This window comes from Pseudomonas sp. R11-23-07 (assembly GCF_003852295.1).
Lineage (GTDB): Bacteria > Pseudomonadota > Gammaproteobacteria > Pseudomonadales > Pseudomonadaceae > Aquipseudomonas.
Map to the genome: position 1 here is coordinate 4,168,793 of NZ_CP027761.1, position 115,343 is coordinate 4,284,135.

Below are 115,343 nucleotides of genomic sequence, written 5' to 3' on the forward strand. Positions count from 1 at the left end.
GCGGGGTTCGGCATCGACCCAGGCATCCTGCCAATGCGCCGATGACAGGCAGGTACCCCGGCTGACGCTGACCTGCGGGCGCAGTGGCGACAATTCGCCGATCACCTGATCGAGCAATGCATCGAGGTCGACGCGCTGGAAGTTCAACGCCGGCGCGCCCTGCTCCAGGCGCGCATAAGTGAGCATTTCATCCACCAGGCCATCGAGGTCCTGGATATCCCCGTCCATGCCCTCCAGGTATTTGCGCCGCGCCTCGGCCGTGGCGGCATCGCCCAGCATCTCCAGGCCGAAGCGCAGGCGCGCTACCGGCGTGCGCAGCTCGTGGGACACCGCACGCACCAGTTCACGCTGAATCGCCAGCAATTGTTGCAAGTGCTCGGCCATACCATTGAACGCGGCCGCGAGCCGCCCTACCGAATCGGCGCCACGGGCCGGTACGCGAACTTCCAGATTGCCCTTGGCGATCCGCGTGGCCGCCGCCTCCAGCCCCTTGAGCCGGCGCTCGAGCTGACGCACCAACAGGTAGACGATCAAACCGATCAGGGTCAGGCCGATCAGGGCGATCAGGATCAGCCATTGCGCCGGGTACGGGTTCATTTGATACAGCGGGCCGATCTCCAGCACCCACGGCGTGCCGACCATGCCGGCGAACACGCGGATCGAATCACCGCCCTTGCCCAGGGCCATCACCGTATCGCCTTCCGCCACGCGACGGCGCTGGTCGTCGTCCATATCGGCCTGGTCGAGGGCCATCAGATGCATCTCGAACCCAAAACCCTTGGCCTGCTTGAGATCAGCCAAACGTTGCGGCTGCTCGGCCACCGGGAACCGCACCAGTTCGTCGGCCAGCAGGTAGATCGTGGCGCGGGCCAATTGCTCGCTGATTTGCTGCACTTCGCCGGTGAGCACCAATTGCTCCGGTTCGCTGACCAGGCGCACTACGCGCGCGGCATGAGGCCCGGTCTGTTCCACCAGGACCTGGCCACGTTGCAGACGCTTGCGCTGGCTCAGGTCCAGTTGTGCGTCGGTGAAGGTGCGCAACTGCAGCGGGATGCCCAGCAATCGTTCCCACACCGCCAATGCACGCTGGCGCTCGAGGGCGCTCATGGGCTGCAGGTTGTCGCCCATCAGCGCAAAGGTGCCGTGTGCCAGGCGCTCGCGGTATTGGTCGCTGCGCACATCGTTGAGCAAGTGCAGCGCCAGTACGCCCAGCAACGCGACCAGGATCAGCGCGGTGCACATGCCGCCGTAGATACGCAGGAAGATCGAGTTCACAGGGGCATATCGGCGGCGGCTTCAGGCACGAACAGGTAGCCTTTGCTGCGGATGGTCTTGATCAGGCGCGGGTGGATCGGGTCATCGCCGATCTTCGGGCGAATACGTGAGATGCGCACATCAATCGAGCGATCCTGGCCGTCGTAGCCAACGCCACGCAGGGCAATGAAGATTTCTTCGCGCGAGAGAATGCGCCCGGCATTCGCCACCAACAGCCACAGCAGATCGAACTCGGCACTGGTCAGTTCGATACCCTTTTGGTGCAACCAGGCCTCGCGCAAGGCGTTGTCCACCACCAGCGGGCCGAATTGCAGGCGGCGCTGGTTTTCCACCACAACCGGTAACGCCGGCTCGCTGCGCCGCAGCAGGGCCTGGATGCGTGCCAGTAACAGGCGCGGGCGCACCGGTTTGCACACGTAGTCGTCGGCGCCCAGGTCCAGGCCGAGCACCTGATCCATCTCATCGGTACGCGCCGTCAGCATCAGGATCACGCCCTCATAGCGCTCGCGCACCTTGCGGCAGATGCTCAGGCCGTCTTCGCCCGGCAGCATCAGGTCGAGGATCACCAGGTCCGGTTGTTCGGCGATGATGCGCGCCGCGGCCTGGGCACCGTCGTTCTCCACCGACACCCGCAGGCCGTTGCTCTCCAGGTATTCGCGGGTCAGCTCGGCCAGTCGCTCGTCGTCCTCGACAATCAATATCTGCCAGGGTTCTTGCTCCACGCGGTGTCCTCATTGTTATAAGAAATGCTGATGGTCGACACGGTCGAGGCATACCCTGATTGTCATGTATTGAGGGCATAACGAGGGTCGATTGTAGCCACGGGCCGACCCCTGAACACAAGCCTGGAAATCCATTCGGTCATGGCGTTTTTTTGTGATAGGGTTCGCGCCCTCAAAAATCCAACCGACAGTTTTTGCCTGGAAATATTCGGTGACAGGCGGCGTAATCCAGCAGTGCTGCGGCCTACACGGGCGTTCCATGATTCATACACATTTTACCCACAGCGTTATCCACAGGTAGTACGTTGCTAAGCCCCCAAAAACGCATTATCTTGTACCTCGGCACTTCCAGAGACCCTACATGTAGGGTTTTGGCAATAAGCGCCCAACCACATAAGCGGCTCGAAATTCAAGCGTTTTATTGCTGGCACAGCGTGGAACCAACCGATTTTCAGTAGACCAAACCGCTCACGCGGATGGCAGCTGTTTTTCATCCGAGACATGGAAAACGGTACGGGTGTTGCAGGAAAGCCTGGCACTCGCAATCAAATATAGAACGTGGAGACAACCCCCCATGCAAACCGACACAACTCGCGAGAACCCGCAGGGCTCCGTGCCGCAGGCCGCTGATTCGAACCTGGATCTGGCCGCCACTGCACCTGGCCAATTGCGCGTGATCAAGCGTAACGGCACTGTCGTTCCTTACACCGATGACAAAATCACCGTCGCCATCACCAAAGCGTTTCTTGCAGTTGAAGGCGGCACCGCTGCCGCCTCGTCGCGCATCCACGACACTGTTGCACGCCTGACCGAACAAGTGACCGCGACCTTCAAGCGTCGCATGCCATCGGGCGGCACTATCCACATCGAAGAAATCCAGGACCAGGTCGAACTGGCCCTGATGCGTGCCGGCGAGCAGAAAGTTGCCCGTGACTACGTGATCTACCGTGATTCCCGGGCCAAGGAACGTGCCGTGCACGCGCCGGCCGCCGAATCCGTCCAGGCGCATCCTTCGATTCGCATCACCCTGGCCGATGGCAGCTTTGCGCCGCTGGACCTGGGCCGCCTCAACACCATCATCACCGAGGCCTGCGAAGGCCTGGAAGAAGTCGATGGTGACCTGATCCAGCGCGAAACCCTGAAGAACCTGTACGACGGCGTGGCCCTGACCGACGTCAACACCGCCCTGGTGATGACTGCCCGTACCCTGGTCGAGCGTGAGCCGAACTACTCGTTCGTCACCGCGCGCCTGCTGATGGACACCCTGCGCGCCGAAGGCCTGGGTTTCCTGGGCGTGGCCGACAGCGCCACCCACCACGAGATGGCTGACCTGTACGCCAAGGCGCTGCCCGCCTACATCGCCAAGGGTATCGAATTCGAATTGCTGAACCCGATCCTGGCCACCTTCGACCTGGAAAAACTCGGCAAGGCGATCAACCACGAGCGCGACCAGCAGTTCACCTACCTGGGCCTGCAAACCCTGTACGACCGTTACTTCATCCACAAGGACGGTATCCGCTTCGAACTGCCGCAAGTGTTCTTCATGCGCGTGGCCATGGGCCTGGCGATCGAAGAGAAGCACAAAGAAGACCGTGCGATCGAGTTCTACAACCTGTTGTCGTCCTTCGACTACATGTCGTCCACGCCGACCCTGTTCAACGCCGGTACCCTGCGTCCACAGCTGTCGAGCTGCTACCTGACCACCGTGCCGGACGACCTGTCGGGCATCTACCACGCGATCCACGACAACGCCATGCTGTCCAAATTCGCCGGTGGCCTGGGTAACGACTGGACGCCGGTTCGTGCACTGGGTTCGTACATCAAGGGCACCAATGGTAAATCCCAGGGCGTCGTGCCGTTCCTGAAAGTGGTGAACGATACCGCCGTTGCCGTGAACCAGGGTGGCAAGCGCAAAGGCGCTGTGTGTGCCTACCTGGAAACCTGGCACATGGACATTGAAGAGTTCATCGAGCTGCGCAAGAACACCGGTGATGATCGTCGTCGTACCCACGACATGAACACCGCCAACTGGATCCCTGACCTGTTCATGAAGCGTGTCTTCGATGACGGCAAGTGGACCCTGTTCTCGCCATCCGAAGTGCCGGACCTGCACGACCTGACCGGCAAGGCCTTCGAAGAGCGCTACGAGTACTACGAAGCCCTCACCGAGTACCCAGGCAAGGTCAAGCTGTTCAAGACCATCCAGGCCAAAGACCTGTGGCGCAAAATGCTGTCCATGCTGTTCGAAACCGGCCACCCATGGCTGACCTTCAAAGACCCGTGCAACCTGCGCAGCCCGCAGCAGCACGTCGGCGTGGTGCATAGCTCGAACCTGTGCACCGAGATCACCTTGAACACCAACAAGGACGAGATCGCCGTTTGCAACCTGGGCTCGATCAACCTGCCGAACCACATCGTCAACGGCAAGCTGGACACCGCCAAGCTGGAACGCACCGTCAACACCGCCGTACGCATGCTCGATAACGTGATCGACATCAACTACTACTCGGTGCCACAGGCGCAGAACTCCAACTTCAAGCACCGTCCAGTGGGCCTCGGCATCATGGGCTTCCAGGACGCTTTGTATCTGCAGCACATTCCTTACGGTTCCGATGCTGCCGTCGAGTTCGCCGACAAGTCCATGGAAGCGGTCAGCTACTACGCGATCCAGGCGTCCTGCGACCTGGCCGACGAGCGCGGCGCCTACGAGACGTTCCAGGGTTCGCTGTGGTCCAAGGGCATCCTGCCGCTGGATTCGCAACAGATCCTGATCGAGCAACGTGGCCAGAAGTACATTGACGTTGACCTGGAAGAATCCTTGGACTGGGCGCCAGTACGTGCCCGTGTGCAGAAAGGTATTCGTAACTCCAACATCATGGCCATTGCACCGACCGCGACCATCGCCAACATCACTGGCGTTTCGCAGTCGATCGAACCGACCTACCAGAACCTGTATGTGAAATCGAACCTGTCGGGCGAATTCACCGTGATCAACCCGTATCTGGTTCGCGACCTGAAAGCCCGCGGTCTGTGGGACTCGGTGATGATCAACGACCTGAAGTACTACGACGGTTCGGTGCAACAGATCGAGCGCATCCCGCAGGAACTCAAAGAGCTCTACGCCACTGCGTTCGAAGTGGACACCAAGTGGATCGTTGACGCCGCCAGCCGTCGTCAGAAGTGGATCGACCAGGCGCAGTCCCTGAACCTCTACATTGCCGGTGCTTCGGGCAAGAAGCTCGACGTGACCTACCGCATGGCTTGGTACCGTGGCTTGAAAACCACTTACTACCTCCGTGCCCTGGCCGCGACCAGCACCGAGAAGTCGACTATCAACACCGGTAAGCTCAACGCGGTTTCCAGCGGCAACCACGGTGACGATTCGGTACTCGCTGCGCCAGCCGGCCCGGCACCGGTGCCGAAGGCTTGTGCGATTGACGAGCCGGATTGTGAGGCTTGCCAATAAGCTGAGCACGCCCTGGGTTTGACCCCAAGGCTGAAAAGCCCCCGATAGGCCTCTGGTGTATCGGGGGCTTTCTTTTGCCTGGTGAAACGTTCGTGCGCGGCTAAAACAATACGGTTGCGATACCCGCCTGAGGCACACCGCCTCGACGGCCCCACAACTCAACCCGCCCGTTGATCACCGCCATGGAATGCCCCCCGTACGCGACTGTACCCACCTTGCTGCTTCGCAAGTCGGCATCCGTAGCCTGCCTGTAATGATTCCTGAGCCCCAAACGGTCTAACCCTTCACGAGAGTACTCACCATCGTTCACACTTTTCATCGCTTCAATAAAACCCTTCCCAGCCGTGCCATCGTTGTTCTCCATTTGTGCCCGCTTGGCACTCATCGCAAACATGAAGTTGGCATCAGTCATCATTTGTGGATCATCACCCTTAAATCGTGCATAGGTTGCCGCTTGTTGCAATTCGTCCTTGGTTAACTTGTAGACCTTGTCGCTGTCCCTCATGACCACCTCGTAACCATTGGCGGTCTCTTTCACACTTTTGTAGATGTCTGTCGGTTTCTGGCCGAAATGCATCATGGCGGCCTTTATTGCAGAAACGGTAACGCAATTGCCATCAGGCCCCTGGCTGAACCCACTCCAGATATTGTCCGGCTTTTTCCCCGGATTACTGTTATCAGGCTTGTAATTGAAATGCTTTGAGCCTTCGGTAATCGGCTTGTTGCTCATGGACTCGACAGGACCAAATCCCTCCGGGCTCACTCTACCGCCGCCACCTCCTCCACCACCGCGACCTCCCGGCGGCGGCGGGGCAGGCGGTGCTACATCATCATTGGGAAACCATTCCTCCAGCATCCGTTTGAGGAACTCAAGGAATTTGTCATCCGCTTCCTGGATCAGCTTGTTAAGCACTTCCTTGAATTTCTCATCACCCAGTTTCTGGCGCAGCTCATTCAACTTGTCGCGCAAATCCTGAGCCGTCTGGGTCTTGGAGCCTTGTTCGGCATCGAACAACTGGTTGAGTAATGTCTTGACCGCGGACACTTCACCAGCAGGTTCGGGGAAAGCTGACTCCCTACGCGCAATGACCGGTACATGATTTATGCGCCCAGCACCTGGCGCAGATATTCCTGAGCTCCACATTCCAAGCCCTCCTCACTGATTCTTGAGCCCCTCAGGGCCGTTGCCCGATCAGTGGTGCGCCAGGATTGAAGCGTTCCTTCTCAAGCATTTCCGGGCGTTACCCGATGTGCCGCAGGCTATTTTCTTACGCCCACAAAAAAGCCCCTCCTAAGAGGGGCTTCTTGTCGAGCGCTACCGCATCAGGTCATCTGAATGATGGTCTGCATGATGGTGCTCTGGGTGGAGATGGTCTTGGCGTTCGCCTGGTAGTTGCTCTGGGCCTTGATCAGGTCCACCAGCTCGTTGGTCAGGTTGACGTTGGAGTTCTCCAGAGAGTTGGCCACGATCGAACCCAGTGTGCCGGCTTGCGGAGTGTCGTACCCAGGCTGGCCCGAAGCGAAGGTCTCTTTCCAGGTGGTGCTGCCGCCGGGTTGCAGGCCTTGTTCGTTATTGAAGCTGGCCAGCGAGATCTGGCCGATGGCCTTGCTCTGCTGATTGCTGAAGGTGGCGAACATTACGCCGTTGCCGTCGATCTTCAGGCCGGTGATCTGGCCGGTGGCATAGCCATCGGTGACCGGAGGGTTACGGTAGGTGGCCGAATTGTATTGGGTAATGTTGGCCATGTTGACGGCAATCCCGCCCGGGTTGGCGTTCGCGCCGTTAGCCTTCCACACACCATTAGTCACTGTGCCCGGCACCCAGCCTGCAACGGTGAGCGTCTTATCGGACACACCACCGGTCACCACGCTGGTGAGTTTGCCCGCGCCATCGAAGGTCAATGTCGACGCTACAGGCGGGGTCGACGGGGTGCCCGTCGGTGCCGAACCATCAGGATTGCGACCGTCGATCAGGGTATAGGCATTCCACTTGTTGCCGTCGGTTTTCACCAGGTACTGCACCATTGGGTGCGCGTTGCCCTGGGAGTCGTACAAAGTGGTGCTGTATTGAGTGGTGAAGGTATCGGTCTTGGTCGGGTCGAACGGCTTGGCCGTTTGGTCGATTACCGGCTCCGAGGAGTTCAGGTTACTGGTGGAGTCCACCTTGGTGGACGCCTTGGGCGGCAGGTTAGTCAGGTTCAGTTGCAGGTCGGTGAGCCCGCCCTTGATGATCTTGCCGTCATCATCCGCCGCGTAACCCTGCAGGCGCGAGGTACCCGTGTTGTTGGTGATGAAGCCGTCTTTGTCGGCACGGAAGGCACCGCTGCGGGTGTACTCCAGCGAACCGTCGCTGCCCTTCTGTACGAAGAAGCCACCGCCCTGGATCGCCATGTCCAGGATACCGCCGCTGCCGTTAACGTCACCCTGGGTGAATTGCTGGGATACCGCCGCCAGGTTCACACCATTGCCGATGCTGTTCTGGCCGGTGCCCAGTTTGGACGCCGCGTAGATATCCGCGAACTCTGCACGAGACGACTTGAAACCCGTGGTCGCGACGTTGGCGATGTTGTTGCCGGTCACGTCCAGTTGTTTGTTGGCCGCATAGAGGCCGCTAAGGCCGATATTAAAAGACATGTTTCTCTCCCTCTGCCGTATTTAGCCGGCTCTATGTACCGATAGTCTGAATTTGCGACAGCTTGACGCTGCCCATGCCGCCTGCCAGGTTCAGCAGCATCTCGCCGCCGGTCTTGCTCAGCGTCACGCTGGTGACAGTTGCCGGCAGCGAAGTGGCCAGGGCAACCGCGTCGCCCTTGTCATTCTTGGTCGAGGCCGCGAAGGTGTAAGTACCGGCTGGGGCCACCTCACCCGCTTCGTTCTTGCCATCCCAGATAAAGTCCGAAACCCCTGCGCTCTGAGCGCCCAGATCGAGGGTGCGCACCACGTTGCCGTCTTTATCGGTGATCTTGACCGAGACGTTGCCCGTCGCCGCTGTCACCGCCACCGAACCGGTCATGCTCTTGCTGGTATCGACCAGCGCCTTGTCGGTCTGGGTGATGATCGAACGTCCGACCAGCGACGAAGCCTGCAGCGCCTGGGATGAGCTGAAGTTGCTCGAGATGTTATTCACCGAGTCATTCAGGGTGTTGATGCCTTCCAGGCTGCTGAACTGCGCCAGCTGAGCCACGAACGCACCGTTATCCTGTGGCGACAAGGGGTTCTGGTTTTTCAGCTGGGTCACCAGCAGTTGCAGGAATGCATCCTTGCCCAGGGCCTGGTCGCCTGTGGCGGCCTTGGAAACATTCGCTACATTGTTTGAAGCGTCCTTGACCTTGGAATTGAAGAGGTCCTGGACTGCCGTATTGTTCGACGTATCAACGATGGCCATTATTTGGCGCCCCTTATCACTGACCCAGGGTCAGGACCTTCTGCATCATGGTTTTGGCGGTGTTCATCATTTCCGCGTTGGTCTGGAACGAGCGACTGGCGGAAATCATGTCGGCCATTTCCTCGACCACGTTGACGTTGGGGTAATAGACGTAACCCTTTTCGTTCGCCGCCGGATGGTTGGGCTCGTAACGCGCTTCGAGGTTGCTCTGGTCTTCGACCACACCCAGCACCTGCACGCCTTGACCGGCGGCATCCTGGTTCTGGAACAGCGAATCACTGCCGCCGCTCTGGCCGCCCTGGAACATGGTGGCGAACACTGGATGCCGGGCACGGTAAGTCTGGTCGATGCTCGAAGACACGGTCTCGGCGTTGGCGATGTTACTGGCGACGGTGTTCAAACGCGTGGTCTGCGCGCTCATGCCACTGCCGGCAATATTGAAAACACTGGACAGGGACATGGCTTATTCTCCACGCAGGGCTGACATCAGCCCTTTGAATTTGCTGTTGAGCAGGGTAAAGCTGGCCTGGAAATTCACCGAGTTTTCGGCGTAGTTCGATTGTTCCAGCTGGGCATCGACGGTGTTCTGGTCGATCGATGGCTGCATTGGCGTGCGATACAGCAGCGACTCGTCACCACTGCTCAGGCCTTGCGCTTCGATATGACGGCTGTTGGTCATGTTCAAGGCGAAGGTGCCGTTCTTGGTCTTGTCCTGCTGCGCGGCGAGCACGGCGGAGAAGTCCAGATCCCGAGCCTTGTAGTTCGGGGTATCGGCGTTGGCAATGTTGTTGGCCAGGACTTCGGCACGCTGGGCGCGGAAGCCCAGGGCTTGTTCGTGGATACCGAGCGCTTTATCGAAGCTGATGCTCATGGCGGAAACCTTTAGGCTGACCTGCTATTCGTTAACAGGGCTATAGCAAGGTGCATGCCAATCTGCGGGGGGCCCATATATCAAGGGCTGGCGGGGAGGTTGCCGGTGGCAATGCCAGAAAAGCGGCAAGTACTTTCCGCGTGGCGTCAGTAAAGCGGCAATACGACTTGCCGCTTCCGGTGGGATGGTGGCAAAACAAATGTGGGAGGGGGCTTGCTCCCGATGGCGGTGTATCAGTGATAAAGATATCAACTGAACCACCGCTATCGGGGGCAAGCCCCCTCCCACATTTTGACTGCGTACTGCTTATTTGGCCTGGTAGATGATTCCCGGGCTGCACTGCACCATCTGGTAGTGATCCGGCAATCCGTTCAAGGCTTCCGAAGCGCCGAGGAACAGATACCCGCCACGCTTGAGCGTGCCATGGATGCGCAACAGGATGTCTTTCTTCACTTCGGCCGAGAAATAAATCAGCACGTTGCGGCAGAACACCATGTCGAACTTGCCCAGGCTGGCGTAGCTGTCGAGCAGGTTGAACGAGCGGAACTCCACGCGATTCTTGATCGGCGCCTTGATCGCCCAGCGCCCTGCCCCTTTCGGATCAAAGTAGCGCTGCAGACGCTCCGGGGACAAACCCCGGCCCAGGGCCAGGCTATCGTATTCACCCGTCTTGCAGTTGGTGAGCATGGTGCCGGACAAGTCGGTCGCGACGATTTGCGCGCCGGCCTTCAACTGGCCCATGTTGGTCCGTTCGAACTCGTCGATGGACATTGAGATCGAATACGGTTCCTGTCCGGAAGAGCACGCCGCCGACCAGATACGCAGGCGCTGGCCCGGGCTGGCCTTGATGGCCGCCGGCAGCACTTTGTTCTTGAGCACCTCAAACGGGTAGGTATCGCGAAACCACAGGGTTTCGTTAGTGGTCATGGCATCGACCACCATCTCCTTGAGCCCGCTGCGCGGCTGCCCCTGGATCCGCTGGACCAACTCACCCAGGGACTTGATGCCCTGCTGTTCCATCAGTTTGTTGAGACGGCTGGATACCAGGTATTGCTTGTTTTCACCGAGCAATATGCCACAGGCTTTTTCCAGGAAGACCCGGAACTGTTCGAAATCCAAATTACCCGTAGACAATGATACCGCCTCTTAAATCGTGTGACCGCCAGGGGAAATCCCCTAGCCGTGATCTGCTGCCTTGATCCGGTCGACTACCCGGGATGCGAGGTCATCAGGCCGGAATTTAGCCAGGAAGTCATCTGCGCCGACCTTCTTGACCATTGCCTGATTGAATACCCCCGACAACGAAGTATGCAGGATGATATGTAATTTTTGCATGCGTGGATCGTTGCGTATTTCAGCTGTAAGGGTATAGCCGTCCATTTCCGGCATTTCAATGTCGGAGATCATCATCAGAAATTCTTCTTCCGGCTTCTTGCCCTCATCGACCAACTTGCGCAGGTAATCCAAGGCTTGGCGCCCGTCATTGAGGGCCACCACATCGACGCCGATGGTTTGCAGGCAACGCGTGACCTGCTTGCGGGCGACAGAGGAGTCGTCCACGGTCAACACGCGCAGGGACACCGCCTTGTGCGCTGTCTCGGCATCCACCACACCGACCGAGATGGTCTCCGACGTGGGCGCCACTTCGGCGAGAATTTTCTCTACGTCGATGATTTCCACCAACTGGTTATCAACCCGCGTCACGGCCGTCAGGTAATGATCGCGCCCGGTGCCCTTGGGCGGCGGATGGATCTCTTCCCAGTTCATATTGACGATACGTTCCACCGAGCGCACCAGGAACCCCTGGGTCTTGGTGTTGTATTCGGTAATGATGACGAACGGGCTCTGACGGTCCTGCAAACCAGCGGAGCCGGTAGCCATTGCCAAATCAAGAATCGGAATGGTTGCGCCACGGATATTGGCTACGCCGCATACCACCGGACTGGATTTAGGCATGATCGTCAGCTTGGGACACTGCAACACTTCCCGCACTTTGAACACGTTAATGCCGTACAGCTGCTTGCCGTCCAGGCGAAATAGCAACAACTCCAGGCGATTCTGCCCTACCAGCTGTGTGCGCTGGTTTACTGAATCCATTACTCCTGCCATGCCCAGACTCCTAAATCCCAGAGGTACGATGCGTACCCAACACTAAACGGCACGAGCTTTGCAATTTGCTTGGCTATGGATATTAAAATGACAGTTTCCCGACGTCCAAGCCGCCCAAAGTACCGCAGACTGCTCTGCGCCGCGATGGCGCTGCTTGTCTGGGGCGTGGGCGTTACGGCTCGTGCCGACAACGTCACCCTGCCTGATCTACTTATCGGCGTCACCCAGGGCTTTCTTGAATTCACTGTAGAAGATTATTTGGCAACCACCCAGACACCGGGGCGCTATGAAATCCAGGTCAACCCATTGGACCCGCGTCTGCGCCTGCCAATGTGTGACAAGGAATTGACAGCCACCCTGGAAAGCCCCGCCCAGCCCATCGGTCGGGTAACCGTTAAAGTCCGCTGTGAGAGCGCCTCCCCCTGGACGGTGTTTGTGCCGGCCCAGGTCAAATTGTTCCGCGACGTGGTCGTGGTGGCGCGCCCTTTGAAGCGCACCGGCATTATTGGCTATGACGATGTTGTGCTGCGTGAGCGGGATATCAGCCTGATCAACCAGGGTTACCTGACATCCCTGGACCAAGCTATCGGGCAGCGACTCACCCGACCAATGGTCACCGATCAGGTGATCACGCTGGTGCATCTGGAGCAGGCGGAAGTGATTCGCAAGGGTGACCAAGTGGTGATTTCCGCCAGCAGCGGCGGGTTGAACGTAAGAATGCCGGGGGAAGCGCTGTCCAATGGCGGTATGAGCGAACAGATCCGGGTCAAGAACCTCAACTCCAACCGTGTGATCAAGGCACGGGTGACGGCCCCCGGCCAAGTCGAGGTGGCGCTATAGATGACTGGAATCAATTGCCCGCTTTTCCTACACTGTGGGTTGGATGCCGCGCCGTACAGGTTTATTGTCACTAAAGCCTAAAGTTTGTTTGGGTATGGCCGAAAACATGGCAAGCGTCCACTACCCAGAGGTTTTTTTATCATGGTCATTGATTTCAATCGTTTGAACAGCACTCAGCCCTTACCAGGCAACACGCGCACCAACGGTACCAAGGACAGCGTAGAAGCCAAGTCCCAGCCCTTGCCCGCCAAGGCAGAGCAAGCAAGCGCGAGCCAGAGTGGGGAATCGGTACACCTGAGCAATGAGGCTCAACAGTTGCAGAAGGTCACTGACTCGCTGCGCGATCAACCGATTGTCAATAAAGCCCGTGTGGCCGAGTTGAAACAGGCAATCGCCGATGGCACTTATACGGTCGACAGCAACCGTGTAGCCAGCAAGCTGCTTAACTTCGAAGCCGAGCGCTAGGCAAAGGCCTGCGCTGGGCTTCTGGACGCTTAAAACCCAAGGCCAGCCATGCACCACGACGAACATTTGCTTCAACTGATCATTGATGATCTGGCGCCGACGCAGCAATTGCTCGAGCTGCTCAAAGAGGAATCCCTGGCCCTGTATGGCCGGGATATGCCTTTGCTCGAAGAAATACTTGCGCGCAAACAGTCGCTGATTGTGCTGCTCGAACAGCACGGCAAGAAGCGCAGCGAAATCCTCACCAGCCTGGGTCTGCCCGCCGATCACGACGGCCTGGCACAACTGGCAAGTCATTCTTCGGTCGGCGATCAATTGCTGGCGCAAAGCAAAGAACTCAATCAGTTGCTCGCCCAGTGCCAGGAAGCCAATCAGCTCAATGGCCAGTCGATCCAGCTTCAGCAAGCCACCACCGCCAACCAGTTACGCATCCTTCACGGCGGCGAGCCACCGGCCCTGTATAACGCCCAAGGTTCCACTTCACGCCTGGTCAAGCCAAGCACCCGCAGCCAAGCCTGACGCCGGTTTACAGCGCGAGCTATCCAAGGTGCGCTACATACTGGCAAAATGCCGGTTCTTGCGTGTAGTCGTATTTTGCCTGGAGATGGAACAACTGTGTTCAACGCCCTTAATGCGGAAGATGCACCGCAGCCACCGAAGGTCCTCACCACGCCTCTGGAAATCGCCAGCACTTTGCGAATGCTCCAGGAAAGCCATGATCCATTGATCATCACTTTCCACGAGCGCAGCCAACGCTTCCAAAGCTATCTGGTGGATATCGATCGGGATAAGAAGACGCTGGCACTGGACGAAATGATCCCGCGCGATGGTGAACGTTACCTGGAAAATGGCGAGCCCTTCCGCATCGAGGGTTTCCATGATGGCGTGCGGGTCGCCTGGGAAAGTAACGGCACGCTGAGCATCAGCGAAAAAGACGGCCACCGCATTTACACTGGTGGCATGCCCGGCGAGGTGGTCTACCATCAACGTCGTAACGCGTTCCGCGCTGCATTGAAGCTGGCGCAATTGGTGAACATCGAACTGGGCGGCGAGAAGCTCAAGGCACCGTTCAATGGCAAGCTGCTGGATATCTCGGCCACAGGATGCAAATTGCGCTTTGAAGGCGACATTTCCGACCGCTTGCAGCTGGGCCAAGTCTATGACCGCTTTGTCGCCGCGCTGCCGTTCGGCAACATGACCACCGCTGTCGAGCTGCGTTACCTGCATTTCGAAGACAAGATCAATACCACCTTCGCGGGTGTGCGCTTCCATAATATGAGCGGCCTGGTGCAGCGCCAGGTGGAGCGTTTTGTGTATCAACTGCAGCGCGAAGCTCGACGCTTCGACAAGGATGACGATTTTTAAGCCTTGGACGCAGCTGTAAAAAAACGGGCAGATCCTGATGGGATCTGCCCGTTTTTTCGTTCAGGGGCGTGCCCTGCTCAAATCATGGGGATGATCGTCCGGGTCCGTTGGCTCCGGTGGCGTCTGCGCAGCCGGCTCGTCCACCGTGGGTTCGGGCTCTGGCTCAGGAACAGTGGCCTGCATCTGCTCCTGTACCACCTGCTCATCTACCCGTGGGTCAAGGGCGGCCACCAACGGCGAACTGGACATGCTGTCAGGCATCGCCACGTGATGCAGCGGCGCATCGTCTACCTGGTGCAGGTTAGTCACCGCCTTCGGCCGAATACGCCATACCAGGATCAACGCACACAAACTGAAGAAGGCGTACAGCATCTGGCTGCCGAACAGCTTCATCAGCACGCCCGCCAGAAGCGGCCCGATACTGGCCCCAATGCCGTAAGTCACCAGCAACATAGCGGTCAGCGACACCCTGCGATCACCTTCCACATGGTCGTTGGAAAACGCCACTGCCAACGGGTAAAGACAAAACTGCACGAGTGAACATAGGAAGCCCGCCACGAACAGCATTTCCAGAGGGACCTGGGTCATGATCGCCAGAGGCAAAGCCGCCACTGCCAAACACAAGGCAAAGCAGCGAATCAGCAGTGCGCGGTCATAGCGGTCCGACAACCAGCCCAGCGGCCACTGCACGAGCAGTCCCGCAAAAATACAGGAGCCCATGAACAAACCGACCTGTTCGGTCGTCAACCCCTGCTGGGAGGCATAGAGCGGTGCCAAGCCGTAGAACGAGCCGACGATCAGCCCTGCCCCCAGCACTGTGCTGAGCGACTGGGGCACACGCTTGATAAAGAAACGCGGCTCCATCGGCGCCGGGTGCAATGGTGCCGGGTGAATGCGGCGGGTCATGGCCACCGGCACCAGGCACAGGGCGAAGCACAGCGCCACCAGCATCAGCAGCTCAAGACCCAGGTGGGGATGCATGACCAGGATCAGCTGGCCCAGCACCAGACCGAGGTAGGAGGCGATCATGTAGCCGCTGAACACTACGCCGCGCTGCTTGGCATCGGCCTGCTCGTTGAGCCAGCTTTCGATGACCATGTACTGGCACATCATTCCCAGGCCCACAATCACCCGCAGCACGATCCACGCCGGTAGCCAATCGATCAAGCCATGACCCAGCACAGCCGCACCGACGATACCGGCGCAGGTAGCGTAAGCGCGTATATGGCCAACACGCGCAATCAAACGGTGTCCGATCTTGCCGCCCAGCACCAGGCCAAAGTAGTTGGCCGCCATCAGCGCACCGACCCACAGGCTATCGACGTTATCCGCCGCCAAACGCAAGGCCAGATAAGTACTGAGCAGGCCGGAGCCGATCAGCATCATCAGGGAAGCGAAATAGAGGGCTCGAAAAGATTTCCAGATTTGGCGCATCGGCGTTCCGAGCGGCTCCTTGCAGTGAGGGGACAGGGCTATCGGCATGATAGTCCGCAGTGGTCGGGTCCGGACAGGCGGCATGAGCCGTTTCCGGGATTATTTTGCTTAACCGTTCAGACGCTGTATGCGTGTCTGCGAGGTACATGAAGTGGAGATAAATATACAACGCACCATCTGTGAACCTTGATCATAGCCAAGGTTCGACTGGTCTTTGGGTATCTGCCATAAAAGGCCAGAATAGAGCGCTCTATAGGATATAGAGCCTTACCGGTACGTTCGCATTGGCGTCGGCGATCTCGCGAGCAGGCTGGCGTTTGCAAGAGGTGTGAGGGTTTCGACCGCCCAAAACAAAACCCCACCTGCTTTCGCAAATGGGGTTTCGGAATTTAATCTTGACGATGACCTACTCTCACATGGGGAAACCCCACACTACCATCGGCGATGCATCGTTTCACTACTGAGTTCGGGATGGGATCAGGTGGTTCCAATGCTCTATGGTCGTCAAGAAATTCGGGTACTGAGTCGTGACCATGTGGCCTCGCTTCAGCAAATTGGGTATGGGATAGAAGTCGGTGTTTTGTGAGCATCGAACTTTCGGTTCATTGCGTCTTCACACACCGCAATCTGGCCTCTTTCGTCTTTCAACTAGGAGCAACAAATTGCTTGGGTGTTATATGGTCAAGCCTCACGGGCAATTAGTATTGGTTAGCTCAACGCCTCACAGCGCTTACACACCCAACCTATCAACGTCGTAGTCTTCGACGGCCCTTCAGGGGACTCAAGGTCCCAGTGAGATCTCATCTTGAGGCTAGTTTCCCGCTTAGATGCTTTCAGCGGTTATCTATTCCGAACATAGCTACCCGGCAATGCCACTGGCGTGACAACCGGAACACCAGAGGTTCGTCCACTCCGGTCCTCTCGTACTAGGAGCAGCCCCTCTCAAATCTCAAACGTCCACGGCAGATAGGGACCGAACTGTCTCACGACGTTCTAAACCCAGCTCGCGTACCACTTTAAATGGCGAACAGCCATACCCTTGGGACCGGCTTCAGCCCCAGGATGTGATGAGCCGACATCGAGGTGCCAAACACCGCCGTCGATATGAACTCTTGGGCGGTATCAGCCTGTTATCCCCGGAGTACCTTTTATCCGTTGAGCGATGGCCCTTCCATACAGAACCACCGGATCACTAAGACCTACTTTCGTACCTGCTCGACGTGTCTGTCTCGCAGTCAAGCGCGCTTTTGCCTTTATACTCTACGACCGATTTCCGACCGGTCTGAGCGCACCTTCGTACTCCTCCGTTACTCTTTAGGAGGAGACCGCCCCAGTCAAACTACCCACCATACACTGTCCTCGATCCGGATAACGGACCTGAGTTAGAACCTCAAAGTTGCCAGGGTGGTATTTCAAGGTTGGCTCCACGCGAACTGGCGTCCACGCTTCAAAGCCTCCCACCTATCCTACACAAGCAAATTCAAAGTCCAGTGCAAAGCTATAGTAAAGGTTCACGGGGTCTTTCCGTCTAGCCGCGGATACACTGCATCTTCACAGCGATTTCAATTTCACTGAGTCTCGGGTGGAGACAGCGCCGCCATCGTTACGCCATTCGTGCAGGTCGGAACTTACCCGACAAGGAATTTCGCTACCTTAGGACCGTTATAGTTACGGCCGCCGTTTACCGGGGCTTCGATCAAGAGCTTCGCGTTAGCTAACCCCATCAATTAACCTTCCGGCACCGGGCAGGCGTCACACCCTATACGTCCACTTTCGTGTTTGCAGAGTGCTGTGTTTTTAATAAACAGTCGCAGCGGCCTGGTATCTTCGACCGGCATGAGCTTACGGAGCAAGTCCTTCACCCTCACCGGCGCACCTTCTCCCGAAGTTACGGTGCCATTTTGCCTAGTTCCTTCACCCGAGTTCTCTCAAGCGCCTTGGTATTCTCTACCCAACCACCTGTGTCGGTTTGGGGTACGGTTCCTGGTTACCTGAAGCTTAGAAGCTTTTCTTGGAAGCATGGCATCAACCACTTCGTCGTCTAAAAGACAACTCGTCATCAGCTCTCGGCCTTAAGATCCCGGATTTACCTAAGATCTCAGCCTACCACCTTAAACTTGGACAACCAACGCCAAGCTGGCCTAGCCTTCTCCGTCCCTCCATCGCAATAACCAGAAGTACAGGAATATTAACCTGTTTTCCATCGACTACGCTTTTCAGCCTCGCCTTAGGGACCGACTAACCCTGCGTCGATTAACGTTGCGCAGGAAACCTTGGTCTTTCGGCGTGGGTGTTTTTCACACCCATTGTCGTTACTCATGTCAGCATTCGCACTTCTGATACCTCCAGCAAGCTTCTCAACTCACCTTCACAGGCTTACAGAACGCTCCTCTACCGCATCACTTGCGTGATACCCGTAGCTTCGGTGTATGGTTTGAGCCCCGTTACATCTTCCGCGCAGGCCGACTCGACTAGTGAGCTATTACGCTTTCTTTAAAGGGTGGCTGCTTCTAAGCCAACCTCCTAGCTGTCTAAGCCTTCCCACATCGTTTCCCACTTAACCATAACTTTGGGACCTTAGCTGACGGTCTGGGTTGTTTCCCTTTTCACGACGGACGTTAGCACCCGCCGTGTGTCTCCCATGCTCGGCACTTGTAGGTATTCGGAGTTTGCATCGGTTTGGTAAGTCGGGATGACCCCCTAGCCGAAACAGTGCTCTACCCCCTACAGTGATACATGAGGCGCTACCTAAATAGCTTTCGAGGAGAACCAGCTATCTCCGAGCTTGATTAGCCTTTCACTCCGATCCACAGGTCATCCGCTAACTTTTCAACGGTAGTCGGTTCGGTCCTCCAGTTAGTGTTACCCAACCTTCAACCTGCCCATGGATAGATCGCCCGGTTTCGGGTCTATTCCCAGCGACTAAACGCCCTATTAAGACTCGCTTTCGCTACGCCTCCCCTATTCGGTTAAGCTCGCCACTGAAAATAAGTCGCTGACCCATTATACAAAAGGTACGCAGTCACCTAACAAAGTAGGCTCCCACTGCTTGTACGCATACGGTTTCAGGATCTATTTCACTCCCCTCTCCGGGGTTCTTTTCGCCTTTCCCTCACGGTACTAGTTCACTATCGGTCAGTCAGTAGTATTTAGCCTTGGAGGATGGTCCCCCCATATTCAGACAAAGTTTCTCGTGCTCCGTCCTACTCGATTTCATGACTAAGAGATTTTCGCGTACAGGGCTATCACCCACTATGGCCGCACTTTCCAGAGCGTTCCGCTAATCTCAAAGCCACTTAAGGGCTAGTCCCCGTTCGCTCGCCACTACTAAGGGAATCTCGGTTGATTTCTTTTCCTCAGGGTACTTAGATGTTTCAGTTCCCCTGGTTCGCTCCATACACCTATGTATTCAGTGTAAGGTAACCATCTTATGATGGCTGGGTTCCCCCATTCAGACATCTCCGGATCAAAGTCTGTTTGCCGACTCCCCGAAGCTTTTCGCAGGCTACCACGTCTTTCATCGCCTCTGACTGCCAAGGCATCCACCGTATGCGCTTCTTCACTTGACCATATAACCCCAAGCAATCTGGTTATACTGTGAAGACAACATTCGCCGAAAATTCGATCATACTCAATTAAGAGCGACTCACAAATTTTACCTTAGCCTGAGCCGTTACCAGTGAAAGTAACGGTCAGTCTATCTTTCTATCACATACCCAAATTTTTAAAGAACGATCTAATCAAAGACTAGAAATCAATATTCACAGCGGAATACTCATTTCTAAACTCTAACAGCAGAAACAGTTAATGGTGGAGCCAAACGGGATCGAACCGTTGACCTCCTGCGTGCAAGGCAGGCGCTCTCCCAGCTGAGCTATGGCCCCATAACAAAATTGGTGGGTCTGGGCAGATTCGAACTGCCGACCTCACCCTTATCAGGGGTGCGCTCTAACCAACTGAGCTACAGACCCAATTTCGAGCGCAACTGATTAGCTAAGAGCTATCAGCTTGGAGCTTAAAGCTGCTTCTATCGTCTTCTTCAATGAATCAAGCAATTCGTGTGGGAGCTCATGGAGCAGATGATGTCGTCGATTAAGGAGGTGATCCAGCCGCAGGTTCCCCTACGGCTACCTTGTTACGACTTCACCCCAGTCATGAATCACACCGTGGTAACCGTCCTCCCGAAGGTTAGACTAGCTACTTCTGGTGCAACCCACTCCCATGGTGTGACGGGCGGTGTGTACAAGGCCCGGGAACGTATTCACCGCGACATTCTGATTCGCGATTACTAGCGATTCCGACTTCACGCAGTCGAGTTGCAGACTGCGATCCGGACTACGATCGGTTTTCTGGGATTAGCTCCACCTCGCGGCTTGGCAACCCTCTGTACCGACCATTGTAGCACGTGTGTAGCCCAGGCCGTAAGGGCCATGATGACTTGACGTCATCCCCACCTTCCTCCGGTTTGTCACCGGCAGTCTCCTTAGAGTGCCCACCATAACGTGCTGGTAACTAAGGACAAGGGTTGCGCTCGTTACGGGACTTAACCCAACATCTCACGACACGAGCTGACGACAGCCATGCAGCACCTGTCTCAATGTTCCCGAAGGCACCAATCCATCTCTGGAAAGTTCATTGGATGTCAAGGCCTGGTAAGGTTCTTCGCGTTGCTTCGAATTAAACCACATGCTCCACCGCTTGTGCGGGCCCCCGTCAATTCATTTGAGTTTTAACCTTGCGGCCGTACTCCCCAGGCGGTCAACTTAATGCGTTAGCTGCGCCACTAAGAGCTCAAGGCTCCCAACGGCTAGTTGACATCGTTTACGGCGTGGACTACCAGGGTATCTAATCCTGTTTGCTCCCCACGCTTTCGCACCTCAGTGTCAGTGTTGGTCCAGGTGGTCGCCTTCGCCACTGGTGTTCCTTCCTATATCTACGCATTTCACCGCTACACAGGAAATTCCACCACCCTCTACCACACTCTAGTCAGTCAGTTTTGAATGCAGTTCCCAGGTTGAGCCCGGGGATTTCACATCCAACTTAACAAACCACCTACGCGCGCTTTACGCCCAGTAATTCCGATTAACGCTTGCACCCTCTGTATTACCGCGGCTGCTGGCACAGAGTTAGCCGGTGCTTATTCTGTCGGTAACGTCAAAACAATCACGTATTAGGTAACTGCCCTTCCTCCCAACTTAAAGTGCTTTACAATCCGAAGACCTTCTTCACACACGCGGCATGGCTGGATCAGGCTTTCGCCCATTGTCCAATATTCCCCACTGCTGCCTCCCGTAGGAGTCTGGACCGTGTCTCAGTTCCAGTGTGACTGATCATCCTCTCAGACCAGTTACGGATCGTCGCCTTGGTGAGCCATTACCTCACCAACTAGCTAATCCGACCTAGGCTCATCTGATAGCGCAAGGCCCGAAGGTCCCCTGCTTTCTCCCGTAGGACGTATGCGGTATTAGCGTCCGTTTCCGAACGTTATCCCCCACTACCAGGCAGATTCCTAGGCATTACTCACCCGTCCGCCGCTCTCAAGAGAAGCAAGCTTCTCTCTACCGCTCGACTTGCATGTGTTAGGCCTGCCGCCAGCGTTCAATCTGAGCCATGATCAAACTCTTCAGTTCAAACATCTTTGGGTTTTTAAGAAACCCTAAACTTGGCTCAGCAATCGTTGGTTACATCTTTGATTTCTCGCGGAGTAACTTGTGATGCTGATAATCTTATTGACTATCAGTCTGACTCCACAAGCACCCACACGAATTGCTTGATTCAGTTGTTAAAGAGCGGTTGGTTAAGAGCTATTCGTCTCAACCGAGGCGCGCATTCTACAGCAGCCTCACTTGCTGTCAAGCAGTTATTTTCAGAAGTTTTCGAAGAATTCTTCAACAACTTCAACCACTTGCGCTTGCGATCTCTCGTAAGCGGGAGGCGAATTCTACAGCTTTAAGCAGGAGCGTCAAGCAGTTAAATCGAAAACCTGAGAATTCTTTTCCATTCCACCGCCCCTCTATATAGAGGAAACAAAAGGACGACCCAGGATCATCGCGATTCGATTGCCCACCGACCAGCAACTGAATACCGCCGCACTTCTCACGGCTACAGTCAGGAAGCTAAGGAAGCGATTGATTTGATATTGACGAACGCAACAAGACAACAACTGAGGGATGGTGTCCCAGGGCCGGTTCGAACGGCCAACCTTCCCCTTAGGAGGGTTAATTTAGACCCAGCAGATACAGCCACAAGCCCAGTATTACTGGGCCTTTTAGTCCCATTGAGTCCGTGAACATCGAGCGGTATAGTGCGTTTTGCTGCCACCCTGCTGTCACGGACGAACCCTTGAAATCCAAAATCACTCAGAAGCTAATTGGCAGCCTAGCCGCCGAGGCGAAAGCATACCGCGTGCATGACACCGTGCAACCCGGTTTTTTCATTCGCGTACTGCCCAGCGGTCACAAGTCCTACATGGTCACTTGGGGCCGAAACAAGAACGCTACCCTTGGGCGTGTCGGCGTGATTACTCTTGACCAAGCCCGAACCGAGGCCGCTCAGTACCTAGCCGATGCGCACGCCCACGGCGAGCCCCTAGCCATCGCCCAGGGCCGCAAGGGGTCAGCCCTGCCCTCGCTGCGCGATTTTATCGACGACACGTATATGCCGTGGTTCAAGGCTCATCACAAAGGCCATGAGAAGACTCAGCACACCCTCAGCAATAACTTCGACCCAATTCTGCCCCAGCGCCTGGACGCGATCACCGGGCGAGACCTGGAGCAGATCCGCACTGGATGGATGCATGCCGGCAACAAGCCCTCCACGGTCAACCGCAAAATGGGCTCTATCAGCGGAGTATTCAGCCGGGCGGTCGAGTGGGATTACCTCGACGAGCATCCTCTGGCCAAGCTGAAACAGCTCAAAGTCGACTCAAAGGGGGTAATTCGCTACCTGGCTGCCGACGAGACCAAGCGCCTACGCGAGGCCTTGGACGCTCGACAGGATGAAATGAGGGTCGAGCGTGAGAGTGCGAACACTTGGCGGACCGACCGCCACAAAGAGCCGATGCCAAGCCTGCTGCAACTGCCCTTCACCGATCACCTGAAGCCAATGGTATTGGTATCGTTGAATACCGGCATGAGGCGCGGAGAGCTGTTCGACCTGAAATGGTCAGCGGTGAACTTCGACACGAAGACAATCACAGTCGCCGGGGCCACAACCAAGACAAGCGATACGCGCCACATACCAATGAACAAGGAGACTATTGGTGTACTGCAAGCCTGGAAGAAGCAGGTAAGCAAGTCGCCGTATGTGTTCCCAGGTCAGGGCGGCGGTCGCTTTGAGGACGTCAAAAGCGCCTGGCTCAAGTTGCTTGAGCGGGCGCAGATCGACGGATTCCGCTGGCACGATATGCGGCACGACTTCGCTTCACGCCTGGTAATGGCCGGCGTACCGCTCAACACGGTACGGGATCTGCTAGGGCACGCCGATATCAAGATGACACTCCGGTATGCCCACTTGGCTCCGGGTACAAAAGCCGCTGCGGTTGAACTCATTTAGCTAGAGATTGAGCTCGCATATTTTTGTAATCGGCATAGCCCGGCTGAAGCGGCTTGTTGTTTGCCAGAAACCTCACATATTCCTCAACAATTGGCCACTCCTTCTCTACCAATGCAAGGTCCACCCGAGGCTGCATTCTCGGTGTGAACCCAAACTTCTCTGTCGAACCGTTCAAATCCCCGAAAACATCGAACTCCCCATCGAAATATTTATCGTCATTGATAACCATAGCGACCATCGATAACTCCTCCCCGGCGAAATCGGGCCCAAGCGTTCCGGCGCGCAGCTTGTAGAGAGTTTCATTCTCCGACCAGATCGAAGTGAACGCGACCATAAAACTGATTGTTCCCAAATCCTTACGCGGAGCGTTAAACGGGTTAGTAATGGTCCTGTCATTCATCCCATTCTCAAGGCATGACTCCAGGATCTTCACGATTTTCTCGTTGCGTGATGCCGCCAGCAATTCAAGCGCAGCTTTAAGGTAGGGGTCGACCCTAGCCGATAAAACAACCTTCTTCGAACGATTTGCCATTTACACGCCTCTAGATGTCTACAAATGTTTTGCTTGCAGATCATGTTACTTACAAATAGGATGTTTACGTCCGGACCAGTATCGTACAGTCCGCCCCATCGATCAAGGACAAGCTAATGAACAACCCCGAACACATCGCACCTCTTGCAGTTAGCGTGGAGGACGCAGCACGCGTGGTTGGCTACTCAAGATCAGGAGTTTATGAACTCATAGCTTCTGGTGACCTTAAGGCTTTCAAACTCGGGCGGCGCCGTCTGATTTTGATGGCTGAACTCAAGGCTTGGATTGAACGCGCGGCAAAGGAAGGCTCCCGGTGAACGCGGTAACAGTCGAGGGGGGAAATTTTGCTGGAATGTCCCCTAGAAGACTGGTCCTAGAACCGGCCTCAGCAGGAAGAGGTGTCGAGTCAGTGTTCGTACCACTGACCCGACTGTCACAAAGCAAATCTGAGCAGACCGCAATGCAACCCCTTAAGCATATCACCATCCATTTGGTAGACCGCATGGGCGTAATTCTTGGCCAGTGCAATATGTTGAACACAACACGTGTGGTTGATCTTGAAACTCTTCGTACTCATGGCGCCTGTAGAGTTCAAGTGCCACGCACCATTCGCAATAAGCCAGATAGTTACTCCTTTGAATGGACGCACACCTACGCGCCCCAAAAAAAACATGAAGACTTGGGAACCTCAGGAGGTGCCCAATGAGCATGCTCCCAGGCTTTGCACTACCCGAGGACTTACTCTGCGTTAGCCACGACGCCGAAGCCGGTCTGCCTATCGACGCCATCACCTGTGCGCTCGACCGTGCCGATTCAGTTCTCATGCTGTTGGAAGATCACTTAGACGGCGATAAACCGTTGCTTTCCAACCGCGTGCTGTCGTCTGTTATTTGGGACGTGCGCGGCACCTTGGGTTTGATCAAAACACTCACCATGTACGGTGACGCCTCCTCTGTGCCGATGGACCAGAAAGGCGGTGCGCTGTGACCCACTCCAGCACGCTTGGACGCTCCGAGTTTTCCCCCGCCAACGGTAACGGCCAAAACCTGTTTCGGGTGAATGCCGGTATCCCGCTAGAGGACGCACTTGAAGCAGTCTCTCAGATTCTGCACCACGCCAATCAACTGATCCTCGACGCCGCCATCAGCGATGCAGGCGAGCGTTTTAGTTGGCCTGCGTTCTACCTCGGCGAGATGGCTAAGGCACTGATCGACGACGTGAACGAGGCCTTGCTTGAATCGAGGAGCGCACCATGACTCCGCGCACCGGCAACACCTCAAAACTGCCCAGCTTTGCCGACGTAAAAAGCGCTGCCCTAAAGAACATAGACCGCGTCCTTACTCACTGGCTGCCGAACGGCAAACGCGTCGACGGTGGCAAGGAATACACCGCGCCTAATCCGACGCGCACGGACAAACGAGCAGGCTCACTCAAGGTCAGTTTGAGCAAAGGCACATGGGCGGACTTTGCCACCGGCGATAAGGGCGGCGATCTGATCGACCTGGTGCGCTACATCGACGGCGGCACCGACGTTGATGCCTGCAAAAAACTGGCAGATCTGCTGAGTGTTTCCGCAGGCTCCGCGGCCGCCAAAAGCACACCAGCCAAGAGCGCAACGCCTGAGTGGATCGCGATTCAGCCGATCCCAGCCGAGGCCATGAACAAGTGCCCAGCCAAACATCGACAACACGGTGTTCCGTCCAAGGTGTGGATCTATCGCGACGCCCTGGGCCAGCCGGTCATGGCGCTGTATCGCTTCGACCTAGGCCCAGATGATGACGGCAAACCGCGAAAGGTCTTTGCGCCATTGACCTGGTGCAAGCGCTCCGATGGGCAAACCACACAATGGCGCTGGCAAGGATTGCCCGAGCCTCGGCCACTGCTGCGCCTGGATGAGTTGACACTGCGCGCCGATGCGCCCGTGGTGTTTTGTGAAGGCGAGAAGGCTGCTGACGCCGCCGCTGAACTGATGCCGGACTATGTAGCCACCTGCTGGCCGAACGGCTCCAACTCTTGGCACAAGGCCGACCTGACGCCACTGAAAGGACGCACTGTCGTGCTGTGGCCGGATAACGATGCCAGCGGCAAGACCTGCATGGACGCCATCGAGCTCAAGTTGATTGAGCTGGGCGCCGCTTCAGTGCAACGAATCTCGCTCGACGTGTTCAAGCTCAAGCCAAGCAGCAAAGGCGGCAAACCGACGCTCATCAAGGGTGGAAAATGGGCGGACGGCGACGATGCAGCGGACGCATTAACCAAAGGCTGGACCGCTGGCCACGTCGCCGAGCTGATGCGCAGCGGTGAGTATTTCGGCAGTGCCGCTGAGCCAACTGAACCTCAAGAACAGAAGGTCAAGGCACCCGCCAAACGTCCTGCGAAATCGAAGAATAACCTGTTGCCGGGCGGCTTTCGCCTGACGCCTGAAGGGGTGTTTTATTCCGGCGATGATGGCGAGGCGCGTCCCGTGTGTTCGCCTCTCGAAATCATCGCTCGCACTCGCGACGACAAGGGCCACAACTGGGGCTTGTTGGTCGAATTCGACGACCCGGACGGCGCCAAAAAACGCTGGAATATTCCAGCCAGGACCATGACCGGCGACTTCGGCAAAGACGTACTCGGCCCGCTGGTAGACATGGGCCTGCGCCTTGCCGGAAGCCGATTAGGACGCAATGCCCGCAACGACCTACAAAGCTATCTCGGCGGCTTCGACAGCGCCCAGCGCGCACGTTTGGTGACGCGCCTGGGTTGGCACGACAACGCTTTCCTTTTGCCCGAACAGCAAATCGGCTCGCACGCCGAACACCTGCATTTTTATGAAGCAGGGGCGCAGCTTCCACCAATCACCGAAGCAGGTTCTCTGGAGCAATGGCAGCAGCAAATCGGCGCGCTGTGCGTTGGTAACCATCGCTTGGCGTTTGTCGTCTCTGTGGCCTTTGCAGGCCCGTTGCTAAACCTGCTCGGACATGAGTCGGGTGGCTTCCACCTATACGGCGACAGTTCCGGGGGCAAGACCACTCACTTGCAAGTCGCTGCCTCGGTCTATGGCGGGCCGCGTCTGGTGCGTTCGTGGCGTTCTACGGATAACGCCCTCGAGTCCATCGCTGCCGCACACTCAGACGGCCTCCTGGTGCTGGATGAAATTGGTATGTGTGACCCGCGCATCATTGGCGAAACGGTCTACATGCTCGGCAACGGCACCGGTAAGGCACGGGCGAATGATCGAGGGCAAGCGGGCCGACAGGTGCAGGAGTGGCGCTTGCTGTTTCTCTCGACGGGCGAAAAGACGCTGGCTCAGCACATGGCGGATGCAAACAAGGAGCTGAAAGCCGGTATGGAGGTACGTATGCTCGCCGTGCCGGCGGATGCCAGCAAAGGCCTCGGCATGTTCGATGTGCTGAACGGTTTTGAGGACGCTGCCGCCCTCTCCGATGCGCTCAAGGCCCGTGTTGCCAAATACTACGGAACGCCCCTCACCGCCTTCCTGAACGCACTGTGCGCGCCGGGAGAAATGCTGGGGTGGTCGGTGATCGTTCGCCGCACGGTAGAACAGTTCATCACACAAAACCTGCCCACCACTGCCAGTGGACAAGCCCAGCGTGCCGCCTTTCGCTTCGGCCTCGCGGCAGCGGCCGGAGAGTTGGCCACCGCCTTCGGCGTCACTGGCTGGCCTGATGGCGCGGCCACGACCGCCGCACGGGTGTGCCTGCATGCCTGGCTGGCCGAACGTGGTGGTGCCGGTAATTTCGAAGGCGATGCGATCATGGCGCGATTGAGCCAGATCATCGAACGTTTTGGAGAAAGCCGCTTTACCCGTTGGGAATCTGCCGCCGCCAAGATCGATGAACATGGCCCACGCACGATTGATCGGTTGGGCTTTCGTAAGACGATGGAACACGGCATGGGCGACGCCCTGCACACCACTAATACCTACTACGTACTGCCGGAAGCCTGGAGAGCCGAAATTTTCAAGGGCATGAACATCAGTGCAGTGAACAAGGAGCTGCTGCAACGGGGCGCGCTCGAGCCGGGAAGCAATGGAAAGGCATACAGCCTAATTCGCTTACCTGGATTAGGCCCTCAGCGCTGCTATGTGGTGAAGACGGTTCCAGGAGCGGACGAAAGCGAGGCCAAGGCCGCCTGACGACATACCTACTGATCGGGGTAGCGCCGGCTCATTCCCGGCCTCGCCAGCCGTTCAACCATCCTTATCAATCGTAATGCACAGAGACAATACAGATGAACACTATCCTAGAACTGAAAGACCGCCGCGACACACTGACCCTCGAAATAGAGAGCATACAGGCTGACCTGGATCCCTTCGAAGCAGCGCTGGAAAGTCCCGAGGTTATCCAGCAAGGCCGTCAACGGGCTGTGCAGGATGAAATCAACGATCACAAAAGACGCATCGACTCGCGAAGCTTTGAGATCCACCGCCTGAATCAAAAGATCGATCGCCTCGAGGCACTTGCTAACCGTGAGAGCTTGGCTGCGGGCTACATCAGCGCGATGGCGACTTGGAAGGCCGACGAGATGGAGCTCAACGAAAAGCGCAACAGCATCGAGACCCGGTTGCAACAGGTCCGCCAGAGCGATCAGGAAGACATGGCAAAGGCGCGACAAGCCGAAACGGACGCCGCTACCGCTTATGCGCAGGCTGTGGCCTGGGGCGATGTGGAGGGCGAGAAAGCGGCAAACGCTGAAGCTCAAAAAGCAGCAAAAAACCTTACTGCTGCGGTTGAGCATCACCGCCGCCAACAGCTGCTCATCACGGCTCTGGAGCAGGAGTTGGTGACGATTGACCTGCACATCACGGAGGCACAAAAAGAACGCACCAAGATCGAGAACAAAGCGGCTCACCTGGCGAATACTGTTCTGGAAGAACAATGGAATGAGGCCGCCAAAGCACTGTTAGAGACCGGCGGCAAGTTGTGGGCTGCTCGCAAACTGATTAATCGTGATCCGGTTGCTCTGCTGAATCTAGACATCCCTGAGCAAGGTGAAAACTTAGGAAGCTGGACCTTCCGAGAGCTTGCAGAACGCTCACACCAACACAATCTGCTTGACCTGTTGGCGGCCTAACCTAACCCCCCCCGAAGCAACCGGCGAGGGCCGGTTGATTCGGGCCTACCATCGGTATAACCATGAACAAAACACTACAGAACAGTGCTCAGATGCCGGATTACCTAAAGTCCCGAAAGCTGCATTTGGACGGGATAATTGTCGGCATAACCAGAATGAAAAAGCTCAACGCAATAGGAATCAAAGAAACTAAAGTTGAGACGCTCACGATTGATGCAATCAAGGCGGAGCTCCACTTCATTGACCTTCAGCTCAAAAGAAAGGCCGGATAAAGAAGAGGCGGAAGCCTAAACAGCCTCCGCTTCTCTAGATCCTCCCATTACGAAAAAAGCCTCTAGATTTTTCGGCTTCTGATCTTTGGCGGCTGTGAACTTAGGACCGCTTTCGGCCATTAGCGGACACTAAGGCCGTACGTGAAACCTGAGACGACTCATACAACGCCTTAGATCAGCCAAAGCAGAGAGTTTCTAGCGCCCTAGATTAAACCCGTTGACTTGGCGGTATTGATTTCGACCCATACAGCAAAGGCGTCAATGAATTTTTTCAAGAACTGAGTAGTTCCGTCGTCATTCAAATTTCCGCCTGGCCCCAGTAGCCTTGTCGCCCCACCGATATACGCTTCCGGCTGCTGCAAAAGTGGCATGTCCAGAAATACCATAGACTGACGTAAATGATGGTTAGCACCGAAGCCGCCGCTGGCACCGGGCGATACGCTTACGATAGCTGCAGGTTTGCCTGCCCACACAGACTCGCCGTAAGGGCGAGAACCAATATCAATGGCGTTCTTCAATACACCAGGAACTGACCTGTTGTATTCGGGAGTGAAAAACAGTACTCCATCTTTCGACGCCATATTTTGGCGAAAACGAGTCCAGGCTTCAGGGGCACTCTTACCGTTTTCTTCCAAGTCTTGGTTAAACAGATTCAGTTCATTGATCTCGACTATTTCTAATAAAAGGCTCGGTGGCGCAAGCGCGATTACTTCTTGAGCAAATAGGCGGTTCAACGACTCTTTGCGCAGGCTGCCGACAATGACGGCAATCTTTTTAGGCGACATGATGGGACCTTGATTTAAGTGGCTTTAAAGGGGGTAATCAATTTGAAAAGAACAAAAAAACGGACGTCGAACGGTGGCCGAACGATGAGGACTGCCCCACCGCCTGGTCATGCGGGTCTGCCCTATACTTTGGCGGCGCCGTTGACAACCAGGTGATGACCGGAAATCCAAGCTGCATCGTCACTTGCCAGGAAAAGCACGGCGCCTTCGACATCGGAGACAGAGCCCAAGCGCGCAAATGGCGACAACTGTGCCAATGCCTGATAGTCATTTTCCTGAAGGTTAGCGATGACACCGGCGTCACGTAGCGGCCCCGGTACCACACCGTTCACCGTGACGTTACGCTTGCCCATTTCCTGCGCGAGACATTCAACGTAAAGCCGGCCGGCGGCTTTGCTTCCGGCATACGCGGTGAAGCCTGCGTTCGGTACGATCGTCGTAGTGGACGAAATCACGATGATGCGTCCACCATCGGTAACATGGCGCGCACTTTCGCGAAGCGTATAGAAGGTGCCAAACACATTGGTTTTGGTGACAGCCTCGAACATCGCGTTATCGATTTCCGTGATCGGTGTGTCGATAAGCTCCCGCCCAGCATTGGCCACGACAATATCGATGCGCCCAAATCGAGCCAGCACTGCTGCGAATATGGCTTTGACAGCGTCCGGGTCGCTGATGTCTCCCCCGATGGCCATTGCTTGAGCGCCCTCAGCAACGAGCGCCTCGACATTTCGGTCGGCTGCGGCAGCGTCAGTGTTGTACGTCAACGCAACGGAACCCCCCTCTCTGGCAAAACGACGTGCCAGTGATAATCCGAGCCCGCGCGATGCGCCGGTAATCAGTACAACTTTGTTGGTCATTCGCATGATCAGATTCCGTTGATGCTGCGTTCTGTAGAGGTTGCGTTGCCCTGCCACTGGACAAGTTCCTGCTCGACTTTGGCCATTTTTGCACGCATTCCGCCCATCGCATCGGCACCCAAGGCCGCGTGTACGGGTGGATGATCCGACTCCATCAGGTTGATAATCGCCAACGCCCCTTTTCCTGGAACATTCGGCTGCTTACCTTGCAGACCACCTATAGCTACACGGAACTTACCGACGGGTGTGCCTTCATAGTCATCGATTTTTTGCTCGACGTAAGCCAGTGAGCGACCCGCAAATTGGGTCTCGAATACACCGATGGTCAACACAGTCGTGGCGATGTTAAAGGGTGCAAGTTCACCTGCCAGTGCTTCCCCCAGGATGTCAGTAGCGCCCTTCGCGGCCGAGTACACGCCCATGCCCGGGTAGCCAATGAAGCCACCGATTGCAGAGAATTGAATGATGTGCCCGCTGCGCTGCTTGCGCATCGCAGGGGTTACAGCGCGAATGATGTTCAGGCCGCCAAAGAAATTCAGATCGAATACACGCCGCGCTTCTCGATCCGTCATTTCTTCAACTGCACCCACTGTGCCAGCACCCGCACAGTTGGCGACAATGTCGATACGGCCAAAGTGATCCAGCACCTGGGCCACACCCGTTTTGACCGCCACATCGTCTGTCACGTCTACCAAAACGCCCATGCCCTGCGCAGCATGTTTACCGTTATAGAAATCCACTTCTTCTTGCTTGCGAAAGGTGGCTGCGACTAGCGCACCTTTTTCCAGCAGTTGATGCACTAACTCGCGCCCCAATCCCGATGAGGCACCAGTAACGAGGACGACTTTGCCATTTATTGATTTCATTCTCTGCTCCGGGGTTTGGCTATTCACCGGATGTTAGGTATTGGGCCTCCCCCCGACAAGCCGGTTTGTCCAGATTCAACTTCCCGCTCATTGGACGCTCCTTCCCAGCGAAACATTGCCAAATAACCACATAGTTCTAGACGGTACCCTTGGAAATCTTCAAGATTAAAAATTGCCTTCCTATGATTGGGCCATACGTGAATCGGCTGGACCTGAACGATCTGTTTATTTTTGTCAATGTGGTCGATCGCGGTGGGTTTACTGCCGCAGTTGCAAGTACCGGTATGCCCAAGTCAACGCTTAGCCACCGCATGCAACAATTGGAGGGCGAATTAGGTGTGCGTTTGCTCAGCCGAACGTCGCGTCGCTTCGGTATGACCGAGGCAGGAGAAGAGTTCTACCAGCACGCGCTGGCCGCGCTGCGAGAAGCGGAGATGGCAGAAATGTCAGTGCGTCAGCGGTTGTTGGAACCCGTCGGGACCATCCGGTGTACCGCTGGAGTCGCGACCATGAATTTCGCCATGGCGGGCATGATCGCTGACTTCCTTCGTGTCTATCCCAAGATCAATATGGTCGCTCATGCGGCCGATCGAACCATCGATATTGTTGGCGAAAATTACGACGTCGCCATCCGGGCGCATGAGGCTCCATTGCCGGACTCCGATCTTGTCCAGCGCATGCTCGGGGTCGCTCCCTGGTTTCTGTTCGCCGGATCAAGCTATCTGGCCGAACATGGCGCACCGGCCACGCCAGCGGAGCTAAGCAGCCACGCCTCGATTTTCTTTGCGCGAGCTAATGCCCCCATGAACTGGCGGTTGCGCCATGTCACTCTATCGATCGAAGAAATTGCTGTGCCCATCATGCCGCGGCTGCAAAGCGAAGACATGCTCAGCCTGCAACATGCAGCTATCAGCGGGCTTGGGATTGTGGCCCTGCCGAGTTACATCGCGCGGGCGGCCGTTGCGCGTGGTGAGCTTCATCGAGTTCTGCCCGAATGGATAGCTGGCGATGCCAGGATCACTGCACTGGTACCTTCCCGCAAAGGATTGCTGCCGTCAGTACGTGTTTTCTTGGATCACTTGGCTTCGGAGTTTCCCAAGATCCTCTAGCTGTAAAGCCATCCTTAATACGCTGGGCAAATCGTTGCAGCGGCTTCTCCATGAATACAGCACATTTTTTTACCGAATACAGCAACTACGGCGGCACTACCGAGCGGGTAGGCGCCGAAGATAGGGGGAGTTCTCGACGTCCATACCACCGGACACAGATTCCAGAAACCCCGTCTTGCTGGGTCAGGTACGCATTCCTACCATGGTTTCTTGCCTCTCATCCTCGACGGCACAAACGATACCTGATCTGGAATCTATGACTTTGACAATCACACGACGCGGCGCGATAGCTTTGGGAGCACAGGCAGTGCTGGTTGCAATGACGGCAGGCGCTGCTACGTTTGCCTCTGGTGCAACGCGCAGCTCCAGTAAAACTAAAGAGACCACTCGGACTGGCAAGCAGTTTGACGTGGTGATCGTCGGTGGTGGATCTGCCGGTGCCGTCCTTGCAGCACGTCTCAGTGCCGACCCGCTGCGCAGTGTGCTGCTGCTCGACGCAGGTCCCGACTTTGCGCCCGATCGGTATCCAGCAGTGCTGACGAACGCCGACCTAGTTGCCGCCTCTCCCGAATACGACTGGCATTACCATAGTGACGACTCAGCTCGGATAGGTCACGACATAGCCATCCCACGCGGCCGAGTGATCGGTGGTAGCTCCGCGGTCAATGCTGCTGTGGCGATGCGTGCGCGTCCTGCCGACTTTGCGCGCTGGGCCGGACGCGGAATCGAAGGTTGGGCTTGGCCGGAAGTGCTGTCCGCCTACCGAGCGATGGAAAACACGCCCACTGGCGAAGATGCATGGCATGGACGTACCGGCCCATTTCCAGTGCGTCAGCGCACTGCTGCGCAGAATACTATCTCAATGCGTGCTTTCGTGGCGGCTGCCGAGTCAGTTGGACTGCCGCTCGTGGATGACTTCAACGGCGCGCGCCAGCACGGCGTAGGTCCCTACCCGTTGAATGTCATCAACGGCACCCGAATCAATACCGGCATGGCTTACCTAAGTGCAGACGTGCGGGCTCGCGCCAACCTCACTATCCGCGGCCACGCTGAAGCCGACCGCGTCCTGATAGAACGAGAACGCGCCATAGGTGTATTGCTAGTAGACGGCGAGATAGTTCCAGCCGGCGAAGTGATCTTGTCGGCCGGTGCCATAGGCAGCCCCGCTATCCTGCTACGCTCCGGTATCGGCCCACAAGGCCATCTTCGCGAGATGGGAATCGCCACCGTCGCTGATCTACCGGTAGGTGAACGGTTGCAAGAACATCCGTTTTTCTTCAACGTCTACGCGCTGAAGACCTCCGCAATTGCTATGACCCCAGCCGGCGGCGCCATCGCCTGGACTCGTTCGCAACACGCCGCACCGGACGATCTGGACTTACATATCTCCGGTACACACCTGATCGACCCAAAGGCAAGCCCTACCGGCGGTGCGATAGTGCTGGCATGCGCCGTCACATTACCTAAATCCAACGGTAGCGTACGCTTGACCAGCCGTGACCCCCGAGTTGCGCCGAACATCCGGTACAACTTTTTTGAACAGGAAAATGACTTGGATCGCATGGTCGAAGCTGTAGAACTGTCTCGCAAGATTGGCCGCAGTGCACCGTTTGCTGACTTGGTTGACCATGAAATGACACCGGGTAGCAGCGTACTTGAAGGCAAGGCTTTGCGACAAAACATCGTAAACAATGTCGCCGGCTATCAGCACCCCACGTCGAGCGTGCCGATGGGCGCGGACGGTGACAAGGCCGCCGTAGTCAACAATTGGGGCGCGGTGCGAGGTATAGCGGCACTGCGTGTTGTGGATGCCTCTATCATCCCGGATATCCCATCGGTGGCGACAAATCTTACTACTATCATGCTAGCCGAACGGATTGGTGCCCACCTGACTCGATAATTTCCCCGAACGCAGGGTAAAACTGGAGCATCAATCATTGGATCGCTAAAGCCGAACTCTGCAATAAGAACCACAATCTGAAATTGAATAAAATATACGGAGACCGTTGAGCAAACGCAGTCAATAGACGATAAATTGGAGATTAGGAGTTTGACCGAAACAGCGGCGCAACTGCGGCGCGAGCCAAGAATGGTTTACTTTTATGTCAGACATATCTAGTGCTTATAAAAAAGAGTCAAACCACAGAAAGACCATTTATAATTACCTTAACTATCATACATATAAATATAACCATTAAATAAGATAACTACAGCTAGGAAGTTAATGCCTTACATTAAGAGAATTGAAATCTTAGAGAACTATAGAGAAGAGAATAATTTCCCCTTCTATTTGCCTTCAATTCAATCAATTAGCAAAATCGAGCTTCACCCCGTGATAAATTTTTTCGTTGGAGAAAACGGTAGCGGTAAGTCAACCCTCTTAGAGGCTATTGCAGTTTCATGTGGCTTTAATCATGAGGGAGGCAGTAAGAATTTCAAGTTTTCTTCCAGCGATGAAAAATCCCTACTGTCCAAGGCATTGCGCTTGTCACGCACCGCAAAGCGACCTCGAGATGGCTATTTTTATCGCGCAGAAAGTTTTTATAATGTAATTACAGAGATGAATAAGTTGGATTGCGGACCTGGCGGGCCAGCTATTAAGGACTCATACGGGGGGAACGATCTTCATACGAGGTCTCATGGGGAGGCTTTTATGGATCTGATTTTACATCGGTTCGGAGGAAACGGATTGTATTTACTAGACGAGCCTGAATCTGCGCTATCTCCCCAACGCCAATTATCTCTGCTGGTACGTATAGCGGAACTCGCAAAACAAAATTCGCAGTTCATAATTGCAACTCACTCACCAATTTTAATTGCTTACCCGGGCGCCAGAATTTGGGAGTTTACCAATAGTGGATTGGAAGAGAAGGAATATTCAGAAACTGAAAACTACCTAATTATGAAAAGTTACTTTGCTAACCCTGAAAGCTTTATGAGCAAGCTATTTGATGAAAAGCATGATTTTTAGTTAGTCCAGGCACTAAATAACATCGATGGTTAGAGCGTTTATCAAGTTCGCTGGCGCAAAAAAATGAATTGTTGCCGATCGCGACTTAATAGATACGACGGCATTACTGCCTTGTTTAGCGTAGATCGAGATGCCGCCGATTTCGAGGAGAATGGCCGCTTCTGGCCGGAATCAGTCAGCTGGATGTACCTATAGATACCTGGGGCAACTCGCCCTAACGAGTTTTAATACCGTGCGATGCCTTTATGGCTTCATTGCGCCGACTCACAGGCCTTCAACGGCTCCTTGGGGTGCAATGCACAGATGTCGAAACCGTCACGCCGGGTATAGCCCGCACGCTTCATACATACAAATCGCTGGGCCATCTCTTGGAAGCTAGCCTTGGGATCAACGCCGGAGCCATTCTTCTCACCACACGCCAACATGGACGCAACCACATCCTGATGACTGGCGCCGGGTTTCTCCCACAAGTCGGCATCGGCCGTGGGGGGCTGGAATGGTTTGCTAAAGCTAGCGGTGACGTGGGGGCAAATCAACAGCGCAAATGCTACATTTTTGAGCCACATGATCAATCTCTTTATTCCCTGGTGCCGACGGGCAGCGGCGGTAGCGGCGGTAGCGGCCCTCTAAGCGAAAGCCCCTAATTTGATAAGATCCGCCTTAATCATCACAAACCGCTCCTCCCAGAGCATTCATTGATGTAACACCTATTTGCCATGTAACACGCATATCGTCAAACCAGTCACAGCTGTGTAACGCCATACAAATCATTTAAAATCATATACTTACCTAATTAAGTAACACGCGTAACACCCGTAACACGATTTTATCAGGGTATTCCCCTAGCCCCATTTAGTATTGCTCCTCCAGCGAAGCGAGGCGGGTCAGGCTCTTGGCTTTGGTTCGATTGTGGGGACCCTGGAGCATTCTTAAAGGTACGGGGCATAGAACCCGCCGGAGCTCGTTAGTGGCTGGGCTCCAAAGTTAGTTGACTGGTTGACCGAGTTGACCGGGCCAATCGTTCACTATCCTGAACGAAACCCATGACCGTTACAGATCCGGTAAGGATGCCCTTTTCTCTTCAAGATCCTTTCAATTTCAACGTTGAAATTTCAGTAAGCTGGTGCGGCTGCCTCTACCACGATCCCGCGGGTTTCATGCCCCGTGTCGCTAGGATGTCGTCAGGGTCCCCGGCGACTTTTCAACGCACCATTTGAAACGTCGCACTACGGACCACGTGTGACATGGACTCAGCGCATCACGCCTGCCCAATCCCTGAGAGCAGCACATCAAACATGCCCAGACGCTTAGCGACAAAGCGTCGTACAGGCCGATAGCAACATCGGTGCCTAATCGGATCCGGCCAACACAGCCAGGTATTCAATGCTGCATCACGAGGGAAGTCACTCTCGCTGCAGGAACCTCTGTAAGAGGGGCTAGGGGACGGGACTTACAAGTCGTGTTACTGATGTCACGCGCGTTACAAAAAACATAACCAATTGAATATAAAGGTTTTTTATTCGTTACACGTTCTCTACCCTGATTTAGAAGTGGGTGTTACAGGACCTCAGGTGTTACACCCGAATATGCCTATCCAGATACAGGCTTATTTTGCCTTTCTCGGGCTTTTCGCTTGATAAGTAACACCCAAAGTGCAACAGTATTAGTAGAACGCCCTAACTGATACAGGCCCCCATCATGTTCATCCGCGCATACCTCCGAGCATCCACCGAAGAGCAAGACGCCGGCCGCGCCCGCGCCTCGCTTGAGCAGTTCGCCAGCGACCATAATAAGGTCATCGCCAGCGTGTACCTGGAGAACGCCAGCGGCGCCACCGCCGACCGGCCCGAGCTGCTGCGCCTGCTGAAAGATGCGCGCAAGGGTGACGTGCTGCTGGTGGAATCGATAGACCGTCTCTCCCGCCTGCCGGTGGAGGACTGGCAAAAGCTCAAGGCCGCGATCGACTCCAAGGGCCTGCGCATCGTCGCGCTCGACCTTCCGACCAGCCACCAGGGAATGCAGGACACCAAGGGCGACGAGTTCACCGGGCGGATGCTGGGCGCCATCAACTCAATGCTGGTGGAAATGATGGCCGCGATCGCGCGCAAGGATTACGAGCAGCGCCGCGACCGGCAGGCCCAGGGCATCGAGAAGGCCAAGGCCGCCGGCAAGTACCAGGGGCGCCCGGTGGACGCCGATCTGCACAAGCGCGTGACCGAGTTGCTCGGCGCCGGCCTGGGGATTCGCGCGACGGCCCGGCACGCCAACTGCTCCACTACCACCGTGCTGAGGATCAGGGACCTGGCCACCGCCTGAAAGCACGTACTGCCGACGGTGGCTTTATAAAAATCCGGTAACTAGGCAATATCACCACTTCCAGCATTACGCCAACTACACCCGAGAGCTCCCGAATGAACTCCGCAACGCTTCTCCTCTACACATCAAGCTGCTTTATTGGCGCGCTTATTCCTGGCCCTACCTCTCTGTTAGCAATGGCTAATGGTTCTTCTCGAAGCACGCGCAAGGTCGCGGTCGGAATGGCTGGTGCAGCCCTATCGGACGTATTGGTTATTGCGGCCGTCGGACTTGGGCTAGGCGCGATGCTGCTGGCCTCGCAAGACCTATTTTTGGCTCTGAAATGGATAGGCGTCTGTTACTTGGCGTGGCTGGGTGTTCAACTCTGGCGCAGCAATCCGAAAGGGCTCTGTGCGTCGAAGGCAGATACCAGTGCCGGTACGGGCGAAGTGTTCTGGCGCAGTTTTTCGGTGGCGATGACGAACCCTAAAGTACTGCTGTTCTTCACTGCATTTTTGCCGCAGTTTGTTGATCCCAGTGAGCCCACTCTCCCGCAGTACGCTGTACTGGCGCTTATTTCGGCCGGAGTCGATGTAGCAGTGATGGCTTTGTATGCTGCAGGCGGAGTGCAAGCGGCAAAAATTCTCACTGAGACGGGAATGCGACGGCTGAACAAATGTTGTGGAGCCGCAATGGTGTCGTTGGCAGGGTTTCTGGCGCTATATCGAAAAGCGTGACCCCCCCTCTCCAGGCTAGACGAGCCTCGGCCAAGAGATGCGCTCTCTTGATCACGTGATGTAACCACGGCCTCCATCATGCTGGTTGAGGAGTAATTTTCGCCCACAAGCGTTTGACATAAAAAAGCCCCGCCTGAGCATTGCCCGGCGGGGCTTACTTTTTCCTGCTGCTGCCACCCTGCTGTCACAGAAAAACTTAACTGTCAGGAGTATGGCTGGAGAGGCCCGGAATATATGGTGTCCCAGGGCCGGTTCGAACGGCCAACCTTCCCCTTAGGAGGGGGATGCTCTATCCAATTGAGCTACTGGGACAAATCGCAATCGACAAGCCAAAGGCTCAACGACGGACGGCGTGCATGTTAACGGGCAAGGTAGTTTTTGTCATGTCATCCCTTGGCTTTTTGATCGTAAGCCAATGCTTGCAAGCATGCGGTAGCGCAGCCCAATACAATCCGGGCGGCCTATGCCGTCGTGCAAAATGCACTCCCCCAAAGTGCCATCATTGCAAATTGCACTATACGACTCCCCATAAATCAAGATAACCAATTGATTATATTGAATAAATCAGTTGGCACGCGACCTGCAACACTTCTCCCATAAACCCATTTGGCCAAGGCATACGGAGAAGAAGACTATGAACAGCGCCCTACTACTCGCCCTCAACGCAATGGCACTGGCTGCGCTGGTAACTTTTCATTTCTTCCCAGCCAAATTGCAAGACCCGACTCAAATCACCCAGGCCGTACCGCACCACCTGCAGCAAAGACCACAGCTGGCGGTGATGACAGCCGACCCTCAATCCCCTATTCGTTTAACCCAAGGCACCCAAGCCACCCCAACATCCGAACACTGGGTTTTCTGAGAGCGCTACTCATGTCCAAACCTGCATGGCTTTTTTTGTGCCTGACGCTCGCAACCGCCCTACTGGGCTTAAGTAATGCTATGCAAGACACTCGCACCCTGGCGTTCATCGCCAGTGCTGTTTTTGGATGCCTCCTGGTCCTGACGCTCGCCCTAGGGCGGCGGATAAAATTCGACCCCATACTGCGCTAATCCCCCTCCAGCCCGACCTTATGTCGCTTTGCGCTAGCAAATCAGCAAACTGCCACTACCCTTACAGATGAGGGCAAAAGGCCATGTTGCTTAAGGCGTGCGCTCTTCAGCCCGATTTCGGATAAGGCTTGCGCGAAGATCAGGAATACCCGATCCAACGCGAAACTTTTCCAACCAGTCCGCAAAAATGCAAATCAGTGCTGGCATAAAGCCTTTAGGCGGTTCAATATTTGTCACAGAATTGACGCCAAGGAAATGTCAAATCTGAGGCATGATGCGGCCTCTTTGCAATTCGGGTTGAACTTTGGTCGTGAGCCTTGTCTTAACACTCATCTTGCGGCCAATTCCAAAAACCGCTCCCCTGAACTAACCGGTTAAATATATGCGCCCATTGAAACAGGCAATTTATTCCAGCCGTACGGCTGACAAGTTCGTCGTACGTCTGCCAGACGGAATGCGGGAACGCATTGCCGAGGTGGCTCGCAATCATCATCGCAGCATGAACTCCGAAATCATCGCTCGCCTGGAACAGAGCCTTATTCAGGAAGGTGCCTTGGGTGAAGAGTTGAGCATGCGCCTGGACAGCCCAGAGCTGTCACTGCACGAACGCGAACTGCTGCAGCGTTTTCGTCAGCTTTCCCACCGCCAGCAAAATGCTCTCGTCTCGCTGATCGCGCACGACGTAGAGGCGGCCGCAGAAGCCAATTGATTTACAGCTGAAAGCCGAAGCCAGCCATGTGCTGGCTTTTTTTTGCGTGGGATTTGAGCAAGAAAGCAATGCGAGGGCAGATTTGCCCCCGCAGGAAAGGTCAGAGCAGGAAGATCGTAGCCAAGCCCAGGAAGATGAAGAAGCCACCACTGTCAGTCATGGCCGTGATCATCACGCTGGCCCCCATGGCAGGATCGCGCCCCAGACGCGCCAGGGTCATAGGGATCAAAACCCCCATCAAGGCAGCCAAAAGCAAATTGAGGGTCATGGCAGCGGTCATCACCACACCCAGCGACCAACTGCCATATAGCAAGTAAGCCACCACGCCGATTACGCCTCCCCACACCAGGCCGTTGATGAGGCCCACAGCCAGCTCCTTGCGCAGCAGGCGCGAAGAGTTGGCGGTACTGACCTGATCCAGCGCCATGGCGCGTACGATCATGGTGATGGTCTGGTTACCGGAGTTACCGCCGATGCCGGCCACAATCGGCATCAACGCCGCCAGGGCCACCAACTTTTCGATGGAGCCCTCGAACAGTCCGATCACGCGGGACGCGATAAATGCAGTAATCAGGTTAACGGCCAGCCAAGCCCAACGGTTGTGCAGCGAACGCCAGACTGACGCAAAAATATCTTCCTCTTCACGCAAACCAGCCATGTTGAGGACTTCGGTTTCACTCTCTTCGCGAATAAGGTCAACGATTTCGTCAATCGTCAAACGGCCGATCAGCTTGCCGTTCTTGTCCACCACCGGGGCAGAGATCAAGTCGTAACGCTCAAATGCCTGGGCTGCGTCGTAGGCATCTTCATCCGGGTGAAAGCTCACGGTATCGCTGGCCATCAGGTCAGCAACTCTCTTCTCCGGATCATTTACCAGCAGACGCTTGATGGGCAATACGCCCTTGAGAATGCCTTCGTAGTCGACCACAAACAGCTTGTCGGTATGCCCCGGCAGCTCTTTGAGACGGCGCAGGTAGCGCAGCACCACTTCCAGGCTGACGTCTTCGCGGATGGTGACCATCTCGAAGTCCATCAGCGCGCCGACCTGGTCTTCGTCATAAGACAGCGCAGAACGCACACGCTCACGCTGCTGGGTGTCCAACGCCTCCATCAGCTCATGAACAACATCGCGCGGCAATTCAGGCGCCAGGTCGGCCAGTTCGTCCGCATCCATCTCCCTGGCCGCAGCCAGGAGCTCATGATCGTCCATGTCGGCGATCAGGGTTTCACGGACCGAATCAGATACTTCGAGGAGAATGTCGCCGTCGCGATCAGCCTTGACCAACTGCCAGAGCGTCAGGCGATCATCCAGCGGCAAGGCTTCGAGAATATAAGCAACGTCGGCGGAGTGCAGGTCATCGAGTTTGCGTTGCAGCTCGACGAGATTTTGCCGGTGAACCAGGTTTTCGACGCGGTCGTGGTGCGGACCTTCCTGGCGGTGCGTGAGGTCTTCGACCACGCGCTGGCGCTGCAGCAGCTCGATAACTTGAGCCAGGCGATCCTGCAGGCTTTCTTGTGTTTTCTTTACTTCTACTTCGGTCATAGGCGAACTCCACTCCCAGCAGCGGAGCGCGCCGGAAGGATCAATCAGTCAATTCATGATTGGTAAAGCGGGATACTGAGTAACTACTGGGTAAGTCCATGGAGGCATTCCACAAGCCCCGGCGGGGCTGACCGGCGCATGATACACCGCTCGGCCGCTTTTAACGTCAAAAAAAACTGGAAAGAACAAGCGCTTGCAAGCCAAAGCTGAGTGCTGGCTACATCTATGAACTGCGACGACGCAGCGGGAAGGGAAAACACAAGGGAAACAGAAAAAGACGTACGCCAGGATAAAGCCTACACAAACCCCAGACGGCAAAAAGCCCGCACTAGGCGGGCTTTTTGTTTGTATGGTGCACTCGACAGGATTCGAACCTGTGACCGCTCGGTTCGTAGCCGAGTACTCTATCCAGCTGAGCTACGAGTGCAGAGTGTGTTTTTTAGACCAGATCACAACTGGTTGAAACCAAGCCATCTGCATTGCTGCAACTGACTCTTAAATGGTGCACTCGACAGGATTCGAACCTGTGACCGCTCGGTTCGTAGCCGAGTACTCTATCCAGCTGAGCTACGAGTGCATTTGTTGCCGCGCATTATAGGCCGTTCAATCTCTATGTAAAGCTATTTTTTCGATCAATTTCAACAACTTACCGAAAAAACCAGATTGCAACGTACTAAGCAAATAATGGCGGAGAACGGGGGATTCGAACCCCCGACACCCTTTTGAGGTGTACTCCCTTAGCAGGGGAGCGCCTTCGGCCACTCGGCCAGCTCTCCGCAACACGGGGCGTATATTAACCACGTTCCTCCCCGTTTGCAAACATAAAAAACGATAAAAATTAAAGGCTTGGTTCTTCGTCCTTCTCTTTCTTGATCCGCAGGTAGATTTCCTCGCGATGGACCGCTACCTCTTTCGGAGCGTTAACCCCGATACGCACTTGATTGCCTTTGACGCCGAGCACGGTCACGGTGATTTCGCCATCACCGATAATCAGGCTTTCTGCGCAACGACGAGTCAGAATCAACATACCTTTCACCTCACGCAATTCATTTCAGGAACAACAGTCTGCAAAAAAAAAGGCATTCGACCTACAACCAAAAGGCCGTAGCCCTACCGCCTAAGTATTGTCGAGCCCACGCAAAAGAACATGCGCCCTACAAAAAAATGAAAGGCGCGGTAAGCCGCGCCTTCCTGGCATCGCATCACTCGCCCTGTCGGGCCGGAGCGTCCAGCTCAAAAGCGGTATGCAGCGCACGCACGGCCAATTCCAGATATTTTTCTTCAATCACTACCGAGACTTTGATTTCCGACGTGGAGATCATCTGGATGTTGATGCTTTCCTTGGCCAGCGCTTCGAACATGCGACTGGCAACACCGGCATGGGAGCGCATGCCCACACCCACGATCGACACCTTGGCAATCTTGGTATCGCCGATTACTTCACGGGCGCCGATCTCGCTTGCAGTGTTCTGCAGGATACGCTCGGCCGCATCGTACTCGTTGCGGTGCACGGTGAAGGTGAAATCGGTGGTGTTATCGTGCGAAACGTTCTGCACGATCATGTCGACTTCGATATTCGCGCCGCTGATAGGACCGAGGATCTTGAAGGCCACACCCGGAGTGTCTGGCACGCCACGGATCGTCAGCTTGGCTTCATCGCGGTTGAAAGCGATGCCGGAAATGATCGGCTGTTCCATGGATTCCTCTTCATCAATAGTAATGAGGGTGCCCGGACCCTCTTTGAAGCTGTGCAATACGCGCAGCGGAACGTTGTACTTGCCGGCGAATTCCACCGCACGAATCTGCAGCACCTTGGAACCGAGGCTGGCCATTTCCAGCATCTCTTCAAAGGTGATCTTGTCCAGGCGCTGGGCCACGGACACGACGCGCGGGTCGGTGGTGTAGACGCCATCCACATCGGTATAGATCTGGCATTCGTCAGCCTTGAGAGCCGCTGCCAGCGCCACGCCCGTGGTGTCCGAACCGCCACGCCCAAGCGTGGTGATATTGCCCTGCTCGTCAACACCCTGGAAACCCGCTACCACGACCACGCGCCCCTCCTTCAGATCAGCTCGAATCTTCTGATCGTCGATCTGCAGGATGCGCGCCTTGGTATGTGCGCTGTCGGTAAGGATGCGCACCTGACTGCCAGTGTAGGACACCGCTGGCACGCCACGCTTGTTCAGGGCCATGGCCAGCAGCGCAATGGTTACCTGCTCACCAGTGGACACAATCACGTCCAGCTCACGCGGGAGCGGTTGTTGATCACCGCTGATGGCCTTGGCCAGGTCGATCAGGCGATTGGTCTCGCCGCTCATGGCCGACAGCACCACCACCAGGTCGTCGCCGGCATCACGGAACTTCTTAACCTTGTCGGCCACCTGCTCGATTCTTTCGACAGAACCGACCGAGGTGCCTCCGAATTTCTGTACGATCAAAGCCATTTCTAAGCCGCCTCAGCCCGTAAAGGGGCGCCCAATAAACGAATCTTCCAGCAACCGAGCGAGCCCACGACTAGACCATGGGCTCATTAACAGCGCCTTAAATACCTGCCTCGACAAACGGCACGGTCAAGGCCAGCGCCGCGTCCAGGGCGCCGGCATCTACACCACCGCCTTGCGCCATGTCCGGACGACCACCGCCCTTGCCGCCCACTGCCGCAGCGGCTTGCTTCATCAAATCACCGGCTTTGAGTTGGCCAGTCAGGTCCTTGGTTACACCGGCAACCAGCACGACCTTATCCTCATGGACACTGCCGAGCAGGATCACTGCGCGACCGAGCTTGTTCTTCAACTGATCGACCAAGGCCAGTAACGCCTTGCCGTCCTGACCGTCCAGGCGCGCCGCCAGGACTTTTACGTCCTTGACGTCAACCGCGGAGGCCGACAGATCGTCGCCCGCAGCACTGGCCGCCTTCGCTTGCAACTGCTCCAGCTGTTTCTCCAGCGCACGGTTGCGCTCAAGCACGGCGGACAGCTTGTCGATCAGATTGTCGCGGCTACCCTTGACCAGGCCGGCCGCTTCCTTGAGTTGTTCTTCGGCTGCATTGAGGTAGGCCAGCGCCGCGGCACCGGTGACTGCCTCGATACGACGCACACCGGAGGCCACACCGCCTTCGCTGATGATTTTCAACAGGCCGATGTCGCCGGTGCGGTTGGCGTGGATACCGCCACACAGTTCCACCGAGAAACTGCCGCCCATGCTCAGCACGCGCACTTCCTCGCCATACTTCTCGCCAAACAGCGCCATGGCGCCCTTGTTCCTGGCGGTTTCGATATCCGTTTCCTCGGTTTCAACCGGGGTGTTCTTACGGATTTCGGCGTTGACGATATCTTCCAGCGCCTTGATCTGATCAGGCTTGATCGCTTCGAAGTGGCTGAAGTCGAAACGCAGGCGCTGGCTGTCGACCAACGAGCCCTTCTGCTGGACATGCTCGCCCAACACCTGACGCAGCGCAGCGTGCAGCAAGTGAGTAGCCGAGTGGTTCAACGCGGTTGCATGCCGTACATCGGCATCGACCTGAGTCTCGACTGGCGCGCCGACGACCAGGTTGCCCAGTACCAACACACCATGGTGCAGGAACGCACCACCGGTCTTGGTGGTGTCGCGCACGTCGAAACGACCGGACGTCGAACTGAGGAAACCACAGTCACCGATTTGCCCGCCCGACTCCGCGTAGAACGGCGTCTGATCCAGGACCACCACCGCTTCATCGCCCTCGTTCAGCACATCGACTGACTTGCCGTCTTTATAAATGGCAACGATTTTGGCCGCGCCGGCGGTAGCCTTGTAGCCGATGAACTCGGTAGGCACATCAACCTTGACCAGGGTGTTGTAGTCCAGGCCAAACGAGCTGGCGGAACGCGCACGCACACGCTGGGCTTCCATCTCACGCTCGAAACCGGCCTCATCAACGGTCAGCTCACGCTCACGGGCGATGTCGGCGGTCAGGTCCATCGGGAAGCCATAGGTGTCGTAGAGCTTGAACACCACATCGCCCGGCACCACGGTGCCTTTGAGTTCAGCCAGGTCCTGCTCGAGAATTTTCAGGCCGTGCTCCAGGGTCTTGGAGAACTGCTCTTCCTCAGCCTTGAGCACCCGTTCGATGTTGGCTTGTTGCTGTTTCAGTTCCGGGAAGGCATCGCCCATCTCCGCTACCAGGGCAGCCACGATCTTGTAGAAGAAACTGCCGGTAGCGCCCAGTTTGTTACCGTGACGGCAGGCGCGACGGATAATGCGGCGCAGCACATAGCCACGGCCTTCGTTGGACGGCAGCACCCCATCGGCAATCAGGAAGCCGCAGGAGCGGATGTGGTCCGATACGACCTTGAGCGAAGACTGGCCTTCATTGGCGCAGCCAATGGCCGCAGCCGATGCGCTCAACAGATTGGTGAACAGGTCGATTTCATAGTTGGAATGAACGTGCTGCATGACCGCACTGATCCGTTCCAGCCCCATGCCGGTGTCCACCGACGGTGCCGGCAACGGATGCAACACGCCATCCGCGGTGCGGTTGAACTGCATGAACACGTTGTTCCAGATTTCGATGTAGCGGTCGCCGTCTTCATCCGGCGAACCCGGCGGGCCACCCCAGATGTCGGCGCCGTGATCGTAGAAAATCTCGGTGCAGGGGCCGCAAGGGCCGGTGTCGCCCATGGTCCAGAAGTTATCGGAGGCGTACGGCGCGCCTTTGTTGTCGCCGATGCGGATCATGCGCTCGGCGGGCACGCCGATTTGCTGGGTCCAGATGTCATACGCTTCGTCATCCGTGGCATAGACGGTTACCCAGAGCTTTTCCTTGGGCAGTTTCAGCACGCCGGTCAGGAAGGTCCAGGCGAAGGTGATCGCGTCTTTCTTGAAATAATCGCCGAAACTGAAATTACCCAGCATTTCGAAGAAGGTGTGGTGGCGCGCGGTGTAACCCACGTTTTCCAGGTCACTGTTCTTGCCGCCGGCGCGTACGCACTTCTGACTGCTGGTGGCGCGGGTGTAGGCGCGTTTTTCCTGGCTCAGGAAACAGTCCTTGAACTGGTTCATCCCCGCGTTAGTGAACAGCAGGGTTGGGTCATTGCCTGGGATCAAGGAGCTTGAGGCTACACGGGTGTGGCCTTGCTCTTCGAAGAAGCGAAGGAAGGCTTCACGGATTTCTGCGCTTTTCATTAGGTTCTTCCACGGAGGCTGCGGCCAAAGGCCAGTGCGCAACATCATCAGACGAAGCGACGGCAAAGGGCCGCATTATATCGGCCCTTTGCCGGTGGTACAGCGTGTTTATGTGATAGAAGCAGTCAATTAGACGGCCTGCACTGTCATTTCTGCGAAAAGGCGACGAATGTCTGCACGACTTGCTCAATCTGCGCCCGGCTGACGTCCAGGTGCGTCACCATGCGCAGGCGCGGAGCGGCGCTCAACTTGATCCCGCGCTCGGCGGCAAACGCTTTCAACGCCTGGGCCCGGTCATCGATCTGCACATAGACCATGTTGGTCTGTACCGGCTCCACCGTATAACCCGCCTGGCGCAACTCATCCCCCAGCCACTGCGCATTGGCGTGGTCATCGGCCAAACGCTGCACCTGGTGATCCAGGGCATACAGGCCTGCCGCAGCCAGTGAACCGGCCTGGCGCATGCCGCCGCCGACCATCTTGCGCAGACGCCGCGCCTTGGCGATCAATGCCGTGGAACCGCACAGCACCGAACCGACCGGCGCACCGAGCCCCTTGGACAGGCACACCGACACCGAGTCGAAATGCCCGGCAATTTCACGCGCGTCCACGCCCAGCTTGACCGCTGCGTTGTAGAGCCGCGCGCCGTCCAGATGCAACGCCAGGCCGTGTTCACGGGTAAACGCCCGCGCCCTGGCCAGGTATGCCAATGGCAGCACCTTGCCTTGCATGGTGTTTTCCAGCGCCAGCAAGCGCGTGCGGGCGAAGTGGAAATCATCGGGTTTGATCGCCGCCAGCACCTGGTCAAGGTCCAGGGAACCGTCTGGCTGCACCTCCAGCGGCTGCGGCTGGATCGAACCCAGCACGGCCGCCCCGCCCCCTTCGTATTTGTAGGTATGGGCCTGTTGCCCGACGATGTATTCCTCACCGCGCTCACAGTGGGCCATCAACGCCAGCAGGTTACTCATGGTGCCAGTGGGCACGAACAGCGCGGCCGGAAAGCCCAGGCGCCTGGCCAACTCAGCCTCCAGTCGGTTGACGCTGGGGTCTTCGCCGTAGACGTCATCACCGCTGACGGCGCTGGCCATCGCATCGAGCATACCGGGGGTGGGTTGGGTCACGGTGTCGCTGCGCAGGTCGATCACGGTCATGAAGGGGGCCTCTAACGGAATGGATAAGTCCTTTTGTGAGTGATTACTGCGGGCAAAGCCACGCAATATCAAGTCCCCGCTGCATTCAATCGAATACCCACCAAACAAACCGATATAGCTTATCGATACGGCAACCGTGCAGTTTTTGAAAAAGCATGTTAAAAACTCTCCGCCGCCAGGGTTCTGGTGGCAACGTTCTCAGGGCGGGGTGCAATTCCCCACCGGCGGTAATTGCGCGCAATGTGCATAGCCCGCGAGCGCTTGGCGCCTCGAACTGCTCAGGCAGGACGGCGACAAGGTCAGCAGACCCGGTGTGATCCCGGGGCCGACGGTCATAGTCCGGATGAAGAGAGAACGGGATTGGCACCTAAGGGCCGCGCGTTGAATTCATGCCTGCATGAAAACAGCGGTGCATACCCTTAAATCCCATTCGATTCATAACGCCCTGTTTTTTTCTTAAACAGGAGTCAGAACATGCAACCCACCGCAATCGACAGCAAAAGCAAAAACCACCACGGCGAGCGCGTCGCATTTATCCAGGCCTGCTGGCACAAGGATATTGTCGACCAGTCGCGTAAAGGTTTCCTCGCCGAAATGATCGCCCAAGGCTACCAGGAATCGGATATCGACTTCTTCGAAGTCGGCGGCGCCTTTGAAATGCCTCTGCACGCCAAACTGCTGGCCAAGACCGGCCGTTACGCCGGTATCGTCGCCGCCGCGCTGGTGGTGGATGGCGGCATCTACCGTCACGAATTCGTCGCCCAATCAGTGGTCAGCGGCCTGATGCAGGTGCAGCTCGAAACCGAAGTGCCGGTATTCTCGGTATCGCTGACCCCGCACCACTTCCATGGCGGCAGCGAACACACCACGTTCTTCTACGAGCACTTCGTGCACAAGGGTCAGGAAGCGGCACGCACCTGCGCCGACACACTGCACAAGGTCCGTGCGATCCGCCGCAGCGAGCCACGCGCCTTAGCCGTCTAAGCCACCCTGCAAAACCAATGTGGGAGGGGACTTGTCCCCTCCCACATTTGCATCTATGCCAGGTCAGCGTCCGTGGTCGGCACGATCAATATCCCCGCGCGCAAACCATTCTTCACCTTCGGGTTGGGGAAGATGATGCGTGCGCCCTCTTCCTCGATCACCCAGCGGGTCCTGGCTACGTCTTCGGCCAGCAGGTAGCCTTTTTCCAACTCCGAAAAGTTTTCCACATCGGCCGGCAGGTGCAGCAGGAAGGCGTCACTGTGCTTGATCACTTCACGCGCAACGGCGAACAGCTGCATACCGTCGAGGCTGTCCGTAGCAGGCTCGGTGCCCTCGATGATCTGCTTGAGGCGCAGCTCCAGGCGTGAAACATCCACGCCCTCGTTATGCCCGAACGGCCGCGCCTTGCCCAACTCCAGGGTGAAGGCCTCGGCGTCCAGCTGTTCGTAGGTAAAGGCGGTGAAGGTGATCGAGGTCTTGTTCTGCAACAGCACCGCTTGCATGCCGGCTGCGTGCAGGCGCTCAAGCTCACGGCGTGAATGCTGGCGCCCTTCCTTCCACGGGTACAGCGCAAACTGCTCGATCTTCGAGCCACGAATCGCGGTGTGCAGGTCGTAATGCAGGCGCGAACGGCCAGGCTGGCTGAAAAAGCTGCGGGCCAGCTGTTCCAGTTCGGCGGCGCGCATGGCTTCGGGGCCGATGTTGCTTTCATGCCGGCCGTTGAACAGCCGGTTGACGTCCAGTTCAAGGTAACGCTCGCCGCGACGCATGGCCTCGGGGTTGCCGAACAGGAACAGAATACGGGTGCGGGGTTTGATTTCCCCACGGGCGATGCCATGCAACAGACGGTCGAGCAACTCGATCGGCGCGGTTTCGTTGCCATGGATGCCGGACGACAACAGCAGGTCGCTGCCATTGTCCCGTGCTTCAGGAGGACGCACTTCAAGCGCGCCCTCACTGAGCCAGCGCATCTGCACGCCGTCGACAGTCAGTTGAATTTTTTGCGCCGGTTCGCGACCGGCGAGGGTCAGTTCAAGCAGTTTGCCGAGGGCGAGCATAAGCAGCTTCCTTAGTGGTTGCAGCCAGGGCCATGGACGTGATCGTCGTCGCCTTCAACCTCGGCCGGTTCCATTTCCAGTTGCAGGCTCATCAGGTTGGTCGCCAATGGCCGCATCAACAGGTTGGCGTACTCGGCGTCACCCTCCTCCACATCCACGCCGATCAGCAGTTGGCCACGGCCGTCGTGCTGGATCCAGATCTCCTTGCCCTGCCAGACCACGGCAACGCGGGTGCAGGAAGTTTCCAGCTGGGTGCCGTCGGTGTCTTCAAGGATCAGCTTAAGGGTGTCGGTCATAAATAAAATATCTCAGCCGTAGGGCGTTAATGGGTCTGGAAAGGATAAACCGAGCCCAGTTTAAGGATTTGCGTCAGTTCATCCAGTGCCGTCCGGCACTCCAGCAGCAGTTGCGGGTCAGCCAGGTCGGTTTCGCGCAGGCTGTCGCGGTAGTGCTTGTTGACCCACTGGGTCAGGGTGTCGTACAGCGGCGCGGTCATGATAACGCCTGGATTCACCGCCGCCAGTTCGGTTTCGTTCAACGCCACACGCAGACGCAGGCACGCCGGGCCGCCGCCGTTCTGCATGCTTTGCTTGAGGTCGAAGACTTTCACTTCGCGGATCAAGCCGCCAGAGGCCGTGAGCTGTTGCAGGTACTGCCAGACGCGCTCGTTGGCGCGGCATTCTTCCGGCACGATCAGCAGCATCGAGCCGTCAGGACGGGTCAGCAACTGGCTGTTGAACAGGTAGGAGCGCACCGCGTCCTCCACACTGACCTGGGCACGCGGCACGCAGACCGACTGGAAGTTGCCGCCCAACTTGCCCAGTTTGCCCTGCAACTCAGCGAGCATCTGTTCGGTATGGAGGAAAGCGTCCTCGTGGTAGAACAGCACTTCGCCATTGCCTACCGCGATCACGTCGTTGTGGAACACACCGGCATCGATCACCGCCGGGTTCTGCTGGGCGTAGACCACGCCTTCGTCCTTCAGGCCGTGCAAACGCGCAACCGCCTGGGACGCCTCGAGCGTCTGGCGCGCCGGGTATTTCTGCGGCGCCGGGTAACGGGCGTCGAACGCACTGCGACCGAATACAAAGAACTCTACGCCCGCCTCGCCATAGTCACGGCAAAAACGCGTGTGGTTCGCCGCGCCTTCATCACCAAACTGCGCCACCGCCGGTAGCGCGGCGTGGTGCGCGAAGTGCTGCTGATCGGCAAACATCGCCCCCAGCACGCGGCTGGTGGTCGGGTGTTCGATGCTGCGGTGGTATTTGCAGTTGAGGTTGGCAGCGGTGAAGTGCACGCGGCCGTCCGCCGTATCGGCGCTGGGGCTGACGGTGGCGGCGTTGGCCACCCACATGCTCGACGCCGAGCAGCTTGCCACCAGCAACGGCATGGCTTGCTTGGCCGCCTGCTGAATGACCTGCGCGTCGGTGCCGCTGAAACCGAGGCTGCGCAAGGCGGCCACGTCCGGACGTTCCTGGGGTGCAAGCACGCCTTGCACAAAGCCCATGTCCATCAGCGCTTTCATTTTCTGCAGCCCCTGCAACGCCGCTTCCTTGGGGTTGGAGTGTTGCTGGCTGTTGCTCTGGGACGCGACGTTGCCGAAGGACAAACCGCCGTAGTTATGGGTCGGCCCCACTAGACCGTCAAAATTGACTTCATAGGATTTCATCGGCGAGGCTCCACGAACATCTGTTTTTATAAGCAATCTTCAACACATCACAGATTCATTGTGGGAGGGGGCTTGCTCCCGATAGCAGTCTGTCTGTTGATAAATCAGGTGACTGGTCAACCGCTATCGGGGGCAAGCCCCCTCCCACATTTAGGCCAGTGTTATGCCCGGGGTCAGAGTGGCTGGAACCACCAGGCTCGGGGTTTCCAGTGACGCAACCGGATACGCGCAATAATCCGCCGCGTAATACGCACTGGCGCGGTGGTTGCCCGAAGCCCCTACCCCGCCGAACGGTGCGGTGCTGGCGGCGCCGGTCAGCTGTTTGTTCCAGTTGACGATGCCGGCGCGGCTTTCCAGCCAGAACTGCTGGTAACGCTCCTCGGAATCCGACAGCAAACCAGCAGCCAGGCCGTACTGGGTGTTATTGGCCTCAGTGATGGCCGCGGCAAAATCCGCGTAGCGAATCACCTGCAACAGCGGGCCGAACAGTTCTTCGTCTTCGCGCTCGGCCACCGCCGTCACGTCGATGATGCCTGGGGTCAACAAGGCGGCCTGGTCCCGGGGTTGGGTCATTTCCAGCAGCGCCACGGCGCCATTGGCCAACATAAGTTCCTGGGCGTCCATCAAGGCTTTGGCGGCCGCCAGGGAAATCACCGAGCCCATGAACGGCGCCGGTTGCTGGTCGAACGCGCCCACTTCAATGGCCGCGCTGACTGCCACCAGACGCGCCAGCAACGCATCACCCCAGGCGCCTTGCGGCACCAGCAAGCGACGGGCGCAGGTGCAGCGTTGGCCGGCGGAGATAAACGCCGACTGGATGATGGTGTACACCGCCGCATCCATGTCGGCCACTTCGTCCACTACCAGCGGGTTGTTGCCGCCCATCTCCAGGGCCAGGATCTTGTCCGGACGCCCGGAAAACTGCTGGTGCAGATGGTTGCCGGTGCGGCTGGAACCGGTGAAGAACAACCCGTCGATGCCTGGGTTGGCGGCCAACGCGATGCCGGTTTCCCGCGCACCTTGCAGAAGGTTCAACACGCCCGCCGGTAAACCCGCTTCGACCCAGCACTGCACGGTCAACTCGGCCACTTTCGGCGTGAGCTCGCTCGGCTTGAACAGTACGGTGTTGCCCGCCAGCAGCGCCGGGACGATATGCCCGTTCGGCAAGTGGCCAGGAAAGTTGTAAGGGCCGAACACCGCCACCACGCCATGGGGCTTGTGGCGCAGCACAGCGGTGGCGTCGCCCAGGGGGCCGCTCTTCTCGCCGGTACGCTCGCGATAACTTTGCACCGAGATCGCGATCTTGTTGGCCATGCTGGTGACTTCGGTGGCCGATTCCCACAGCGGCTTACCGGTTTCCTCACCGATGCAGCGGGCGATTTCATCTGCGCGGCTTTTCAGGGTACTGGCGAAGGTTTCGAGCACACTGATGCGCTCTTCCAACGAACGCCGCGCCCAGCCTGGAAATGCCTGGCGTGCGGCCTGCACGGCGGACTCGACCTGCTCGGCCGTCGCACCGTTGCCGCTCCACAGTACCTGCTGGGTCACCGGGTTACGCGATTCAAACAATTCACCCTGGCCGGCCAGCCAGCTACCTGCGATATACAACGAATTCATTATTTCGACTCCCGGGCTGCGGACAACGGTACGGCACGCACTTGATCACCAACCACAAGCTGCAGACGCTTGGCGGTCAGCGGATCGACCACCAACGTGCCCGCCGCCAAGCGAGCCGGGGCAGCAGTGATGCGGCAGTCTTCGCGTTTGCGGTTATGGATCAGGAACGGCGTGGCGTCGTCCCCCGGCGTGCCGATGGCCAGCACCAGCGCCTGGCTGTCGCGCACCGCACGGATCTTGCTGGTTTCACACTCCACCGCCGGGCCGGCGTCGAAAATATCCACATAGCCCTGGTAGCTGAAGCCTTCGCTCTTGAGCATGCTCAGCGCCGGCTCGGTATCCGGATGGACCTTGCCGATCACGTTGCGCGCGTCTTCGGAAAGAAAGCAGCTGTACAGCGGAAACTTGGGCATCAACTCAGCGATAAACGCTTTGTTGCCGACACCGGTAAGGTAGTCGGCCTGGCTGAATTCCATTTTGAAGAAGTGCCGGCCCAGGCTTTCCCAGAACGGCGAGCGGCCCGCTTCGTTGGACACGCCGCGCATCTCGGCGATGATCTTGTTGCCGAACAGTTGCGGAAATTCCGCGATGAACAGCATGCGCGCCTTGGCCAGCATGCGGCCGTTGAGGCCGTTGCGGTAATCGGCGTGCAGGAACAACGAACACAGCTCGGAGTTGCCGGTGAGGTCGTTGGCCAGGAACAGCGTCGGAATTTCGCGGTAGATGTTCAATTCCTGGGAGGCGCTGACCGTCAGGCCGACCCGGAAGTTGTACCACGGCTCGCGCAGGCCGACGGCGCCGGCGATGGCCGAAATGCCCACCACGCGGCCTTCGTCGTTCTCCAGCACGAACAGGTAGTCGGCATCGCCGCGCCCGGCTTCGCCACGAAAGGTTTTCTCAGCCCAGCCCACGCGGTGGGTCAAGCGCTCTTCGTTGGCCGGCAAGGTGGTGAGGCCGGTGCCGGTGCTGCGCGCCAGATCAATCAGGGCCGGTAAATCGCTGCTGCGTACGGGACGAACGATCATGCTATCTCCTCGAACGGGCCGCTTTGCAGCCACCCGCGAAACTCTGTTTTATACCGGCTCTCACACTGCAACAAGACGCACGCTCGCGCCTTCGCCAACGCCCAGGGCTTCGGCGGCGGCGAGGTCGAGGGTCACCGGTTTGCCGGGCGCGTAGTCCAGCTCCAGCATCACCGCACGGTAATCCTGCAACTGCGCGTTGCTGACCAAGTACTGGCGGCCGACACCCTTGAGCATCTCGCCGATCTTCACCGGCACCACGCGGCTCTGGGCGATCGAGCGGATGCCCGAAACCCGCGCGTGCAGGGTCGGGCCGCCGTCGAAGATGTCGATGTAATGGTCGGTTTCGAAGCCCTCGCGCATGAGGATATCGAAGGTAATCTGCGCACGCGGGTGCACCTGGCCCATGGCTTCCTGGGCTTCGTCCGGCAGCAGCGGCACGTAGATCGGGTAATGCGGCATCAGCTCGGCGAGGAACGTACGGCTTTTCAGCCCGCACAGGCGCTCGGCGGCGGCGTAATTGAGGTCGAAGAAGTTGCGACCGATGGCGTCCCAGAACGGCGAATCACCGTTCTCGTCGCTGTAGCCGACGATCTCGGTCACCACTGAATCGGCAAAGCGCTCGGGGTGGCTGGCGACGAACAACAGGCGGCCACGGGAGTTGAGCTCCGACCACGGCGAACCGACCAGCTCAGGCACCACGTAGAAACTGGTGAGCAGGCTGTTACCGGTGAGGTCGTGACACTGGGACAACACATGGATCTTGTTGTGGATCTTCAGCTCGCGGGAGGCGTGCACGAAGGTTTCGTTACGGAAACTGTAGAAGGGCTCCGAGTAGCCGGCCGACGCGACGATGGCCGAGCAGCCCGCGAGCTTGCCCGTCTCGGTGTCTTCGAGCACGAAGAAATAGCTTTCTTCACCGTTGAAACTCACCTCGGCCGCGAAGGACGCTTCGCTGGCCGCGATCTTGTCGCTCAGGCGTTCCACATCATCCGGCAAGGAGGTGACACCAATCGGGCTGTCCGCAGCCAGACGCTGTACCTCGCCCAGATCAGCCATTTGCGCGGGGCGCATCACCAGCATGGTGTCACTCCTTAACTCTAGAACTCATAGGAAAAAATACCGGACACGTCAGGCACAACTCATATCCAATGTGGGAGGGGGCTTGCTCCCGATGGCGGTGGTTCAGTACCAGTTGCATCAACTGACCGTCCGCTATCGGGAGCAAGCCCCCTCCCACATTTGATCCGGTCCGGCAGAAAGATGTGTATCAGGCTTGGGTCAGCATTTTTACGGCACGTTCGAAGCGATCCAGGCCTTCGTTGATGTCCGCCTCTTCCACCACCAGGCTCGGCGCGAAACGCACCACGTCCGGGCCGGCTTGCAGGATCATCAGGTTTTCTTTCTCGGCGGCGTTGAACACGTCCTTGGCCTTGCCCTTGAACGCATCGCTCAACACGCAACCGATCAGCAGGCCCATGCCACGCACTTGGGTGAAGATGCCGTACTGCTCGCCGATCTGCTCCAGGCGCGCCTTGAACAGGTCGTGCTTGGCATTCACGCCGGCCAGCACCTCGGGAGTGTTGATCACGTCGATCACCGCTTCAGCCACTGCGCACGCCAGCGGGTTACCGCCGTAGGTGGTGCCGTGGGTGCCGACCACCAGGTGCTTGGCCAGGTCTTCGCGGGTGAGCATCGCGGCAATCGGGAAACCGCCACCCAGGCTCTTGGCGCTGGTGAGGATGTCCGGCACCACGCCGTAGTGTTGGTAAGCAAACAGGTGGCCGCTGCGGCCCATGCCGGTTTGCACTTCGTCGAACACCAGCAGCGCGTTGTTCGCGTCGCACAATTCGCGGGCGCCTTGCAAATAAGCCAACTCGGCCGGCAGTACACCGCCTTCGCCCTGGATCGGCTCCAGCACCACGGCGCAGGTCTTGTCCGACACGGCGGCTTTTAAAGCCTCCAGGTCGTTAAAAGGAACGTGGGTGATGCCGGTGATTTTAGGCCCGAAACCATCGGAGTACTTGGACTGACCACCGACGTTGACGGTGAACAGGGTACGGCCGTGGAAGCTGTTCAGCGCGGCGATGATCTCGTACTTCTCGCTGCCGAAACGGTCGAACGCCACGCGACGGGCCAGCTTGAAGGCGGCCTCGTTGGCTTCGGCGCCGGAGTTGCAGAAGAACACACGCTCGGCAAACGTGGCGTCGATCAGCTTGTGCGCCAGGCGCAGCGCCGGCTCATTGGTGAACACGTTGGAGACATGCCACAGCTTGTTGGCCTGCTCGGTCAGTGCGCCGACCAGCGCCGGGTGGGCGTGGCCCAATACGTTGACCGCGATACCGCCGGCAAAGTCGATCAGCTCGCGACCCGCCTGGTCCCACACGCGCGAACCTGCGCCACGCACGGGAATGAAGGCGGCAGGCGCATAGTTGGGAACCATGACCTGGTCGAAATCGGCACGTTGCACCGGGGCTTGCTCAACGGACATCGGAGTCTCCTGAAGAGGAACGCCTGCCTGGAACTGGCGGGCGATGCAGGGATTGTAAGGACAGTTTTCAGTGCGGCCTTGCCGCCAAGCGACAACTTCTTATAGCGCCAACCCGCGTTTTACGCGGGTTTACGCCAATGCGACAAATAGCGTCGCAATGGCGCAGTTTAAACCGTGCGCCCGCTCCGTGCGCAGGGGATCTTCGCAAATCGGCGCGGGCGTGGCGCCCCACGTATTTACCGCCGTCGATCGGGCGTGGACTGGTCTGCTGGATAAACACCTGTACCCTCAAGGACCGATCCAATGCGCCAACGCCCCGTCCCCATCGCACCCGACACCCACCACACAATTCTCACGCAGGCCATCCCCCACTGGTTGGGGGATGCCGCGCCCGCCAGGCGTTCGGCCCTTGGCGAACACGCGCCGAGTATTCCCGACTGGTACAAGCACGCCTGCGACGCCCAACACGCAGAACTCAAGCGCCTGAACGGCGAAGCCTGGACCCGGCAGAACCAAGTGGACAAGGCCCTGGCCGAGCTCAAGAGCCCGGAGACGTTTGGCGCCGAGTTGCTGCAAGCGGCGCTCAAGCGCCAATATGCGCTGGACCTGGATGTGCGCAGCACCTGGCTGCAACTCTACGTGCCCTTGACCCTCGCCGGGGTTCGCGTCAGGGCCGGGGCTTCGCGCACCTGGAGCGTATCGCTGCTGAAGGCCGCCCTGCACAACTTCGAGCCGGCTGAAGCCGAGCCCGATGCCTACGAGCAGAACTCCGGCTTCAGCACCCAACCCAATGCCGCCGGACACTTCCAGAGCCTGCCGGCGATTGCAGCGCGCATCAGCGTCGCGCAATTCGCCACCCTGTGCCGCGAACTCGATATCGGTGGTCGCTACCAGCGTTATCTTGAGGATTACCTGGGGCTGGGCAACCCCGTGGCCGAAGCGGTGCTTCAGGCCCGCGTCGAGCAAAGCCAGGCCAGCGCGCTCAAGCTGTCACTGTACATGGCGCTGCTCAAGGGCGACATCCCGCAGGCCGGGTATGACGCGGTGCACAGCCTGATCAGCCACGCCAGCCAGCGCCCGGCATTGATCGCCCATGAGCTGGTCATCATGTCCAGTCGCCTGGTCGGGATTGTGGTGTTTTCGCCGCACCTGGACTCAAGCCGCGCGGTGGCGCCGGTCATCGCCTATATCCCCGACGACCCGCAGCACCCGATCAAGCAATACCCCAGCGCGCAGGCATTTATGCAGGCGCTCGCGGCACGGCTGCGTTCGACGGACTTTCAACACTTTTTCAGCCGTTTTGTCAGCCATGCCGATATCGGCAGCTTCTTCGCCGACCTCAACCGCCGCCTGAGCGAAGTGACCTGGCACCCCCATACGCCGGGCGACCCGCTGCCGAGCTGGCGCGAGACCGAGGTGGACCGGCCGAAGCTGGAGTTTCGTGGCCTGCCCATCAAGCAACCCCTGTTCCAGCACCTGCACCAGATGAAGTTGAGCAAGTTGCGCGATGACGCGAGCAGCCAAGCGGTGTCCACCGCCGCCGTCAACCGCAAGGCCCGTTGGGAGCGCTGGGATCTGGTGCAGAAAATCGGCTCGGCGCTGCTGCAAGTGGCAGCCCTGATTGCCAGCCCTTTTGTTCCACCGCTTGGGCTGCTGATGCTGGGCTACACCGCTTACCAACTGCTGGACGAGGCCTTCGAGGGCGTTATCGACTGGGCTGAAGGCCTGACGCGGGAGGCGTTCGGGCACACCATGGGGTTTGTCGAGCAACTGGTGCAACTGGGCTTGTTTGCCACCGGAATCCCTATCGCCCAAGGCCTGTTGCGCAAGGTACTGCCCGGCGAGTGCCTGGGTTTTCTCAACGGCCTGACACCCGTGACCACACCCGAGGGCGGTCAGCGCCTGTGGAAACCCGACCTTGCGCCCTATCGTGTCAAGTTCACACCGCCCGAGACAGTACGTCCCGACCCACAAGGCCTGTACCGCTATAATGGCAACATCCTGCTGCCCTTGGATGGCGATTACTATAGCCTGCAACAAGACCCCGCCAGCCTGCGCTATTCCCTACGCCATCCCAGCCGCCCAGCCGCCTACGCTCCACGGTTACTGAACAACGGCCAGGGCGCCTGGATCACCGAAATGGAGCGCCCGCTGAACTGGGACAATGCCACCCTGATGCGTCGCCTCGGCTACCGGGCGGACGGGCTCAGCGACGCCCGCCTGCGCCAGGCACACAGCGTCAGCGGCACCCACGCCAATGCCTTGCGCAAGATGCACATGCGCCAGCAAACGCTCCCCCCGCTGCTGGCCGACACCCTCAAGCGCTTCAAAATTGACCAGGCGCTGCAAGACTTCATCACGCAAATGAACAGCGATGACCCCGGAATTTACCGGCAGGCCGATATCCAGACTCAGTTGCAGGTACTGACCAGCAACGGCCTATGGCCGGTATCCAGGACACTGCGTCTTGTCGACTCCAGCGGCAATACCCAGTGGGAGTTCGCCGGGCAATCCGGTGCGCACGTGGTGCAGGTGCGCGAAAGCCAGCTGAAAAACGGTGAATTGCTGCGCATCCTGATCGACAGCCTGGATGAACCCGAGCGCAAGCTGCTGCTGGAGGAACCCGCCGACCTGCCCGCCCCGCACACTCACCTGCGCGCCGGCGCCCTGCGCAAAAAAATCGCCCGGCTTGCCCACGACAAACGCTTCAACCTGTTCGACTCCCGCTACCGCAGCGAAGAACGCAGCCCCATTGCCTCGCTGCAAAAAATCATTGATGCCGCCCCGGAACGCGGGTTGCCCACCAGCGTGGCCGAGGAACTGCTGGCCAGTGCCAGCGGCGCGGAGTGGCGGGCCATTGACCTCGGCAAGGTGCCCGCCCGTATCGTCGAGCAGGCCGCCTCGGCCCAGTTGGAGGTACGCACCACCCGTGCCTACGAAGGGTTGTACCTGGACGCCGTCGACAACCCGGACACCTATCTGCTGGTCCTGCAGTCCCTGGAGCGCCTGCCCGGATGGTCGACCGACCTGCGCCTGGAACTGCGCGAGTACCACGCCAACGGCCCACTGCTGCAAGCCATCGGCGCCGAAGGCGCCACACTCAAGAGGACCCTGGTGCGCACCGAAACGGGCCACTACACCCCGGTCGATGAAACGGGGCCGGTGTTCGCCGACACCGATTTCTACACCGCCATCCTCCAGGCTATCCCGGACAGCCAGCGCGACGCCCTGGACATCCATATCGGCCAGGGCGAACGCCTGCGCCAGGCGGTTGCCGAACATGTACTGGACCGCGAGCAATTGCGCGCCCTGCTCGGCAAGGACACCTATCGCGAACCCACCTATGATCCCGAAGTGATGCGCCTGCGTGGCGGCATGGAAGGCTACCAGGCCGCCGGACCGTCACAGGCGCAGCTCTCCCTCGAGCAGCGCGCCCACCACCTGCTGCCTCGGCTCAACCACGAGCAGATCAGCGAACTGGTGCAAACCCTGGAAGACCGACCGGGCGGCGCACTGCCCAGCCTGATCACGCTGCAGGCCGAGTACGACAAAATGGACACCGACCTTGCCGTGTGGGAGCACGCGACGCCGCCGTTCCACCCCATTACCGAGGCACCACTGACGACCCAGGAGTATCAATACGCCCGCCGCGATCGCGGGCTGTGGGCCGAAGAAATCAGGCGTAGCTGGCGTCAGGAAACCGAGATTGATGAGTTTCACGAACAGCCGGCTCTCAGCGGCCATAAGCTGCAATTGACGATGCCCATCTACGGCGAACTGCCGGTGCTTACCGCGCGTTTCGAGCACATCACCCTGCTGGAGTTGAGCGGTGCGCACACCCCGCTGGAGGTGGACAGGTTTGTGCAAATGTTTCAACGCCTGCGTCACTTGAACATCAGCAAGTTTTCCCTCGGCCGCCTTGCGCCGAGCATCACCCGACTGCCCGCCCTCAACACCCTGATCCTGAGCGACTGCAACATTATCTTGAGCGAAGAAAGCCGTGCAGTCCTCGGCGGCATGACCCGCCTGGTGACCCTGGACCTGTACAACAACCCGCTGGGCCTGACCCCCAGCGTCGCCAATATGCCCCGGCTGCAGCACCTGGATTTAAGCTATACCGGCATTCGCGAGCTGCCGCCGGGCATGCTCGACCGCCCGGAGCTGGGACTGGCGGTGCTGTCGAACAACCAGATCAGCGAGCTGCCGGCAGCGCTCTTCGATATGCCGGTGGCCACCAGCCGCAAGTTCGACCTCAGCGCCAACCCGCTTTCGCGGGCGACCCTGCAGCGCGTCAAGGCTTACTACCAAAGGACCACAGGCCGCTGGGATATCGATGCGCCCAGTGCGGACATCGAGCAGGCCAAACGCCTGTTCCCGACCCTGAGTGACGATGACATCAATCAGCTCATTTTTGATTTTCCAGGTGACCTCGACGCCACCCAGGCCGCGCTGGAGCAGCTTGGCGCCGACTACCGCAGCATTCGCCAGGACCTGAGTCCCTGGGCCGAAGACCCGCTGGCCTCGGTCCAGGCGCGCGCCGCCCGCGCACGGTTGGTGGACACCCTCGAGGCTGTCTGGCGCCGGGAAGCCGAGCAGGATGAACAGGCCCAGGGCGATCAGCCATGCTTCACACTCAGGCTGACGCACCCCGTCAGCGGCGAGCTTCCCGACCTGAGCCGGCCACTCAAGCAAGTCTCATCCCTGCTGCTGAGCGGCGATGGTTCCGACCTGCTGCTGGGGGCGTTCCTGCGCAGTTTTCCCAACCTGGAACGGCTGTCCGTTGAGCACTATGCCCTCAATCACTTTCCCAAGACCTTGCCGCACTTGCTGCGATTGACCCACCTGCGCCTGGACGACTGCGGCCTCACCCTCAACCCCGTCAGCACCCAGGTGCTGTCCGGCATGGTTCACCTCAAGCACCTGGACCTGGCGAACAACCGCCTGAGCTGGCTGCCGGACTTCAACCGCCTGAGCAACCTCGCCAGCCTGTCGCTCAGTAACACAGGCCTGCGCGAAATTCCGCCGGCGCTGCTCTCCGGCAGTGTTTATCGAACACGGGTCGACCTGAGCCACAACGTCATCGAGGACATTTCCGATCAGGGGTTTGCATTGCCCGCCGCCTTCGGCGCGTCGTTCGACCTGGCGGGCAACCCGTTGTCGCGGCAAACATTGGCGCGTATCAAGACCTACTGCCAGGCCAGCGGCGAACACTGGAACGTCGAGGCGCCCCCGGTGCACGTGCAGCAGCTCCAGGCACTGTACCCAAGCCTGGGCGTCCGCGAAATCAACCGCCTGTATTTTCAGTTGCCCGGCGACCTGGACGCCGCCGCGCTTGAAATCACGCGCCGGGGCGTCGAATACCGCCAGTTGGAACGCCAGTTGCTGGCCTGGGCCACGGACATCCCGCAACGGGATCCGCTGCTCGACACGGTGCTGGACGAAGACACCCGCGCACGTGAACAACTGCGCCGATTGGCCTTCAAAAGCCTGCTCGAACGTTGCTGGCGCCGGGAGGGCGAACTGGACGACTCCAGCGTGTTTATCCGACGCAGCTTCAAGCTGGTGTTCGACGGGCAACTGTTGGGGGACATGCCGACGCTGACCGCGCGCTTCGACCACGTCACCCTGCTGGAAATCATCGGCGACGGCACCAATCAACAGGTCGACGGGTTGCTCAGGTGTTTTCCCAACCTGATCAACCTGACCATCGAGAACCACACGCTGGGCGACCTGCCCGCCTCGTTGGTGCACCTGGGACGCCTGCGCTACCTGAAGCTGGCGCAAAACCACATCCGCTTGACGCCCGCCAGCAATGAGCTGCTGTCGGGCCTGGTCCAGCTGGAATACCTGGACCTGAGCAACAACCCCCTGACCCTGACGCCTGACCTGCGTCATTTCCGGCGGTTGGTATCGGTTTACCTGCACAGCTGTGAGCTGACAAACGTACCGGAAGGGATCTTCAGCCTGCGCCGCCTGCGGGTCGTGGACCTGAGCGACAACCAGATCATGGAGCTGCCCAGCGACCTGCTGGAAATGCCCATGCCGCTGGATGACGACTCTGATTTGAGCGGCAATCCGTTGTCTGCGCAAAGCCTGGAACTGCTGCGCAGTTACTACCGCCAGACGGGCTACGAATTAGGCGTGGAAGACGCGATGTTCGACGACGCCGGCGTTCCCCTGTCGGCGCCCGGCACGCCCCGGCCGATGGAGGAATAACGGCGCGACTCAACCGCGCTCGGACGGCACCGACGACAGTTCGAACGGGCTGCTGCTGCGCCGCTGGTTGCGGTCTTCACGCGGGGTGGCGCCGAAGAAGTTGCGGTAGGCGCTGGAGAAATGCGGCCCCGAGGAGAAGCCGCACGACAGGCCGATCTGGATGATCGACTTGCTGGTCTGCATGAGCATCTGGCGCGCCTTGTTCAGGCGCAGTTCCAGGTAGTACTGGCTGGGGACGCGATTGAGGTACTGCTTGAAGATCCGCTCCAGTTGTCGTCGCGACACGCACACGTGCTGGGCGATTTCATCGGTGGTCAGCGGCTCCTCGATATTGGCTTCCATCAGCAACACCGCCTGGGTCAGCTTCGGATGGCTGGAGCCCAGGCGGTTCTGCAGCGGAATGCGCTGGCGCTCGCCGCCTTCGCGGATGCGCTCCACCACCAGTTCTTCGGAGACCGCACCGGCCAGTTCGGCGCCGTGGTCACGGGCCAATACCGCCAGCAGCAGGTCGAGTACCGACATGCCACCGCAGGCGGTCAGGCGGTCGCGGTCCCAGTCGAACAGATGGCTGGTGGCGATGACCTTGGGGAAACGCTCGGCAAAATCATCCTGCCAACGCCAGTGCACGGCGGCGCGGTAGCCGTCGAGCAGGCCCAACTGGGCCAAGGGGTAGACACCGGCCGACAAACCGCCGATCACACAACCGGCGCGCACCAGTTGCTTGAGAGCGGAGCTCAGTTGCGAAGCGATAACGGTGGGCGGCTCGTCGGCCAGCAGGAACAGTTTCTGGAAGCCTTCCAGCTTGCCGGCCCACGGTTCGCCCGGCAGTTGCCAGGCGCCTTCGGTGGCCGGCTCTGCGAGCAAAAACGACAGCTCGTAGACCACGTCCGGATGCACCCGCTGAGCAACGCGCAAGGCCTCCTCAGCCAGCGCAAGCGTGAGGGCTTTTGTGCTGGGCCAAATCAGGAAACCAATTTTGTGGGCGGTCATGGAAGGCTATCCGAAGCGAGTAACGGTAATGAAGACAAAGGCCAATGCTAGCCCGTAAGTGAATAGAAATCTCAAAACGATGAAGATCCCAATGTGGGAGGGGGCTTGCTCCCGATAGCGGCGGATCAGTCAGCAAATGTGTATCTGATGTACCGCTATCGGGGGCAAGCCCCCTCCCACAGGGTGCAGCGTCTCCAGTGAAGTGGGTTATTTCAAGCTGCCGGAGAGGAACTGCTGAAGGCGCACAGACTGCGGATTCACCAGCACTTCACGCGGATTGCCGCGCTCTTCGACGATACCTTTGTGCAAAAACACCAACTGGTTCGACACCTCACGGGCAAAGCCCATTTCGTGGGTCACCACCACCATGGTGCGGCCTTCCTGGGCCAGGTCCTGCATCACCTTGAGCACTTCGCCGACCAGCTCCGGGTCGAGCGCCGAAGTGGGTTCGTCGAACAGCATCACCTCCGGCTCCATCGCCAGGGCACGGGCGATCGCCACGCGCTGCTGCTCGCCGCCGGACATGTGGCCGGGGAACGCATCCTTGCGATGGCCCACGCCGACCTTGGCCAGGTAATGCTCGGCCTTCTCACGGGCGTCTTTTTTCGACATGCCCAGCACGTGCACCGGCGCTTCCATCACGTTTTCCAGCGCGGTCATGTGCGACCACAAGTTGAAATGCTGGAACACCATGGACAGGCGCGAACGCATGCGTTGCAGTTGTTTAGGGTCGGCGGCCTTCATGGCGCCATCTTTGTTCGCGACCAGTTTCAGCTCTTCGTTATTGAGCAGAATCTTGCCGGCGTGAGGTTGCTCGAGCAGGTTGATACAGCGCAAAAAGGTACTTTTGCCCGAACCGCTGGAGCCGATGATGCTGATCACATCACCGGCAGCGGCGGCCAGGGACACGCCTTTGAGCACTTCATGACTGCCATAGCGTTTATGCAGGTCTTGGACTTCAAGTTTGTACATGCGGTCGGTTCTCACAAAAACAGGTGGTCAGTCGTTGAGCAAGCGCCCGTGACGCAGCGCTTCGCGCCCCGCCACCTTGGCCAGCCAGAAACCCGCTTGGGCATAACGCAGCCGTTCAACGGCGAACAACACCCCGGACGTGCCCGCGCAGACGATGCTGACGCGGTCGGTCAGAGGATCAATCACTTCAAAAATCGGTTCACCGGTTTCAACCCAGTCACCGGCTTTACGCAGGTAACTGATCACCCCGGCGTGGGGGGCGAACAGCAACTCGGTGCCTTCGAAGGGCATGCCTTCACACGCCTCGTGCTGCGGTGCGGGCCATTCGCCCTTGATCAGGCCTTGTTCGGCGAGGAACGCCAGGATGCCCTCGGCGTGGAAGATCGCCTCGTCGCGGCCGGTGTCGGCCTGGCCGCCCAGCTCCAGGGTCGTCGCCAGACACGCCAGCGCAATCTGCGCCTCGGGGAACGCCCGGGACAAGCGCAGCCACGGCAGCGAACACGCCTCGTCAAACGAACTGCCGCCGGAATCTTCCGCCAGCAGGCCGACCTTCACATTCAAATGCGCCGACAGCGAACGCCACTGCGGCCAGTGCTGGGGCAGCGCATACATGTGCAGGGCGGCTTCGGCGTCGCAATGCAAGTCGAGCACGATGTCGGCGGTGCAGGCATGGCTCAGCAGAATGCGCTGCATGCCTTGCAACTGGCTGCTCGGCGGCGGCAAGGCGCTGAGCACGTCGCTCATGGCTTGGCGGATCAAGCGCACATTGGCGTGGGGGTCATCGCCCAGCTTGCCGTGCAGACGCTCGGCGACGGGCGCGCTCAACTCGACGAAATCGCGGTTGAAATTCTTGCCGCTGCCGACCTCGAAACGCCCCTGGTGGCTGCCCTGCAGCAACTGGCCCAGGCCCATCGGATTGGCCACCGGCACCAGCTCGATCACGCCATTGAGCGCCCCTTGGCGTTCCAGGTCGGTAAGGCGTTTTTTCAGCTCCCAGGCGGCGCGCATGCCGGGCAATTCATCGGCGTGCAGGCTGGCCTGGATGTAGGCCTTGCGCTCGCCACTGCCGAAACGGAACACACTCAGCTGGCGCTCACAACCCAGGTGGCCCCAGGGCAACAGGTGATCGATACGTTCCATATCAATGCTTCCGTGGCGCCAGGTAGCTCAGCCAGCGGCGCTCGGCCAACTTGAACAGGCGCACCAGGATGAACGTCAGGCACAGGTAGAACGCGCCAGCGGTGATATAGGCTTCGAACGGCAGGTAGTACTGGGCATTCACCGTGCGCGCGGCACCGGTGATGTCGATCAAGGTGACGATGGAGGCCAGGCTGGTGGTCTGCAGCATCATGATCACTTCGTTGCTGTACTGCGGCAGCGCGCGGCGCAGGGCCGAGGGCAGCAGGATGCGACGGTACAGCTTGTAGCGCGACATGCCCATGGCCTTGGCCGCTTCGATCTCGCCATTGGGCGTGGCCTTGAGGCTGCCGGCGATGATCTCGGCGGTGTAGGCGCTGGTGTTGATCGCAAACGCCAGGCACGCGCAAAACGTGGCGCTGGACAGCAACGGCCACAGGAAGCTTTCCCGTACGGCCTCGAACTGGGCCAGGCCGTAGTAGATCAGGAACAGTTGCACCAGCATCGGTGTGCCGCGGATCACATAGGTGTAGAGCCATGCCACGCCGTTGACGATCGGCTGCTTGGACACGCGCATCAAGCCCAGGGGCAAGGCGGCGAGCAAGCCGAAGAACAGCGAAATGGCGAGCAGTTTCAGGGTGGTCAGCAAGCCGCCAAGGTACAGCGGCATGGCCTCCCAGATGACGTTGTAGTCGAAGATCATAGATCAGCCGCCCTTACGCCTACCGAGTAGCGCTTCTCAAGATAGCGCAGGGCCAGCAACGACACGCTGGTGATCACCAGGTACATCGCCGCCACTGCGAGGAAGAAGGTAAAAGGCTCGCGGGTGGCGTCGGCCGCCTGCTTGGCCTTGAACATCATGTCTTGCAGGCCCACCACTGAAATCAGCGCGGTGGCCTTGGTGAGTACCAGCCAGTTGTTGGTAAACCCGGGGATCGCCAGCCGGATCATCTGCGGCACCATCACCCGGAAAAACACCTGGAAGCTGCTCATGCCATACGCCAGGCCGGCCTCGGCCTGGCCCTTGGGAATGGCCATGAAGGCGCCGCGGAAGGTTTCCGACAGGTAGGCGCCAAAGATGAAACCCAGGGTGCCGATACCGGCGGCCAGGGGGTTCAGGTCAATATAGTCGTCAAAGCCGAGCATCGGCGCGACGCGGTTAAGCAAGTCCTGGCCACCGTAGAAAATCAGCAGGATCAGCACCAGATCGGGGATCCCGCGGATCACCGTGGAGTACAGGTCGCCCAGCCACGCCAGCCAGCGCACCGGCGACAGGCGCAACGCGACCCCGATCAGACCCAGAACAATGGCCAGGGCCATGGACGACAAGGCGAGCTGAAGCGTCAACCATGCGCCATCGAGGATGACGGCCCCGTAGCCTTTCAACATGATTCAGGTCCTCGAAAAGGGGGATGAAAAAATGGCGCAAACGTCAGAGTGTTCTGTTGCTTGCGCCATTTCGGACAGACAGCTGCGATTATTTACTGGGCATCAGCGCCGTAAATATCGAAGTCGAAGTACTTGTCCTGGATCTTCTTGTATTCGCCGTTGGCGCGGATCGCGGCAATAGCGGCGTTGATGCGCTCCAGGTTTTCCTTGTCGCCTTTGCGAACCGCGATGCCTACGCCGTCGCCGAAGTATTTGACGTCGGTGAACGCGGGACCTGTGAACGCGTAGCCTTTGCCGGCGTCGGTTTTCAGGAAACCGTCCTGCAGCAGGGTGGCGTCGGCCACGGTGCCGTCGAGGCGACCGGCTTGCACGTCCAGGTAGATTTCGTTCTGGGTGCCGTAAGGAACGATGGTCGCGCCCTTGGGTGCCAGGACTTCCTTGGCGAAACGGTCATGGATCGAACCACGCTGCACGCCGATCTTCTTGCCTTTCAATTCATCCAGGCTGTCGCTGACGGCAGTGCCTTCCTTCATCACCAGGCGAGCTGGGGTGAGGTAGTAGCGGGTGGTGAAGTCCACGGATTTCTTGCGGTCTTCAGTAATGGACATGGATGACAGGATCGCGTCGATCTTGCGCACTTTCAGCGCCGGGATCAGACCGTCGAATTCCTGCTCGACCCACGTGCACTTCACGTCCATCTGCTTGCACAGGGCGTTGCCGATGTCGTAATCAAAACCGACGATGCTGCCATCCGGCGCCTTCGAGGCAAACGGAGGGTAAGCGGCTTCGATACCAATTTTCAGCGGTTTGCCTTCAGCGAAAGCCTGCATGGACAGCACGGACAGCGCCAGGGCGCCCAACAGCACGAGTTTCTTCATCTTGGGACTCCATCGGTATAGGGCAAAACAGCAGTATGAGCCATGGCCCACGATGCGGCGAAGGTGAAACCGAAAGCGGTGCAGCGTCCTGCGCCAGTGCGTGCCAGCGACGACGAGCGAGTGATCGGCATTCTAACGACAGGCTGGAAGCCGATATTTCCTCAATGCGACAACAATTTACAGAAGCACCGAGAAAGCGGTTCCAACTCATTGACAGCCTCTGAATTTTATGCAGAGACAAAAGATATTAAACCAGCTGATGCTGCAAATTGCGGGCCTATTATTCGCAAACCCTTCTAGCACGGCAAGTGTGGCGTTTAATCTTATTTCAAAGGGTGTCTAAAACGCGGTTTTCCTGGGCGCGAGCGTAGCCGTTTGCCTCATGCCTGGGCGCGGGGTTACACATTTGCGTTAACCGGTAACATTCAGAAACGTCCTACTGTGAAAACCGATATTTATTTGTCAGCTGGCTATGCAGGCAGCAGCTGTACAGGCCTTGAAATGCAATCCAAATGTGGGAGGGGGCTTGCTCCCGATAGCGGCAGGTCAGTGACAGCTGTATCAACTGACCCAACGCTATCGGGAGCAAGCCCCCTCCCACAATAGAGCTTCAGTGGTCTCGAGAGCGTATTAAAAAGCCCCACCCGGCCTACGCCGAATGGGGCTCTTTCCCACCCACTCCGCCTTACGCGACGTTCATGGTCTTGTGCGTCTCGATCAAATGCGCCACCACCCCTGGGTCGGCCAGGGTGGAGATATCCCCCAACCCCTCATACTCAGCCGTGGCAATCTTGCGCAGAATCCGCCGCATGATTTTCCCCGAACGCGTCTTCGGCAAGCCTGGCGCCCACTGGATCACGTCCGGTGAGGCAATCGGGCCGATTTCCTTGCGCACCCAGTTTTTCAGCTCCAGGCGCAATTGTTCGGTCGGCTCTTCGCCACCGATCAAAGTGACATAGACATAAATGCCCTGCCCCTTGATGTCATGCGGCACGCCGACCACCGCCGCTTCCGCGACTTTCGGGTGTGCCACCATGGCGCTTTCGATCTCGGCCGTGCCCATGCGGTGGCCGGACACGTTCAACACGTCGTCCACACGCCCGGTGATCCAGTAGTAGCCGTCCTCGTCGCGCCGCGCACCGTCGCCGGTGAAGTACATGCCGCGGAAGGTCTTGAAGTAAGTGTCCACAAAACGGTCATGGTCGCCAAACAGCGTACGCGCCTGGCCCGGCCACGAATCGAGGATCACCAGGTTGCCTTCGGCAGCGCCTTCGATCAGGTTGCCGAGGTTGTCCACCAACGCCGGCACCACACCGAAGAACGGCCGCGCCGCTGAACCCGGCTTGAGCGCATGGGCGCCCGGCAGCGGGCTCATCATGTTGCCGCCGGTTTCGGTCTGCCACCAGGTGTCGACAATCGGGCAACGGGATTGGCCGACATTCTTGTAGTACCAGTCCCAGGCTTCCGGGTTGATCGGCTCGCCTACCGAGCCCAACAGGCGCAGGCTGCTGCCATCGGCGCCTTCAACGGCGGCGGTGCCCGATGCCATCATGGCGCGGATCGCGGTGGGTGCAGTGTAGAGGATATTGACCTTGTGCTTGTCGACGATCTTCGCCACCCGGGTGATGTCCGGATAGTTCGGCACACCTTCGAACAGCAAGGTGGTCGCGCCATTCGCCAGCGGGCCGTAGACAATATAGGTGTGGCCGGTGACCCAGCCCACGTCGGCGGTGCACCAGTAGATTTCGCCAGGGCGGTAGTCGAACACGCGCTCATGGGTCAGGGCTGCATACAGCAGGTAACCGCCGGTGGTGTGTTGCACGCCCTTGGGCTTGCCGGTGGAACCGGAGGTGTAGAGGATGAACAGCGCTTCTTCGGCGCCCATCTCTTTGGGCGCACACACAGTGCCCGCCACTTTCATCAGGTCTTCGTACCAGATGTCGCGATGCTGGTTCCACTTGATTGTGCCATTGGTGCGCTTGCACACGATGACCTTCTGGATGCTGCTGGTTTCCGGGTTGGTCAGCGCGTCATCGACGTTGGCCTTCAGCGGAATCTTCTTACCGGCGCGAATGCCTTCATCGGCTGTAATCACCACCTTCGACTTACAGTCGATGATGCGACCGGCCAGGGCTTCCGGCGAGAAACCGCCGAACACCACGGAATGAATCGCACCGATGCGGGTACAGGCCAGCATGGCGACCACGGCTTCGGGGATCATCGGCATATAGATAGTCACCACGTCGCCGCGATGCACATCCTGGCCGCGCAGGGCGTTGGCGAACTTGCAGACTTGTTCATGCAGCTCGCGGTACGTGATATTGCGGCTCTCGGCAGGGTCATCGCCCTCCCAGATGATCGCGATCTGGTCGCCGCGCTCGGCGAGGTGACGGTCCAGGCAGTTGTAGGAAACGTTCAGGGTGCCATCGGCGAACCACTTGATGTCGACATGGTGATCGTCGAACGACGTCTGCTTCACCGTGGTGAAAGGCTTGATCCAGTCAAGACGCTTGGCTTGCTCGCGCCAGAAACCATCGGGATTGACCACCGATTGCTGGTACATCGCCTTGTAGGTCGCCTCGTCGGTCAGCGTGTTGGCTGCTACTTCGGGGCGAACGGGGTACAGGGAAGCCGCACTCATCTTTCTTACCTCGGTGACATAGTTGTTGTTGTATGGCCCCTGTTGTAGCCGGGGTGGGCCTATAGAACCATTCGACGATGGTAGTAACAAGACCCTACAAATTACCCAGCTATGCCCATGTGCCGCTCTGGCCCGCGCCCCGTGGCGCTTCGCGGGCTTCTGAAAAAACCTTCATCAGGGGATTGTTACAAAAACTGCCAAAAGTGTTTATCAAAACCACGGGTATATGAATATAAGCCGCAGGCCTAGAATCAACCCCGTCAACACGACACCGAGATTAACACCGCAACAGCCCCCACGAAGGCAACGTTAATCCGAACTTCCCAACTCTCAAGTTACACACGCGGCCTCACAAGGGCCCCGTGACCCCTTTCGCCCTGAAGAAGGTAAATAGAGAAATGAAAGCGTTATTAGTTTTAGCCCTCAGCACCCTGTGCGCCACCGCCGCCCTGGCCGACGAAGCCCCGACCGAGCTGGCTGGCCAGAACGCCCCGATTGTTGAGGACTATACCTACAGCACCCACTTGGACGTCGCTAAAGTAGTCTCCATGAGCAACATCCCGGAAGTATGCGAAGTTGTACCGGCGAAGATGGAATATGAAGATTCCCAAGGTCAGCGTCATATTCTTAATTATCATGTAATGGGTAATGGTTGCTCTAACGGTTGATTATTGGTTAGTGGATTCTTGTTCGCCGCAAGAAATCGTTCTTGCGGCAAAGAGCCGGTCCTTAATCCACCGCCCTCCCCTCCACAAAAAAACATCCCACCGCCCGTCAAAAACTTCCTACCCCGCCAACCCCCTGCAAACCCTCGCCCTGGCCCAAATAGCAGCCTTTTTGTCCGCTCACCGGGACAATCCGCCACAACACAAACCCGAATTTTTCCCTATAATGCGCGGGTAAATCGGGCCTGCAATATCCCTTTACACAGGGATGAAGAGCCAGACCTGAGGCCTCCGCTGGAGCAAGCCCCCGCCGCTCCGCACCTCAAGCCTCATGCAGAACCCGTAACCCAATTGCGTTTAATGCCTGCGCTAGCTGCTGCAACAAACGATTCCTTAAGATCCACCGCGGCCCTGGGGCCGTGTGAACACCCAACCATCCGGTTTCACACGGGCACCTTTGAGCCCTCACGCAGGAGACGACACGTCATGCTGAGCTGGGACGAATTCGATAAAGAAGAAGAAGGCGAAGTAGCCACCAAAGGCGCCAACGCCGGCCACGCCACCGAAGCCAACATGGACCGCCTCGACGGTGCCGGCGCCGCCGCCGCCATCGAAGCCCGCGCCGTCACCGCCAATGACTCCGCCGCCATCGTGCGCGCCAAGGCCGCCCTGGACAAACTCGACGTCGCCGAAGGCCTCGCCGAACTCGAAGGCGCCTCTGCCCGCGTCGCCGTTGACGAAAAACGCATGATCAACTGCCGCGCCGACCTCAACCAACTCGTGCCCTTCAAGTACGACTGGGCCTGGCAGAAATACCTCGACGGCTGCGCCAATCACTGGATGCCGCAAGAGGTCAACATGACCGCCGACATCGCCCTGTGGAAAGACCCCGAAGGCCTGACCGACGACGAACGCCGCATCGTCATGCGCAACCTCGGCTTCTTCTCTACTGCGGATTCGTTGGTCGCCAACAACCTGGTGCTGGCCGTGTACCGCCTGATCACCAACCCGGAGTGCCGCCAGTACATCCTGCGCCAGGCCTTCGAAGAAGCGATCCACACCCACGCCTACCAGTACTGCATCGAATCGCTGGCCATGGATGAAGGCGAGATCTTCAACATGTACCACGAGATTCCATCGGTCGCCAAGAAAGCGGCCTGGGGCCTGAAATACACCCGTTCGATCTCCGATCCGAAGTTCGAAACCGGCACCGTCGACACCGACAAGGAACTGCTGCGCAACCTGGTCGCCTACTACTGCGTGCTGGAAGGCATCTTCTTCTATTGCGGCTTCACCCAGATCCTCTCCATGGGCCGCCGCAACAAAATGACCGGCGTGGCCGAGCAGTTCCAGTACATCCTGCGCGATGAGTCGATGCACCTGAACTTCGGGATTGATGTGATCAACCAGATCAAAATCGAAAACCCGCATTTGTGGGATGCCGAGATGAAGGAAGAAGCGACCCAGATGATCCTGCAAGGGACCCAGCTGGAGATCGAATATGCGCGGGATACCATGCCGCGCGGTGTTCTCGGCATGAATGCGGCGATGATGGAGGACTATCTGAAGTTCATCGCTAACCGTCGGTTGTCGCAGATTGGGTTGAAGGAAGAGTATCCGGGGACGACGAATCCGTTCCCTTGGATGAGCGAGATTATGGATTTGAAGAAAGAGAAGAATTTCTTTGAGACTCGGGTGATTGAGTATCAGACGGGTGGGGCGTTGAGCTGGGATTGATTCATAAGCCAAGCGACACCCAAGAGCCCTGACTTGTTCGGGGCTTTTTTATGCCTAATGGGTTGTGAAGGAAGCTTCGAGGTCGCCGGCCAGCCATTTCTTGAAGTACATCACGTCAAGCACCTCGCCCAGAAGGGTTCGGATCGCATCACCAATGCTGTAGCCTTGTGCCCCAATTGCCATCAGCGTTGTCACCGGTCGAGTAACCGGGAGGCGTTCACCGAAAGGCTTTACGCCAACATCGGTAGATTGGCACGGGAGTAGACTCCTGCTGTCACACCTGATGCACATTCAAAAAATACTAGATAGGACCGAGGCCAATCCGTGAATCCAGACATGCTCGAAGCCGGCCCCGCTGACGCCAAAGTACTTTCCGTCTTTGACTTCGACGGCACCCTCACCCACCACGACAGTTTCGTGCCCTTCCTCAAGTTTGCCTTTGGCACTGGCGCGTTTTACGGCCGGATGGTGAAGCTGGCGGTGCCGGGGCTGCGTTTTTTGGTGCGGCAGATCAGCCGGGATGAGTTGAAGGCGCAGTTGATTCGCACCTTTATGACCGGGGTGGAGAAGGTGTGGGTGCAGCAGAAGGCCGAGGAGTATTGCCAGCGCAATTGGGCGCGGTTGATGCGCCCGGCGGGCGTGTTGTCGGTGGAGCAGGAGTTGGGCTCGGGGGCGGTGGTGACGTTGTGTTCGGCGTCGCCGGCGCTGGTGTTGCAGCCGTTTGCCGATCGCCTGGGGATCCGCTTGATCGGGACTGAGCTTGAGGTGGTAGACGGGGTGTTGACCGGCAAGCTCACCGGGAATAACTGCCGCTGTGAGAACAAGGTGCTGCGACTTGAGGCGGTGTATGGGGACCTGGGGGAGTATCGGCTTAGGGCCTGGGGTGATACGCGCGGGGATCGGGAGTTGCTGGCGGCGGCGCAGGACGCGCATTTTCGGCATTTTCATGCGAAGAAGAAAAGGCGGGCTCGGTTGCAGCGGTGATGTGGGTCATTGGGCCATGTTGGCAGCTTCGATCAGATGCCCGAGCTCAGCGCCCGAGTAATGGTTGGTGATGCTGCCGTTTTTGTGCCCCAGCAGGGCCTTGTGATCTTCTTCGGTTACGCCAGTGCAGGTGTCACCTAAGTGATGGAGGTCATCTGGGCTAGGGGTGTACAATTCGCGCATTGAAAATGGAGAGTTTAATGCGCGGATTATTTTTAGTACTGGCCTTGTTAATGTCCTCATCGGCGCTTGCCGATAAAAGTCAGTTGGACGAATCTGTCTATTGTCCAAAGGCAGTTAAGGACACCTATCGCATTTTGTTTATTGGCGACAGTATTACCCGTCACGCGGTGAATCCTGGAACGATAAAAGATTTGAACTGGACGCATGTTTCTGGAATGGCTGCATCCTCACCCAAGACTGATTTTGTAAGTCTTCTGGTCTCAAAAATATCAAAAGAGCGAAAGCAGAAAGTAGTTGCTTGCTTTCACACCTATGGTAGCGGCGGTTCTGTGCCAAGTCGTATGGCGGCTATGGATCAGGTTGCCGATACCAAGCCAGATCTTGTAGTGGTTCAGCTTGGCGAACATGACGACGCGCTGGCCAACCCGTTACTTTTCCACCGACAGTACGCAACCCTTATCAGAACTGCGCGAGCCATGAGTACCAAGCCAAAGGTGATCGCCGTTGGCCCTTGGGCTCTCGTTCCTTTGAATGAAAAGGGTGAGTATTCTGACCCCGGCGCTGCAGCTGTAGACCGAGAGATGTACAACGTCGCGATTCAGGAATCGCTTGAATATCTCTCCGTCCGGGATCTAGCGCAGATTCCCGAGGCACATGGATGGGGAGGGTCTGACGGGGTTCGCTGGCACCCTAATGATTTGGGGCACGCGATGTACGCTGCAAGACTGTTCCGTCTCTACAAAGCTGTCCAGCCCTGAGAGACTAAGGTGTGGTAGAACGCCTGCCTGAAGCGGGCGCTCATACAACTATAAGAAGATTCGTAACCAGGAAGTTGACTATGTTGCTGAAGGATTCGAGCGTCGGGCTTGATTTTACAAGAATAGTGGCTTGCTTCATGGTTGTCGTTCTCCATGTTTCTGCCACTAGTATCATGGTTTTTGACGACAACTGGAAATACTCTAACGCGTTCGATTCTTTAGTTAGATCCTGCGTTCCACTATTTCTAATGATTTCAGGTGCGCTTCTTGTTAGAAAAGAACAGCCTGCCCTGGAATTCTATAAAAAAAGATTTATCAGAATATTTCCGCCACTGCTGTTCTGGAGTGTATTCTACGCTGCTTGGAAAGGCCACATGGGCATTGGTTACGGTAGCGTGATTGATTCTATAATTGCCGCTCTGAAAGGTCCCGTTTATTTCCACCTTTGGTATCTTTATGCAATCGTTGGTATATACGTAGCGATTCCTTTTATTGCCAAGATATATGCTAAATGTTCTGATACCGAGAAGAAATCATATATATTGATATGGCTGTTGATTGCAGGTCTGATGCCCCTGCTGTCGTACTTCATACCTGAGCTCTCCGGTTTGGATTCGGTTTACACGTTGCAATGGTTCTCAGGGTTGATTGGCTACGTATTCGTTGGCGCTTATGCGTTCGAGCGGGTGTTACGCCAGGATGTCAATATTTCTATACCTGTGAATTGTGCCGCGTTTTTAGCAAGCAGTATTGCAACAGCCATATTGACCTATGTGCTGAGCCTTTCAGAAGGAACGCCAAACCAACTGTTTTACTCTTATCTATCGCCGCTTGTGTTCATCTCAGCTTTTTCAGCCTTCAATATATTAGTGGCCGCTGGCTCACACTTAAACAAATACGCGAAGCCTATTTCCATGCTTTCCGGCTGCACGCTGGGCATCTACTGCGTGCACATATTTGTAATGAATAGATTTAGCTTGGTCTACGGGCCTATCATAGATGGTGAATCAATGGGGTGGGTGATCCCTGCACTATCACTGTCTGTGTTTGTTATTTCATTCTTGCCTATATACCTCATGCGGCTTTACAAGCCCGCCCGTAACTTCATATGAGATTGCGGTCTGAATAACCCATCGATGCAGATATAAGCACGCAGCCGGAAACCGAGTCGACCCCTTCGCAGCCTTGCCGAAGCTCGACAGCTCTCACATTTGAATGGTGGTGGGCTTAGATTGGGGCTTTCAGGTCTACGCCCAGCGCAGTAGCGAAGGCCTTTACCATCGGGCTTCTTGGCGCATTGTGGCGCAGGATCAGGTTGAACGCGGCGTTCAGGTGAACCTGCTCCGGGCACAACGTGCGCAGGCGCCCTTCCCTTACCAATGGCGCGGCGTAGTGCTCCGGCAGGAAGCCTAAGAAGCGGCCGGTGAGGATCAGGATGGCGACGGCTTCGACTTGGGAAGCCGACGCGGACTGGCTGTCGTAGTGGACGAAGTTGGGCTTGTCGCGGTGGATCGCGTAGCGATGGTTGACCACTTCGTATTGGCGCAGCACCTCGGGCGTGATGTCGCTCATGGCGAAAAGCGGGTGTCCTACGGCGCAGTAGGCGTGGGCTCTTTCTGGCTACATCATCGACCGCCTGGAAAAGCGCAAGCTGCTGATCCTGGCCATGCTTTCCAGCTCCATAGGTTTTCTGTTACTGACGTTTGCCAGCAACCTCTACCTCACCACCCTGACCCTGGTGATCACTGAAGCAGCCTCGGCGCTGTTCTTGATCGGTTCCAAGGCGATCATCAGCGAAAATCTGCCGGTGAGCGAGCGCGCCAAAGTGTTTTCCCTGCGCTACACGCTGACCAATGTCGGCTACGCCACCGGCCCCATGCTTGGCGTGGTGATCGCCGGGCAACTGCCCTGGGCACCGTTTTTGATCGCCAGTGCCATTGCCTTTGGCAGCCTGTTCCTGATGATCGGCATTGCGCCGACCGCACGGGACGCCAGCCATAAACCGCAAAGTTTTTTCAGCACGTTGCAGACCCTGCGCGGCGACCGCACGCTGATCCTGTTCACCAGCGGCAGCTTGTTGAGCACCATTGTCCACGGGCGCTACACCCTGTATCTGTCGCAGTTCTTGCTGGTGGCCTACAAGCCCGCAGCCGCATTGAAAATCCTCTCCGCAGTGCTGGCCTGCAATGCCATCACCGTGATTGTGCTGCAGTACCAGATCGGCCGCTTTCTCAAGCGAGAGCAGTTACGCCACTGGATCGTGCTGGGTACTGTGCTGTTTATCCTCGGGCTGACGGGGTTCAGCCTGGCGGACAGTCTGGCCGGCTGGTGCCTGGCGATGTTCGTGTTCACCTTGGGCGAGATGATCATCTACCCTGCGGAGTTCCTGTTTATCGATACCATCGCCCCCGATGCATTGCGCGGCAGTTACTACGGGGCGCAGAACCTAGCGGCATTTGGCGGGGCGATGAGCCCGGTGATTTGCGGGTACCTGCTGATCAATGCGCCGCCGGCCAGCATGTTTTATGTGCTGGCGGCATTGACCGCAGCCGGGGGAACACTGTGCTTCCTGAGTGGGCGACGGGATGCACGTTCTTGCTGATATTTGCGCAGGTTCTCGCTATTAATAGCCAAATCTCTAACGGACCCGAGCCCCATGAAATTCGACACGGCCTACAGCCTGAGTCTCGATGACAAACTGTCAATCTATGACGTACGAGACCTGAATTTCGACGAAACCGCCGATTTCGATTCCGACAAGGAGCGCTTTCTCTGCCCCAACGATGTGTGCCGTGCGGCGTTTGATACGGGCAATACGCTGAGCACCTTCAACGCAAAAAACGTCACCTACCAGCGCACGCCGCATTTCAAGAACAAGACCAGCACCCGGCATATCGACGGTTGCCGCTACGCCAGCACCCATAAGAGCGCAACCGGTGAAAGCGATGACGAGCGCGAGGAAAATTTCCCGTCGGAGTTTGTGCTCACACGGCGTCAATACACACGTAAAAGCCCCCTGCCAAGCGCCGAGAACATCGCCTTGCAACATCCGACGAAAGCCCCCGCGAATCGTGTCTCCACACCCCACGCCAACAACGACACCACCCCGGATAAAACCAGCGTATTCGCCTACCCGGTGGAATGCTACGTGTCGAATATCGACGACAAGGACAAGCTCAAATCAATGCCGTTGAAAATCGGCGAGCACACGGCGACGTACTGGACGTTTTTCAAGAAAATCGAATACCTGCAAGACAACCAGGGCCTGATCTATTGGGGCAAGATCAAAGCCATCAAGGACTACACCAACAGTGTTCGCATCGATTTCGAAAAGAAGGTATGGCTCGACAAGAAGCCCTACTCCGTCAACGTCTACCTGAGCAAGAAACTGCTCGATAGCTACCGCAAGCGCACGGCATTCCTGGCGCAGATCAAGGCTGCGGCGGGCAGCGAACGACCGTTGTATTGCTTTTTCTATGGCGTGACGCCGCAGCTCAAGCAGGTACCGAGCCAGAAGAACCCCGAACAGACGTTCGGGGTATTCAGCGCGAATATTGAAAACCTGGATCATCTGATCATCCGGGAGGCGCCGGGGATGGAGTAAACGCACACTGAAAAACACCACCCATTGCCCTGAGTTGATGAGCGGTACAAACAACTGTATAAAAACACAGTATAGTTGTGCCTCCCCTGTCGAACCTGGAGAAATCCCCATGTCCTCTCTGGCAATGAGCTCTTACGTAGAACAGCAGATCGTCCTTCATCAATTCACCGCCAAACACTGCGCCCAGGCGCGCATCATGTTGGGCTGGAGCCGCGAAGAGCTGGCCCGCGAGGCTGGCGTGGCGGTGCAAGCCATTCAACAATTGGAAAGCCACGGCGACGTGGATGATGACACTCGATTGGCCCTGGCATTTTGCCTGGAAGCGCAAGGGCTGGTGTTTTTCCCGGGGTTCGCACCGGGGTGGGGGATGAGTAAACGCCGGTTCGACAGCATATCGGCCGAACCGGCGGCGCCAGGCCTCCTCTCTCGGTTGCTGGGCTCACCCGCTGCAGCAAATGAGTCACCCACTCCCCAACCGAATGGTGCGTAGAGTCCAGTCTGATCAGCGGCAACGCGATGGATTAGCCCGCTTTCATGCTGCTTTCACGCAGAAGCTGAATCATATTCAGACGTTGCCTGCAGGCTCCTCAACCGCGTTATCTGCCATTACGGGTGCTGGCGTAAAGGGAGCGCCAGGGCGGAATGCCGGCTGTTTAATCGCCCGTGTGGCTTGCTCATAAACATAGGCCGCCAACAGCACTGTGGCATCGTTGTTAGCCGACCCGTAAAGGTAAAGCGCCGTTGGCATCCCCTCATCATCAAGGCCGGACGGAATGGACATTCCCGGGTAACCTGCCGCAGCGCTGAAAAAATAGTTGTTTGAGAGGAAGTTCGACACCATCGCATCGAGCCTGTGCTTTTTCATCGGATCATCGATGGTTTTCTGGAAAACCGGAATGACGGCCGCCCACAGCTTATCGCGCTGGTCCTGAGTGCTCGCCAGGCCATTGATAAGCTCCAACACTTTCTGGTCGGGCTCACCGGGCTGCTGGTGACGCTTATTGAAAGCAATCAGCTCCGAAAGCGATTTGACAGGCAAACCCTCGCGCCCGGCGAGATACTCTTCCAGTTGGTGCTTGACGTCTGAAAATAATGCTTCGTTGTAATCGGCGTAGGTTTGCTCAGCGACGCCATCCTCCAGCGTTCCCACGGGCACCAGGATCGCACCTTGAGACTTCAACACCTCAAGCGCATCCGCGAAATGCTTACGGTCCGCCCGCTTCGCGGGGTCTTTGGCCTCCTCTACGGACAATTCAGGCACAGGCGTGTAGCCAATTCGCTTGCCTTTCAAGGCATCGGAGCGCAGTCCCTCGGTGTAAAGCGTGGTCTGGGTCATGGCGTTGAGCGCTTCTGCCGCATCGCAGACATTGCGCGTGAACGTGCCAATCGTATCCATGCGTGAACTGGTCACGACACCCTCGGTACTCAGCAAGCCCACGGAGGTTTTCAAGCCAAAAACGCCGTTGTAGGCCGCGGGAGTAGTGATCGATCCGTTGGTTTCCACCCCTAACGCCAGCGGCACATGCCCCTGGGCAACCGCTACGGCAGAACCTGAGCTCGAACCCGCTACCGCCCCGCCCAGGCGATGCGGGTTCAGCGTCTGGCCGCCTCGGGAGCTCCAGCCATCCACCGGTGATTCAGAACGGAAGTTAGACAGTTCGCTCATGTTGGTTTTACCTACAACCACCACGCCGGCCTTCAGCAAGTTGTCCACGACCTTGGCATTTTGAGTGGCGGCCTTGCCCACCAGAGCTTTGGAACCGGCGCTTGTCTGCATCCGGTCCTTGGTTTCGAATACATCCTTGAGCGCGATCGGAACGCCGTGCAAATACCCGCGCACCTGGCCTTTTTCCCGTTCAAGGTCCAGCGCCCTGGCTTGCTGGAGCGCATCCGGGTTGGTTTCTATGAACGCGTTACCGCCCTGCAGCCCATGATCAATATTGGCAATTTGCCGGAACGTGTCTTTCACCAGCGATTCTGAGGTGACCCCGCCGCGGCAGGCCATCTCCACAGACATTTGACAGGCGCCCTTGAAGCCCTGCGGCAGATTTGAAAGCGCTTGCAACAGGCCTGTCGCCCACCCACCTGCCGAAACTGGTCCGATCATGGAAATACCCCTAATTGACTGAAAGAGAGCTATCGGCCGATAACCCAACACGAGTCTAAGAGGCTGTTCCGGCGTCGCTATCCAGGCGAATCCTGCTGCCCGGTATGATCATTCCGTACCCGTCGTAGGCGCGACAGTTGATAGCAGCTGGCGGTAAGTTTGCAGCAGGACCTGCACGCGATCAGCCGCCCAGCGGGCCCCGTAAAACCAGAGTTGGGTGCCATCCTCCAGCGCCTGACAGGCGCTGGGGTATCCACTTCTGCGCGCTGCATGAAACGCCGCACTCTGAGCGTCTGACACCAGGGCATCCAAACGATGGCTGGCCACGAGCGCATCGATGGCCGTACCGGATTCGAGAGGGTCGTCCGTACGCTGCGCGTCCACTGCGACTAATTGCACACCCGCTTGGCCGAGGATAACGAAGGCACGGTGCAAGGTTGCACGCTGGTCCGTGGGTTCAACATGCCCACCGCGTACATAGCGGATGGCATAGCCGATGCGCCACCCCGCCAGCACAGGGGAGGCAGTAAAAGCGCTGTTGTTTTGCACCAGGGGCACTTCAACCATCACCGGCCCAGTGGGGTCGACACCACTGAGGGCAACCAGTGATAACGCGGGGTCTCGCGTGGGTTTGATCATCGGAGGCAAGGCGTTGTAGCCGGGTATGAGTACCGTCCCCTCAGCACGTCCGGCACCGAAAACAATAGCACCGGTGCTGGTGTTATCGGTTCGCGCCTGGGTGACGGTTGAAGCACCAGGATCGGCATGCTCGCCTGATACGGCGAGCGACGATGCTGAGAAGCACGGCATGCCCAGTCGCCAGAGTTTCTTGCAGTCCTCGTTCATTGCAACGCCCCTAGAAATTAACTTTCCGACGGATCATCGCACTCTTCTGACGTTTGTCGCAGAGTCGAAACACCCTGAAAAACACCTTTTTCACAGGCTCTTTAGCTAACCCGCAGCCTGTTCTTTCACGTCCTGAGTCTCTACCTCCAACCACCACGCATGCCCTCGTTCGGGCTGGTTGAGCCGGAACGCTTGCCCCATCGCCGGCGTAGTAATCGACACATTGCGCTCCCAGGCCAGCGCCATGATGCGGTCGAACGGCTCGTGCCAGGCGTGAAACGCCAAGTCGAAGGTGCCGTTGTGAATCGGTAGCAACCAGCGGCCCCTGAGGTCGATATGCGCCTGTAACGTTTGCTCCGGCTGCATATGCACATGAGGCCAGTCGACGTTATAGGCGCCGGTTTCCATCAGGGTCAGGTCAAACGGTCCGTATTGCTCGCCGATCCGCTTGAAGCCGTCGAAATAACCCGTGTCGCCGCTGAAAAAGATCCGCCGCGCGTCATCGATCATCACCCAGGAACACCACAGGGTCTGGTTGCCGTCAAACAGGCCACGCCCGGAAAAATGCTGCGCCGGCGTGGCAACAAAACGAATGCCATCGACCTCGGTGCCCTGCCACCAATCCAGTTGCCGCACCTTGGCGGCGTCCACCCCCCATTTGACCAAGGTGTCTCCCACGCCTAAGGGCGCAAGAAAGTACCGCGTCTTGGCGGCCAATTGGATCACAGCCGTGCGGTCGAGGTGGTCGTAGTGATTGTGGGAAAGGATCACCGCTTCCAACGGCGGCAACTCCTCCAGGCTGATCGGGGGTTGGTGAAAGCGCTTGGGGCCGGCCCAACTGAACGGTGAGGCGCGTTCGGCGAACACGGGGTCGGTGATCCAGAATTTACCGCGCATTTTCAACAACACGGTTGAATGGCCCAGGCGGAACACGCTGTGATCAGGGGCTGCCACCAAGTGCTCGCGGGTCAGGGGTTGTACCGGGATGTTGCCCACAGGCCTTGTGGTGCGCGGCTTGTTAAACAACATGTTCCAAAAAATACGCAAGGTCTTGCCAAAGCCACCGTGGGGCACCGGCGCGTCGTTAGTGAAATGCCCCTGGTCGCGCTCGGCAGGCCTGAGCGCAGTGGGTGTCGGGTCAAGACGGGTTGAAATCGTAGCCATTACAGAGTGACTCCTGCGTCCGCTCATAAATTACACTGCACAGTGTAGTTTCTACATTGCAACAAAACCCGAAGCAAGTAAACTGCCGAGTGTAATTTCATTTTTGAGCCGAACCTCCTCCATGACTGCCTCCCAACGCCTCACCGACCGTAAACGCGAAGCCATCGTGGCGGCGGCCATCGCCGAATTTCGCGAGAATGGCTTCGAGGTCACCAGCATGGACAGGATCGCCGCCACGGCCGGAGTTTCCAAGCGCACGGTCTACAACCACTTCCCCAGTAAAGAAGAGCTGTTCGCCGAAATACTGCATCAATTGTGGGCCAGCAGCGCCGCGCAACTGGATGTGGCGTACAGCCGCGACCAACCACTGCGCAATCAACTGCGCGGGTTGCTGGAAGCGAAAATGAAGATGATGGCGGATGCCAACTTCCTCGACCTGGCACGCGTGGCCATCGCGGCCACCATTCATTCGCCTGAACGCGCCCAAGACATGGTCAACCGCTTGAGCGAGCGCGAAGAAGGCTTTACCCAGTGGGTTCGCGCCGCCCGGGAAGACGGCCGCCTGAGTTGCAAAGACCCGGCGTTCGCAGCTCACCAGATACAAAGCCTGCTCAAAGCATTTGCGTTCTGGCCGCAGATCACCCTTGGCCAACCCACCCTCGACGCAACGTCCCAGGCTCATGTGATCGAATCGGCGATTGATCTGTTCCTTGCAGGCTATGAGGTCAGTCCGCCGCAGTAGCACAATGCCGCCATTGGTCGCCTCGCTAGAAATGTGCCGCCCCGAAGGCGAACTTCCTGGCAGGCCGATCACTCTGAACCCGTTGTTCCCCCCCTCTGTCAGCACAAGGAGCTGGCAATGAGCAAGTCAACCGTGAGGCCCAGGTGCCCTACGGGGTCAGGCGCATTTACATGGATCCCTCATACGCATGCCTGCTCGAGCTTCCGATCATGCTATTCAACGCTTACAAAAAAACCATCACCGCCTTGCAACACACCACTGCGCAACAGGCCAGCCTGCTGGACGCGATCGAGCGCTCGATGGCGGTTATCGAATTCGATGTGCAGGGCACCGTGCTGCGCGCCAATGACAATTTCTTCAAGACCCTGGGCTACCGCGCCGACCAGATCCTGGGCCAGCCCCACCGGATGTTCTGCACACCGGCGTTCGCGCGCAGCGCCGACTACAACCAGCTGTGGACACATCTGCGCAACGGCCAATTCCAGTCCGGCACCTTTGAACGGGTAGGCGCCAACGGCGCATCGGTGTGGCTGGAAGCCAGCTACAACCCGGTACGCGATGAAGCCGGTCGCGTGGTCAAAGTGGTGAAGTACGCCATGGACGTCACCCCCCGCATGCAAGCCGAAAGTGAAGCCAATGCCAAGCTGCAAGCCATCGACCGCGCCATGGCGATGATCGAATTCAACCTCGATGGCACCATCATCACCGCCAATGCCAACTTCCTGCAGCGCATGGGTTACAGCCTGGCGCAGATCCAGGGCAAGCATCACCGCCTGTTCTGCACCCCGGCGCTGGCCAGCAGTCCAGCCTATAGCGAGTTCTGGAAGCGCCTGAACCAGGGTGAACTGTTCAGCGGCCAGTTCGAGCGGGTGGACAAACACGGCAATACGCTGTGGCTGGAGGCCAACTACAACCCGGTGTACGACGCCAGCGGGCGCCTGTGCAAAGTGGTGAAGTTCGCTTCGGACGTTACGGCCCGTGTGCAACAGCATGCGGCCGACGCGCAGAGTGCTGCGCAGGCCTATCACCTGTCGCTGAACACCCAGGACATGGCCGAAAAAGGCGCCGAGGTGATTCAGAAAACCGCCACCGGCATGCGCGACATCGCCGTTGATATCGACGCCTCTTCGCAACTGATCGCCAAGCTGGGCGAGCGGTCGCAACAGATCACTACCATCGTCAACACCATTCGCGGCATCGCCGACCAGACCAACCTGCTGGCCCTCAACGCCGCCATCGAAGCGGCCCGCGCGGGCGAGCAAGGCCGCGGCTTTGCCGTGGTGGCCGATGAAGTACGCCAATTGGCGGCACGTACCAGCGGCTCCACGGCGGAAATTTCCGGCATGATCGCCATGATCCAGGACGAAACCCGCCAGGCCATCGACAGCATGGACGCCACCCGCGACCGTGCGGCCCAGGGCGTGGAACTGGCCAACCAGGCCGGTACGGTGATCCTGCAGATCCGTGAAGGCACCAGCGAGGCGGTACAGGCGGTGAGCGCGTTTGCCAACGAGCGGGGCAACCGCTGACGGCTTCTTCATGTGCGGGCCGAGGGCTGGGTCTATAGTGCGTGATGCCTCACGCCACCGACTCGAGCCCGCCATGACCTCAGAAAAACCCGACCCAACCCCTGTCGACCCCTTGCGCTTCCACCGACACCACGCCCATCTGGCGCCAACCTTCGGCAACGATACCTTTGCCCTCAAGGCCGAAGCCTTTGCGCGGTTCTTTGGCACACCGACCTTCCTCGGCGCGCAAACCGCCATTGTGGTGCTGTGGGTGGTGCTGAACGCGACCGGCATCACCCACTTCGATGTATACCCATTCATCCTGCTCAACCTGGCCTTCAGCCTGCAATCCGCTTACGCCGCGCCGTTGATCCTGCTGGCCCAGACGCGCCAGGCTGCACGCGACAAAGCCCAGTCCGACGCCGACGCACAACACCGCGAAGCCCTGGCCACCGCCAACACCGCCCGCCAGGCCCAGGCCGCACAAACCACCAAACAGTTGCTGGAACTACTGGAACAGAACACGCGGCTGACGGAAATGACTAAACAGCTGACCGAACGTATCGAAACCCTGACGTGCGAAATACATGAGCAATTTGTGCGCAAAACCTAATTGCGCAACCCGCTTACATGTCGCCCCAGCTCATCAAACAGGGTCACCACTGAACGCAACGCCCGGGAATCAGGGCGCGTCAACAGCCATAGTGCAGTGTCATGCCCTGCCAGTGCGGGGCCCAGTGGTTGCAAGCCATCGCCTATCAGAAAATCCGGCAGCGCCGCCACCCCCAGCCCGGCGCGCACCAACTCGGTCACCGACTGCATGCTGTTGCAACGATAACCGGGACGCACGCCCGGCAGATGCTCACGGCGCCAGGCCACCGTGGGATGGTCAGGTAAAAAGTCGTCCGGCGCGATCCAGGCCAGGTCAGCCAGCTCCTGGCCTGCATGCCGACGCGCATAGTCGGCGCTGGCGCACACCTGATACGTCACCGTCCCCAGGCAACGTCCGACAAGATGCTCCGGCGGCTTGCTGGTCAGACGCAGCGCGATATCGGCATCGCGGCGGCTGAGGTTGGCGAAATCATTGGAGGTGCTCAGTTCCAGGATCAACGCCGGATAATTCGCCATGAACCTGGCCAGGGCCGGCAGCAGCAGACCTTGCAGCACAGCGTCGGTGCAGGTCAGGCGCACCGTGCCGCTGATCGCTTCCCCGCCCTGCTCCACACCGATGCGCGCGGCCTCCAGAGCAAGTTCTGCGCGCTCGGCCTGTTGCGCCAAGTGGGTGGCCAACTCGGTGGGCAGATAACCGGCACGGTTTTTTTCAAACAACGTCTGGCCAAGAGCAGCTTCCAGGCGCCGCACCGCCCGGAACACGGTGGACACATCCACCCGCAGCAGCCCGGCGGCCCGCGCCAGGGTGCCGCCGCGAACCAGGGCGAGGACCAGCGACAGATCATTATAGTCGACTTGATAGTGCACGGCTGCATTGAGCATGTGGGCAAATGCCAATATTGATTGCGTGAGCGCCAATCTATAGTGCCCCTGAGGACACCACAAGCCATGGGATCACACGATGAAAGACGCCCCGCTGCACCTCGCTCTGATCGGCGATTACAACCCTGACGTGATTGCGCACCAGGCCATTCCCGTGGCGCTGCAACAAGCAGCCCAAGTCTTGAAGCTGAGCGTCAAGGTGCAATGGCTCGACACCGACACCATCACCGCCACGGCCTCGCTGCATGGGTTCGACGGTTTCTGGTGCGTGCCCGCCAGCCCGTACCGCGACACCGAAGGCGCACTGCGAGCCATCCGGTTCGCCCGCGAACAGCGACGGCCTTTCCTCGGCACTTGCGGTGGTTTTCAGCACGCGGTGCTGGAATATGCCCGCAACGTGCTGGGCTGGGCGGATGCCGAACACGGCGAGTTGGTACCGGGCGCTAAACGTGCCGTCATCACGCCGTTGAGTTGTGCGCTGGTGGAGGCCGACGACACCGTGCGCCTGGAGCCCTACACCCGTATCGCGCAAGCCTATGGCAGCCTGGACATCCATGAAGGTTATCGATGCCGCTACGGCATCAACCCCGAGTTCGCTCATGCACTGCTTGAAGGAGCAATGATTGCCAGCGGTCACGACGCTGTAGACGACCTTCGAGCGGTGGAGCTGCTGAACCACCCCTTTTTCGTCGCCACCCTGTTCCAACCCGAACGCGCCGCCCTCAAAGGCATAACACCGCCGCTGGCGATTGCCCTGCTCACGGCGTGCCGGGAGGCCTCGGCATGATCGCCAAGACACCGGCGCCGCCCTACTACGCGGTAATCTTCAGCTCACTGCGCACCGCTGGCGACCAGGGCTACGGTCAGGCCGCCGCGCGCATGCTGGAACTGGCGCATGAACAGCCGGGATTTCTGGGCGTGGAATCGGCGCGGGAAGAAGGCCTGGGGATTACCGTGTCTTATTGGAGCAGCGAAGCGGCGATCCTGGCCTGGAAACAGCAGGCCGAACATCAGCAGGTGCGCGAGCAAGGGCGCTCCCTCTGGTACACCGCGTTTCATACCCGCGTATGCAAGGTGGAGCGGGCCTATAGCTTCCACGCTGAATGATCGCGCGTCTGCAAAATGCATAGGTATCTACACAAGTGTGTAGCAGCCTCCGGTAACCACGATGCGAAGCGAGCCGCTCTTGCTCTTGCTCTTGCTCTTGCTCTTGCTCTTGCTCTTGATCTTAAGCGCCCCGTTAAACCACGCTGGCCGGAATTCGACAGTGATTTGGGGGGTAAACCGGCAGGGATGCCGGTTTAGCCGCCCCGCGCCATGGATGGCGCGTGGCGGCGGCCCCCCAAATCAATGTCGGATTACGGGCACACCGAGCCTAAGCGAGGTGCCGAGTGGTGGGGCAAGAGCGTTTTGCTTACTTTTGCGCTTTTCAAAAGTGAGACGCCGTAAGGGCGGAACCCATAGCAGCCGTTACCGCAGCAACGGATATGTACTCGCCCTGATCCAGCATCCTGGTCGGCTGTCAGGCCGCCATCGGGAGCAAGCCCCCTCCCACATTTGGAACGCGGGGCCTCAGTTAGAGAAGCGTCGACTCCCGAGCCGCCACAGGTTCAGGACTACGCCAAAGTTGTGTAGATACCTACGCTGCAAATGGCCTGCGCTTAACTGACCAAACTACGCAACGCACTGATCTGCGGGATTTCAACCCGGCGCATATACACCCGCAGCGGTTCGCTGATGTTGATGCGATCGTCAATGTTTTGTGCGAGCAGCAACTGAATGCGCGCGCGGGACAGGATCATGCTGTGGTCGGCAGCCGGTTCCCAGACGAACTCGGCTGTGGGGATGATGCCGTCATCGGCCACGTCCATGCCGAAGGCATCTTCGCTGAAACGCACGATGTACTGGCCCGTCTTGCGGTTCAGGCCGACAAAACCGTGGAGTTGGTCGGCGGCCTGGCAGATAAGTTCGGAAGTGATGCGCATGGTAAACCTCACTGAAAAGTCCTACTGGGACTGGAAAGATGGTTTACACGCGTGGCAGAAAATACCGTCCTCTAACGGGACAGCTTCGGTTAAGGGTACTGCAATGCATCACAAAAAAACCGACAAAATTGGCCTGCGCGCACGTTAATGTCGGTTTGGTGATAGCGCCTTTCGCAATCAATTGTTAAAAAGGACACCTTCTCAAAGTTACCTTCACGAAAGGACTTCGCATATGCCTGTAACGTTAACCAACGGCCCGGTACCCGCCACGCTAGGGAGTGCCTTGCTGCTGGCGCTGATGCTCGGCCTTGGCCCTGCACAGGCTGCCGACCCCATCAGCCCGGCTGAATTGGCGACAAACGAAGGCATTCCCTACCCTGCCGTGATCGCCCACCGTGGCGCTTCCTATGACGCCCCCGAGTCCACCGCCGCCGCTTACAAGGTCGCGCGCGACCTGGGCGCCGACTATCTGGAGCTGGACCTGCAGCGCAGCAAGGACGGCGTATTGTTCGCCCTGCACGACAACAACCTGCAACGCACCACCGACGTGGCGACCAAGTTCCCCGAGCGCAAAGACGCGCCGGCCAACGAATTCACCTGGAAAGAGCTGCAAACCCTCGACGCCGGCAGCTGGTTCAACGCCGCCTACCCGGACCGCGCACGCCCTGGTTTCGTCGGCCTGAAAATCCAGAGCCTGGATGACATCATCAAAATCGCCGAAGGCAATCCGCAACACAAACCCGGCCTGTACATCGAGACCAAGGAGCCCAAGCAATTTCCGGGCATCGAAGCCGACCTGAAAAACAAGCTGCTGGACAAGGGCTGGTTGAGTTCCGCCGGCTCCAAGCTGGGCAAGAGCAACACCGGTGTCGGCCAAGGCAAGGGCCGCGTGGTGCTGCAAACCTTCGAGGTGGCCAGCCTGAAAGAACTGCAGAAAGAAATGCCCAACACGCCGAAGATCCTGCTGTTGTGGGTCGGTGAAGGCAGCATCGAACCGAAATCCAAAGTGCCCTTTGCCGAGTCCGGCGAACCGACCAAAGCTGCCTATTACGCCAAGCAGGAACCCAAGGATGCGGCCGAGTTCGAAAAATGGGTCGACCAAGCCAAGAGCCTCGGCGCCATCGGCACTGGCCCTTCGGCGGAGCTGACCGACCACGGCGACCAAAGCTACACCGACCTGGTCAAGCCTGAAATGAACCAACTGACCCACGACAAGGGCCTGCTGGTGCATGTGTACACCGTGGATGAACCGGTTGATTTCGACAAGGTGATGAAGGCCGGCGTCGATGGCATCTTTACCAACCGCGCTGCCGAACTGCTGAAGTTCTACAAGCGCTGGCCGTCGTCCAGCGTGCAGGACCTGCTGAACGACCATAAGTACTGAGGCGTTTGTGGCAGTCAGCCATTAAGCATGAGTTAAGTTGCGCCGGTTAATCTGGCGCCACTTAAACAGTTCAACCAGAAGGACACACACCATGAAAACCTTGACCACTCTGTTCGCCGCCACTGCCCTGACTCTGACTGCCGGTTTGGCACAGGCTGATGTTCGTCCGGACCAGATTCCTGACCTGATCAAATCCGGTGAAGTGATGGCATTTGAAAAACTCAACGCTGCCGCCGTCGCCAAGCATGCCGGCGCCACCATCAACGACACCGAACTGGATCACGAAGCCGGCAAGCTGGTCTACGAAGTGGACCTGACCGACACCACCGGCAAGAAGTGGGACGTGAAGCTCGACGCCAAAACAGGCGCCGTACTGGAAGACAAGCAGGACACCTGAGTTAAAACTCAAAAAACGCGCCACCGGCAGGTGGCGCGTTTTTTTATGGGCGCTCGCCAAACCGTCACATAACCGTCATCGCGCCTTGCAATGATTCGCGCATGCGAACCTGTGAAACGTCCTACAGGCGCTTTGTCTGCGAGCCTCCATGAACCACAGCATCGATCACGCCCATCAGGATCCCGATCTGTTTGGCCTGCTTTACGGTTTCCGCTTTCTGCCCGGCGAAAAGGGCGAGCAGATTGACTCGGCCACCGCGCTTGCGTACTTGCAACAACCCGGCGATCCGCAAGCATTTCTCTGGCTGCACCTGAACCTGGCCCACGCCGCCTGTGAGCGCTGGATGCAGGCCCACCTGGAATTGCCCGAAGAGTTTTTCGAAGCATTACACGAAGGCTCGCGCTCCACGCGCATCGAGCACGTCGATTCCGCCCTGTTGGCGGTGGTCAACGACGTGGTCTTCAACTTCAGCAGCATGGTGTCGTCGGATATTTCCACGTTGTGGGTGTGCGCGCGCAGTCGCCTGCTGATCAGTGCGCGCCTGCAACCGCTGCACTCGGTGGATAAATTGCGCTCGTCGGTGAAAGCCGGTGAACGCTTCCGCTCGCCGCTGGAGTTGCTGGTGCATTTGCTGCGCGACCAGGGCGAAGTACTGACGCAAATCGTGCGCAAGACCAGCCTCAGCGTCGACCAGATTGAAGACCAGTTGCTGTCCTCGCGCCTGTCCACCAACCGCGCCGAACTCGGTGCCGCGCGCCGCGTGCTGGTGCGTTTGCAACGCCTGTTGGCGCTGGAACCGGGCTCGCTGTTGCGCCTGCTCAACCGGCCGCCGCAATGGCTGCAAAAGGAAGACGTGAAGGAGTTGCGCAAATCCACCGAAGAGTTCGCGCTGATCATCAACGACCTGACGGCCCTGGGCGAGCGCATCAAATTGTTGCAGGAAGAGATCGCCGCCAACCTCAACGAACAGAGCAACCGCACCCTGTTCACCCTCACGGTGGTGACGGTGCTGGCGCTGCCGATCAATATCATCGCCGGTTTTTTTGGCATGAATGTGGGTGGCGTACCGCTGTCCACCGACCCGGAGGGCTTCTGGATCCTAGTAGCGCTGGTGGCGACCTTCACCTTGATCGCCGGGCGCTGGGCATTCAGGAAGCGCAAGGATTACTGAATGACGATCGTTCCCACGCTCCCGCGTGGGAATTCAGCCCGTGACGCTCTGCGTCGTGACGCGGAGCGTCCCAGGAGGCATTCCCACGCAAAGCGTGGGAACGATCATAGACCAGCGGCACCCGCATATCCCTTAAACACTGACCTGCCGCAGCATCTTTGTAACATTCTGCAATGATCATAGGCGACATCCTCACCACACTGGATGCTCCGGCATGGCCACCCCTTCCCTGACTGCCTCGCCCCACGCCTCACCCACCGCCTCCACACCCCGCCTGGACACCAAGCCCGGCCTGGTGACGGTGATCATGTTCTTCGCCGTACTCGCCATGGGCCTGTTGTTCACCGCCTATAGCCTGATGCATGACATGCACGAACTGGGCACGGTGGTTACCACCTGGACGCCGTTCCTGCTGCTCGGCGTGGCGCTGTTGATCGCCCTGGGCTTCGAATTCGTCAACGGCTTCCACGACACCGCCAACGCGGTGGCGACGGTGATCTACACCAATTCGCTGCCGCCGCATTTCGCGGTGGTGTGGTCGGGCTTTTTCAACTTTCTCGGCGTGCTGCTTTCCAGCGGCGCGGTGGCGTTCGGCATCATCGCGCTGCTGCCGGTCGAGCTGATCCTGCAGGTGGGTTCATCGGCCGGCTTCGCCATGATCTTTGCCCTGCTGATCGCCGCGATCCTGTGGAACCTCGGCACCTGGTGGCTGGGTTTACCGGCGTCGTCGTCCCACACCCTGATCGGTTCGATCATCGGCGTGGGCGTGGCGAATGCCTTGATGCATGGCCGCGACGGCACCAGCGGTGTCGACTGGAGCCAGGCCACCAAAATCGGCTACGCCTTGCTGTTGTCGCCGCTGATCGGCTTCGCATTTGCCGCCTTGCTGTTGCTGGCCCTGCGCGCCTTCGTGAAAAACCGCTCGCTGTATAAAGCGCCCCAAGGCGATACCCCGCCGCCCTGGTGGATTCGCGGCATGCTGATCGTCACCTGCACCGGTGTGTCGTTCGCCCACGGCTCCAACGATGGGCAAAAAGGCATGGGCCTGATCATGCTGATCCTGGTGGGCACCCTGCCGATGGCTTACGCGCTGAACCGCACCATGCCCGCCGACCAGTCGCTGCAATTCGCGGCGGTCGCCGAGGTAACCCAGGCCGCATTGGTGAAGGCGGTACCGCAGCCGGCACCCGCCGACTCCCGCGCAACCTTGTCGACCTATGTGCGCACCAAGGAAGCCACCCCGGAACTGGTGCCCGCCCTCGCCGCAATCACCGGCCATATCGGTGCCGAGGTCAAAGGCTATGGCTCCCTGGCCGCGGTACCGGCTGAAGCGGTGGGCAACGTGCGTAACGACATGTACCTGACCAGCGAAACCATTCGCTTGATGGACAAGGGCAAGGTCGGCGGTTTCGACGCCGACACCCAAGACAAGCTGCAGCTGTTCAAGCAACAGATCGACAGCGCCACGCGCTTCATCCCGCTGTGGGTCAAGATCGCGGTGGCCATTGCCCTGGGGCTTGGCACCATGGTCGGCTGGAAGCGCATCGTGGTGACGGTGGGCGAAAAGATCGGCAAGACCCATCTGACCTACGCCCAAGGCGCCTCGGCCGAAACCGTGGCGATGCTGACCATCGGCGCGGCCGACATGTTCGGTCTGCCGGTGTCGACCACCCACGTATTGTCATCGGGTGTGGCGGGAACCATGGTGGCCAACGGCGGCGGCTTGCAGATGCGCACCATCCGCAATTTGCTGATGGCCTGGGTGCTGACGTTGCCGGCGGCGATTGTGTTGTCGGGCAGCCTTTACTGGCTGTTCACGCAACTGTTCTGAACCACGTTCGCCTCTAGAGATGCGCGTGCAGTGTGGCCGCCAGCCACTCCATGAACACCCGCACGCGCAAGGGCAAATGCCGCTGGCCGGCGTAGAGCAACGACACGTCCAGCGGCGGCGCCGGGTAATCCGGCAGCACCGCTACCAGCTCGCCGCTGCCCAACAATTCGCAGATGCCCAGGCGTGGCACTTGAATGATGCCAAAGCCCCCCAGGCACGCCGCTTGATACGCATCGGTGCTGTTGACTGTCACGCGCCCGGCCATCGGCAGCCGCTGCACCTTACCGCCCTCCACGTATTCGAACCCCGCCGAGCGTGCGCCCAGCGGGCGTACGTAATGCACCAGTTGATGGTGCTCAAGGTCAGCCAGGGTTTCGGGCCTGCCGTAGCGCTGCACATACGCCGCGCTCACACAGTTGACCATGGGCAGGCTGCACACCCGCCGCGCCACCACGCTTTGATCGGGCTGGGCGCCCACGCGCACGACACAGTCGAAGCCTTCGGCGATCAGGTCCACTTGGCGGTCCGAGCTGCTGATCTGCATGTCGATCAGCGGATGCCGCTCCATGAACGGGGGCAAGTTGGGCACGATCAAGGTGCGCGCCATCGCGTTGGGCATGTCCACCCGGATGCTGCCGGCCAATTGGGTTTCGTCCTGTCGGAACAGCCCTTCCAGTTCCTCCATATGCGCCAGCAAATCCTTGCTGCGCTCATACAACACCCGGCCGTCCTGGGTGGCCTGCACCCTGCGCGTGGTGCGTTGCAACAGGCGCGCACCGAGCAGTTCCTCCAGGGCCCGCACCTGCTCGGACACGGTGGAGCGCGGCAGGCCAAGGCTCTCGCCAGCCTGGGTAAAACTCGACAGTTCGGTGACGCGCACGAACGTGCGCAGCAGCTCCAGTTTATTCATGGGATTGTTCGCCTTGCCCGACCAGTGATTCCGATATAGCCCTGTTTATCACGTTACGGACGTACAAATACACTCAGTCCCACTATCACCTCAGAGGACTGCAGCATGACCACACGTAAAATCGCACTGATCACCGGCGCCAGCCGCGGCTTGGGCAAAAGCGCTGCACTGCACCTGGCCGCCCAGGGCGTCGATATCATCGGCACCTACCACAGCAAGGCCGACGAGGCCCAGGCGTTAGTGGCGCAGATCGAACAGCTGGGCGGCCGCGCCGCCATGTTGCAACTGGACGTGAGCCAGAGCGCGACGTTCGCAGGGTTCGTCACTGAAGTTAACGGCGCGCTCAAGGATGTTTTCGCACAGGACCGCTTTGATTTTCTGATCAACAATGCCGGTATCGGCCTGCATGCAAGCTTTGCCGAAACCACCGAAGCCCAGTTCGACCAACTGGTGGCGATTCATTTCAAGGGGCCGTTTTTTCTGACACAGAAGCTGTTGCCGTTGATTCGCGACGGTGGGCGCATTCTCAATGTGTCCAGCGGCCTGGCGCGTTTCAGCCTGCCGGGCTACGCCGCCTACGCGGCCATGAAAGGCGCGATGGAAGTGCTGACCCGCTACCAGGCCAAGGAACTGGGCGCACGCGGCATCAGCGTCAATATCCTCGCCCCTGGCGCGATTGAGACCGACTTCGGCGGTGGTGCGGTGCGCGACAACGCTGACATCAATGCCATGGTCGCCAACAACACCGCCCTGGGCCGCGCCGGTTTACCCGACGACATTGGCGGCGCCATCGCGCTGCTGCTGGCCGATGGCAGTCAATGGATCACCGGCCAGCGCATTGAGGCTTCCGGCGGCATGTTCCTGTAGGCGCCTGGCGCTTACAGGGAAATCGGGGTCTTGCTGGCAATCCTGTCGCGTATCACGTCATAGCCCCAGTGATAGACATAGGTGTACGGCAGGAAAAACAGCAGCACCCCGATGTCGAGCAGGAAAGCGTCCAACAGGCTGATCTTCATCAAGGCGGCAATCAAGGGCACCGCCAGCAGGATCAGGCCACCTTCGAACAGCAGCGCGTGCAGCACCCGCGTCCAGCCGCCGCCGGGCAGTTGCAGGCGCACTTTAAGGCGGTCGAAGACACTGTTGAAAATGACGTTCCAGCTCAGCGCCAGCAAGCTGATGCCCAGGGTCACCGCGCCCATTTCCAGGGCCGGTCGGCCGGTCACCCAGACCAGCAAGGGCGTACAGATCAACAAAGCCAAACCTTCAAAACCCAGGGCTTGCAGAACGCGTTCAGTCATCGATTTGGTGGGGTTCATGACCCGGCTCCGTGAAGGACGATGGTTGCCATGATTACCCCTTGATCCGATACTTCATAACTAATAACCATCGATCAAGGCGATACTCATGGCCTCCCATGAAGTGCTCCAGGCGTTTGTCCAGGCGGCGACCCAAGGCTCGTTTTCTGCGGCGGCACGCAAGCTGGGCAAGAGCCAGTCCACCATCAGCGCGGCGGTGGCCAGCCTGGAGATTGATCTGGACGTGGTGCTGTTCGATCGCAGCAGCCGCAAACCGACGCTGACCCCGGCCGGCCAGGTGTTGTTGCAGCGCGCGGAGCAGGTGCTGGAGGCCAGCAGCCGGCTGGAGCTGGCGGCGAGCCAACTGGCCCAGGGGCTGGAGCCGAAGCTGAGTATCGCTATGTCCGATACCTACCAGTCCGACCACTTCGAGGTCGCCCTCAGCGCCTTTGAACAACGCTACCCGGACCTTGAGTTGGAATGCCTGATCGCTGAATGCGAAGACTTGATCGCCTTGGTGCAAAGTGGCCGCACACACATCGCGTTTATCGAACAGCAGGAGGTTTACCCGCCGGACCTGACGTTTGCCCCCGTTGAAGAACGTACCGAAATCGCGCTGTTCGTCGCGCGTAAACACCCGTTGGCTGGCCTGGTCAAGGTTCACCCGCAGACGCTGCAGCTGCACCGGGAGTTGCGCTTGGCGAGCATCATCAATCCCAATGAAAACCGCGGCACCCAGCGCGTATGGTCGGCCCCCAGTTACCTGATGTTGATGGAGATGGCGCAACTGGGCTTCGGCTGGGCTCCGATTCCGCGCTGGCTGGTGGAGCGTTTTGGCGGTGGGCAATTGGTCGAACTCAAGGTGCGCAGCTGGCCCCGCTCGGTGGCGGTGGATGCGGTGTGGTCGCGACAGAACCCACCGGGGCCGGCGGGCAGTTGGTTGCTGGGCAAGATGCTTGAGTGAGTCACTGTTGATGGGCCTGGAGTTCGGCCAGGCGTTGCTCGAGGAAGCGCTGCTCAGGGGTGTGCCGGGTCAACGTCAGCGCCCGCGCATAGGCGGCGCGCGCTTCATCAACCCGCCCCAACTGTCGGCAGAATTCACCCCGCGCCGAATGCGCCAAGTGGTAATCCTGTAACTCACCGCGCTGCAGAATGCCGTCTACCAGCGCCAGGCCCGCTAACGGCCCCTGCCCCATCGCCACTGCCACCGCCCGGTTCAGCTCGATCACCGGCGACGGCACGGCCCGAAGCAAGACATCGTAGAGCCCGACTATCTGCGGCCAGTCGGTTGCCTTTGCATTCGGCGCCTCAGCATGTACGGCGGCAATCGCCGCCTGCAGGCAATACGGCCCGAAGCGCGGTGTCGTCAGCGCCTGTTCCACCAATGCGCAACCTTCAGCAATCAAGGACGCGTCCCACAGCGAGCGGTCCTGTTCATTCAGCAACACCAGTTCACCGCTCGCCGAAGTGCGCGCCGGCCGACGCGATTCATGCAGCAGCATCAACGCCAGCAGGCCCATGACTTCGGGCTCCGGCAACAGCTCCATCAGCAAACGGCCGAGGCGAATGGCTTCGCGGGTCAAGTCTTCGCGCGTGAGGTCGGCGCCGGTGGAGGCCGAATAGCCCTCGTTGAACACCAGGTAAATCACGCGCAGCACGCTGTCGAGGCGCTCTGGCAACTCGGCCAGGGACGGCACTTGATAGGGAATTTTCGCGTCACGGATCTTGTGCTTTGCCCGCACGATGCGTTGCGCGATGGTGACCGGCGTGGCGAGAAACGCGCGGGCGATTTCTTCGGTGCTCAGGTCGCAGATTTCGCGCAAGGTCAGCGCCGCCTGGGCGTCGGCCGCCAGGGCCGGGTGGCAACAGGTGAAGATCAGGCGCAAGCGGTCGTCTTCCACGTCTTCAGCACTCCAGTCAGCCGCCTCCAGCGCATCCGCCTGCTCCTGCAACAACGGGGTAAACCGCGCCTGGCGACGCAAGCGGTCAATGGCCTTGAAGCGCCCGGTCGACACCAGCCAGGCCCGTGGATTATCCGGTATGCCGTCGTGGGGCCAGCGTTGCACGGCGACGAAAAACGCCTCGTGCAAGGCCTCCTCGGCCAGGTCGAAATCACCGAGCAGGCGAATCAGCGTCGCGAGTACGCGGCGTGATTCGCTGCGGTAAATACGTTCGACCTGCAGGTTATGCGTTATCACGCCAGGTTCAGCTCACGCACGGGACGCACTTCCACACTGCCGACCCGCGCTGCCGGAATGCCGCCCGCCACCTGGATGGCTTCATTCAAATCCTTGGCCTCGATCAGGTAGAACCCGGCGAGCTGTTCCTTGGTTTCGGCGAAGGGTCCGTCGGTGATCGAAAGCTTGCCATTGCGCATGCGCACGGTGGTGGCGGTGCTGACCGATTCCAGCGGCTCGGCGGCGAGCATGCGGCCGCTTTTTTGTATCGCCTCGGCGTAAGCGAAACACTCGGTGTCAGCCGGGCTCTCGGGCGAGGTGTGCAACACCTGTTCGTTGCTGTAGATCAGGCACAGGTATTTCATGGCGTTCTCCGTGTTCGGATGACTGACTATAGTCCGCAACGCTCAAGGCTTGAGGTCAAACAGCGCAGTGCCGCTTTGCATATCGAAAGGCGCCGACCAGTGTTCATGCACCACTTTCCACTGACCATCGATACGCTGATAGCCGGCAGTGACGCGCATCCAGCATGCCTTCACCTCGCCATCCGGCCCGGTGCCGCCGCAGTGGGCGAGCCAATGGGCAAACGCGCTCTCTTGCGCCTCCACGATGTGCAACTCATGAAACTCGAAAATACCCGGGCCGGGGCAATGCTCCATGCACGCTTCCCAGTGCGCGCGATAGGCCGCCTTGCCCTTGAATTGCAGTGCGGTCACGGCGTCGAACGAGACGATATCGTCGGCGTAAAAGCTGACAATCTTATCGATATCACGGCTGACGACGGCGTGCTTCCATTGCTCGATCAGACTGTTGATTGCAGTGCTCATGGCGATGACTCCTTGGGTTGGAAAATCACGAAAGACACCCTTAGTCGAACGCGCTGCAGGCAAATCGACAGTCCGCACAAAAATAATGTCGCCTCCGGCAAAAACGCTAGAATCCGCCCCTCTTCGTAGAATTTCGGATATGCCGCACATGGAAACCCGCCTCGTCCCCTATCAGGCGCTGAATGCTGTACAAAAACAGCAGCTCGACGGACTGGAAGTCAATCCAGAACAACTGGCGTATTCCGGTGATATCTATTGCGCGCTGAACAGCCTGCTGGTCAATCCCAACCCCGACGCTATCAAAGGCTTCGCCCTGCTCGCCGACGAGCGGCCGGTAGCCTTCCTGCTCCTCAAACGCCCACCTTGCCTGCCCCATTGGGCCGACGAACACAGTGCGACGCTGCATGCGTTGCAGGTCGATCGGCATCAGCAGGGTCGTGGGTTTGGCAAAGCCTGTTTGCAGGCACTGCCCGAGGTGGCGCTACAGGCGTGGCCGCAGATCAGGGCACTGGAATTGTCGGTGGATGCGGACAATGAAGCGGCGATGGGGTTGTATCTGGCAGCCGGTTGGGTGGATAGCGGTGAGGCTTACAGGGGAAGGATTGGGTATGAGCGCAGGTTGAGATGGGTATTTAGTCCGGCTGGTGTTGACAGCGCTAAAATGTAACGTATACATAACTTAACCACAGCAAAGTAATGTATACGCGACATGGACACTTCTGTAATAACTCAACGACTCGGCATCCAGCTGCGCACCATGCGCTTGAATCGCGGATATAAACAGGTGGATCTGGCGAAGTTGGCGGGAATTACCCGGCAAAAACTGATTGAAATCGAAAAAGGCAGCCTCTCGGTCTCAATGAATGCCTATGCCCGGGTGGTTGCCGCCTTGGGCAGCGAATTCAAATTGGTGCCTGTGACCTTGCCGACCCTGGAGGAACTGGAGGACTTGTTCAATGAATAGCCCCACGCTACGCGTTCATACGCCTCAAGGGGACAGCGGCAGCGTGCTGGTCGGTGCTCAAGACTATTTGTTCCGGTATAGCGATAACGCAAAAGCCGACAGCGCAATCAGCCTGTCGATGCCCGTCCGCGCGGAAGAATACCGTCGCCGGGACCTGCACCCTATCTTTCAGATGAATTTGCCCGAAGGCTACGTGCTGGAGCAACTGCGTAATCGCCTCGCCAAAACGGTGAAGGTCGACCCGATGTTGCTGTTGGCGCTCTCGGGAAGCAGCGCGCCAATCGGTCGGGTTTTCGTATCTTCTGAACAGGTGAACGAGCTGATCCATCGCAACAGCTCCCACACAACCGGAGAAAACCTCGACGAAATTCTTGCGTGGGACGGCGCGGAGGATCTGTTCGTCGAGCTGGTGGATCGCTACATCCTGCGAGCAGGTATTTCCGGTGTGCAACCCAAAGTATTGGTGCCGGAAAAACCACAAACGACCGAACAGAAAATCACCTCGAAAACCGACGATCTGATCATTAAAAGCGGGCGCGACGAGTTTCCGGGGTTGGCCATCAATGAATACCTGTGCATGTCCATTGCCCGAGACGCGGGCCTGCCCGTACCGCCGTTTTATCTGTCCCGCAACCATAAGCTGTTCATCATGCGGCGCTTTGATCGTGACGCACAGCTCAATCCACTGGGCTTCGAAGACATGACCGCGCTGATGGGCCTGTCCGCCGAGCAAAAGTACACCAAGAGTTACGCCGCCATAGCCAAGGCTGTACGCGTGTTCTGCGCCCCGGCGCATCAACGCAGTTCGCTGGACCAATTGTTCGATAGCGTAGCGCTGAGTTGCATCGTGGGTAATGGCGATGCCCATCTGAAGAATTTCGGCGTGCTCTATAGCAATCCGGTGAAATCAGATACGCGGTTGGCACCGGCCTACGACATCGTGAACACCACCGCTTACATCCCGGAAGACTCACTGGCATTGGATCTGGGCGGAAATAAATCGTTATTCGCCTCGCGCCTGGGCATCCTCGAATTTGCCAGGACCTGCGAAGTCGAACATCCCGAGGAGCGTATCCAGGCGCTGTTGCAGACCCTTGAAATGGTGCTCAAGCGCGAAGATGACTACTGCCGGTTGGCACCTGAGGTGGCGAGCGCCATACGTCAATCCGCTCAAGGTTATCAAAATAGCTTCGGGGGCTGAGTCGCCCCCGGTTTTGGCTCTCAGGCTTTCTGTCCAACCGGCAGCCAGATTTCCACCGTCCCGGTGCCCTTTTTCCCGTCAAAGTCCGCACTGTAGCGCTCGAAATCCGCGCCCATCACCTTGTAGCCCGAATGCGGCAGCCATTCGAACATGATGCGCTCGTACGTCTGTTCCAGCGCCCGCACAGGCCCGTAATGCGTGAACACGGCGTAATTGAGCGGCGCAATTTCGATGAACTGGAAATTGCTCGGCACATCGCCCTTGGTCGGGACTTCAACACCGGCCATGTAGTCGAATTCGCCGTGCTTGGGGTTATGGCAAACACCATACGTCACGCCGCCGACGCGCTTTTTGATGTCCTTGATGCACGTGTCGAACAACTCCCACAGATTGGGGATATCGCCCACGGTAGCCTTCGAATAGCGCCCCTGAACGCCGGCGATCACCATGGCCTTGCCGGCTTCCATGCGTGGTTCCAACGGTTGTTTTGTCTGCTGATCCATACGAACAGTCTCCTTCTTATGAGGGAACAAACCCGCATCGAGTATAGGGGCATATCCGCGTCGCGCTCCATGTGGAAATTTTTCCTACGCATCTGGACAACTGGCCATCATCGACCGTATTGTCTGCCCGCAGGCCACCGCAGTGGCCGACGTCGCTCGGACGGTTCCGGGCGCTTACGTACCTCGAGGCAACAATGGCAGACCAAGGTTCGCCGCGCCGCTTTGCGCGCATAGATCGACTCCCCCCCTACGTGTTCAATATCACTGCCGAGCTGAAGATGGCTGCGCGTCGGCGCGGCGAAGACATCATCGACTTGAGCATGGGTAACCCCGACGGCGCCACGCCCCCGCACATCGTGGAGAAAATGGTCACCGTCGCCCAGCGTGAAGACACCCACGGCTACTCCACGTCCAAAGGCATTCCGCGCCTGCGCCGGGCGATTTCGCGTTGGTACAAAGATCGTTATGAGGTGGACATCGACCCCGAGTCGGAAGCCATCGTCACCATCGGTTCCAAAGAAGGCCTGGCGCACTTGATGCTGGCCACCCTGGACCAGGGCGACACCGTGCTGGTGCCCAACCCCAGCTACCCGATTCACATCTACGGCGCCGTGATTGCCGGCGCCCAAGTGCGCTCGGTGCCGCTGGTGCCCGGCGTGGACTTCTTCGCTGAGCTTGAGCGGGCGATTCGCGGCTCGATCCCCAAGCCGAAAATGATGATCCTCGGCTTCCCGTCCAACCCCACCGCGCAGTGCGTGGAGCTGGATTTCTTCGAGCGCGTGATCGCCCTGGCCAAGCAATACGACGTGCTGGTGGTGCATGATTTGGCCTACGCCGACATCGTCTACGACGGCTGGAAAGCCCCGTCGATCATGCAAGTGCCCGGCGCCAAGGACATTGCGGTGGAGTTTTTCACCCTGTCCAAGAGCTACAACATGGCCGGCTGGCGTATCGGCTTCATGGTGGGCAACCCGGAACTGGTCAACGCCCTGGCGCGGATCAAGAGTTACCACGACTACGGTACCTTCACGCCGCTGCAAGTGGCGGCGATTGCGGCGCTGGAAGGTGACCAGCAGTGTGTGAAAGACATTGCCGAGCAGTATCGTCAGCGCCGTAACGTGCTGGTAAAGGGTCTGCATGAGCTGGGCTGGATGGTGGAAAATCCGAAGGCGTCGATGTATGTCTGGGCCAAGATTCCCGAGCAGTATGCCGCCATGGGCTCGCTGGAGTTTGCCAAGAAACTGCTGCTGGAGGCGAAGGTATGTCTATCGCCGGGGATTGGCTTTGGTGAGTATGGTGACGATCACGTGCGCTTCGCGCTGATCGAGAACCAGGACCGGATTCGCCAGGCGGTGCGGGGAATTCGCGGGATGTTCCGGGCGGACGGGCTGGTAGCAAAACCCGGGGTCTGACTCGGTCAAAAAGTGGGAGGGGGCTTGCTCCCGATAGCAGGGTGTCAGCCACCGCATGTGGTGGCTGATTCACCGCGATCGGGAGCAAGCCCCCTCCCACATTTGATTGGGTTTCCAGCTTTTGTTGCGGGGTGTGGCTTAGACCGCCAACGACAGCAGCATGACCAAGATCAGCGCCCGACTCGGTCAAAAAGTGGGAGGGGGCTTGCTCCCGATGGCGGTGAATCAGCCACCAGTTGCAGTGGCTGACACCCTGCTATCGGGGGCAAGCCCCCTCCCACATTGGTTGAGTGGTGTGGCCTACACCACCAACGACAGCAACATGATGAAGATCAGCGCCACCACCGACAGAATGGTTTCCATCGCCGTCCAGGTCTTGAATGTCTCGGCCACGGTCATGTTGAAGTACTGCTTCACCAACCAGAACCCCGCGTCGTTAACGTGCGACAGGATCAACGAACCCGCCCCCGTCGCCAGCACCAGCAGCTCGCGGTTAACCCCTGGGATCATGCCCACCACCGGCACCACGATGCCCGCGCCGGTAATGGTTGCCACGGTTGCGGAGCCTGTGGCCACACGAATCACCGCCGCCACCAGCCACGCCAGCAGGATCGGGTTGATCTGCGCATTCACCGCCATGTGGCCGATCACGTCACCCACGCCGCTGGTCACCAGCATCTGCTTGAAGCCGCCACCGGCGCCGATGATCAGGATGATCGCGGCGGTCGGCGCAAGGCTGGCGTCGAGCAGTTTGAGGATCTGCTTGGAATGGATGCCCTGGCGATGGCCGAAGGTGTACAGCGACAGCAGCAACGCCAGCAACAGGGCAGTGATCGGGTGACCGATCATGTCCATCCAGTTGCGCACCACGTTGCCTTCGGCGAACGCAATGTCGGCGAAGGTTTTGAGCAGCATCAAAAACACCGGCAGCAGCACGGTGACCAGGGTGATGCCGAAGCTTGGCAGCGATTTGTTATCGGTCTCGCGGGCCAGTTGATCCACCAGTTCCTGGGACGGGTTGCCCGGAATGTACTTGGCGATGAACGTGCCGAAGATCGGGCCGGCAATAATGGCGGTTGGCAGTGCGACGATCAGGCCATACAGGATGGTCTTGCCGATGTCCGCGCCAAACACGCCGATGGCCAGCAGCGGGCCCGGGTGCGGCGGCACCAGGCCGTGCACCGCCGACAGGCCGGCGAGCAGCGGAATGCCGATCTTGATCAGCGATACACCGGTGCGACGTGCAACGATAAACACCAGCGGGATCAGCAGCACAAAGCCAATCTCGAAGAACAGCGGGATGCCCACCAGGAACGCGGCGAACATCATGGCCCACTGGACCTTGTCCTTGCCAAAGGCGCGGATCAACGTCTGGGCGATCTGATCGGCGCCGCCGGACTCGGCCATCATCTTGCCGAGCATGGTACCCAGCGCGAGGATGATGCCGACAAAGCCGAGCACACCGCCGAACCCATCCTGGAACGCCTTGATGATCTTGTCCACGGGCATGCCCGAGGTCAGGCCGAGGAAACCGGCCGCGATGATCAGTGCAATGAACGGGTGCACCTTGAACTTGGTGATCAGAATGATCAACCCGATGATAGTGACTACTGCGTCTAGCAGCAGGTATGACTCGTGGGACATGCCAAACATGGGGGGTCTCTCCTGTTTGTTGTTGTTATTAAAGCGGGTGTTGAACTTCCTGCCGGGGATAGCGCTATCTTTCCGGCAAAAAATTAGTGATTAGGTTCAAAGCCGTGCTTGAGCCACCAGGTGTTGGTCTGCTCGGCCAGCTCCTCGACGCTGTCTTCGCTGGCGTTGAGGGCCAGGGTCAGCGGCTCGCCCTTGGGTGATTCAAGAGTGGCGAACTGGCTGTCGATCAGGCTGGCCGGCATGAAATGGCCGGGGCGATGGGACACGCGGTCGGCGGCCACTTCACGGGTCAGCTCCAGGAACACAAAGCCCAGGCCCGGCGCGGCTTCGCGCAGGTGGTCGCGGTATTTCTTTTTCAGGGCCGAACAGGTGAGCACCGGATGCTCTCCGGCCTTGAGCGAACGGCGCAGTTCGTCGCAGAGGATGTCGAGCCAGCCGGCGCGGTCGTCGTCGTTGAGGGGGTGGCCGGCGCTCATCTTTTCGATGTTCGCGGCGGGGTGAAAGCTGTCGCCTTCAATGGCGGTGGCGCCGTTCAGACGGCACAGGGCCTCGCTGACGCTGGTTTTGCCACAGCCGGCAACACCCATGATGACCAGGGCAGTAACAGGTTGACTCATAAACACCTCAGGACGCAGATAGCGCTACCTTTGCACAGCGTAAGGCTAGTGCAAAAACAGGCTTTTCCCGCGCCGTCTTGTCTTTTTTTATGGAGTGACGCGTGCATCCGCTCCAATCATTTGAACGGGATCAGGCAACCCAACGTTCAAGCATTTGCAGCCGTTTGGAGACAGCGCTACCTTAGTGCCTCGATTTTTGTTTGGCAAGCCGCCTGATGACCTCCAAGAACGATAAAAATACCCGTACCACCGGTCGCCCCACATTGAATGAAGTTGCCCGTCTGGCCGGCGTCAGCCCGATCACCGCCTCCCGCGCCCTGCGCGGTATCAGCACCGTCGCCGCCGAACTGGTGGAAAAAGTCCAGCAAGCCGCCGCCGAACTCAACTACGTGGTCAACCCCGCTGCCCGTGCGCTGGCGTCGGCCCAGAGCCATTCGGTAGTGGTGCTGGTGCCGTCTTTGTCCAACCTGCTGTTTATCGAAACATTGGAAGCCATTCACCAGGTGCTGCGGCCCAAGGGTTTTGAAGTACTGATCGGTAACTTCCACTATTCGCGTGACGAAGAAGAAAACCTGCTGCGCAACTACATGGCCTACCAGCCTCGAGGTCTGCTGCTGACCGGCTTCGACCGCACCGAAAGCGCGCGACGGATGGTCGAGGCCAGCAACGTGCCCTGCGTATATATGATGGACCTGGACCCGAATGCCGGCGTGAACTGCGTAGGCTTCTCGCAGTTGGCCGCCGGGGAAACGGCGGCGGCGCACCTGCTGTCCCGTGGGTACAAACGCTTGGCTTACATCGGCGCGCAACTGGATCAACGCACGTTGCTGCGGGGTGAGGGGTTCCGCCGCACCCTGCAACAGGCCGGCCTGTACGACCCGGCGCTGGAATTGCTGACCCCGCGCCCTTCGTCGGTCGGCCTGGGTGGCGAACTGTTTTTACAGCTGCTGGCGGCTCATCCCGATGTGGATGCGATCTTCTTCGGCAACGACGACCTGGCCCAGGGCGCCCTGCTCGAAGCCATGCGCCATGGCATCAACGTACCGCAGCGTGTAGCGGTGCTGGGCTTTAACGACTTGCCCGCATCCTCCTTCATGGTGCCGCGCCTGAGCAGCATCAGCACGCCCCGCGAAGCCATCGGCCGGCGTGCGGCGGAGCACTTGCTGACGATCATGGCGGGTAACAAGATCGCCAAGCCGGTGGTGGATATGGGGTTTGAATTGCAGGTGCGGGAGAGTACGTGAAGGCTCGCGCTTAGTCGGACGGAGGAAGCCTGTAGCCGCCGCCCTCTGCGCCTTCGTGCAACGCTGCCTGGATACGCTCGTATAGCGCGTTGGCCTCCCGCGAACCGATGGATCGCGAGCAATCGCGTAACACGATACGAAGCAGGATGTTCTCTTGCCCAGGCAACAACCCCAGGCGAGCGATTGCTTGCGCTGGCAACTCATCTCGAGACCAGCGCCCCTTGATCTGCATTTCCTCCACCCACGCTGCGTCCTCACCTGCGGCGAGCAGCATCTTCTCAGTGATAACTTCTTCGCTTTGCCCCGGCGTCACCGCAAGAGAAATGTCTCGGGTAATCGAAGGCAATCGAGAAATCGGCTGCCACGGCTTCAAGTCGAACATTTGCGCCCTGACGCGGGGATGGGTATCACGCAGGAGTCGAATATCCGGAATGCCCTTGCGCAGCATGGTCAAACGATCCAGGCCCATCCCCAAAGCCAGGCCGCCGTGGTGGTGCGGATCGATATTCAAGCGTTCAAGTAACGACCGGGCGATGCACCCGCACTCCAACACCTCGATCGGTTCTCCACCAAGGATTAAGTTCACCTCGATACCACCTTCGGTGTAATGGTGGGGGCTGTCCGAGAACACCCATTCCATGGCGGGCACCGCAATGTCCAGGATGTCTCCCACCAGGCGCAGTAGCTGGTCCCGCTCAGCAAGCTGCGGCTCGCCCAATACCCACAGGTCCATCTGATGCGGTTCCGCGCAATGCCAGCGATCACGGCTATCACGTCGAAATGTCATGCCGGGCGCCGCCAACAGCCTCATCTGCCCAGGCTGGCGGTTTTCACTGGCCCGCTGTAACGCTGCCGGAATCAAACTGGTGGTTTGAGTACGCAGCAGGCTGATGTCATCAACCCACCGGGTGTGGGCACTGCCCAGGGTAATTTCGCGGGTGTCGTAGCCGAGCAGGCCGTAGTTATCGTGGGCCGAAACCACACGCGGCCCTTGCAGCCACTGAGGGTCAGGCCAATGACGTGAGGTCAGGCCTTGGAGAATTTGATCAAGCAATAGTCGCACTGCGTGCGGCTCGAGGTTGAGGTCGGTTAGATCCTCTAATGTCAGGGCTCGTTTCAGTTCGGCGGCACTTATAACTTTTCTGCTTGGATACATATCTGCATCTCCTGCACCGTAAAAGCCAGAAGTACAAAAACTACGCCTTGGAATTTTACTAGAGCAACAGCTAGAACTTGAAAAACTATGTTTTCAGACTCTACCTACAAATATCACCTAAAAACCTAGATCGTACTAATGGCTATCACATTGACTTCTATGCCCGGATGTCGTTGTTCGTAAAGCGTTCACATGATCTGTACCAAGCAAGGCGTAGGAACGATCACGGGCACGTAGGAAGGCTGTAGGAAGCGGCTGACTCACGTAGCCCTGGCCATCCACCAATTGAGCGAGCTGAGCGTCTTGCTGGTGGGCAAGGCCATGGACCAACACACACCACGCGCTTAAGTCCCTACTCGGTCAAAATGTGGGAGGGGGCTGCCCCCCCCATGCTAAACATGGCTGTTTTTCCTCCCCTTACCTGTCAACTTTGACAGTAGGCAAGCGCCGGTGGGCGCCTTATAAGTACATCGTCAAGGATATCTCCTGACACTTGATTCTCACTGAAAAGGATCTTGCCATGTACTCGCTCACCTCCAAGAAAACGCTGTTCGCCAAAGGTGTGATCGGCTGCAATATATCGATTACCCCCCTCCCATTCACCTCAGAGTCAGTGACTCTTCAAGACGCGAGCGCTACCCGATTTGTAGTCGTTGGCCACGACAGATCAAGGGGTCGAGCTGTATTCATCTACCTGGATAAAGATATCTCCTGTGGAACTTTCAACATTGGGCAAGGCGAGAAAGTGTTTGCCTATTATTATCATAGTTACACGGAATTTGGATGGAACTACTATGCGGAGAGTGGAACCTTCACGCTATCCAGTGTTGATTTCGCCAACTCGCTATTGGAGGGGACGTTTAGCTTCAACGCGCCAGGCATGGACGGTGAACCGGAAATGAAGATAACGAACGGTGTTGTTAACCTGACTGGCCCTTCACGTTGAAGAAGTATTTTTATTCATTTGACGCGCTAAGGGCCCTTCGCTTGCCAGAGAGCTCTTAACGCCAACGCCTGACAAGAACCTCGCCCTCCCACCCCATGCCTCTGCTAAATTGAACCCCTTGTCATCGCCAAGGAAGCACCATGGGACATTCACTGAAAATCTTGGGCCGCGCCTCCTCCATTAACGTACGAAAAGTACTGTGGACCTGCCAGGAACTGGGTATCGACTACGTGCGTGAAGACTGGGGCATCGGCTTCAAGCCCACCCAATCCCCCGAATTTCTCGCCTTGAACCCCAATGCCCAGGTGCCGGTGCTGATCGACGACCATGGCGTGCTGTGGGAATCCAATACCATCTGCCGCTACCTGGTCGGCCTCTATCAACGTACTGACCTGCTGCCCGTCGAGCCCGCGCCACGGGCGCGCGTCGAACAATGGATCGACTGGCAAGCGGTCGAACTCAACCGTGCCTGGGGCGATGCGTTCACCGCGCTGGTGCGTAACAATCCCGACGGCCTGGACGCAACACAGATTGCCGCCGCCGTGCAACGCTGGAACAGCGTGATGGGCATTCTGGAACAACAGTTGGCCAAGACTGGCGCTTACGTAGCCGGCGATGAATTCACCCTCGCCGATATCCTGATCGGCCTCTCGGTGCACCGCTGGCAGGTGACGCCCATGGAGCGTCCGCCCTACCCCGCCATCGCGGCGTATTATCAACGACTCGGCGGACAGCATGCAGGCTTCAAGACCTTCGCGCTCGACGGCCATAATTAAACAAGGACACACCATGAACGGACTCAACGTACTGCTGACCGGCGCCTGCGGCAAAATCGGCAAGACCTTTTTCGAGGCGTCGAAAGACCGCTACCGCTTCACCCTGACCGACCGTGTCGAGCCGGACTTCGCGCTCGGCGAACACCGCTTCGTACACGCTGACCTGAGCGACAAATCCGTCCTCGCCAGCCTGCTCGAAAACATCGAGGTGGTTGTACACCTCTCGGGTATCCCGGACCCCGATGCGTCGTTCGAGGAGCTGCTACCCAATAATATCCTCGCCACCACCTACCTGTTCGAGGCCGCCGTGGCCGCCGGCGTGCAGCGCCTGGTATATGCCAGCAGCGCGCAAGCTGTCGAAGGTTATCCGGTAGACCGTGAGATCACCCCCGACATGCAAGTGATGCCCGCCAACCTGTATGGCGTGACCAAATGCTACGGTGAAGCGCTGTGTGGCTATTACGCGGCCAAAACCCCGCTCTCCACCATCGCCGTGCGCATTGGCGCGTTTGAGTTTCCCCAGCACGCAGACCTGAACAACGCCCGCGACCTCAGCGCGTGGCTCAGCCCGCGCGATGCGGTGCAACTGCTGCAGTGCGCGGTGGACACACGCGATGTGAAACACCTGGTCGCCCATGGCATTTCCAATAATCGCTTCAAGCGCCTGGACCTGAGCGAAACCACACGTGTGTTGGGTTACCAACCGGTGGATGATGCGTTCCAGGTCTTTGAAATCCCCATCACTTACTGAGTGTTCTGAACCATGCCTGCACGCTCCACCACTGACGGCATCGACCCGACCCGCGCCGCCCACATCAGCGCACGTATCGACCGCCTTCCCGCCGTCGCCAGCATCTGGCGCCTGGTGGCATTGTTGTCGATCGGCGGTTTTTTCGAGCTGTATGACCTGTTCCAGACGGCCTATATCAGCCCAGGCCTGATCAGCGACGGGATTTTCCACACGGGCAGCCAAGGCGTGTTCGGCTTTTCCGACCAGGCCGCGTTCGCCTCGGCCACCTTCCTCGGCCTGTTCCTCGGCGCCAGCCTGCTGAGCCCCATCGCCGATCGTTTCGGGCGCCGGGCGATCTTCACCTTTGCGCTGATCTGGTACACCGTCGCCACGGTGCTGATGGGCATCCAGACGTCCGCCCTGGGCATTATCTGCATGCGCTTTCTGGTGGGCATCGGACTGGGTATTGAACTGGTGACGATCGACGCCTATCTGTCGGAACTGGTGCCCAAGCGCATGCGCAGTTCGGCGTTTGCCTTCGCGTTTTTCATCCAGTTCCTGTCGGTGCCGGCGGTGGCGCTGATGTCATGGTGGCTGGTGCCTCAGGCGCCGTTCGGGATTTCCGGTTGGCGCTGGGTGGTGCTCAGCAGTGCAGTCTTTGCATTGTTTATTTGGCAACTGCGCAAGCGCCTGCCGGAATCACCGCGCTGGCTGGCGCAGAAAGGTCGTTTCGAGGAAGCCGGAACGATCATGGACACCCTTGAAGCGCGCTGCCTGAAGGATCACGGCAAGCCTCTGGATGCGCCGGAACCCGAGGCTGTCAGCGTGCAGGGCAGCGGCCGTTTCGCCGATATCTGGCAACCGCCCTACCGCCGTCGCGCCTTGATGCTGATCGTCTTCCATGTGTTCCAGGCCATCGGTTTCTTCGGTTTTGGCAACTGGTTGCCCGCCTTGCTGTCGGGCCAGGGCGTCAGCGTAACCCACAGTCTGCTCTACGCGTTTATCATCACGCTCGCCTATCCGCTGGGCCCGCTGCTGTTCGTGAAGGTCGCCAACCGTTTTGAGAACAAGTGGCAGATTGTCGGCTCGGCCTTGGGCGCGGTGATCTTCGGCAGCCTGTTCGCCGTGCAAACCACGGCGGTGGGGCTGATCTTCTGTGGGGTGATGATCACCTTCTGCAACGCCTGGCTGAGCTTCAGCTATCACTCGTATCAGAGCGAATTGTTCCCCACCAATATCCGTGCGCGGGCGGTAGGGTTCTGCTACTCGTTCAGCCGCTTGTCCACGGTGTTCAGCAGCCTGCTGATCGGTTTTATCCTCGAACACCTGGGCACACCGGGCGTGCTGGCGTTTATCGCAAGCAGCATGTTGATTGTGATGATCACCATCAGTTGGTTCGGGCCGCGAACGCGTAACCTGGCACTGGAGAATATCGCCCACTGACGGCAAGGGTTGGCCGTCGACAGGACAGTGTTTGCCGCGACGGCGGCTTGCCCCCCAATAAAAACGGGCACGTCGTGCCCGGCATGCTAATTGCTCCAGCTGTCACACCGAACATTCCCCCAGGTGACCGATCATGCTGGTTAACAACGACACCCAAGCCGCGTCGACCGTCCAACAGCTCAAGCGCTCCGACATGGACCCGGCCAACGCCGCTGCCAGCGCGCTGTACAGCGGCGCCCTGCAAACGGCGCAGCAAAGCGTGACGGTGCCGGCCGCCCAGAAGGACCTGGACAAGGCGAGCGATCGCATCGACGAGGCCTTCGCCAAGACCCGCGTGCAGTTGCAAGCCACAGCGACGACCTCCGGGACGCGGGCTGAACTCAGCGAATACATGAGCAAATCCCCGGCCGAGCGTATCCGCGAGCAGTTGCTCAAGGAGCAGGGGATGACAGAAGAGCAAGTGCAGGCCCTGCCGCAGCAACAACAGGACGCGATTGCCAGGCAAGTGGCGGAACGTTTAAAGGAGCAGCAACAGCAGCAGGTAGCGGCGAAGGCGGCTGCTCCACAGGCCCAGGCAGTGAAAGACACCCTGGCAGCAATCTAAGCCACACAGCTGAACAAAAAATGTGGGAGGGGGCTTGCCCCCGATAGCCATAGGTATCTACACAACTTTTGGCGTGGCCTGAACCTGTGACGGCTCGGGAGCCGAAGCCTCTCTAACTGATGCTCCGCGACCTAAATGTGGGAGGGGGCTTGCTCCCGATGGCGGCCTGACAGCCGACTAGGATGTTGGATCAAGGCGAGTACATATCCGTTGCTGCGGTAACGGCGGCTTAGGGTTCCGCCCTTACGGCGTCTCACTTTTGAAAAGCGCAAAAGTAAGCAAAACGCTCTTGCCCCACCACTCGGCACCTCGCCTAGGCTCGGTGTGCCCGTAATCCGACATTGATTTGGGGGGCCGCCGCCACGCGCCATCCATGGCGCGGGGCGGCTAAACCGGCATCCCTGCCGGTTTACCCCCCAAATCACTGTCGAATTCCGGCCAGCGTGGTTTAACGGGGCGCCTAAGATCAAAAGCAAGATCAAGAGCGGCTCGCTTCGCATCGTGGTTACTTAGGCTGCTACAGAGTTGTGTAGATACCTATGCCCCGATAGCAGCGTATCAGCCACCGATTCATTGACTGATCCACCGCCATCGGGAGCAAGCCCCCTCCCACATTTTGAATTTCTTTCACATCAGGTCAGCGGCGTTTTCAGTTATCAGCCAGCATTGCCAGCAACGCATCGGCGGCCGCAGAAGGTGAGCGGTTTGGCGAGCCGACCAGGGCGAACTCGCGGTGTATCGGCACGCTCAGGGGCAGCACGCGCAGGCCCTGGCACTGGGTCGGCAGGGTCGTTTCCGGCACCAGGGTCACGCCGACATCCTCGCGTACCAGGCTGAAAGCGCTGCTCCATTCACGCACTTCGGCACGCACATCGCGTAGCGTCAGTCCGGCGTCGGCACTCAGGCTGCGGGCGTTTACGCTGCAGCCGCCGGTGGCAAGCACGAAGGGCTGCTCCAGCAACTGCGCAAGGGTCACCGTGACCTGCTGCGCCAGCGCGTGCCGGGCTGGCACCACCGCCAGCCAAGTGTCCCGCCCCAATAGCGTGGGGTTGCGCTCGGGTTCTGGGTTGAGCACCACGCCCAGGTCGACCAAGTCGGCGTCGAGCAAGGCATCCACTTCGTCGTCGGTGACCTCAAGGGTGGTGACCTCAATGCCCGGATACAGCTGCGCAAAACGCTGCAACCTGGGGCTCAGAAACTTCGCCAGTACCTGAGGGAAACACGCGATGCGCAGGTTCCCACGCAGCATGGGTCGGGCTTCCTCCACGCGGCAGCGTATCGCCTGCAAGGCACCGAGCATCACCCGCGCCTGTTCGATCACACTCACCCCCAAGGCAGTGGGCAAGGTCTTGCGCGGCTCGCGGGTGAACAGTTGCACCCCCAACGCGATCTCCATGGATGCCATGGCCTGGCTGGCGGCGGACTGGGTCATGCCCACCCGTTCGGCAGCGGCGGTGATGCTGCCGTGATCGGCCACGGCCACCAGCAGGCGCCAATGCATCAAGTTCATCATGGCAGTAGCTGTCCTTATGGGTGGGGTATGAAGCTTTAATTTTACCCACGGTGCCATGCCCGCGAAACTGGCGCAAACCCGACATAGAGGCCCTCCATGAAACTGTATTTTTCCCCGAATGCCTGCTCGCTCGCCCCCCATATCGTGCTGCGGGAATTGGCCTTGCCCTTCGACCTGGTGCGCGTGGATAACCAAGCCAAGACCACGGCCGACGGCAGGGATTTCCTGCAGATCAACCCCAAAGGTTACGTAGCGGCACTGCAACTGGACAACGGCCAGGTGTTGACCGAAGCCAGCGCGATCCTGCAATACCTCGCCGACCTGAAGCCCGATGCCCATCTGGCCCCGGCCAACGGCAGCTGGGAGCGCGTGCGCTTGCAAGAGTGGTTGAATTTCATCGCCACCGAAGTGCATGGCGGGCTGGCGGTCTTTTTCAACAGGGCAATCCAGGGCGAGGTGCGGGCCCTGTTCCAGGCCACATTATTCAAACGTTTTGCGGTGCTGGTGCAAACGTTGGAGCAACAGGATTATTTGCTGGGCGCGCAGTATTCGGTAGCGGATGCGTATCTGTTTGTGGTGCTGCGTTGGGCGGCGGTTCATGGGATTGAGCTGAATGAATGGCCGGCGTTGGTGGCATTTCAACAACGGGTGGGCAAGCGGCCCACTGTGGTTGCGGCCCTGGCAGCGGAAAATCCATGAGCGGTCAGGCAATCAAGTAGTGGCGAGGGAGCCGCTCCCTCGCCCCAGGGCTTATGGACCTTTGAACACAACCTGCTGCACATCGACCTTCTTCGGGATCAAGCCATTGGCGAAAAACAAATCGGCGGTGCGTTGCTGATTGGCGATGTCGACCGCCTGCAGCGGCCGGATCGGCTCGGGCGAGCGGTGCTCGAAGTAGCTTTTGACCACCGCCGGTTGCAGGCCCAAGGTCTTGGCCATCAGCGCGATGCTGTCTTCGGGTTGGTCCAGGGACAGACGCTGCGCCTTGCCGAGGGTTTGCAGGATGGTGGCAATGGCCTGGGGATTTTGCCGGGCAAACGCGCTGCTGGTCACGAAGAAGCTGCCGGCCGGATTGAGGCCCTCGCCGGTGCCCAACACGCGGGCGGCACCGTCAACCACGGCGGCCGAGTAGTAAGGGTC

101 protein-coding genes, 6 tRNA genes, 3 rRNA genes, 4 pseudogenes and 1 riboswitch (2 of these 115 running past the window's edge) are annotated in these 115,343 nt (G+C 58.5%); of the genes and pseudogenes, 54 read left to right on the forward strand and 60 right to left on the reverse strand.

Features of this window, described 5'->3' with window-relative positions; genetic code table 11:
- Together C4J84_RS19060 and C4J84_RS19065 are read right to left on the reverse strand one after the other, a co-directional pair.
- On the reverse strand, positions 1–1,275 hold the 5' portion of the coding sequence (locus C4J84_RS19060; protein WP_124435947.1) for an ATP-binding protein. Its footprint begins 336 nt before the window's first position; only the first 1,275 of its 1,611 coding nucleotides appear in the window; its start codon is at positions 1,273–1,275; the stop codon falls past the left edge of the window.
- Positions 1,272–1,997 (reverse strand): response regulator, encoded by a 726-nt coding sequence (locus tag C4J84_RS19065; protein ID WP_124405032.1) that lies wholly within the window; start codon positions 1,995–1,997, stop codon positions 1,272–1,274. The genes C4J84_RS19060 and C4J84_RS19065 overlap by 4 nt, the downstream gene beginning before the upstream one ends.
- Positions 1,998–2,571: 574 nt before the next feature.
- Between C4J84_RS19065 and C4J84_RS19070 the strand changes: the two genes are divergently transcribed.
- Complete coding sequence (locus C4J84_RS19070) at positions 2,572–5,463, forward strand: ribonucleoside-diphosphate reductase subunit alpha (RefSeq protein ID WP_124435948.1); 2,892 nt, start codon at positions 2,572–2,574, stop codon at positions 5,461–5,463.
- Positions 5,464–5,563: 100 nt separating this feature from the next.
- Here the strand turns inward: C4J84_RS19070 and C4J84_RS19075 are convergent, their stop codons facing one another.
- From C4J84_RS19075 to C4J84_RS19105, 7 genes are all read right to left on the reverse strand, one after another.
- On the reverse strand, positions 5,564–6,607 hold the full coding sequence (locus C4J84_RS19075; RefSeq protein ID WP_124435949.1) for a hypothetical protein: 1,044 nt from the start codon (positions 6,605–6,607) through the stop codon (positions 5,564–5,566).
- Between the two features lie 179 nt (positions 6,608–6,786).
- On the reverse strand, positions 6,787–8,097 hold the full coding sequence (flgE, locus tag C4J84_RS19080) for a flagellar hook protein FlgE (RefSeq protein WP_124364032.1): 1,311 nt from the start codon (positions 8,095–8,097) through the stop codon (positions 6,787–6,789).
- A 31-nt stretch (positions 8,098–8,128) separates the two neighbouring features.
- Entirely contained in the window at positions 8,129–8,848 is a 720-nt protein-coding gene (flgD, locus tag C4J84_RS19085) for a flagellar hook assembly protein FlgD (protein WP_124371587.1), read from the reverse strand.
- 16 nt (positions 8,849–8,864) lie between these two features.
- On the reverse strand, positions 8,865–9,308 hold the full coding sequence (gene flgC, locus C4J84_RS19090; RefSeq protein ID WP_024076985.1) for a flagellar basal body rod protein FlgC: 444 nt from the start codon (positions 9,306–9,308) through the stop codon (positions 8,865–8,867).
- Between the two features lie 3 nt (positions 9,309–9,311).
- Entirely contained in the window at positions 9,312–9,719 is a 408-nt protein-coding gene (gene flgB / locus C4J84_RS19095) for a flagellar basal body rod protein FlgB (RefSeq protein WP_057726450.1), read from the reverse strand.
- 306 nt (positions 9,720–10,025) lie between these two features.
- A complete protein-coding gene (cheR, locus tag C4J84_RS19100; RefSeq protein ID WP_124364034.1) occupies positions 10,026–10,853 on the reverse strand; it encodes a protein-glutamate O-methyltransferase CheR in 828 nt (275 codons plus the stop codon).
- A gap of 42 nt (positions 10,854–10,895) precedes the next feature.
- Positions 10,896–11,828: a chemotaxis protein CheV gene (locus C4J84_RS19105; RefSeq protein ID WP_124368046.1), complete on the reverse strand. Its 933-nt coding sequence runs from the start codon at positions 11,826–11,828 to the stop codon at positions 10,896–10,898.
- 75 nt (positions 11,829–11,903) lie between these two features.
- On the opposite strand from C4J84_RS19105, the gene flgA reads away from it, so the two are divergent.
- The 4 genes from flgA to C4J84_RS19125 all read left to right on the forward strand — a co-directional run bounded on the left by flgA (position 11,904) and on the right by C4J84_RS19125 (position 14,498).
- On the forward strand, positions 11,904–12,668 hold the full coding sequence (gene flgA / locus C4J84_RS19110; RefSeq protein WP_124368047.1) for a flagellar basal body P-ring formation chaperone FlgA: 765 nt from the start codon (positions 11,904–11,906) through the stop codon (positions 12,666–12,668).
- A 141-nt stretch (positions 12,669–12,809) separates the two neighbouring features.
- Entirely contained in the window at positions 12,810–13,133 is a 324-nt protein-coding gene (flgM, locus tag C4J84_RS19115; RefSeq protein ID WP_124368048.1) for a flagellar biosynthesis anti-sigma factor FlgM, read from the forward strand.
- Between the two features lie 48 nt (positions 13,134–13,181).
- Positions 13,182–13,652, forward strand: a complete 471-nt coding sequence (locus C4J84_RS19120) for a flagella synthesis protein FlgN (protein ID WP_124435950.1) — start codon at positions 13,182–13,184, stop codon at positions 13,650–13,652.
- Positions 13,653–13,748: 96 nt separating this feature from the next.
- Entirely contained in the window at positions 13,749–14,498 is a 750-nt protein-coding gene (locus tag C4J84_RS19125) for a flagellar brake protein (RefSeq protein WP_124435951.1), read from the forward strand.
- 60 nt (positions 14,499–14,558) lie between these two features.
- Here C4J84_RS19125 and C4J84_RS19130 read toward each other — a convergent pair whose 3' ends face one another.
- The 6 genes from C4J84_RS19130 to C4J84_RS19155 form a co-directional block, all read right to left on the reverse strand.
- Entirely contained in the window at positions 14,559–15,932 is a 1,374-nt protein-coding gene (locus C4J84_RS19130) for an MFS transporter (RefSeq protein WP_124368051.1), read from the reverse strand.
- Positions 15,933–16,325: 393 nt separating this feature from the next.
- Positions 16,326–16,441 (reverse strand): 5S ribosomal RNA (rrf, locus tag C4J84_RS19135).
- Positions 16,442–16,609: 168 nt separating this feature from the next.
- Positions 16,610–19,501, reverse strand: a 23S ribosomal RNA gene (locus C4J84_RS19140).
- A gap of 239 nt (positions 19,502–19,740) precedes the next feature.
- Positions 19,741–19,816, reverse strand: a tRNA-Ala gene (locus C4J84_RS19145).
- A 10-nt stretch (positions 19,817–19,826) separates the two neighbouring features.
- Positions 19,827–19,903 (reverse strand) — tRNA-Ile (locus C4J84_RS19150).
- Between the two features lie 122 nt (positions 19,904–20,025).
- Positions 20,026–21,562, reverse strand: a 16S ribosomal RNA gene (locus tag C4J84_RS19155).
- The 16S, 23S and 5S rRNA genes sit together here with 2 tRNA genes alongside, the layout of an rRNA operon.
- Positions 21,563–22,274: 712 nt before the next feature.
- Between C4J84_RS19155 and C4J84_RS19165 the strand changes: the two genes are divergently transcribed.
- On the forward strand, positions 22,275–23,486 hold the full coding sequence (locus C4J84_RS19165) for a site-specific integrase (protein WP_164487818.1): 1,212 nt from the start codon (positions 22,275–22,277) through the stop codon (positions 23,484–23,486).
- On the opposite strand, the gene C4J84_RS19170 is transcribed toward C4J84_RS19165, so the two are convergent.
- On the reverse strand, positions 23,479–24,018 hold the full coding sequence (locus tag C4J84_RS19170) for a hypothetical protein (protein WP_124371589.1): 540 nt from the start codon (positions 24,016–24,018) through the stop codon (positions 23,479–23,481). The genes C4J84_RS19165 and C4J84_RS19170 overlap by 8 nt on opposite strands.
- 116 nt (positions 24,019–24,134) lie before the next feature.
- Here C4J84_RS19170 and C4J84_RS19175 point away from each other — a divergent pair, with 116 nt between their 5' ends.
- The 5 genes from C4J84_RS19175 (at position 24,135) to C4J84_RS19195 (ending at position 29,097) form a co-directional block, all read left to right on the forward strand.
- On the forward strand, positions 24,135–24,335 hold the full coding sequence (locus C4J84_RS19175) for a helix-turn-helix domain-containing protein (RefSeq protein WP_065929339.1): 201 nt from the start codon (positions 24,135–24,137) through the stop codon (positions 24,333–24,335).
- A gap of 385 nt (positions 24,336–24,720) precedes the next feature.
- Positions 24,721–25,005, forward strand: coding sequence for a hypothetical protein (locus C4J84_RS19180; RefSeq protein ID WP_124371590.1), 285 nt, complete (start codon positions 24,721–24,723; stop codon positions 25,003–25,005).
- Positions 25,002–25,274: a DUF3077 domain-containing protein gene (locus C4J84_RS19185; RefSeq protein WP_124371591.1), complete on the forward strand. Its 273-nt coding sequence runs from the start codon at positions 25,002–25,004 to the stop codon at positions 25,272–25,274. Before C4J84_RS19180 ends, C4J84_RS19185 begins: the two co-directional genes overlap by 4 nt.
- Positions 25,271–28,159 carry a DUF927 domain-containing protein gene (locus C4J84_RS19190; RefSeq protein ID WP_124435953.1) on the forward strand — a complete coding sequence of 963 codons (2,889 nt, stop codon included), beginning with the start codon at positions 25,271–25,273 and terminating at the stop codon, positions 28,157–28,159. Before C4J84_RS19185 ends, C4J84_RS19190 begins: the two co-directional genes overlap by 4 nt.
- Positions 28,160–28,254: 95 nt before the next feature.
- The gene (locus C4J84_RS19195; protein WP_124435954.1) at positions 28,255–29,097 is read left to right on the forward strand and encodes a chromosome segregation protein SMC; all 843 of its coding nucleotides are present in this window, start codon (positions 28,255–28,257) and stop codon (positions 29,095–29,097) included.
- 475 nt (positions 29,098–29,572) lie between these two features.
- Here the strand turns inward: C4J84_RS19195 and C4J84_RS19205 are convergent, their stop codons facing one another.
- The 3 genes from C4J84_RS19205 to C4J84_RS19215 form a co-directional block, all read right to left on the reverse strand.
- The gene (locus C4J84_RS19205) at positions 29,573–30,154 is read right to left on the reverse strand and encodes an NADPH-dependent FMN reductase (RefSeq protein ID WP_124435955.1); all 582 of its coding nucleotides are present in this window, start codon (positions 30,152–30,154) and stop codon (positions 29,573–29,575) included.
- A 122-nt stretch (positions 30,155–30,276) separates the two neighbouring features.
- Positions 30,277–31,020, reverse strand: coding sequence for an SDR family NAD(P)-dependent oxidoreductase (locus C4J84_RS19210; protein WP_124435956.1), 744 nt, complete (start codon positions 31,018–31,020; stop codon positions 30,277–30,279).
- A 2-nt stretch (positions 31,021–31,022) separates the two neighbouring features.
- Entirely contained in the window at positions 31,023–31,880 is an 858-nt protein-coding gene (locus tag C4J84_RS19215; RefSeq protein ID WP_124367216.1) for an SDR family NAD(P)-dependent oxidoreductase, read from the reverse strand.
- Positions 31,881–32,029: 149 nt separating this feature from the next.
- Here C4J84_RS19215 and C4J84_RS19220 point away from each other — a divergent pair, with 149 nt between their 5' ends.
- The 3 genes from C4J84_RS19220 (at position 32,030) to C4J84_RS19230 (ending at position 35,960) form a co-directional block, all read left to right on the forward strand.
- Positions 32,030–32,989 carry a LysR substrate-binding domain-containing protein gene (locus tag C4J84_RS19220; RefSeq protein WP_256657781.1) on the forward strand — a complete coding sequence of 320 codons (960 nt, stop codon included), beginning with the start codon at positions 32,030–32,032 and terminating at the stop codon, positions 32,987–32,989.
- Between the two features lie 256 nt (positions 32,990–33,245).
- On the forward strand, positions 33,246–34,889 hold the full coding sequence (locus C4J84_RS19225) for a GMC family oxidoreductase (protein ID WP_124367215.1): 1,644 nt from the start codon (positions 33,246–33,248) through the stop codon (positions 34,887–34,889).
- 324 nt (positions 34,890–35,213) lie between these two features.
- The gene (locus C4J84_RS19230) at positions 35,214–35,960 is read left to right on the forward strand and encodes an AAA family ATPase (protein ID WP_124371595.1); all 747 of its coding nucleotides are present in this window, start codon (positions 35,214–35,216) and stop codon (positions 35,958–35,960) included.
- 251 nt (positions 35,961–36,211) lie between these two features.
- Here the strand turns inward: C4J84_RS19230 and C4J84_RS19235 are convergent, their stop codons facing one another.
- Complete coding sequence (locus C4J84_RS19235) at positions 36,212–36,526, reverse strand: hypothetical protein (RefSeq protein WP_124371596.1); 315 nt, start codon at positions 36,524–36,526, stop codon at positions 36,212–36,214.
- A 1,132-nt stretch (positions 36,527–37,658) separates the two neighbouring features.
- On the opposite strand from C4J84_RS19235, the gene C4J84_RS19240 reads away from it, so the two are divergent.
- Together C4J84_RS19240 and C4J84_RS19245 are read left to right on the forward strand one after the other, a co-directional pair.
- Complete coding sequence (locus C4J84_RS19240; RefSeq protein ID WP_056787742.1) at positions 37,659–38,276, forward strand: recombinase family protein; 618 nt, start codon at positions 37,659–37,661, stop codon at positions 38,274–38,276.
- Between the two features lie 95 nt (positions 38,277–38,371).
- Positions 38,372–38,992, forward strand: a complete 621-nt coding sequence (locus C4J84_RS19245) for a LysE family translocator (protein ID WP_124371598.1) — start codon at positions 38,372–38,374, stop codon at positions 38,990–38,992.
- A gap of 235 nt (positions 38,993–39,227) precedes the next feature.
- On the opposite strand, the gene C4J84_RS19250 is transcribed toward C4J84_RS19245, so the two are convergent.
- Positions 39,228–39,304: transfer RNA gene (locus C4J84_RS19250), tRNA-Arg, on the reverse strand.
- A 322-nt stretch (positions 39,305–39,626) separates the two neighbouring features.
- On the opposite strand from C4J84_RS19250, the gene C4J84_RS19255 reads away from it, so the two are divergent.
- From C4J84_RS19255 to C4J84_RS19265, 3 genes are all read left to right on the forward strand, one after another.
- The gene (locus C4J84_RS19255; RefSeq protein WP_124435957.1) at positions 39,627–39,854 is read left to right on the forward strand and encodes a hypothetical protein; all 228 of its coding nucleotides are present in this window, start codon (positions 39,627–39,629) and stop codon (positions 39,852–39,854) included.
- Positions 39,855–39,865: 11 nt separating this feature from the next.
- The gene (locus C4J84_RS26505) at positions 39,866–40,045 is read left to right on the forward strand and encodes a PA3371 family protein (RefSeq protein ID WP_124435958.1); all 180 of its coding nucleotides are present in this window, start codon (positions 39,866–39,868) and stop codon (positions 40,043–40,045) included.
- A gap of 382 nt (positions 40,046–40,427) precedes the next feature.
- Positions 40,428–40,754: an Arc family DNA-binding protein gene (locus C4J84_RS19265; RefSeq protein ID WP_003193592.1), complete on the forward strand. Its 327-nt coding sequence runs from the start codon at positions 40,428–40,430 to the stop codon at positions 40,752–40,754.
- 100 nt (positions 40,755–40,854) lie between these two features.
- On the opposite strand, the gene mgtE is transcribed toward C4J84_RS19265, so the two are convergent.
- The 8 genes from mgtE to ltaE all read right to left on the reverse strand — a co-directional run bounded on the left by mgtE (position 40,855) and on the right by ltaE (position 48,608).
- A complete protein-coding gene (mgtE, locus tag C4J84_RS19270; protein WP_124435959.1) occupies positions 40,855–42,297 on the reverse strand; it encodes a magnesium transporter in 1,443 nt (480 codons plus the stop codon).
- 350 nt (positions 42,298–42,647) lie between these two features.
- Positions 42,648–42,724, reverse strand: a tRNA-Arg gene (locus C4J84_RS19275).
- Between the two features lie 73 nt (positions 42,725–42,797).
- Positions 42,798–42,874 (reverse strand) — tRNA-Arg (locus C4J84_RS19280).
- A 108-nt stretch (positions 42,875–42,982) separates the two neighbouring features.
- Positions 42,983–43,073: transfer RNA gene (locus C4J84_RS19285), tRNA-Ser, on the reverse strand.
- A gap of 62 nt (positions 43,074–43,135) precedes the next feature.
- Positions 43,136–43,324 carry a carbon storage regulator CsrA gene (gene csrA / locus C4J84_RS19290; protein ID WP_003175645.1) on the reverse strand — a complete coding sequence of 63 codons (189 nt, stop codon included), beginning with the start codon at positions 43,322–43,324 and terminating at the stop codon, positions 43,136–43,138.
- A gap of 175 nt (positions 43,325–43,499) precedes the next feature.
- Positions 43,500–44,741 (reverse strand): aspartate kinase, encoded by a 1,242-nt coding sequence (locus tag C4J84_RS19295; protein WP_124371601.1) that lies wholly within the window; start codon positions 44,739–44,741, stop codon positions 43,500–43,502.
- A gap of 97 nt (positions 44,742–44,838) precedes the next feature.
- Positions 44,839–47,457 carry an alanine--tRNA ligase gene (gene alaS, locus C4J84_RS19300; RefSeq protein WP_124435960.1) on the reverse strand — a complete coding sequence of 873 codons (2,619 nt, stop codon included), beginning with the start codon at positions 47,455–47,457 and terminating at the stop codon, positions 44,839–44,841.
- Between the two features lie 146 nt (positions 47,458–47,603).
- Positions 47,604–48,608 (reverse strand): low-specificity L-threonine aldolase, encoded by a 1,005-nt coding sequence (gene ltaE, locus C4J84_RS19305; protein WP_124435961.1) that lies wholly within the window; start codon positions 48,606–48,608, stop codon positions 47,604–47,606.
- Between the two features lie 190 nt (positions 48,609–48,798).
- Positions 48,799–48,968, forward strand: a riboswitch (FMN riboswitch).
- Between the two features lie 114 nt (positions 48,969–49,082).
- Between ltaE and C4J84_RS19310 the strand changes: the two genes are divergently transcribed.
- Entirely contained in the window at positions 49,083–49,592 is a 510-nt protein-coding gene (locus C4J84_RS19310; protein WP_124405042.1) for a 6,7-dimethyl-8-ribityllumazine synthase, read from the forward strand.
- A gap of 53 nt (positions 49,593–49,645) precedes the next feature.
- On the opposite strand, the gene astE is transcribed toward C4J84_RS19310, so the two are convergent.
- The 7 genes from astE to C4J84_RS19345 all read right to left on the reverse strand — a co-directional run bounded on the left by astE (position 49,646) and on the right by C4J84_RS19345 (position 57,449).
- Complete coding sequence (gene astE, locus C4J84_RS19315; protein ID WP_124435962.1) at positions 49,646–50,650, reverse strand: succinylglutamate desuccinylase; 1,005 nt, start codon at positions 50,648–50,650, stop codon at positions 49,646–49,648.
- An 11-nt stretch (positions 50,651–50,661) separates the two neighbouring features.
- Positions 50,662–50,946, reverse strand: a complete 285-nt coding sequence (locus tag C4J84_RS19320) for a topoisomerase II (RefSeq protein WP_124364046.1) — start codon at positions 50,944–50,946, stop codon at positions 50,662–50,664.
- A gap of 26 nt (positions 50,947–50,972) precedes the next feature.
- Positions 50,973–52,319 carry an N-succinylarginine dihydrolase gene (gene astB, locus C4J84_RS19325; RefSeq protein ID WP_124407964.1) on the reverse strand — a complete coding sequence of 449 codons (1,347 nt, stop codon included), beginning with the start codon at positions 52,317–52,319 and terminating at the stop codon, positions 50,973–50,975.
- A 150-nt stretch (positions 52,320–52,469) separates the two neighbouring features.
- On the reverse strand, positions 52,470–53,939 hold the full coding sequence (gene astD, locus C4J84_RS19330; RefSeq protein WP_164487830.1) for a succinylglutamate-semialdehyde dehydrogenase: 1,470 nt from the start codon (positions 53,937–53,939) through the stop codon (positions 52,470–52,472).
- Positions 53,936–54,961 (reverse strand): arginine N-succinyltransferase, encoded by a 1,026-nt coding sequence (astA, locus tag C4J84_RS19335; RefSeq protein WP_124368060.1) that lies wholly within the window; start codon positions 54,959–54,961, stop codon positions 53,936–53,938. Before astA ends, astD begins: the two co-directional genes overlap by 4 nt.
- A gap of 60 nt (positions 54,962–55,021) precedes the next feature.
- The gene (aruF, locus tag C4J84_RS19340; protein WP_124364050.1) at positions 55,022–56,041 is read right to left on the reverse strand and encodes an arginine/ornithine succinyltransferase subunit alpha; all 1,020 of its coding nucleotides are present in this window, start codon (positions 56,039–56,041) and stop codon (positions 55,022–55,024) included.
- Between the two features lie 187 nt (positions 56,042–56,228).
- Complete coding sequence (locus C4J84_RS19345) at positions 56,229–57,449, reverse strand: aspartate aminotransferase family protein (protein ID WP_124435964.1); 1,221 nt, start codon at positions 57,447–57,449, stop codon at positions 56,229–56,231.
- 303 nt (positions 57,450–57,752) lie between these two features.
- Here C4J84_RS19345 and C4J84_RS19350 point away from each other — a divergent pair, with 303 nt between their 5' ends.
- Positions 57,753–63,665 carry a leucine-rich repeat domain-containing protein gene (locus C4J84_RS19350; protein WP_124435965.1) on the forward strand — a complete coding sequence of 1,971 codons (5,913 nt, stop codon included), beginning with the start codon at positions 57,753–57,755 and terminating at the stop codon, positions 63,663–63,665.
- 9 nt (positions 63,666–63,674) lie between these two features.
- Here the strand turns inward: C4J84_RS19350 and argR are convergent, their stop codons facing one another.
- The 6 genes from argR to C4J84_RS19380 form a co-directional block, all read right to left on the reverse strand.
- Positions 63,675–64,655, reverse strand: a complete 981-nt coding sequence (gene argR / locus C4J84_RS19355) for a transcriptional regulator ArgR (RefSeq protein ID WP_124371611.1) — start codon at positions 64,653–64,655, stop codon at positions 63,675–63,677.
- Positions 64,656–64,862: 207 nt separating this feature from the next.
- Positions 64,863–65,627 (reverse strand): ABC transporter ATP-binding protein, encoded by a 765-nt coding sequence (locus tag C4J84_RS19360; protein ID WP_046069190.1) that lies wholly within the window; start codon positions 65,625–65,627, stop codon positions 64,863–64,865.
- A gap of 27 nt (positions 65,628–65,654) precedes the next feature.
- Positions 65,655–66,767, reverse strand: coding sequence for a succinylglutamate desuccinylase/aspartoacylase family protein (locus C4J84_RS19365; RefSeq protein ID WP_124405047.1), 1,113 nt, complete (start codon positions 66,765–66,767; stop codon positions 65,655–65,657).
- 1 nt (position 66,768) lies between these two features.
- Positions 66,769–67,467, reverse strand: coding sequence for an ABC transporter permease (locus C4J84_RS19370; RefSeq protein ID WP_124371614.1), 699 nt, complete (start codon positions 67,465–67,467; stop codon positions 66,769–66,771).
- Entirely contained in the window at positions 67,464–68,153 is a 690-nt protein-coding gene (locus C4J84_RS19375; protein WP_078738713.1) for an ABC transporter permease, read from the reverse strand. The genes C4J84_RS19370 and C4J84_RS19375 overlap by 4 nt, the downstream gene beginning before the upstream one ends.
- Before the next feature lie 92 nt (positions 68,154–68,245).
- A complete protein-coding gene (locus C4J84_RS19380; RefSeq protein WP_124368067.1) occupies positions 68,246–69,031 on the reverse strand; it encodes an ABC transporter substrate-binding protein in 786 nt (261 codons plus the stop codon).
- 42 nt (positions 69,032–69,073) lie between these two features.
- Here C4J84_RS19380 and C4J84_RS19385 point away from each other — a divergent pair, with 42 nt between their 5' ends.
- Positions 69,074–69,331: a hypothetical protein gene (locus tag C4J84_RS19385; protein WP_124364057.1), complete on the forward strand. Its 258-nt coding sequence runs from the start codon at positions 69,074–69,076 to the stop codon at positions 69,329–69,331.
- Between the two features lie 385 nt (positions 69,332–69,716).
- Here C4J84_RS19385 and acs read toward each other — a convergent pair whose 3' ends face one another.
- Positions 69,717–71,672 carry an acetate--CoA ligase gene (acs, locus tag C4J84_RS19390; RefSeq protein WP_124435966.1) on the reverse strand — a complete coding sequence of 652 codons (1,956 nt, stop codon included), beginning with the start codon at positions 71,670–71,672 and terminating at the stop codon, positions 69,717–69,719.
- 398 nt (positions 71,673–72,070) lie between these two features.
- Between acs and C4J84_RS19395 the strand changes: the two genes are divergently transcribed.
- From C4J84_RS19395 to C4J84_RS19420, 6 genes and pseudogenes are all read left to right on the forward strand, one after another.
- Positions 72,071–72,340, forward strand: a complete 270-nt coding sequence (locus C4J84_RS19395) for a DUF2790 domain-containing protein (RefSeq protein ID WP_124435967.1) — start codon at positions 72,071–72,073, stop codon at positions 72,338–72,340.
- Between the two features lie 483 nt (positions 72,341–72,823).
- Positions 72,824–74,074 carry a ribonucleotide-diphosphate reductase subunit beta gene (locus C4J84_RS19400; protein WP_124364060.1) on the forward strand — a complete coding sequence of 417 codons (1,251 nt, stop codon included), beginning with the start codon at positions 72,824–72,826 and terminating at the stop codon, positions 74,072–74,074.
- Positions 74,075–74,134: 60 nt separating this feature from the next.
- Positions 74,135–74,338 (forward strand): annotated as a pseudogene (locus C4J84_RS19405) (HNH endonuclease); the annotation flags it as partial.
- 72 nt (positions 74,339–74,410) lie between these two features.
- A complete protein-coding gene (locus C4J84_RS19410) occupies positions 74,411–75,058 on the forward strand; it encodes an HAD-IB family hydrolase (RefSeq protein ID WP_124371616.1) in 648 nt (215 codons plus the stop codon).
- Positions 75,059–75,258: 200 nt separating this feature from the next.
- Positions 75,259–75,999, forward strand: a complete 741-nt coding sequence (locus C4J84_RS19415) for an SGNH/GDSL hydrolase family protein (protein WP_164487785.1) — start codon at positions 75,259–75,261, stop codon at positions 75,997–75,999.
- Positions 76,000–76,079: 80 nt separating this feature from the next.
- On the forward strand, positions 76,080–77,111 hold the full coding sequence (locus C4J84_RS19420; RefSeq protein ID WP_124371618.1) for an acyltransferase: 1,032 nt from the start codon (positions 76,080–76,082) through the stop codon (positions 77,109–77,111).
- Between the two features lie 115 nt (positions 77,112–77,226).
- Here the strand turns inward: C4J84_RS19420 and C4J84_RS19425 are convergent.
- A pseudogene (locus tag C4J84_RS19425) lies at positions 77,227–77,616 on the reverse strand (LysR substrate-binding domain-containing protein); the annotation flags it as partial.
- A gap of 1 nt (position 77,617) precedes the next feature.
- On the opposite strand from C4J84_RS19425, the pseudogene C4J84_RS19430 reads away from it, so the two are divergent.
- The 3 genes and pseudogenes from C4J84_RS19430 to C4J84_RS19440 all read left to right on the forward strand — a co-directional run.
- Positions 77,618–78,601 (forward strand): annotated as a pseudogene (locus tag C4J84_RS19430) (MFS transporter); the annotation flags it as partial.
- Between the two features lie 54 nt (positions 78,602–78,655).
- Positions 78,656–79,603 (forward strand): hypothetical protein, encoded by a 948-nt coding sequence (locus tag C4J84_RS19435; RefSeq protein ID WP_124435968.1) that lies wholly within the window; start codon positions 78,656–78,658, stop codon positions 79,601–79,603.
- A 109-nt stretch (positions 79,604–79,712) separates the two neighbouring features.
- Entirely contained in the window at positions 79,713–80,093 is a 381-nt protein-coding gene (locus tag C4J84_RS19440; protein ID WP_124435969.1) for a helix-turn-helix transcriptional regulator, read from the forward strand.
- A 75-nt stretch (positions 80,094–80,168) separates the two neighbouring features.
- Here the strand turns inward: C4J84_RS19440 and C4J84_RS19445 are convergent, their stop codons facing one another.
- From C4J84_RS19445 to C4J84_RS19455, 3 genes are all read right to left on the reverse strand, one after another.
- Complete coding sequence (locus C4J84_RS19445) at positions 80,169–81,620, reverse strand: amidase family protein (protein ID WP_124436342.1); 1,452 nt, start codon at positions 81,618–81,620, stop codon at positions 80,169–80,171.
- Positions 81,621–81,818: 198 nt separating this feature from the next.
- Positions 81,819–82,556: a hypothetical protein gene (locus tag C4J84_RS19450; RefSeq protein ID WP_177412754.1), complete on the reverse strand. Its 738-nt coding sequence runs from the start codon at positions 82,554–82,556 to the stop codon at positions 81,819–81,821.
- A 105-nt stretch (positions 82,557–82,661) separates the two neighbouring features.
- On the reverse strand, positions 82,662–83,720 hold the full coding sequence (locus C4J84_RS19455) for an MBL fold metallo-hydrolase (protein WP_124435970.1): 1,059 nt from the start codon (positions 83,718–83,720) through the stop codon (positions 82,662–82,664).
- A gap of 121 nt (positions 83,721–83,841) precedes the next feature.
- Here C4J84_RS19455 and C4J84_RS19460 point away from each other — a divergent pair, with 121 nt between their 5' ends.
- The 3 genes from C4J84_RS19460 (at position 83,842) to C4J84_RS19470 (ending at position 86,583) form a co-directional block, all read left to right on the forward strand.
- Entirely contained in the window at positions 83,842–84,462 is a 621-nt protein-coding gene (locus C4J84_RS19460; RefSeq protein WP_124435971.1) for a TetR/AcrR family transcriptional regulator, read from the forward strand.
- 209 nt (positions 84,463–84,671) lie between these two features.
- Positions 84,672–85,991: a PAS domain-containing methyl-accepting chemotaxis protein gene (locus C4J84_RS19465; protein ID WP_124436344.1), complete on the forward strand. Its 1,320-nt coding sequence runs from the start codon at positions 84,672–84,674 to the stop codon at positions 85,989–85,991.
- 73 nt (positions 85,992–86,064) lie between these two features.
- Entirely contained in the window at positions 86,065–86,583 is a 519-nt protein-coding gene (locus C4J84_RS19470; RefSeq protein ID WP_124364073.1) for a DUF1003 domain-containing protein, read from the forward strand.
- On the opposite strand, the gene C4J84_RS19475 is transcribed toward C4J84_RS19470, so the two are convergent.
- Complete coding sequence (locus C4J84_RS19475) at positions 86,580–87,464, reverse strand: LysR family transcriptional regulator (RefSeq protein WP_124435972.1); 885 nt, start codon at positions 87,462–87,464, stop codon at positions 86,580–86,582. The two genes, C4J84_RS19470 and C4J84_RS19475, sit on opposite strands and share 4 nt — an antisense overlap.
- A gap of 79 nt (positions 87,465–87,543) precedes the next feature.
- Between C4J84_RS19475 and C4J84_RS19480 the strand changes: the two genes are divergently transcribed.
- Positions 87,544–88,251, forward strand: a complete 708-nt coding sequence (locus C4J84_RS19480; protein WP_124435973.1) for a CTP synthase — start codon at positions 87,544–87,546, stop codon at positions 88,249–88,251.
- The gene (locus C4J84_RS19485) at positions 88,248–88,571 is read left to right on the forward strand and encodes an antibiotic biosynthesis monooxygenase (RefSeq protein WP_124435974.1); all 324 of its coding nucleotides are present in this window, start codon (positions 88,248–88,250) and stop codon (positions 88,569–88,571) included. The genes C4J84_RS19480 and C4J84_RS19485 overlap by 4 nt, the downstream gene beginning before the upstream one ends.
- Before the next feature lie 554 nt (positions 88,572–89,125).
- On the opposite strand, the gene C4J84_RS19490 is transcribed toward C4J84_RS19485, so the two are convergent.
- Positions 89,126–89,449 (reverse strand): DUF2025 family protein, encoded by a 324-nt coding sequence (locus C4J84_RS19490; protein WP_124371627.1) that lies wholly within the window; start codon positions 89,447–89,449, stop codon positions 89,126–89,128.
- 232 nt (positions 89,450–89,681) lie between these two features.
- Here C4J84_RS19490 and C4J84_RS19495 point away from each other — a divergent pair, with 232 nt between their 5' ends.
- The 4 genes from C4J84_RS19495 (at position 89,682) to C4J84_RS19510 (ending at position 94,232) form a co-directional block, all read left to right on the forward strand.
- A complete protein-coding gene (locus tag C4J84_RS19495) occupies positions 89,682–90,833 on the forward strand; it encodes a glycerophosphodiester phosphodiesterase family protein (RefSeq protein WP_124415426.1) in 1,152 nt (383 codons plus the stop codon).
- A 91-nt stretch (positions 90,834–90,924) separates the two neighbouring features.
- Complete coding sequence (locus tag C4J84_RS19500; protein ID WP_124435975.1) at positions 90,925–91,230, forward strand: PepSY domain-containing protein; 306 nt, start codon at positions 90,925–90,927, stop codon at positions 91,228–91,230.
- A 148-nt stretch (positions 91,231–91,378) separates the two neighbouring features.
- On the forward strand, positions 91,379–92,401 hold the full coding sequence (locus C4J84_RS19505) for a transporter (protein WP_124364081.1): 1,023 nt from the start codon (positions 91,379–91,381) through the stop codon (positions 92,399–92,401).
- A gap of 214 nt (positions 92,402–92,615) precedes the next feature.
- Positions 92,616–94,232 (forward strand): inorganic phosphate transporter, encoded by a 1,617-nt coding sequence (locus C4J84_RS19510; protein WP_124368081.1) that lies wholly within the window; start codon positions 92,616–92,618, stop codon positions 94,230–94,232.
- A 13-nt stretch (positions 94,233–94,245) separates the two neighbouring features.
- Here C4J84_RS19510 and C4J84_RS19515 read toward each other — a convergent pair whose 3' ends face one another.
- Complete coding sequence (locus C4J84_RS19515) at positions 94,246–95,142, reverse strand: LysR family transcriptional regulator (RefSeq protein WP_124371631.1); 897 nt, start codon at positions 95,140–95,142, stop codon at positions 94,246–94,248.
- Positions 95,143–95,247: 105 nt separating this feature from the next.
- Between C4J84_RS19515 and C4J84_RS19520 the strand changes: the two genes are divergently transcribed.
- On the forward strand, positions 95,248–96,009 hold the full coding sequence (locus C4J84_RS19520) for an SDR family NAD(P)-dependent oxidoreductase (protein ID WP_124435976.1): 762 nt from the start codon (positions 95,248–95,250) through the stop codon (positions 96,007–96,009).
- An 11-nt stretch (positions 96,010–96,020) separates the two neighbouring features.
- Here the strand turns inward: C4J84_RS19520 and C4J84_RS19525 are convergent, their stop codons facing one another.
- Positions 96,021–96,458, reverse strand: coding sequence for a multidrug/biocide efflux PACE transporter (locus C4J84_RS19525; RefSeq protein ID WP_124368083.1), 438 nt, complete (start codon positions 96,456–96,458; stop codon positions 96,021–96,023).
- Positions 96,459–96,546: 88 nt separating this feature from the next.
- Between C4J84_RS19525 and C4J84_RS19530 the strand changes: the two genes are divergently transcribed.
- Complete coding sequence (locus tag C4J84_RS19530) at positions 96,547–97,401, forward strand: LysR family transcriptional regulator (RefSeq protein WP_124435977.1); 855 nt, start codon at positions 96,547–96,549, stop codon at positions 97,399–97,401.
- A 1-nt stretch (position 97,402) separates the two neighbouring features.
- Here the strand turns inward: C4J84_RS19530 and C4J84_RS19535 are convergent, their stop codons facing one another.
- From C4J84_RS19535 to C4J84_RS19545, 3 genes are read right to left on the reverse strand one after another with little or no spacing between them, the layout of a single operon-like run.
- Positions 97,403–98,632, reverse strand: coding sequence for an RNA polymerase sigma factor (locus tag C4J84_RS19535; RefSeq protein WP_124436345.1), 1,230 nt, complete (start codon positions 98,630–98,632; stop codon positions 97,403–97,405).
- Positions 98,632–98,979, reverse strand: coding sequence for a YciI family protein (locus C4J84_RS19540; protein ID WP_124435978.1), 348 nt, complete (start codon positions 98,977–98,979; stop codon positions 98,632–98,634). The genes C4J84_RS19535 and C4J84_RS19540 overlap by 1 nt, the downstream gene beginning before the upstream one ends.
- 42 nt (positions 98,980–99,021) lie before the next feature.
- Entirely contained in the window at positions 99,022–99,441 is a 420-nt protein-coding gene (locus tag C4J84_RS19545; protein WP_124435979.1) for a nuclear transport factor 2 family protein, read from the reverse strand.
- Positions 99,442–99,589: 148 nt separating this feature from the next.
- Here C4J84_RS19545 and C4J84_RS19550 point away from each other — a divergent pair, with 148 nt between their 5' ends.
- From C4J84_RS19550 to C4J84_RS19560, 3 genes are read left to right on the forward strand one after another with little or no spacing between them, the layout of a single operon-like run.
- Positions 99,590–100,108 carry an N-acetyltransferase gene (locus C4J84_RS19550; protein WP_124435980.1) on the forward strand — a complete coding sequence of 173 codons (519 nt, stop codon included), beginning with the start codon at positions 99,590–99,592 and terminating at the stop codon, positions 100,106–100,108.
- Positions 100,109–100,150: 42 nt separating this feature from the next.
- On the forward strand, positions 100,151–100,405 hold the full coding sequence (locus tag C4J84_RS19555) for a helix-turn-helix domain-containing protein (protein WP_124435981.1): 255 nt from the start codon (positions 100,151–100,153) through the stop codon (positions 100,403–100,405).
- The gene (locus tag C4J84_RS19560) at positions 100,398–101,606 is read left to right on the forward strand and encodes a type II toxin-antitoxin system HipA family toxin (protein WP_124435982.1); all 1,209 of its coding nucleotides are present in this window, start codon (positions 100,398–100,400) and stop codon (positions 101,604–101,606) included. Before C4J84_RS19555 ends, C4J84_RS19560 begins: the two co-directional genes overlap by 8 nt.
- 20 nt (positions 101,607–101,626) lie before the next feature.
- On the opposite strand, the gene C4J84_RS19565 is transcribed toward C4J84_RS19560, so the two are convergent.
- Positions 101,627–102,109, reverse strand: coding sequence for a GyrI-like domain-containing protein (locus C4J84_RS19565; protein WP_124364090.1), 483 nt, complete (start codon positions 102,107–102,109; stop codon positions 101,627–101,629).
- 194 nt (positions 102,110–102,303) lie between these two features.
- Here C4J84_RS19565 and alaC point away from each other — a divergent pair, with 194 nt between their 5' ends.
- A complete protein-coding gene (alaC, locus tag C4J84_RS19570; protein WP_124435983.1) occupies positions 102,304–103,521 on the forward strand; it encodes an alanine transaminase in 1,218 nt (405 codons plus the stop codon).
- Positions 103,522–103,821: 300 nt separating this feature from the next.
- Here the strand turns inward: alaC and C4J84_RS19575 are convergent, their stop codons facing one another.
- A complete protein-coding gene (locus tag C4J84_RS19575; protein WP_124364092.1) occupies positions 103,822–105,174 on the reverse strand; it encodes a GntP family permease in 1,353 nt (450 codons plus the stop codon).
- 83 nt (positions 105,175–105,257) lie between these two features.
- Positions 105,258–105,791, reverse strand: a complete 534-nt coding sequence (locus tag C4J84_RS19580; protein WP_124371640.1) for a gluconokinase — start codon at positions 105,789–105,791, stop codon at positions 105,258–105,260.
- A gap of 212 nt (positions 105,792–106,003) precedes the next feature.
- On the opposite strand from C4J84_RS19580, the gene C4J84_RS19585 reads away from it, so the two are divergent.
- Complete coding sequence (locus tag C4J84_RS19585; protein WP_164487832.1) at positions 106,004–107,035, forward strand: LacI family DNA-binding transcriptional regulator; 1,032 nt, start codon at positions 106,004–106,006, stop codon at positions 107,033–107,035.
- 10 nt (positions 107,036–107,045) lie between these two features.
- On the opposite strand, the gene C4J84_RS19590 is transcribed toward C4J84_RS19585, so the two are convergent.
- Positions 107,046–108,191 (reverse strand): hypothetical protein, encoded by a 1,146-nt coding sequence (locus C4J84_RS19590; protein ID WP_124435985.1) that lies wholly within the window; start codon positions 108,189–108,191, stop codon positions 107,046–107,048.
- A 264-nt stretch (positions 108,192–108,455) separates the two neighbouring features.
- Here C4J84_RS19590 and C4J84_RS26510 point away from each other — a divergent pair.
- The 6 genes and pseudogenes from C4J84_RS26510 to C4J84_RS19615 all read left to right on the forward strand — a co-directional run.
- Positions 108,456–108,539: pseudogene (locus tag C4J84_RS26510) on the forward strand (DUF6124 family protein); the annotation flags it as partial.
- A 172-nt stretch (positions 108,540–108,711) separates the two neighbouring features.
- Entirely contained in the window at positions 108,712–109,137 is a 426-nt protein-coding gene (locus tag C4J84_RS19595) for a DUF6252 family protein (RefSeq protein ID WP_124435986.1), read from the forward strand.
- A gap of 140 nt (positions 109,138–109,277) precedes the next feature.
- On the forward strand, positions 109,278–109,913 hold the full coding sequence (locus tag C4J84_RS19600) for a glutathione S-transferase family protein (protein WP_124364099.1): 636 nt from the start codon (positions 109,278–109,280) through the stop codon (positions 109,911–109,913).
- Between the two features lie 13 nt (positions 109,914–109,926).
- A complete protein-coding gene (locus tag C4J84_RS19605) occupies positions 109,927–110,664 on the forward strand; it encodes an NAD(P)-dependent oxidoreductase (RefSeq protein WP_124371644.1) in 738 nt (245 codons plus the stop codon).
- A gap of 12 nt (positions 110,665–110,676) precedes the next feature.
- Entirely contained in the window at positions 110,677–112,086 is a 1,410-nt protein-coding gene (locus tag C4J84_RS19610; protein ID WP_124405085.1) for an MFS transporter, read from the forward strand.
- Between the two features lie 133 nt (positions 112,087–112,219).
- Positions 112,220–112,690: a hypothetical protein gene (locus C4J84_RS19615; protein ID WP_124435987.1), complete on the forward strand. Its 471-nt coding sequence runs from the start codon at positions 112,220–112,222 to the stop codon at positions 112,688–112,690.
- Positions 112,691–113,339: 649 nt separating this feature from the next.
- Here C4J84_RS19615 and C4J84_RS19620 read toward each other — a convergent pair.
- Positions 113,340–114,203, reverse strand: coding sequence for a LysR family transcriptional regulator (locus tag C4J84_RS19620; RefSeq protein ID WP_124435988.1), 864 nt, complete (start codon positions 114,201–114,203; stop codon positions 113,340–113,342).
- 96 nt (positions 114,204–114,299) lie between these two features.
- Here C4J84_RS19620 and gstA point away from each other — a divergent pair, with 96 nt between their 5' ends.
- Positions 114,300–114,902: a glutathione transferase GstA gene (gene gstA / locus C4J84_RS19625; RefSeq protein ID WP_124408000.1), complete on the forward strand. Its 603-nt coding sequence runs from the start codon at positions 114,300–114,302 to the stop codon at positions 114,900–114,902.
- A gap of 51 nt (positions 114,903–114,953) precedes the next feature.
- Here the strand turns inward: gstA and C4J84_RS19630 are convergent, their stop codons facing one another.
- Positions 114,954–115,343 carry the 3' end of an aliphatic sulfonate ABC transporter substrate-binding protein gene (locus tag C4J84_RS19630; RefSeq protein WP_124435989.1) on the reverse strand. Its footprint extends 537 nt past the window's final position, so only the last 390 of its 927 coding nucleotides appear in the window; the start codon falls outside the window, past its right edge; its stop codon occupies positions 114,954–114,956.

Bases quoted from the DNA above. Each gene is read 5' to 3' on its own strand.
- C4J84_RS19510 (WP_124368081.1), top strand. From the start codon at position 92,616: ATGGCCACCCCTTCCCTGACTGCCTCGCCCCACGCCTCACCCACCGCC.
- C4J84_RS19520 (WP_124435976.1), top strand. From the start codon at position 95,248: ATGACCACACGTAAAATCGCACTGATCACCGGCGCCAGCCGCGGCTTG.
- flgC (WP_024076985.1), bottom strand. From the start codon at position 9,308: ATGTCCCTGTCCAGTGTTTTCAATATTGCCGGCAGTGGCATGAGCGCG.
- C4J84_RS19410 (WP_124371616.1), top strand. From the start codon at position 74,411: ATGCTCGAAGCCGGCCCCGCTGACGCCAAAGTACTTTCCGTCTTTGAC.
- aruF (WP_124364050.1), bottom strand. From the start codon at position 56,041: ATGCTGGTGATGCGCCCCGCGCAAATGGCTGATCTGGGCGAGGTACAG.
- ltaE (WP_124435961.1), bottom strand. From the start codon at position 48,608: ATGACCGTGATCGACCTGCGCAGCGACACCGTGACCCAACCCACCCCC.
- C4J84_RS19615 (WP_124435987.1), top strand. From the start codon at position 112,220: ATGCTGGTTAACAACGACACCCAAGCCGCGTCGACCGTCCAACAGCTC.
- C4J84_RS19395 (WP_124435967.1), top strand. From the start codon at position 72,071: ATGAAAGCGTTATTAGTTTTAGCCCTCAGCACCCTGTGCGCCACCGCC.
- C4J84_RS19595 (WP_124435986.1), top strand. From the start codon at position 108,712: ATGTACTCGCTCACCTCCAAGAAAACGCTGTTCGCCAAAGGTGTGATC.
- C4J84_RS19505 (WP_124364081.1), top strand. From the start codon at position 91,379: ATGAACCACAGCATCGATCACGCCCATCAGGATCCCGATCTGTTTGGC.
- C4J84_RS19190 (WP_124435953.1), top strand. From the start codon at position 25,271: ATGACTCCGCGCACCGGCAACACCTCAAAACTGCCCAGCTTTGCCGAC.
- flgB (WP_057726450.1), bottom strand. From the start codon at position 9,719: ATGAGCATCAGCTTCGATAAAGCGCTCGGTATCCACGAACAAGCCCTG.
- C4J84_RS19545 (WP_124435979.1), bottom strand. From the start codon at position 99,441: ATGAGCACTGCAATCAACAGTCTGATCGAGCAATGGAAGCACGCCGTC.
- C4J84_RS19600 (WP_124364099.1), top strand. From the start codon at position 109,278: ATGGGACATTCACTGAAAATCTTGGGCCGCGCCTCCTCCATTAACGTA.
- astA (WP_124368060.1), bottom strand. From the start codon at position 54,961: ATGATCGTTCGTCCCGTACGCAGCAGCGATTTACCGGCCCTGATTGAT.
- C4J84_RS19385 (WP_124364057.1), top strand. From the start codon at position 69,074: ATGGCCCACGATGCGGCGAAGGTGAAACCGAAAGCGGTGCAGCGTCCT.
- C4J84_RS19445 (WP_124436342.1), bottom strand. From the start codon at position 81,620: ATGTCTGTGGAGATGGCCTGCCGCGGCGGGGTCACCTCAGAATCGCTG.
- C4J84_RS19490 (WP_124371627.1), bottom strand. From the start codon at position 89,449: ATGCGCATCACTTCCGAACTTATCTGCCAGGCCGCCGACCAACTCCAC.
- argR (WP_124371611.1), bottom strand. From the start codon at position 64,655: ATGACCGCCCACAAAATTGGTTTCCTGATTTGGCCCAGCACAAAAGCC.
- flgE (WP_124364032.1), bottom strand. From the start codon at position 8,097: ATGTCTTTTAATATCGGCCTTAGCGGCCTCTATGCGGCCAACAAACAA.
- C4J84_RS19450 (WP_177412754.1), bottom strand. From the start codon at position 82,556: ATGAACGAGGACTGCAAGAAACTCTGGCGACTGGGCATGCCGTGCTTC.
- C4J84_RS19470 (WP_124364073.1), top strand. From the start codon at position 86,065: ATGACCTCAGAAAAACCCGACCCAACCCCTGTCGACCCCTTGCGCTTC.
- C4J84_RS19525 (WP_124368083.1), bottom strand. From the start codon at position 96,458: ATGAACCCCACCAAATCGATGACTGAACGCGTTCTGCAAGCCCTGGGT.
- C4J84_RS19420 (WP_124371618.1), top strand. From the start codon at position 76,080: ATGTTGCTGAAGGATTCGAGCGTCGGGCTTGATTTTACAAGAATAGTG.
- C4J84_RS19580 (WP_124371640.1), bottom strand. From the start codon at position 105,791: ATGAGTCAACCTGTTACTGCCCTGGTCATCATGGGTGTTGCCGGCTGT.
- C4J84_RS19370 (WP_124371614.1), bottom strand. From the start codon at position 67,467: ATGATCTTCGACTACAACGTCATCTGGGAGGCCATGCCGCTGTACCTT.
- astE (WP_124435962.1), bottom strand. From the start codon at position 50,650: ATGCTCGCCCTCGGCAAACTGCTTGAACTGACCCTCGCCGGTCGCGAA.
- C4J84_RS19485 (WP_124435974.1), top strand. From the start codon at position 88,248: ATGATCGCCAAGACACCGGCGCCGCCCTACTACGCGGTAATCTTCAGC.
- C4J84_RS19565 (WP_124364090.1), bottom strand. From the start codon at position 102,109: ATGGATCAGCAGACAAAACAACCGTTGGAACCACGCATGGAAGCCGGC.
- C4J84_RS19495 (WP_124415426.1), top strand. From the start codon at position 89,682: ATGCCTGTAACGTTAACCAACGGCCCGGTACCCGCCACGCTAGGGAGT.
- C4J84_RS19235 (WP_124371596.1), bottom strand. From the start codon at position 36,526: ATGTGGCTCAAAAATGTAGCATTTGCGCTGTTGATTTGCCCCCACGTC.
- alaS (WP_124435960.1), bottom strand. From the start codon at position 47,457: ATGAAAAGCGCAGAAATCCGTGAAGCCTTCCTTCGCTTCTTCGAAGAG.
- C4J84_RS19365 (WP_124405047.1), bottom strand. From the start codon at position 66,767: ATGGAACGTATCGATCACCTGTTGCCCTGGGGCCACCTGGGTTGTGAG.
- C4J84_RS19265 (WP_003193592.1), top strand. From the start codon at position 40,428: ATGCGCCCATTGAAACAGGCAATTTATTCCAGCCGTACGGCTGACAAG.
- flgA (WP_124368047.1), top strand. From the start codon at position 11,904: ATGGATATTAAAATGACAGTTTCCCGACGTCCAAGCCGCCCAAAGTAC.
- C4J84_RS19540 (WP_124435978.1), bottom strand. From the start codon at position 98,979: ATGAAATACCTGTGCCTGATCTACAGCAACGAACAGGTGTTGCACACC.
- C4J84_RS19455 (WP_124435970.1), bottom strand. From the start codon at position 83,720: ATGGCTACGATTTCAACCCGTCTTGACCCGACACCCACTGCGCTCAGG.
- C4J84_RS19550 (WP_124435980.1), top strand. From the start codon at position 99,590: ATGGAAACCCGCCTCGTCCCCTATCAGGCGCTGAATGCTGTACAAAAA.
- C4J84_RS19240 (WP_056787742.1), top strand. From the start codon at position 37,659: ATGTTCATCCGCGCATACCTCCGAGCATCCACCGAAGAGCAAGACGCC.
- C4J84_RS19435 (WP_124435968.1), top strand. From the start codon at position 78,656: ATGAAATTCGACACGGCCTACAGCCTGAGTCTCGATGACAAACTGTCA.
- C4J84_RS19610 (WP_124405085.1), top strand. From the start codon at position 110,677: ATGCCTGCACGCTCCACCACTGACGGCATCGACCCGACCCGCGCCGCC.
- C4J84_RS19530 (WP_124435977.1), top strand. From the start codon at position 96,547: ATGGCCTCCCATGAAGTGCTCCAGGCGTTTGTCCAGGCGGCGACCCAA.
- C4J84_RS19105 (WP_124368046.1), bottom strand. From the start codon at position 11,828: ATGGCAGGAGTAATGGATTCAGTAAACCAGCGCACACAGCTGGTAGGG.
- C4J84_RS19245 (WP_124371598.1), top strand. From the start codon at position 38,372: ATGAACTCCGCAACGCTTCTCCTCTACACATCAAGCTGCTTTATTGGC.
- acs (WP_124435966.1), bottom strand. From the start codon at position 71,672: ATGAGTGCGGCTTCCCTGTACCCCGTTCGCCCCGAAGTAGCAGCCAAC.
- C4J84_RS19230 (WP_124371595.1), top strand. From the start codon at position 35,214: ATGCCTTACATTAAGAGAATTGAAATCTTAGAGAACTATAGAGAAGAG.
- C4J84_RS19225 (WP_124367215.1), top strand. From the start codon at position 33,246: ATGACTTTGACAATCACACGACGCGGCGCGATAGCTTTGGGAGCACAG.
- C4J84_RS19195 (WP_124435954.1), top strand. From the start codon at position 28,255: ATGAACACTATCCTAGAACTGAAAGACCGCCGCGACACACTGACCCTC.
- C4J84_RS19400 (WP_124364060.1), top strand. From the start codon at position 72,824: ATGCTGAGCTGGGACGAATTCGATAAAGAAGAAGAAGGCGAAGTAGCC.
- C4J84_RS19345 (WP_124435964.1), bottom strand. From the start codon at position 57,449: ATGTCCGTTGAGCAAGCCCCGGTGCAACGTGCCGATTTCGACCAGGTC.
- C4J84_RS19210 (WP_124435956.1), bottom strand. From the start codon at position 31,020: ATGCGAATGACCAACAAAGTTGTACTGATTACCGGCGCATCGCGCGGG.
- C4J84_RS19360 (WP_046069190.1), bottom strand. From the start codon at position 65,627: ATGTACAAACTTGAAGTCCAAGACCTGCATAAACGCTATGGCAGTCAT.
- C4J84_RS19070 (WP_124435948.1), top strand. From the start codon at position 2,572: ATGCAAACCGACACAACTCGCGAGAACCCGCAGGGCTCCGTGCCGCAG.
- C4J84_RS19475 (WP_124435972.1), bottom strand. From the start codon at position 87,464: ATGCTCAATGCAGCCGTGCACTATCAAGTCGACTATAATGATCTGTCG.
- C4J84_RS26505 (WP_124435958.1), top strand. From the start codon at position 39,866: ATGTCCAAACCTGCATGGCTTTTTTTGTGCCTGACGCTCGCAACCGCC.
- C4J84_RS19375 (WP_078738713.1), bottom strand. From the start codon at position 68,153: ATGTTGAAAGGCTACGGGGCCGTCATCCTCGATGGCGCATGGTTGACG.
- C4J84_RS19320 (WP_124364046.1), bottom strand. From the start codon at position 50,946: ATGACCGACACCCTTAAGCTGATCCTTGAAGACACCGACGGCACCCAG.
- C4J84_RS19480 (WP_124435973.1), top strand. From the start codon at position 87,544: ATGAAAGACGCCCCGCTGCACCTCGCTCTGATCGGCGATTACAACCCT.
- astB (WP_124407964.1), bottom strand. From the start codon at position 52,319: ATGAAATCCTATGAAGTCAATTTTGACGGTCTAGTGGGGCCGACCCAT.
- C4J84_RS19295 (WP_124371601.1), bottom strand. From the start codon at position 44,741: ATGGCTTTGATCGTACAGAAATTCGGAGGCACCTCGGTCGGTTCTGTC.
- C4J84_RS19515 (WP_124371631.1), bottom strand. From the start codon at position 95,142: ATGAATAAACTGGAGCTGCTGCGCACGTTCGTGCGCGTCACCGAACTG.
- C4J84_RS19205 (WP_124435955.1), bottom strand. From the start codon at position 30,154: ATGTCGCCTAAAAAGATTGCCGTCATTGTCGGCAGCCTGCGCAAAGAG.
- csrA (WP_003175645.1), bottom strand. From the start codon at position 43,324: ATGTTGATTCTGACTCGTCGTTGCGCAGAAAGCCTGATTATCGGTGAT.
- C4J84_RS19170 (WP_124371589.1), bottom strand. From the start codon at position 24,018: ATGGCAAATCGTTCGAAGAAGGTTGTTTTATCGGCTAGGGTCGACCCC.
- C4J84_RS19175 (WP_065929339.1), top strand. From the start codon at position 24,135: ATGAACAACCCCGAACACATCGCACCTCTTGCAGTTAGCGTGGAGGAC.
- C4J84_RS19465 (WP_124436344.1), top strand. From the start codon at position 84,672: ATGCTATTCAACGCTTACAAAAAAACCATCACCGCCTTGCAACACACC.
- C4J84_RS19605 (WP_124371644.1), top strand. From the start codon at position 109,927: ATGAACGGACTCAACGTACTGCTGACCGGCGCCTGCGGCAAAATCGGC.
- C4J84_RS19130 (WP_124368051.1), bottom strand. From the start codon at position 15,932: ATGCGCCAAATCTGGAAATCTTTTCGAGCCCTCTATTTCGCTTCCCTG.
- C4J84_RS19560 (WP_124435982.1), top strand. From the start codon at position 100,398: ATGAATAGCCCCACGCTACGCGTTCATACGCCTCAAGGGGACAGCGGC.
- C4J84_RS19215 (WP_124367216.1), bottom strand. From the start codon at position 31,880: ATGAAATCAATAAATGGCAAAGTCGTCCTCGTTACTGGTGCCTCATCG.
- alaC (WP_124435983.1), top strand. From the start codon at position 102,304: ATGGCAGACCAAGGTTCGCCGCGCCGCTTTGCGCGCATAGATCGACTC.
- C4J84_RS19120 (WP_124435950.1), top strand. From the start codon at position 13,182: ATGCACCACGACGAACATTTGCTTCAACTGATCATTGATGATCTGGCG.
- C4J84_RS19575 (WP_124364092.1), bottom strand. From the start codon at position 105,174: ATGTTTGGCATGTCCCACGAGTCATACCTGCTGCTAGACGCAGTAGTC.
- C4J84_RS19380 (WP_124368067.1), bottom strand. From the start codon at position 69,031: ATGAAGAAACTCGTGCTGTTGGGCGCCCTGGCGCTGTCCGTGCTGTCC.
- C4J84_RS19460 (WP_124435971.1), top strand. From the start codon at position 83,842: ATGACTGCCTCCCAACGCCTCACCGACCGTAAACGCGAAGCCATCGTG.
- mgtE (WP_124435959.1), bottom strand. From the start codon at position 42,297: ATGACCGAAGTAGAAGTAAAGAAAACACAAGAAAGCCTGCAGGATCGC.
- C4J84_RS19555 (WP_124435981.1), top strand. From the start codon at position 100,151: ATGGACACTTCTGTAATAACTCAACGACTCGGCATCCAGCTGCGCACC.
- C4J84_RS19440 (WP_124435969.1), top strand. From the start codon at position 79,713: ATGTCCTCTCTGGCAATGAGCTCTTACGTAGAACAGCAGATCGTCCTT.
- C4J84_RS19180 (WP_124371590.1), top strand. From the start codon at position 24,721: ATGAGCATGCTCCCAGGCTTTGCACTACCCGAGGACTTACTCTGCGTT.
- C4J84_RS19075 (WP_124435949.1), bottom strand. From the start codon at position 6,607: ATGTGGAGCTCAGGAATATCTGCGCCAGGTGCTGGGCGCATAAATCAT.
- flgM (WP_124368048.1), top strand. From the start codon at position 12,810: ATGGTCATTGATTTCAATCGTTTGAACAGCACTCAGCCCTTACCAGGC.
- flgD (WP_124371587.1), bottom strand. From the start codon at position 8,848: ATGGCCATCGTTGATACGTCGAACAATACGGCAGTCCAGGACCTCTTC.
- C4J84_RS19310 (WP_124405042.1), top strand. From the start codon at position 49,083: ATGCAACCCACCGCAATCGACAGCAAAAGCAAAAACCACCACGGCGAG.
- C4J84_RS19590 (WP_124435985.1), bottom strand. From the start codon at position 108,191: ATGTATCCAAGCAGAAAAGTTATAAGTGCCGCCGAACTGAAACGAGCC.
- C4J84_RS19415 (WP_164487785.1), top strand. From the start codon at position 75,259: ATGCGCGGATTATTTTTAGTACTGGCCTTGTTAATGTCCTCATCGGCG.
- C4J84_RS19350 (WP_124435965.1), top strand. From the start codon at position 57,753: ATGCGCCAACGCCCCGTCCCCATCGCACCCGACACCCACCACACAATT.
- C4J84_RS19620 (WP_124435988.1), bottom strand. From the start codon at position 114,203: ATGATGAACTTGATGCATTGGCGCCTGCTGGTGGCCGTGGCCGATCAC.
- C4J84_RS19500 (WP_124435975.1), top strand. From the start codon at position 90,925: ATGAAAACCTTGACCACTCTGTTCGCCGCCACTGCCCTGACTCTGACT.
- C4J84_RS19255 (WP_124435957.1), top strand. From the start codon at position 39,627: ATGAACAGCGCCCTACTACTCGCCCTCAACGCAATGGCACTGGCTGCG.
- gstA (WP_124408000.1), top strand. From the start codon at position 114,300: ATGAAACTGTATTTTTCCCCGAATGCCTGCTCGCTCGCCCCCCATATC.